Origin of the sequence: Vibrio sp. 10N.247.310.98 (assembly GCF_041467395.1) — a bacterium.
GTDB lineage: Bacteria > Pseudomonadota > Gammaproteobacteria > Enterobacterales > Vibrionaceae > Vibrio > Vibrio crassostreae_C.
In genome coordinates, this window is record NZ_JBFSUL010000014.1 from 1 (window position 1) to 98,101 (window position 98,101).

The window sequence follows — 98,101 nt, forward strand, 5'->3', positions numbered from 1 at the left end:
AACGATTGTTCTGGTTAAACTCTAGGAACGTGGCCAATATCAGTTGACCACTACATGATGATTTATCATTACACCAGAGATCGATGTACCAATTACTATTAAGCCTACAAGAGTTGCTAGATAAAGTTATTGGGGTTAAATAATCTATTGTTCTCTTCATTTAGAATGTAAGCAAATTGATTACTATTTCAATAGCAGAAGTTATCCGAAACTTTAAGTGCTCTGAGGTTCGTAACAAGGTTTTGTCCAAAAATGAGTTGAACGAAGCCGCTCTGCGACTGTAACCCGACTATCAGCTAACCCTGTTAAAAGTCCGTCAATTTTAGCAAACCTTCATAATCACTGGCTCGAATCACTGAGTTGATTTTTCATATACGCCAGAAACGAAAAATGTCGCATCCATGCGACATTTCTCTTTTGGCGGCCAAACCAGTTTTGCTATATCCATTCTAGATTTCAATCCATTAGGAGATTATTCAGAATGTAATTATAAGACGCTGTTAATGTTGATTAGTTCCCTTTATGCGGCATTTTTTTTCGATTTATCTTCTAAGTCGAATCACGCAGCGATTAATTTCTTGGTGTAGTTGTTTTTCGGCGCATTGAAAATCTCTTCTGCAGACCCTTCTTCCATTACTTCGCCCTTCTGCATCACCAGTACGCGATCCGACAGTGCTTTCACTACCGAGAGATCGTGGCTGATGAACAGGAAGCCGATATTGTGCTTGGCTTGAATGTCTTTCAGCAGGTCAATCACGGTCAGTTGTACTGAGCGATCGAGTGCTGAAGTCGGTTCATCCAGCAAAATGAAAGAGGGCTCTAGAATCAGTGCGCGAGCAATCGCGATACGTTGTCTTTGCCCGCCAGAGAACTCATGTGGATAACGGTTTATTGAATTCGGCTCTAAGCGAACTTCAATCAATGCTTTGCGCGCTCTTTCTAAACGTTCTTGCTTGGATAGATGAGGTTGATGCACCGTTAAGCCTTCGGTGATGATTTCCCCAACTGTCATGCGTGGTGATAAAGAACCATAAGGATCTTGGAACACCATTTGGACATCTTTCTTGAGCTTTTGACGCTCTTTATCATTTAATAAGCTAACGTCTTGGCCTTTGTAAACAATACGTCCGGTACTCGGCAGCAAGCCGATTAATGCACGTCCAAGGGTTGATTTACCTGAACCAGATTCACCAACAATGCCTAGCGTTTCGCCTTGCTTAAGATTCAACGAAATGCCTTTTACGGCTTCGAAGTACTGGCTTTTACTCTTGATAAAGTGTGATTTCACCAAGAACTGAACTCGGATGTCGTCAGCACACAATAGTTCTGGGGCTGTCGCCTCAACAGGAACCTTAGCGCCTTTCGGAATCGAGTTAATGAGCATTCTTGTGTAATCATGTTTAGGACTATCGAACAAAGATTGAGTCATCCCTTCTTCTACGAGCTCACCTTTACACATCACTAGCACGCGGTCTGCAAAGTGTTTCACCACACCTAAGTCATGGGTGATGAACAAAATTGCCATGCCCATTTTGTTTTGGATTTCTTTGATAAGAGAAAGCACTTCCGCTTGTACGGTCACATCCAATGCGGTGGTGGGTTCGTCGGCAATCAAAATATCGGGCTCGTTGATCAAAGCCATCGCAATCATGATGCGCTGCAACTGACCGCCTGAAAACTCATGCGGATACTTGTTGTAAGCTTGTTCTGGCATTGGTAAATGCACAAGATTGAAGAGCTCTAGCACACGCTGTTTTGCTTTTGATTTCGATACATTGCGGTGACACATAATGGCTTCTTCCACTTGTGTGCCCACGCGAAGGTATGGGTTGAGAGAGGTCATCGGTTCCTGAAAGATCATGCCGATTCTATCGCCACGAATCGACTGCATTTCTCGTTCAGTCTTGCCAAGTATTGATTGCCCCTCAAATTCTATTTCAGATTGAGCATCAATGATGGCGTTATCAGGGAGCAAACGCATGAGTGCGTTAGAAGAGACTGATTTACCTGAACCTGATTCACCAACAATGGCCAAGGTTTCGCTGGATTTAAGGGTAAAGTTAACCTTTTTTACCGCATCAATGATTCCATCATTGGTTGTGAAGCTAACGGAGAGGTTATTGACTTTAAGAATGGCCCGGTCCGACATGATATATCCTTATCAATTTAAGACATTAGGTGAAGATTTCACTTCTGACGTGGTTTTAAGTTGCCCAAAATGGTGATGAGCACGTTGAATTTGTTCTAGTTCGAGCATCCAATACGAACTGCGCTGAGCGCTGCAAAAAGCGATCAGGTGATTGAGCAAACCTTCGCTCTGCTTTTCCAATAATCCAAAGGTACGTTGAATCAGCTCAGTGTTCTCCAGAGAGATAAATTGCATCAGAGCGTAAGATTGATTCAAGGTATCGAAGGCTTGTTGGTGCTGACCTAATCGGTTGAGTATCTCTGATTGAGCGACGCTCGCGTCTCTTAACCCGGCAAGCAAGCAGGCAAATTGGCAAGGCTTGATATCGCTTTGGTATGCTGCATCTTGGATGTGGTGAGGAAGTGAGGTTAGAACATCACCATATAGGCGCTGTGCTTCAGGCCAGTGACCTTGTTCCATTAACTGTTCAGCTTTTAGGTAGTGCATCCAGCATCGTTCAATTTCCATATCCACATCCTCAATTTATAATATCCGTAAATGTTAATGATATTTGTTATCAATTGCAAATTAAAATCATTCACATGTTAAGTTGGTGAATTAAATGACGAGCTATTCCTAAAAATGGCTTAAATTGTGTGTTATTTGTTCAGTTGAACAGCTGTGTAGCGTAAGTCACTAAATTTGTAGGAAATTACATCTACACTGATTTTATCTACACCCAAGTAATGAAGGACTAAGGAGGCGGCGATGGCGATGCAAAGACTCAATACAGAACAGCTGTATCAGGTAGCGGATTTAGACAAGCTACCATGTAAGTCGACCAAAGAACTGGCTCCAATTGACGAAATCGTCGGGCAGGAACGGGCACAAAAAGCCGTTGAGTTCGCGATGTCAATCAAGGAAAAGGGTTACAACATTTATGCGATAGGGCGAAATGGTCTGGGTAAACGCACCATGATCTTGCGCTATCTGAACCGTCACCCTCAAGAAGTGCAGGAGCTTTTTGATTGGTGTTATATCGCGAACTTTGAAGATATTCGTACACCTAAGGTACTGAAATTGCCGCGTGGCGTTGGCAGCAGCTTAAAGCAAGATATTGAAAAATTGATGCGTAAACTGCTGAAAGGTATGCCTCTAGCGTTTGATAACGAGATGTACTTTAGCCGTGCTGACAGGCTTAAAAACCAATTAGCAGCTAAGCAACAAGCCGCGTTAGAAAGCATTAGCCAAGAAGCGAAAGACAAGGGCATTAACCTGACGATCACCACTCAGGGTGATTACCAGTTTGTGGCAATGAATGGCGATGATCTTCATACCGAAGAGAGCTTTGATCTGCTTTCGCCGGAAGAGCAAGATCAATTCGATAAAACCATTGATGGATTGGAAGTCGGCCTACGAACCATCTCTCGTGAACTGACGGAACTTGAAGAGACGTACACTGAGAAAATTCAAAAGCTGAATGATGATACGGCGCGAGATGTGATCACGCACTTCATCAAGCAATTGAAGAAGGATTACAGCCAATATCCAGACATCAAAAAGTACCTAACGGCACTGCGTAAAGACATTGTCGACAACGCTGACATCTTCTTAGAAGAGAGCACGGAGCAAGCAGAAGTTGCAACGGCCTCTTTGGATAAGAAAATGCCGCGTCGCTACAAGGTTAATGTGATTGTGAGCCAAAAGGAGGAGACTCTGCCGATCGTGGTGGAAGAGAATCCAAATTATCACTCTCTGTTTGGCTATGTAGAAACGGCGACGTTCAAGGGTACTGTCTTTACTGACTTCTCATTGATTCGCGCAGGTAGCTTACACAGAGCCAACGGTGGCGTATTACTGATGGATGCGGTGAAGGTACTTGAGCAGCCGTACGTTTGGGAAGGCTTGAAACGAGCACTGCGTTCACGTCAATTGAGCTTCACTTCATTAGAAAAAGAGGTGACCTTAACGGGGGCGGTATCGCTTGATCCAGAACCGATTCCATTGGATGTTAAGATCATCCTGTTTGGCGATTACCGAACTTACCAATTGCTGCAACACTACGATGCAGAGTTTGGTGAACTGTTCCGTGTAACGGCCGATTTTGAAGATGAGATGAAGCGTACTCCCGATTCTGAAATGCATTACGCGCGCTTTATTTCGAGCATCGTGCACGACAACAACATGCTGCATTGTGACCGTAAAGCGATCGCTCGCATCATTGAGCACAGCTCTCGTCAGGCGGGTGACCAAGGTAAATTGTCTCTGCACTCTGCTCACATTGCTAATCTGCTTCGTGAATCAAACTACGTGGCGAGAGGCTCAAAATCGAACCTGATTCGTGCAACGCACGTTGACCAAGCGTTATCTAACCAACAGATGCGTGTCGGACGACTGCAAGACAGCGTGATGGAAACCTTCACTAACGGCACAACGCTAATCCATGTTGATGGTCAAGCGGTTGGGCAAGTGAATGCGCTGTCTGTACTCAGCACGACGGATCATATGTTTGGTGCGCCGAACCGAATCACGGCAACCACCGCTTACGGTGATGGTGAAGTGATTGATATTGAAAGAAACGTAGACCTAGGTGGCAGCATTCACTCAAAAGGCGTGATGATCTTGTCGGCTTACCTTTCTTCCGTATTTGGCAAGACAGCCAAAGTCCCGCTCACCACTAACATCACCTTCGAACAATCGTATGGTGGCGTCGATGGTGACAGTGCGAGTATGGCTGAGTTCTGTGCGGTGGTGTCAGCGTTTTCTAAGCAGCCAAACCGTCAAGACATCGCGATTACAGGCTCGATGAACCAGTTTGGTGAGTCTCAGCCTATTGGTGGTGTGAACGAGAAAATTGAAGGTTTCTTTGATGTGTGTGAAATCAAAGGGCGTTCAAACGAACAAGGGGTGATCATCCCGCGTTCAAATGTTCACAACCTGATGCTGCGTAGCGATATCGTGAAAGCGGTTGAAAAGGGCGAGTTTAATATCTGGGCGATTGACCATGTAACAGAGGCGATTGAGCTGTTCACAGGCAAAGCCGCTGGTGAAGCAAGTGATGAGGGTAGCTATCCAATTGATACTATCTTTGGTATCGCCCAAGCTAAACTGAACGCACTGCGCAAATAGTTTGAATATCTAGATAGCTAAACAAATAAACAAACAGCCAAAACGCAAAAGCCATCGATTCTAGAGTCGATGGCTTTTTTGTTGGTTGAGGTTTAGTTTGCCAGTGAACTAATTGTAGTTGGTCAGCTTGCTGTATTCGGTGAAAGTCGCGTGTTAAAAGGCGTTACCCATTTCGTAAGCAAAGCTTGGTGCCATCGAACTTCAGTTTTGCCAACAAGTGTTTGGCGTTAGCTCGGCCAATATCATCAAATTCGACACCGTATCGAGCGTAGTGTGTCGATTTCTGTAGATTGCAGACGATGCCTCGCAATGGCGGAATCAGTGGTCCGTTGTAGTTCTCAGGGGTTATCTCAATAGACACGCGATCGGCAATCTGAATCGCACGAGAGGTTGGTGAGGTAACGAAACGACAACCACTTTTCGATAAATCTCGTATCTCACAGTTTGCTCGCTGGTCGTTGAAGATGATTCTTGAAGCCAGATTCACTTCATAGCGTGTTTCTTTACGTAGCTGTGTCACTTGCATCGTGCTTGGTGTAGACAGCACTAGAATAGGGAAGGGTTCACCAATTTTATGGTGAATTTGGCTTCTAAAGTGGATAAGCGCGCCTTCACCTCGTAGAGAATACGCACGAGCGGTCATCCAAAAACCTTCTTGAAAGAAAAAGTTCAGATCTTCATTGGATACCTCGGGAACCTCAACCACAATACAGTTATCACTGTGCGTACCGATAAACTTGGTGGTGGCGAGAAACTTCGTGCCAACGGGAGTCGAGACATTTAATGTCAGCTCACTGCCGTGCTCAATCATGGCCAGTGCATCAGTGCTATTGATAGTGGAAACGGTGCGATTACGAGGGTCTTGAAGTGCCTGATTATGCTCCAAAGGCTTCTTCAGGGGTGCGTTCATTATATGTTCTCCATGCGCCAACATGCGTCTGTTAGTTATACTGGTAACTTGCTAACAAGGGGTTATTACGTGCTAGATTTAGTGGACGTACTCACATAGATTTATAGAGTGCCTTTTATCATTTCTGATTTTATATTAAGCCGATTGCACTGAATTATTTGCTGTGTTTGTAAGTACTTAGTTTTATTTATATGCACTTGCGCTAGTCTATTACAAGGAACTCATACTTCAAACTTTTATTGTTTGTCGTATCAATTATTTGCAGGAGTTGAGAATGCAGGCAGTAAAATGGGATCAAGAAGTGAACCAGATCACGGTAGAGTTAGAACCCAACCAGTTCGCGGTCGTTAAGTATCAAAAGGACGGAGATGTACTACATATCACGTCGACACGCATTCCTGATGAACTGCAAGGTAAGGGCTTTGGTAAGGTGATGATGGAGTCGGTATTACCTGAAATTGAACAGGCGGGCTTCAAAATTGTGCCGGTTTGTAGCTATGTGGTTCACTACATGAATAGGCAGCCACAGTGGTCACATCTTCTATCCGAAAAAGCATAGCAACGAGTTATATGTCTCAATCAATACCGTCAAACAATCTTGCTCAATCACAAGTGAGTACGAGTCCAAACCAACCTGAGCTTTATCAAAAAATTGCGACCTTACTGGGTTGCCATCAAGGGTTTGATATCCAAGTTATTCAACGCCTATGGGGCGGGTATGGCGAGCTAGTTCGCTTAGTCTTTGATAAAGATAATAGCGGCTCGATGAACAACGCCTCAGTAAACAGTGTGATCGTTAAGCATGTCGCACTGCCAGATAAAGCCGAACACCCCAAAGGCTGGAACACCAAATTATCTCATCAGCGAAAGGTGCACTCTTACCAAGTTGAGACGGCTTGGTATCAGTCGTTCACTCAGCAATGGGATGAGCGTTGCCCTGTGCCTGTTGGGCTGCAATGTGAACTAGAAGAGAATGAGTGGCTGATTGTGATGCAAGACTTAGCGGATATAGGTTTTCCGTTAACCTCTCATTTTGATGTTCTTGCTGCTTCTGACTATCAGGCACCTAGTTACACACGAGAAGAGCAAAAACAACGCGATGCTTGCCTTAAATGGCTCGCTAACTTTCACGCAAAGCATATCAATATCAATCAAGAGCAGTTGTCATCATTGTGGCAAGTCGGTACTTATTGGCATCTAGATACACGTCCTGATGAGCTCAATGCCTTGGCTGATTTACCATTGAAGAACCAAGCCAAGCACATCGACCGTTTACTAAAAGAATGTCCATATCAAACCTTAGTCCATGGCGATGCCAAGCTCGCCAATTTTTGTTTTGATTCTGAAAGCGAGCGCGCGGCTGCGGTCGATTTCCAATATGTGGGCCATGGTTGTGCGATGAAAGATGTCGCTTTGTTCATGAGTAGTGCGGTGAGGCCGCAAGACTGCGCTGAACTTGAGCCACAGGTACTGGATATTTACTTCCGACACTTGAAAGAGGCATTGGCGTACTATCAGCCACAGCTTTCGTTCTATGAAGTCGAATCCGCTTGGCGACCAATGTTCTATGTCGCATGGGCCGACTTCCAACGTTTCGTAAAAGGCTGGAGCCCAGAGCATTGGAAGATTAACCCGTATACTGAGCAGTTGACCTTACGAGTGCTTACTCAATTAGACGAACAGGAGTCCGTCAATGTTCGATAGAACTGCGAGCTGGAAAACGCCGCAAAACTTTTTATTACTGATTTCGATTGTTGTCCCTATCGCGTTTTCGAGCTGGATGGCACTGCTTAATAACTTCGTGATTGAAAAAGCGAACTTTGATGGTGCGGATATTGGTTTACTGCAAAGTGTTCGTGAAATACCTGGTTTCTTAGCGTTTACCGTAGTGTTTGTGCTGGCCTTCATACGTGAACAACGCTTTATGTTGATATCGCTAGCGATGCTCACTGTAGGCACCGCGATTACGGGTCTGTTCCCTTCACTCACTGGTCTGTTGCTGACTACGATTTTGATGTCGACGGGCTTCCACTATTTTGAAACGCTGAAGCAGTCTTTGTCACTACAATGGTTGAGTAAAGAAGAAGCACCAGAGATGTTAGGTAAGATGATCTCCGTTGGCGCGTTGGCATCTTTAATCACTTATGGCTCTATTTGGGTGATGTTAGAGCAACTCAAACTCGACTTTGCTTGGGTGTATGGCATCACTGGCGGAATTGGTTTTGTTTTAGTTTTGGTGATGACCTTTGGTTTCCCTGAATTTCAGACTAAGACCCAACAAAATAAGAAACTGGTATTGAGAAAGCGTTACTGGCTCTACTACGCGCTAACGTTTATGAGTGGTGCAAGAAGACAAATCTTCACCGTGTTTGCAGGCTTTCTGATGGTAGAGAAATTCGGTTACTCGGCAGCTGACATAACGCTATTGTTCTTAATCAACTACCTATTTAACTTCTTGTTCGCAAAACGTATTGGTCGATTTATTGGTGTGGTGGGTGAGCGTAAGGCGCTGATTTTCGAGTATGTCGGTTTGATTGGTGTATTTGTCGGTTATGGCTTAGTGCAAAACGCAGAGTGGGCGGCAGCACTTTACGTGGTCGATCATTTGTTCTTTGCATTGGCACTAGCGATCAAAACTTACTTTCAGAAAATTGCAGATCCGGCTGACATGGCATCAACCGCTGGTGTCTCTTTCACCATCAATCATATTGCAGCGGTCGTTATTCCAGTGGTGTTTGGTGTGATTTGGTTGTCTTCTCCTGCAACGGTTTTCTATATTGGTGCAGTGATGGCCGTGGTTTCTCTAGCGCTATCTTTAAACATTCCGAAGAAACCTGAAGAGGGCAACGAAGTGCGAATGTTTAGCTGGCGCTAATGTTGGTCTCGATATTATGAAATAAGCAAAAAGCTCCAATAGTGATATTGGAGCTTTTTGTTTATGTGGGATATGTATATCTAATCCGCAAAATAGGTTTCACGCGGATCAGTTTCTTACGGTTTTTAATTCGGTACGCAGCTTGAAAATTCCCTTTGGTGCCTTGGTGAGTAAAATGCCGCAAAGTAGGGGGATCATCATAAACAATGATTGTTCAGACAGAACTTCACCGTTGACGTAACAAGATATTAGCAGCGCTACTACCGGGAAAATCAAAAAGCAGATAGACGCTTGGAAAGGGGTCGAAACCTGCCCTAATTTGAAGTAAGCCACAATGCCGCCAACACTCGCGACAAAGCCTAGGTAAACCACGGCTGAGATTGAATCCTCAGTGAAGGATTCAACATTCACGTTTTCACCTACAGCTGAAACAGCGAATAAGAATAAAGCAGCAATCAGGCTCGGTACGGCGTTGTAGGTCAGTACTTCAATACCTTTGCAGTGCTTTTGAACCAGCACATACATAACTGCGTGAATCGCAACAGCAAGGCCTAAGCAAACCGTGCCAATTAGGTAGTCATCGCCACCCATCTGCATTTCGTTGCCAAGGATTAAACATAGGCTCACAACAGCAGCGATCAACCCGAATATCTGGTGCTTCGCTAGTCGTAGACCTAAGAATAAGCCAGACATCAACATCACAGCCACAGGCATGTTGGCGAAGATGATCGACGCTAAACCTGAAGAGATGTATTGCTCGCCATAGATCATCAACGTAAACGGAATCGCGAAATACATCAACGCAACAATAAGCAGCCATTGGCGCTTACCTTTAGGGAACAGCAGTGGTTGGTTGAAGACTTTCGCCAATACTGCAAGCAGAGGTGCTGCAAGTAAAAAGCGCAACGCAGTAGCAAAAATAGGTGGGATAGAATGCAATGCTACTTCCATAGCGAACCAAGTGGTTCCCCAAATTAAGCAAACAGAGACAAAAAGCAAAATAGTTAGCGACTTCGAATTCATGGTGACTACTCATTAATAATTATTTTAAATCATAGGCTTGTAGCGCCTTAATGACGTGGCACAGTATAGAAAGGTAGTCGGAGAAAAGTTTTGTCTTTTTATCTCTAATTTGAGTTTTTTGTGGAAATTAAATCTCTAGTATGATTATTTTATAGAAAATAAATTCGATTTAGATAGTTAAAGTAAAGTCATTGTTCTTTGTGAGGTTTAATTTAACTTAAGGAATGGTCAACTCAACGAGTATGGCTGTTGGGTTATTGCTGTTAGCGTAGCAACAAAAAACGCGCCCTCAATGAGGCGCGTTTTTGAACAATACGTTTAAGAGGCTGCGTCTACTGCGTAACAGGCTTGACTTGTTTGGATTGTCTTACCGCAAGGATAAGTTGTGGTAGCAGTGACATCACTATCATGCCGGTCATTAGTGAGTATTGTACTGCAGTGAATGATTCACCCATCAACACCATACCGGTCACGATGCCAGCTACTGGGTTTGCGATGCCACCGAAGGTGAAATCAACCACCGACATACGCTGTAGCAACCACACATACATGCCGTAACCCAGCGCTGTGTTTAGCCCAATAACCCATACGAGTCCCATAGCATTACGAGTATCGAAATGAGTGACAGCGTTAATATAAGGCTGCGGATCGATGAATGCATGAACGCCAGACGCGACAGACAAAATCGTACCGCCCAGAATCAGTTGCCATGTTAATACCTTCCACCAGTGCATGCGGTTACCCAGTGACTTGGTAATGCTGCTGCCGATGACAATACACATTATTGCGGCAAACATTGCGCCTAAACCGATTGGGTTCAGAGCAATTTGGCTTGGGTTAAACAGTATCCACGCTAAGGTGATCAAGCCAATACCCGAAAGGGCTTGAATCAGATGCGGGCGCTGTTTTTTCACTACCCAGTGGAAGATCATCGCGAACACCGGCACGGAGATCATGCCCACGCCAGAGATTGCCGAAGGCAGCGTTAGCGCCATCACGAAGATCAAGCCAAAGAAGGTCGCGATATTGATAAGGCCCAGTGTGAAAATGATTTGCCACTCGCCTTTTTTAGGCAGTGTTGGTTTTACTGCTAGCAATAACAAACCAGCAGGTAACGCACGCAAAGCACCCAATAATAATGGTGGCCACTCCTGTAGCGTAAATTGCGTCACTGCATAGGTTGTTCCCCAAAAGAACGCGGGGATCATTGCTAATAATATGTTCATTTAAAATATCTTTACGTTAAGATAACTATTGTGTGAACTGTATACTGAGAACTAGTGGTTGTAAAGTATCTTTATGTTAAACTAGTTTGAAGTAATCAGACTAACAACGGAGCGAGATTGCAAATGGATGCTATCGACCGCGTAGTAGAGCAATGGGCAAAGGAAAAGCCCGAACTAGATACTGAGCCTATGGCAATGATGGGTCGGATTATGCGTATTGCCAAGTATATGGAGACGCAAGTTGCCGAGCTTCATAAAAAATACGACATGAAGCTGGGTGAGTTTGATGTGCTGGCGACGTTGCGACGTTCTGGGAAGCCTTACCGACTGACGCCATCTGAACTGATTGGATCCATGATGCTGACATCTGGCGCGATGACCAATCGCCTTGATAAGCTAGAAGCCAAAGGGCTGATCAGTCGTGAACACAGCAAAGAAGACAGACGCAGCGTGAGTGTCCAGTTAACTAAAGATGGTCTTATTCTGATTGACCAAATGATGACTGAACATGTCGAAATGCAGAAAAAACTGGTTAAATCATTGTCTGCGAGTCAGAAGAAGAACACCAACCAACTTCTGAAAACATGGTTGAGCGCGTACGAGTAGTTTTTCTGATCTTCCTTTAGATTCAATAAAAAACCGAAGCCTAATCGCTTCGGTTTTTTTGTTCCTGTCTAAGAATTTCAAGTACAGAGAGTTAGCGAGTTAAGCTTGCAGCATCTCATCACTGAACAGTTCTGCGCAGCCAATACCATTAATGGCGCAGCTTTCATCAATGTCTGAAATGTCACCGCTCACGCCGATAGCACCCAATACCGTTTTATCCTTGTCTCGAATCAGTAGCCCCCCAGGAACTGGCACCATGTTTCCGTGCGCGAGCACGTTTACGGCGGAGATAAATGCTGGTCGGTTGTCAGCATCTTGGGCGAGTTTTCTAGAGGAACAACCCAGTGCGAGTGCCCCCCACGCTTTAGCGATCGCGATGTCTGGTCGCATCATGCTAGAGCCGTCTTGACGTTGCAGAGAAATCAGCTTGCCACCGCTGTCTAAGACGGCGACCGTCAAAGGTTCTGTGTGGATCTTGTTTCCTGCTTTTAAGGTGCCATCAATGATGGTTAACGCTTGTTGTAGAGTCAAACTTCCCATGTTATCTCCTAGTTTTTCAAGGGGCCGTGTACCAAGCTAAGTCAGCCAATCATTACGCTTGTTGTGAATATCATCGACTGATTCAGCTCGGTACAAGAGTCCTAACTGGACTCTTGTAATAGCCCATAGCTGGGTAAAGTTAGGAAGGCAGCGAACTCTTTGGCTGTAGAAAGTTGATAGAAAAGATCAGCTGTCTCTTCAAATCGACCTGCTGTATAGCGCGAGTCTCCGACTTCATGTTTTATCGTGTCTAGCTCTTGGTAAAGCCAAGAGTGGAATAGTGATTTGGTAAAGGTTTGGCCATCATCGAGTGTTACCCCGTGGTGGATCCACTGCCAGATATTGGCTCTTGAGATCTCAGCAGTCGCGGCATCTTCCATGAGGCCGTAGATAGGCACACAGCCGTAGCCTTGAATCCAAGCTTCGATGTAATACAGCGCGATGCGTATATTCTTACGTACTCCTACTTCGTCGCGACTGCCCTCACAAGGCTTTAGCAACGAGTCTGCATTGATCACATGCTCTGGGCTTTGAAAATCCATTTGGTTTACTTTGCCATCTAAGTGCTTATCAAAGATCGACATTGCCAAATCAACCAGTGCAGGGTGCGCGACCCATGTGCCGTCGTGTCCGTTCTGAGATTCTCTTTGCTTATCTTCGATAACCTTGGCGGTTACACGCGCCATTTCTTGCGGATCTTTCGCTGGAATAAAGGCCGACATACCACCCATCGCCAGTGCGCCGCGAGCATGACAAGTACGCACCAACAGTTGGCTATAGGCATTTAGAAACTCTTGATCCATGCCGATCCCGTGGCGGTCAGGCAGGATGCGGTCTTTATGGTTTTTCAGCGTTTTGATGTAGCTGAAGATGTAATCCCAACGGCCACAGTTCATTGCCACGATATGATCACGCATTGCGTACAAGATCTCTTCCATTTGGAATACGGCTGGAAGCGTCTCAAGCAAAACCGTCGCACGAATGGTGCCTTTGGGTACGTGGAAATAGTTTTCGGTGAAGCTGAAAATATCGTCCCACCACTGTGCTTCTTCCATGCTCTCAAGCTTGGGAATGTAGTAGTAAACCCCTAAACCTTGTTGTGCTCGTGATTGATAGTTATGGAAAAAGTACAAGGCGAAGTCCATCAAGCAACCGCCGATAGGCTGATTGTTGAATTGGATGGATTGCTCAGGAAGATGGATCCCTCGTGGGCGTGCGATCAGCAGTGCAGGATCGTCGTTTAATTGGTAACGCTTCTGCTTCTTCTCATCGAAGTAGCTAATGGTGCCAAGGTTGGCGTCTCTTAGGTTGATTTGCCCTTCGACCATATTGGCCCAAGTCGGGGAAGACGCATCTTCAAAACAACACATGAAGACTTTCGCGCCTGAGTTTAGCGCGTTGATCACCATTTTTCTTTCGATAGGGCCGGTGATCTCTACGCGGCGATCCAGTAGCTCTGGTGGCGGTGTTGCTACCTTCCACTCTTTATTCTGACGAATGGAGATGGTGTCCTTTCTGAAATTGGGTAACTCGCCGTTGTCATATTGAGCTTGTTTTATGTCGCGGTCATTTAGCAGGGTATGACGGCGATCTCCAAACTTATTAACAAGGGCTTCTAAGAACTTTAATGCATCTTTAGACAAGATCTCTTTGTACTCGGAGTTGTCCATCTTCCCAAGTACCTGCATACACAGCACATCTTTTCTCTCTTTCACGTCATTCATCATTGCTTGTCTCCTTTACACAATATGATGTCATTTTGTATACAAAATTCTCTTTTTAAGGATATTTATATGGTAGAAATTGTAAACAAGCAAACGTTATTTAACATTTATTTATCATTTGATCTTTTTGTAATTTATTTTCACGTAAAGATATTTTATGTAAAGCAATGAATTGTAAGCTTTTCAGGGTAAGTGCGTACTTAATGTGATGGGTTGATGTAACAAGATTGTTTCATTCTGGGGTTGATAAATAGCGAGGATGGCTCATAGTATACAAAAGTTATGTTAATTGTATACAATCTGAACTGGAGGTTCGAATGGCAATTATGAAAGCGATTGAAGCAGCGGTAGAAGTGCTTAAACGTGAAGGTGTAGACATCGTATTTGGTGTTCCCGGCGCAGCAATAAACCCTATGTATGCGGCTATGAAAAAACTCGGAGGAATCGACCACGTCTTAGCTCGCCACGTAGAGGGTGCATCGCATATGGCTGAAGGGTACACACGTACCAATCAAGACAATATCGGTGTGTGTATTGGTACTTCTGGCCCTGCGGGAACGGACATGATCACGGGGCTTTATTCGGCGTCTGCAGATTCGATTCCAATTCTATGTATCACAGGCCAAGCCCCACGAGCTCGTCTTCACAAAGAAGATTTCCAAGCGGTCGACATTGAATCTATCGCTAAGCCTGTGACTAAGTGGGCAACCACGGTACTGGAACCTGCTCAAGTGCCACGTGCATTTCAAAAAGCCTTTCATTTAATGCGTTCGGGTCGCCCGGGTCCAATCCTGATTGATCTACCGATTGATGTTCAGCTAGCTGAGATTGAATTTGATATCGATACCTATGAACCGCTAGAACCTTATAAGCCACAAGCGACACGCGCGCAGGTTGAGAAAGCATTAACCATGATGTCTCAATCGGAAAAACCGCTGATTGTATCCGGTGGTGGTGTTATTAACGCTGGCGCATCTGAATTGTTGCAACAGTTTGCCGAGATCACTGGTGTTCCTGTGATTCCAACCTTAATGGGCTGGGGCTCTATTCCAGATGATCATGAGTTAATGGCGGGCATGGTAGGGCTACAAATTTCTCACCGTTACGGTAACGAAACCATGCTCAACTCTGATTTTGTGTTTGGTGTGGGTAACCGCTGGGCTAACCGTCATACCGGTTCTGTGGATGTTTACACTGAAGGCCGCAAATTCGTACATGTGGACATTGAACCGACTCAAATCGGCCGCGTGTTCTGCCCAGATTTAGGCATTGTCTCTGATGCGAAAGCAGCACTAGAGCTAATGGTCGAAGTGGCGCAAGAGTGGCGTGATGCAGGCAAGCTGCCGAACCGAAACGCTTGGGCAAGTGAGTGTCAGGAACGCAAATCGACCATGCTGCGTAAAACCAATTTCGATGAAGCGCCGATGAAACCGATGCGCGTTTATGAAGAGATGAACAAGGCATTTGGTCGTGACACTTGTTATGTGAGCACCATTGGTTTGTCGCAAATCGCCGCCGCTCAGTTCCTGCATGTTTATAAGCCTCGTAACTGGATCAACTGTGGTCAGGCTGGCCCGCTAGGTTGGACAACACCCGCCGCATTGGGCGTACGAGCGGCCGATCCAAATCGCGATATTGTCGCTATCTCTGGTGATTACGATTTCCAATTCATGATTGAAGAACTGGCAGTAGGCGCGCAGTTCAACTTGCCATACATTCATGTGTTGGTGAACAACTCATACTTAGGTTTGATTCGCCAAGCGCAGCGCCAATTTGATATCGATTATTGTGTACAACTGGCGTTTGATAACCAGAACGCGCCAGAGCTTGAAGGCTACGGTGTTGACCATGTTGCCGTTGTTGAAGGCCTAGGCTGTAAGGCGATTCGAGTTCGTGAACCAGAGCAAATTGCCGCTGCGTTTGAGCAAGCAAAAGAGCTGATGAACAAGCATAAAGTACCGGTTGTTGTTGAGCTGGTTCTTGAGCGAGTAACCAACATTGCGATGGGCGTTGAGATCAATGCCATCAACGAGTTTGAGCCACTTGCCGAAAGTCGCGGCGATGCCCCAACGGCGCTAGCGTACAAGTAATCATTAAGTCATGTGTATCCGTAGAGCACAGGTTTAGCTCTACGGAAAAGCCTCCAATAGAGCGAGGCTCCACTACAAATAACCAGATTTTCAAAAATAAAGAATAAGGACAGAGTCATGGCAAAATTTGCAGCAAACTTGTCAATGTTATTCACGGAAGTTGATTTTATGGATCGCTTTGAAGCTGCCGCAGAAGCGGGCTTTCAAGGTGTGGAATACCTTTTCCCTTACGCCTTTGATGCTAAGGAAATCAAAGCAAAGCTCGACGCTAATAACCTAGAGCAAGTGCTATTTAACTTGCCTGCGGGTGATTGGGATTCTGGCGATCGTGGTATCGCGGTAGACCCAGCGCGAGTTGAAGAGTTTCAAGCGGGTGTACCTAAAGCCATCGCTTACGCAAAAGCGCTCGGTTGTACCCAAGTGAATTGCTTGGCTGGGATTGTTCCGCAAGGTGTGACCCAACAAGACGCGCAATCGGCGTTTGTGATTAACCTGCATTACGCGGCGAACGCACTCGCAGCAGAAGGCATCAGCTTAGTGATAGAAGCAATCAATACTCGCGATATTCCGGGCTTCTTCTTGAACACGACTGAGCAAGCCAAAGCGATCCTCAAAGAGGTAGGGAGCGATAACCTTTCTATCCAATACGATATTTATCACATGCAAATTATGGAAGGCGATCTTACGCCGACCATGCAGCAAAACATTGGCCAAATCGCACACGTTCAACTGGCTGACAACCCAGGTCGACACGAACCGGGGACCGGAGAAATCAATTACCCATTCGTGCTCAATTATCTTGATGAGCTTGGTTATCAAGGCTGGGTTGGCTGCGAATACAAGCCGAAAACAACAACGACAGAAGGCCTTGGTTGGCTACACCAGTACCGTTAATTGCGTCTGGTAACCCTCAAACGTTAAGGAGAACAACATGTCTAAAATTGCATTTATCGGAACTGGCATCATGGGGAAACCTATGGCGAGTAACCTTCAAAAAGCAGGTCACGATTTGATTCTGTCGGATCACTTTAATGCAGCACCTGCCGATCTTGTGGCAGCAGGAGCAACGGTTTGCCATTCACCCGCAGAAGCGGCAGAGGCGGCGGATGTCATTATCTTAATGGTGCCGAATACACCACAAGTTGAAGATGTCCTGTTTGGTGACAACGGCGTCGAGCAAGGCCTCACAGCAGGTGGCGCAACGGGTAAGCTAGTTATCGATATGAGTTCAATCTCGCCAATCGCGACCAAAGCCATTGCCGCTCGGATCAACGAAGGCGGTGCTTCATACCTTGATGCTCCGGTATCAGGTGGCGAAGTAGGCGCTATCAATGCAGCGCTGACTATCATGGTGGGCGGTGAGCAAGACGCCTTTGATAAAGCCCGTCCGCTATTTGAAATCATGGGTAAGAACATCACGCTGGTGGGTGATAACGGTGCAGGTCAAACGTGTAAAGTGGCTAACCAGATCATCGTTGCTCTGAATATCGAAGCCGTGTCTGAAGCGTTAGTTTTTGCTTCGAAAGCCGGTGCCGATCCAGCACGCGTACGTCAGGCTCTATTGGGTGGCTTTGCTAACTCTAAGATATTGGAAGTACACGGCGAGCGCATGGTTGAAGGCACCTTTGACCCTGGCTTTAGAATCTCACTTCACCAGAAAGATCTGAACTTAGCGCTAACGGGCGCACAAGAATTAGGTGTTGCACTACCGAATACGGCGAATGCTCAGGAGTTGTTTGGCGAGTGTGCCGAAATGGGCGGTGAAGGTTGGGACCACTCTGCGCTTATCCAAGCGATTGAGAAACGCTCTGACCACTCGATTCGCTAATTAATTAAGGCTGCTATCGATTCGTAGCCCAACAGTTTGTTTATAAATCGCGTAGTTTCGTCTCCTTTTATACGCGTTCCTGATACGAGGCAGAGGTTGAAGTTGTTCCTTTCCAACTTGATCTTAGCAGGCACCCTTTGGCCTTGTATCGGGGTTCTTTTTTTCTCCGTCAACTAAGGAGTGGCTGATGGACATTGATGCTAAGCAGTTTCTACAAACCCTTTTCTCAAGTGCTGTTAATCAGGCGCTACCTAAAAATCACATCGAACCTTTTCTTCCTCAAGACATTTTTTATCGCTCTGCTAATCAAGCCGGGCGTACTGTGGTGATAGGAGCAGGAAAAGCAGCCGCGTCGATGGCCGCAGAGCTTGAAGCGGTTTGGCAGGCAAAGAAACAGCAAGATCTCGCACTGCGTGATCTTGAAGGCTTAGTGGTGACTCGTTATGAGCACACCGCACCTTGCGAACACATTGAGGTGATTGAAGCGGCGCATCCAGTACCAGATGCGATGGGCTTAGAGGTAAGCCAACGTATGCTGCAATTGGTGAGTGGTTTGAGTGCTGACGACACGGTTATTTGCCTACTGTCAGGCGGTGGCTCTGCTTTGCTAAGTTTGCCCGGTGGTGACATCAGCCTAGCAGAGAAGCAACAAATCAATAAGGCGTTGCTTAAATCAGGCGCTGCCATTGATGAGATGAACTGTGTTCGCAAGCATTTATCTTCGATTAAAGGTGGGCGACTAGCAAAGGCTGCTTACCCAGCAAGAGTCGTATCTTTGGCGATTTCAGATGTGCCGGGCGATGACATTAGTGTGATTGCCTCTGGCCCAACCGTACCCGACACCACCACGCGTTTTGATGCGATGGCAATTTTAGAGCGTTACCAAATAGAAACACCACGCACGGCATTTGAATGGTTAAATAATCCAGAGTCAGAAACCGTAAAGCCAGATGACGTATGTTGGAAAAATGCAGAGCACCATATTATCGCGACCCCGATGTCGGCATTGGAATCCGCTGCAGCAGAAGCTGAAGGCTTAGGCATTCCGGCTTATGTGTTGAGTGATTGCATAGAGGGAGAAGCGCGAGATGTTGCGAAGGTGCACGCTGCGTTGGCTAAGCAAGTGGCCAATCACAAGCACCCATTTGAGGCGCCTTGCGTGATACTTTCCGGTGGCGAAACCACAGTAACCGTTAAAGGCAATGGTCGCGGTGGGCGTAACTGTGAGTTCTTGTTGAGCCTATATAACGAGCTTAAAGGCCAAGACAACATATTTGCATTGGCTGCTGATACCGACGGGATTGATGGCGTGGAAGACAATGCGGGCGCATGGATCACGCCTCAAACATGGCAACAAGGTTCGAGCCTGTCGCTTAAAGCGCAAGACTACCTCGATGCCAACAACAGCTACGATTTCTTCAAGCAAGTCGATGTGCTTCTTACCACGGGGCCGACGCTGACAAATGTGAATGACTTCCGCGCAATATTGATTCTTTAACTTGAACAGTTCAAAAACACGGTATGGAATGGTCGCTTCTTAACAAATAGAGCGGCCATTTTATTGTTATCAATGCGGTGACCTTGAGTTCTGAGATTATCTTCTGGACTAATGAAGCACGTTGATTACTATGATTTTAGTAACGAGCTGTAAAGGATGCAATATGTCTAGGATCAGACAAAAGAATCAAGATTTAATCATCGAAGTCGCGTGTGAACAATTCGCCACTCATGGTTATGCTGCAACAAAAATGGCCGATATCGCGAAAGCGGCCGACATTCCCAAGCCTAACGTATTCTATTATTTCAGCTCAAAAGATAAGCTCTACAACGCTGTGCTTGAAACCGTCACTCAGCCTTTACTAGAAGCGTCTCGTCCGATTGAAGAGCTCAGCGATCCTGTTGAAGCCTTGTCTCAATATATTCAAACCAAGCTGATCATTTCTCGCGATCATCCACATGCCTCTAAGGTATTTGCCAATGAAGTGATGTCTGGCGCTAAAGTATTGCCGAAAGAGATTGGTGACGAGCTGTATAAGCAATCCCAGATGATTCTTGATAAGTTCTCGACATGGTCGGCGCAGGGCCTAATGGACGATGTTCCCGCTCATCACCTGATGTTTACCATCTGGGCGGCAACTCAAACCTACGCCGATTTTGGCTGGCAGATTTGCAGCGTGATGCAGAAGGACCAACTCGATGATAAAGACTATGCCGATGCCGCTGAGTTCATCACTCAGCTAGTGATTAAAGGCTGTGGTGTGAAAGGGAGCACTTGAAAGCTGGAGAGTCTTGCTGAGAGTTGCTTTAAGCTTGCTCTTCAGGAAATTGAAATGCCTTATCGTAGAATAAGGCATTTTTTACGCTTGTATTTTAGCTGTATGAGGCTTAGCCAACTAACAAGAAGAAGAGAGCTGTTGCGACAATACCTATCAATGCGTAGGGGAATTGAGTGGTTGCGTGTTGCATTGAGGTACACCCGGAACCTTGAGCTGACAATACCGTTGAGTCACTAAAGAAACATGAGTGACTGCCCGCTGCTGATGCCGAAAGCAGAGCCGCAATAGTTAAATGTAGAGGTACGCCAAGTTGTTCGCCTAGAGGCAATACGATTGGCATAGCAACTGCAAAAGTTCCCCAAGAAGATGCGGTAGCAAACACCAATGCACCGGTGATCATAAAGATAATTGCTGGGAAGTAAGACGCCGATAGATAAGGGCTTACTGTCTCGATGACATATTGTGTCACTCCTAGAGAATCATTCACAGACTTCAGCATGAATCCACCAATCACCGTTGCCAATGGCAGCAGCATAACTTTGATTCCGTCGTAGACAGCTTCAAACATATCATTCATTGAGATTAGACGTTGAACACCATAGAAGCAGATAGTAAAGATAATTGCGACAAATACGCCTGCTAATAGATCAATACCGAAGTACCAGCTTGCACCAACTAACACCACCATAGGCAATAGGAAGTTGATTAATCCCATCGTTGGGTTGGTGTGCGCTGTAATATCTGCGCCAAAGTCGATGTCTGTTGCACCGTCAGGACGTACTTGACCTTTCTTCGCTCGTTCCTCAGCCTGCTTCATTGCGCCTAAATCCGGCATCTTTTCTAACGCAACGAGAAGGACGATTATCAGCGTAACCCAGCCATAAGCCATGTATGGAATCGCTTCAATATATGCTTTGATACCCTCACCAGCTTCAGCCACTCCATTCGCTTCAAGCAGTGAGCTAAAGAAAATAGCCCATGTTGATATTGGCACCAGAATACAAATCGGCGCAGCGGTGGAATCGACTAGATAAGATAGTTTTTCACGGGAGATGTTGTATCCGTCAGTAATCTTCTTCATCGATGATGAGATAGCGATCGCGTTCAGATAGTCATCAATAAAGATCATGATGCCGAGGAAAAAGGTCATCAGCATAGATTGTTTACGGCTCTTAACCTTTGTGACCAACATATCTGAAAAGCTTAAAATACTGCCGCCTTTTTCGAGAATTGCGATTAATCCCCCCATCAGTCCGCAAACTAGAACGATCCATGCAATGGTTTCGTTCATCATTACATCCATCGATATGCCGACAATTTGCTCAACGGCTTGCGCAGGATTGAGTAGTAGTACACCAGCGATGGTACCACTAAAAAGCGCCTCTACGGTGCGGTGTGTAGTTAGGGCGAATACCAAAACAAGTGCGGTAGGGAGAAGGCTCATCCATCCATAGGCCTCTCCTTCTTGGTGGTTCAATCCAATTGATGTGAAGAAAATGAAAGTCGCGACAACCAATAGAGATACCATGATGTGTTGACTGTTGATCTTCAGCGGCGCGTCCAACGCCTTAGTTTGCGTAGTCATACGTGTAGTTCCTTTGTTTATGCTGAGTGCAACATCCAGTCGATTTCTAATGGAGTGATGGCGCGTTCAAACTCCGCCAGTTCACTTCGTTTACAAGCTAAATATAGATCGACAAACTCTTTAGAGATGTACGGGGTCAGCTCACTGCGTTCTAGCTGATCGAGAGCTTCAGACATACGCAGAGGTAAGTCTATTGCATCATCACTGAGGGAGTTAGGACATTGGTCTTTGGTATAGTTTTCACTCGCTAATACTGCGGATAGTACTACTGCAGCGAGAATGTAAGGGTTAACGTCAGCTCCCGCAATGCGGTGTTCAATTCGGCGATTGTTGCTGTCGCTGATAGGAACACGCAGTGCGACACCACGATGGTTCTCGCCCCAGTCTGCTTTCGTTGGCACGTAAGCTCCTGGAACAAAGCGGCGGTAAGAGTTAACGTTAGGGCAAATCAAGGCCATGGAATCGGATGTTTGAGCAAGCATCGCGGCCATGGTTTGATAAAAGAGATTACTGGGTTCACCATCTTGTTGGCTGAAGTGGTTATTGTCGTTGGAATCCACCAAGCTAAGGTGGATGTGCATACCGTTACCAGCTTGCTCACTAAATGGCTTAGCCATGAAGGTAGCATCGAAATCATGTTGATTAGCAATTTGACGAATTAGGCGTTTGACGATGATGATTTCATCACACACTCGTAGTACATCTTTAGAGTGGTTGAAGTTAATTTCGAATTGTCCTGGGGCGGATTCAGATAGTGCCCCCGAAGTATTTAACCCTTGTTCTTGAGCGACTTTGTTAAGATCGGCCAAAAAGTCTGCGTAATCATCCAAACCATCTAAGTCATAGACTTCGGTATCTTTTTCTCGTGATTTTTTGTTTGGGTTGATGGCTGTTTGTAGTGCTCCCATCTCACCCCGCTTCCTGTCTATTAAGTAAAACTCTAGCTCTAAGGCAACACATGGATGTTGATCTTTGGTGTGTAACTTTTCGAGAATTTCACTGACGATATTACGAATAAAGAGCGGGTTTGGGGTGTGGGCTGACTCATCCATCATACTCAACATTATTTGGCCCACTTGCTCTTTAGCGGTAGGCATCAATGTATCCGCAATTGGGAAACACATGTTGTCTGGTTCTCCCAATTCTTCACCTAACCCTGCTGTTTCAACCACATTACCTTTGGTATCTAAAGTAATTGTCGAGAGGGGAAGAGCTACTCCTTTATGCAGCTTGTGTAGTGCACTTACTGGGATGCGCTTGCCTCTTGGTGTGGCATTGATGTCGGTAAAAATCAGATCAACAAACTCGATGTTGGGCCATTTTTGTCGAAAATTTTTAACTTCCTGTAGATACGATTCCATTGTGTTCTCCAACTAGCCTCTATTTGGTAAATTAAAAGTAATAAAAAAGAAACAAGTCAATTGTACTAATTAGACTAAAGTCTAGTTTTAAAGGTTATTTCCTTTTAATACATAAGCTTGCGTTGATTACTTTGAAATTTACAATTTTATTGAAAGATGTTTCTGTTAACTATTTTGTAACAGTTGATTGTGTTTTGCTCAATATAATGTCCAAAATTAGTCGTTTTTTTGACCAAAAAGGTGGGTTTGGTCACGCTTTGGTCATAATATCGAACATCGGTGTTGATAATTTTGTACATGATTTGTAGTGTAAGTGTTAAATAAATCGAGCACGGAAGTAACATGTCTAGAACAAGCAAACCCATTATTGGAATTGTTAGTTGCGCTAAAGAATTGGGTGGCTATCAAATACAGGCAGTGAATAATTTTTACCTCACGGCTGTGAAAGACTTTGGTGGGTTGCCACTGATATTGGCTCCGGATATGGCAAGTGAAGACGTTGAGCGTCTTCTTAACATCTGCGACGGTTTTTTATTTCCGGGGAGTCACTCAAATGTGGCACCACATCATTACAACGGCACTCATGAAGAGTCTAAGAAAGATGAAGCTCGAGATGAGCTTTCCTTTACTTTGATTCGTCAAGCGATAGACAAAGACATTCCGTGTTTTGGTGTTTGCCGTGGATTTCAAGAGATGAATGTTGCTCTGGGAGGCTCACTGAACCCAGCAGTTCATGATTCAGGTTTCAACGACCATAGAGAGAGTGAGGTCGAAGACTTTGAGGAAAAGTACGCTCCATCACACGCGGTGTTGGTGCAAAAACAAAGTTTGTTTGAGAAATGGCTGACTGAAAATCATTGGGAAAACACTATCTTTTTTGAGGTTAATACTCTTCATAACCAAGGGGTTGACCAATTAGCTCCCCAACTGACTGTGGAAGCTAAAGCACCGGATGGTTTAGTGGAAGCGTTTAGTCTTCCAGGGCAAAAATTCTTTGTTGGCGTGCAGTGGCACCCAGAATGGAAAGCAAAAACGAATCATTTCTCTCAAATTTTGTTTAAAGAATTTATGATGGCGGCCTCTCTATAAGTTAGGAGCCACCTACATGGACAACCAAGAGATTGGTAAAAATATTGTTCGATTAAGAAAAGAACATGGATTGTCACAACGAGAATTAGCCGAACGAGCAGGTATTACACATAGCGCGATCTCTTCGATTGAGAATGCGAAGGTAAGCCCTTCAGTAAGTTCGTTGCAAAAAATAGTGAATGTTTTTTCTTTATCTCTTTCGGAGTTTTTCACACTTGAACAACCCAAAAGCGATGAAGTGAAGGTTGTCGTTGCACCTGAAGAGTTGGTTGAAATGGGCAGTGAGTCGGTTTCAATGAAATTGGTAACCAACGGCAGCAAAGAACAGGTAATTGGATTTTTGATTGAAGAGTATGCCCCCCACGGCACAACGGGTGCGGCGGAAATTAAACATGAAGGCGAAGAGATCGGCACTATTTTAGAGGGCGAAATCACTCTGGAATACAAAGAGCAATCTTTTGTCCTTAAACAAGGTGAATCGTACATTATTGATACGACGCAGCCGCACAAGTTCACAAATCACACAGACAAGGCTTGTCGAATGATAAGCGCGCATACGCCAACCACATTCTAAGTGGGCCTTGCCTTGTTGTGATAACAAGGAGAGCGTATGAAAACCCAAGAACAATGGATTGAACTGAGAAACAATCTAAACATCGAAAATCGTGCCTTTATTAATGGCGAATATAGCGCAGCTATCAGTGGAGAAACTCTAGATGTTGTTAACCCGGCTACCGACGAGACACTGACCCAGATAGCTCGTTGCCAAGAAGAAGATGTTGAGCTTGCGGTAACATGTGCTCGTCAAGCTTTCCTTTCTGGTGAATGGAGCAACAGCGCTCCGTCATATCGCAAAGCGGTACTCAGCCAATTTGCAACGCTGATTGACCAACATCGTGAAGAACTTGCGTTGCTGGAAACCCTAGATACGGGTAAGCCAATCAGCCATAGCCTTTCAACCGATATCCCTGGTGCTGCAAGTGCACTGCGTTGGTATGCAGAAGCCATCGATAAAGTGTATGGGGAAGTCGCGCCAACGGAACAAGATGTACACGCCTTTGTTTCTCATCAAGCTATCGGTGTTGTTGCAGCGGTAGTTCCATGGAACTTTCCATTATGGTTAGCTTGCTGGAAACTTGGCCCTGCATTAGCAGCAGGTAATAGCGTTATTCTTAAACCCTCTGAAAAATCTTCTCTCACTGCTATTTATATTGGTCAACTCGCCAATCAAGCAGGCTTACCACGTGGCGTTTTTCAAGTCGTTACTGGCTTTGGCCATGAAGCCGGTGATGCTTTAGCGAAACACCATGACGTCGACTGTATTGCATTTACGGGTTCCACTCGTATTGCTGGTCAATTAATGGTTCGTTCTGGTGAAACTAATCTTAAGCGTGTGTTTGCTGAGGCTGGTGGTAAGAATGCCAATATCGTATTTGAAGACTGCGAAGACCTCGATCGTGCAGCCGCAGAAACCGCTGGTGGTTGCTTCTATAACCAAGGCGAAGTCTGTGTCGCTGCAACTCGTTTATTAGTGCACGAAAGCATCAAAGATCGCTTTGTTGATAAAGTCATTTCTGCGGCTCAATCCTTTATGCCGAAAGACCCAATGGACACCTCATCTTCGATGGGAGCGCTCATCGATCAAGGTCACAAATCAAAAGTGCTTGAATATATAGAGCTTGGCCAAGCGGAAGGTGCAGTTCTTCGTTGCGGGGGTGATGTTGAAGGCAAAGGTGCATTTGTTGAGCCGACCATTCTTGATAACGTTGACAATAAAATGCGTGTCGCCCAGGAAGAGATCTTTGGTCCTGTACTTTGTGTTATCTCATTTAAAGATGAAGCTGAAGCCGTCGCAATCGCCAATGACTCAAAATACGGTTTAGGTGCGGCGCTTTGGAGCAATAACATTAACCGCGTACACCGTGTAGCTAAACAGCTTCAGGCAGGTTCTGTTTGGGTGAACAACTACAACGAAGGTGATATGACCGTCCCTTTTGGTGGGTTCAAAATGAGTGGTAACGGCCGTGATAAATCACTGCACGCCATCGAAAAATTCACAGAAACCAAAACCACTTGGATTCGCCTTCACCCTTAGCCTGCTGATGATTAATAAAGGAATATCACTATGAATAAGCATACGGATTCGTTTTACGCCCACTCTATCCCGAACATGCCAGAGTTCCCACAACTGCAAGACAACATTGAGTGTGATGTGTGTGTGGTTGGGGCTGGGTTTTCAGGTTTATCTTCGGCTCTTCATTTAGCCGAGAAAGGTTTTAAGGTAGTGGTACTAGAGAGTGCCAAAGTTGGTTTTGGAGCAACTGGTCGTAATGGTGGACAGATCGTCAATAGCTACAGCCGAGATGTTGATGTAATAGAAAGCCGTTACGACCAACCCCAGGCTAAAGCCCTGTGTGACATGATTTTCGAAGGCGGAGATGTCATTCGTGGCCTAATCGAAAAATACGATATTGAGTGTGACCACAAACGCGGTGGCCTATTTACCGCGCTAAACAAAAAGCAGTTAATAGGTTTAGAGCATCATAAGAAAAACTGGGAGCGATATGGTAATGACCAGCTCACCATGTTGGATGCTAGCCAAGTAGAAGAGGCGGTTGGTACTCAAGCTTACACCGGTGGCTTGCTTGATATGCGAGGTGGGCACATTCATCCGCTTAAACTCGCATTGGGGGAAGCCGCAGCATTTGTTTCTCTTGGTGGCCAAATTTTTGAACAATCAGCGGTAACGTCCATTGAAAAAGGTGCGAATCCTGTTGCAAGAACAGCGAGCGGTAGCGTGAAGAGTAAATACTTGGTGTTAGCTGGCAACGCCTACTTAGGTGGGTTGGCTCCGAATATCAGTAACAAAGCCATCCCATGTGGAACTCAAGTCGTGGCGACAGAGCCGCTTACCGATGAGCAACTAAAACAGGTTTTACCAAGTGACTACTGCGTTGAAGACTGTAATTACTTACTGGACTATTTCCGATTGAGTGCCGACAAACGCTTGTTGTTTGGGGGCGGGGTGGTTTATGGCGCTCGTGACCCTCAAGACATTGAGTCTCTGATTCGTCCTAAGTTAGAAGGTATTTTCCCTCAACTTAAAGGTATCAAGATTGATTACACATGGACTGGTAACTTCTTACTTACCTACTCACGTATGCCGCAGTTCGGCGCATTCGACGACAATATTTATTATTTGCAAGGCTACAGTGGTCATGGAGTTACCTGTACTCACTTGGCTGGCAAGTTATTGGCAGAAGCCTTAACAGGGCATGCCGAACGATTTGATGCCTTCGCACAACTCAAGCACTACGCCTTCCCTGGTGGACGTCACTTCCAAATACCATTCACAGCAGTTGGCGCAGCGTATTACAACCTAAGAGATAAACTGGCTATCTAACCGGACGATAAGGAACATCCAATGAGTAGAGTAGTAAAATTCGCGGCCCTGCAACTGACCAAAAGCTGGGATCTGGAAGATAACCTAAATAAAGCTAAGCAAGCGATTCGTGAAGCTGCGAGTAACGGTGCCAATGTGGTTTTGCCGCAGGAATTGTTCGCTGCTCCTTATTTTTGTAAGAAGCAAGAAGCTAAGTATTTTGAGTTGGCTGAGGAAGTAGACAATTGTCTGTTGATAACAGAGATGAGTGCATTGGCAAAAGAACTCGGGGTCGTGATTCCAGTTAGTTATTTTGAAAAAGCGGGCAATACCTTCTTTAACTCATTAGTGATGATTGATGCCGATGGCACTGTGCTAGATAACTACCGCAAATCACACATCCCGGATGGTCCGGGTTATAGCGAAAAATACTATTTTAGTCCTGGAGATACTGGTTTCAAAGTATGGCAAACCCAGTTTGGTAAGTTCGGCGCTGGTATTTGCTGGGATCAATGGTTTCCCGAGCTTGCTCGTAGCTTAGCGTTACATGGTGCAGAAGCCATTTTTTACCCAACCGCTATTGGCAGCGAACCACAAGATCCAACTTTAGATTCTCGTGATCACTGGCAACGCACTATGCAAGGCCATTCCGCTGCAAACTTGGTTCCTGTGATTGCGTCTAATCGCGTAGGCACAGAATGTGATGATGGCATTGAAACCACATTCTACGGTTCTTCTTTTATTACCGATCATACTGGTGGCAAGTTGGCAGAAGCGCCACGTGATGAGGAAGCTATCATTTACGCGGAGATTGATTTAGCCGCAACGGCTCAAGCGCGTCACTCGTGGGGGCTGTTCCGTGACCGCCGCCCAGATCTATATGGCTCTGTGGGCAAACTAGCAGTTTAAAGGGGCAGAGTATGCAGTTATCGACAACACCACTGCAAGATGGGTTCTACTTTCCAGCTGAGTTTCATCCTATTGAAGAAGTTTGGTTGGCTTGGCCAGAAAGACGAGACAATTGGCGTGATAACGCCCTTCCTGCCCAGCAAACATTCGCTAGCATTGCGAATGCAATAGCAGAAGTGACTAAGGTTTGTGTCGCCGTGAGTGCGAAGCAATTTGATAAGGCGAGAACATTGCTTCATTCAGATATTCGGCTTGTTGAAATCCCATTCAATGATGCGTGGATGCGTGATATTGGGCCCACAGTGTTGGTGAATCAAGACGGCGAGCGTCGTGGAATCAACTGGCAGTTTAACGCTTGGGGTGGTGACTATAATGGCCTCTATGAAAACTGGCAGCAGGACGACCTAGTGGCTAGCTCAGTATGTGACATTATCGGAATTGATCACTACAACGCCCCATTCGTTTTAGAGGGGGGCTCAATTCATACTGATGGCGAAGGTACGCTCTATACAACAGAAGAGTGTTTGCTTAGTCCGGGACGCAACCCTGAGTTGAATCAACAACAGATAGAAACACATCTCAAAGAATATCTAGGTATTGAAAAGGTCATTTGGCTGCCTAAAGGACTATTCGATGATGAAACTGACGGACATGTTGATAATTTGATGCATGTAATTGCCCCGGGGAAAGTGGTATTGAGTTGGACAGATGATCCATCAGACCCACAATTCGCATTATCTCGTCAGGCGGAACAAGTGTTAAAAGATCAATCTGATGCTAAAGGTCGAGAGATTGAAATCATCCGTTTACCGTTGCCAGGGCCTTTGCACTATAGCGAAGCAGAAGCAAGCGGAATTGATAAAAGTGATGGAATGACACGTGATGCAGGGGAAAGGTTAAGTGCTTCTTATGCCAACTTTCTTATCGCGAATGGTTATGTGTTTTTGCCATTGCTCGATGATAGAACTGACGAGCAGGCAATAAAAATATTGCGGCAAGCGATGCCTGAACATCAAGTCGTTGGTATACCAACGCGTGAGGTTTTGCTGGGTGGAGGTAACATCCACTGCATTACTCAGCAGATCCCTGCTTAGGAAAACCATTATTAAAACAATGAACTATTGGTTTTCTGCTTGGTAGGGTAACTATCAGTAGACGCCAAGGTAAAGCTGTCAAAAGGAATCCCCATGCAACAAATTACAAATCAATCATTGCTGTCGTTTATGGTGCTAAATCAAGACCAAGGTATTGCTGTAAGTAACCCCGCGACGGGTGAAATACTTGGTTATGCACCAGTGTCGTCTGAACATGACATTTTAGATGGGGTCGACCGTGCAAGCGTCGCGCAAAAAGAGTGGGCTTTGCTGCCAGCCAAAACCCGTTCTGGTTTGCTACAAAAATGGTATCAGTTATTACTTGAAAACAAGGAAGATCTAGGTCGCCTGATGACGTTAGAGCAAGGAAAACCATGGGCAGAAGCACAAGGTGAGGTGTTGTACGGCGCAAGCTTTATCGAGTGGTTTGCTGAAGAAGCGAAGCGTACCTATGGTGAGACAATCCCAGCGCCAAGTAGCGACAAACGCCTTGTTACTATTAAACAACCTATTGGAGTAGCTTGTGCGATTACTCCGTGGAATTTTCCAATTGCAATGATAACTCGTAAGGCAGGTCCAGCACTTGCGGCTGGCTGTAGTTTTATTGTGAAGCCGTCTGAATCCACACCGTTATCTGCTTTTGCTGTAGCAGAGCTAGCATATCAAGCGGGCATTCCTCGTGATGTACTGCAAGTGGTATTGGGAGCGAATTCTCGTCAAGTTGGCGGTATTTTCACCTCACATCCTCTGATTCGTAAGCTCTCTTTCACGGGCTCTACGCAAGTTGGAAGAGTGCTGATGCAGCAAAGTGCAAACGACATCAAGCGAACGTCAATGGAGCTTGGTGGAAATGCACCATTTATCGTATTTGATGATGCAGATATTGATGCGGCTGTGCTTGGTGCAATGGCGTCTAAGTTTCGTAATGCCGGTCAAACCTGCGTCTGCGCTAACCGTTTTTATGTACATAACAAGGTGTACGATGAGTTTGTTGAAAAATTCAATGCGGCAGTGCAGCAGCTTAAAGTAGGCAATGGTCTAGAAGAGGGTGTAAATGTTGGTCCGGTAATCAGCGAATCAGCAAAACAAGGTATTCAGTCCCTCATTGACGGTGCAATCGAACAGGGCGCGAAACCAGTTACTGAGCCGAAAACTCTTGATGGTTTATTCATGCAACCTGTCGTTCTCAAAAACGTTACGCATGATATGGATATTGTCTCGCAAGAGATCTTTGGCCCAGTCGCTCCGGTGATCAAATTTGATGATGACCAACAGCTTATCGAAATGGCTAACGACACTATCTATGGCTTAGCGTCTTACTTCTATAGCCAAAATATCCACCGTGTATGGAAGATAGCAGAAGCGCTGGAATACGGCATGGTAGGAATTAACGAAGGCATGATCTCTACCGAGGTAGCCCCTTTCGGTGGAGTTAAGCAGTCCGGTATAGGGCGTGAAGGGGCAAAACAAGGTATCGATGAATACATGAGCATCAAATATCTCTGCTTTGGCGGCAACTAATCAAAGGACATGACAATGACAAATCAACAACTACATCAAAGAAGAAGCCAAGTTATCGCTCAAGGCATGGGCGCACTGTACCCACTTTATGTTGAAAAAGCAGAGAATGCTCACGTGTGGGATGTGGATGGAAATAAATATATCGACTTTGCTGCTGGTATCGCGGTGACGAATACAGGGCATGCAAATAAGCGTATCAACGAAGCGGTAAAGGCTCAACTGGATAACTTTTCACACACTTGTGCGATGGTAACGCCGTATGCCTCCTTTGTTGAACTGGCAGAAAAGCTCACAGAACTCGCCCCCGGTGACAGTGATAAAAAAGCGATTTTCCTGACAACAGGAGCTGAAGCGGTTGAGAATGCTGTGAAAGTAGCGAGAGCTCATACTGGCCGCAGTGGTGTGATTGCTTTTAAAGGTGGCTTCCACGGCCGCACTAATATGACCATGGGGCTAACGGGTAAAGTCGCGCCTTACAAAGCGGGCTTTGGCCCATTTCCAAATGAAATATTTCATGCACCTTACCCAAATGCTTTTCATGGCGTAAGCACAGAACAAAGCCTGCAAGCGCTCGATGATTTGTTTGCGTGTGATATTGAGCCATCACGCGTGGCGGCGATAATCTTTGAGCCTGTGCAAGGTGAAGGCGGTTTCTATCAAGCCCCCGCGGAGTTTGCTCAAGGCCTGCGTGAGTTGTGTGACAAATACGGCATTATGCTTATCGCGGATGAAATTCAAACGGGCTTTGCGCGCACGGGTAAAATGTTTGCCACTGAATATCTGGGCATTGAACCCGACATGATAACAATGGCAAAAGGTATTGCGGGTGGTTTCCCTATCTCAGCAGTAGTGGGAAAAGCCGGTGTTATGGATTCGGCACTACCAGGTGGCTTAGGTGGTACTTACGCTGGCTCTCCGTTGGGGTGTGTGGCTGGTTTAGAAGTCCTAAAAATTATCGAAGAAGAGCAATTGTGTGCTAAAGCAATGGGCATTGGTGAGGTTGTGAATGCCCGTATGAGCAAGCTACAGGAATCGGTTCCAGCTATTGGTGAAATACGTACCACTGGAGCGATGATGGCTATTGAGTTTACTGATCCAGAGTCAGGCAAGCCATTGCAGGACTTAACTAAAGCGGTGATAACGAAAGCACAAGAAAATGGTCTTATTCTGCTTTCGTGTGGTGTAAAAGCGAATGTAATTCGTCTGCTTCCACCATTAACTATTGAATCTGAAGTACTCAGCGAAGGCTTAGATAAGCTTGAGAAAATTATTCTGGAAGTTGTTTAGGATTTGAGTTAAGACATTGTATTTTAATATAAAGGTCATTGTAGATATTCTTTTCGTGCTTATAATGTCCCTTCCTGAAATGTATTTACACATTGAGGACGGGGCTGTGAATGAATAAGTAAGGCCGACATCACGTCGGCCTTTTTTCGCTTTTCTAGTTAGAGAGTATTTAATTATTCATCGCCAGTTTACCTAGCTTCATTGCAGCTGCATGGTGGCGGTGCATTAGTTGTTCCATGTCTACGCCAATCACAGCGCCATCGTTCACTCGCCACTTACCTGCAACCATCACTTTATCCGCTTGTTGAGCACCACAAAGTAGTAATGCGGCCAGTGGGTCGTGGCTGCCAGAAAAACGAATATCATCGAGCTTGAACATCGCGATATCGGCTTGTTTGCCAACCTCTAGTGTACCAATGTCGGTTCTGCCCATTGCCGCGGCAGAACCGGATGTCGCCCAGCGCAATGCATCAAAGTGTGAAACGTTGGCGGAACCATATTGCAGGCGTTGTAGATACATCGCCATGCGCACTTCGGCAATCATATTAGAGCCGTCGTTTGAGGCCGAACCATCCACACCTAGCCCGACTTTTACGCCTGCTGCTTCTAGATCGTTGTTTTTACAAATACCGGAAGCCAACATCATATTGGAAGTTGGGCAGTGACTGATACCAATGCCTGCTTTACCCAAACGTTTGATCTCTTCTGGATTGAAGTGAATACCATGAGCGAGCCAAGTGCGCTCGTTCAGCCAACCCACATCTTCTAGGTAATCAACTGGGCGCAAGCCAAACTTCTCTATACAGAAGTCTTCTTCATCGAGCGTTTCGCATAGGTGCGTGTGCATCATGACGTTTTCACGCTCACTGATCTTGGCGGTCTCTTTCATCAGGTCGGTAGTGACTGAGAACGGCGAACAAGGCGCGAGCGCGATTTGAATCATCGCCCCTTCATCACGCTGGTGGTAATCACGAATCAAGCGCTGGCTGTCATCAATGATGGTTTGTTCGGTTTGAATGGTGTGTCTTGGTGGCAATCCACCCTCATCTTCCCCTAGGCTCATGGAACCTCGGGTAAATATCGCTCTAACGCCCAGTTTCTCTGCGGCCTCGACTTGCAAATCAATAGCGTGCTCAAGCCCGTCTGGTAGCAAGTAATGGTGATCGGAAGCAGTGGTACAGCCCGACATCATCAGCTCAACCAGAGCAAGCTCTGTTGCGAGGCTCATCATCTCCGAATCGAGGTTGGCCCAAACTGGGTAGAGGCTTTGTAGCCAATGGAAGAGTTCTTTATTGAGTGCGCCGGGGTAGGCTCGCGTTAGGGTTTGATAGAAGTGGTGGTGCGCATTGATAAGCCCAGGAGTCACAACATGACGAGAGGCGTCGACGCTGTAATCTACGGGTAAGGTCGGTTCTTTGTGTTTGCCAACCAGCTCAATGATTGTATTACCTTTAATGACAATACCGCCTTCTGCATCAGCCAGTGAGCCAGTGTAGATTGCGAGAGGATTCTTAATCCAGATGGTTTCCATTCATAGTAGTCCTTAGCCATCTCAGCCTTTTCAGGGAAGAGGGTCTTTATTGGTATTTGCTGTTGAAAGATAAATTCGAATCAGGGCGTTAAAACGTTCAATGCTCTAATCAGCCCTGATCCTACGGAAATCGGTTTTACGTTAGTCAGTGAACTAGCTAGTTCGTTTTTGGCTCAGGGTTATCTGATGCTGCTTGAACGTCTGCTTCTGTACTTGCTTGCTGAATCTCTAATTGCTCGTCTGAGTGTCGTTCTTCTTCAGCTTGCTCTTTCATTTCTAGCTCAACTTGCGCTTGGCTTTCGGCCAGTGCTTCTTGCTCTTCTGCTCGTGAAGATTTCGGCAACACAAGGTTTAGAAGAACCGTCATGATGGTGCCTGTTGTAATGCCAGAATGAAGAAAGTTCGCTAGATCATGCGGCAAGTGTTGCAGCAATCTTGGTTCGAAAGTTACCGCCAAGCCAGACGCCAAACCTACACAGATTACCAAGGCATTTCGCTTGGTGTCTGCGGCTTTGATCAACATGCGGATACCTGCGTAGGCAATCATTCCGAACATCACAAAACCCACACCACCTAGAACAGGTTTCGGAATCGTGACGGCAATAGCGGCTAATTTCGGGAATAAACCGCCTAAAATTAGCAAACCACCGGTTGCAGCCACTACATAACGACTTGCTACACCTGTGATACCCACAATACCGACGTTTTGACTGAACGATGCCAGTGGCATTGCCGTTAAAATCGAAGATAAGGTACTGCCAAGGCCATCGCCCAATAGACCACGTTTTAAGTCTTTACCGCTGACTTGGGTTTGGCAGTTGTTGCCTAGTGCCATGAAGTCACCTGTTGCTTCGGCGATAACCACGATGTACACCAAGCTCATGCTGATGATGGCACTCGCAGAAAAGGTAAAGCCATATTTGAAGGGCTCAGGTCCACCGATCCAAGCGGCAGAACTGATTTGCTCAAGGTCGACCATGCCGAGCGACAGCGCCACAATGTAGCCGCCCGCTAAACCAATCACGATGGCCGAAGCGGCAACCGCGCCTTTACAGTAAACCGATACGCCAACCACAATCCCCAAAGAGATCAGTGCTAGAAACAGCTTTGGCAGCGTGGCGAATTGTTCTGTGTTGGCAGGAGAGTCTCCGACCCAGTTCATGGCAACCGGTAAAATGGTTAAGCCGATTAAGGTAACCACTACACCACTTACCACGGTTGGGAACAGTTTCCGAACCTTGTCCATATAGAAGCTGGCACCAATCACTACGAACGAGCCGATAAGCGCTGAGCCCATGATCGCGGCGACACCACCTTCGTTACCGATGGAAATAGCCACACCTAAAAAGGCAAAGCTTGAGCCCATTACAACAGGCAGTCGAATACCAACAGGGCCAAAACCGAGACATTGCGCGACAGTCACAATACCAGAAGCCAATAGCGCCGCATTGATCAGTGAAACGATCTCTGTGTTAGGTAGGCCGATAGAAGCACCGACAATAAGCGGGACAGCGACGATGCCACCAATCGAGGCGAGCATGTGTTGTAAAGCAAGTAGAAGGGTTAGCCCATGGGGCGGTCTTTCATTAAGGGTGTACAGAAGTTTCATTTGATATTCCTCTGCCTGCGTTTCCGTTTACAGGCGATTGGCGGTCAAATAATGACTTCTACAAACTGCGTAGGGTCATAAAAAAGTGCACTGAATCGGTAGGGTTTCTGCTCTCTCGTCATCAATGCAATTAGCTTTCTTAAAAATCATGTTGTTGCTTGGCTTGCGAACCAGCCAAGCAACGTTGTGAGCAATCAAGAAATGACTGCTCAGGAGCTTTAGGGTTAACCGATGAACACTAGCTTGGCGATGAAGATAGCCGCTAGGAAGTACATCGAGATAGACACATCTTTGGTTTTACCTGTCGCCAACTTAAGCACTGTGTAGGTAATGAAACCCAATGCGATACCGTTCGCGATAGAGAAGGTCAGTGGCATCATTAGTGCGGTAATCGCGGCTGGAGCACCGTTAGTGAAGTCTTTCCAATCGACGTGCTGCATGCTGCTCATCATCACGAATGCGACGTAAATAAGAGCACCAGACGTTGCGTAAGCGGGGATCATGCCTGCAAGCGGTGATAGGAAAATTGCCGCTAAGAACAACACACCAACCACGATTGCTGAAAGACCTGTACGTGCGCCTGCTGCAACACCGGCTGCACTCTCTACATAACTGGTTACTGGCGGACAGCCTACACACGCACCTGCCACGCTTGAAATACTGTCGGCTTTCAGTGCTTTGCTTAGGCCTTCAATCTTGCCCGTTTCAGGGTTGGTCAGGTTTGCACGCTCAGCTACGCCCATCAAGGTACCAGCTGTATCAAACATGTTTACAAAAAGGAAAGCCAAGATAACGCTGATCATCGATACGTTTAGTGCACCGGCGATATCCATTGCCATAAAGGTAGGCGCTAAGCTTGGTGGTGCAGCGAAGAAGCCATCGTAGTGAACTAGGCCAAGCATCATGCCGACTAGCGTTACACTCAAAATACCGATAAGCACCGCGCCAAACACTTTACGCTCACTCAGAACCGCAATGATCAAGAATGCAATCGCAGCAAGCAGAGCTTCTGGTTTCGTGAAGTCACCCAATGAAACCAAAGTTGCTGGGTTTTCGACGACGATCCCCGCTGTTTTTAAGCCAATTAGACCTAAGAACAAACCAACACCTGCAGTCATTGAATAGCGCAAGCTCTCTGGAATACTCTCGATGATCCATTGGCGGACTTTGTAAAAGCTCATCCCGACGAACAAGATACCGGAGATAAACACCGCACCTAGCGCGACTTCCCAGCTGTAGCCCATTTCGCTTACTACTGTGAACGAGAAGAAGGCGTTCAAGCCCATGCCCGGCGCAAGTCCGACAGGCCAATTCGCAAATAGCCCCATTAACAAACAACCGATCGCAGCACCAATACAGGTCGCGACGAATACCGCGCCTGAATCCATGCCTGAAGCGGCCATGATTTGTGGGTTAACGAAGATGATGTAAGCCATGGTTGCGAAGGTAGTGACACCACCGACTAACTCATTTTTTACGCTACTTCCGTGGGCCTTAATTTTAAAAAACTTCTCTAAAATTCCGTTGTTCGCATCTTGGTTGAGTATTTCTGTTTTACTCTCACTCATGTCAGCAAGTCCTTTTATGTTGTGATCCATTTATTGAATACAGCGAGATTTCAATATTAAGTTTTAAGGTTTTTCCTAGCCGCTATTTCTTTAGCTATCAGTTGATTAGTCATCAACTCTCTAACTAATAACGTTATTAGTATTTTTATATGAGCGTGTTTAATGAGCGCGCATCATTTTAGATGCACACACTAATCTGCTTAATATTTGTCGGTGAGCCTAGTTAGAAGTTCTAGGTCATGAGACTAACTGCCCCGGTAGGTTGAGAAACTGTAAGGGGAGACGAGAAGAGGAACGTGATAATGCGCTTCTGGATCATCTAAGCCGAAACGAATAACCACATCGTCTAGGAAAGGCACACCATCCAATTCCACACCTTTGCTTTTGTAGTAATCCGCAACGTAAAACACCAATTGATATTTCCCCGGTCGGAAATCATTCCCTGCCAGAATCGGCGCATCGGTTCGGCCATCGGAGTTAGTGATTACCGTCGCCAACTTTTCTGTTGAGTCTTCATTGACCTTATAAAGCTCTACCTTGATCTCTGCACCCGGTAAGCCGTGAGTCGTGTCTAATACGTGTGTTGTTAATCTTCCCATAGTCCTTTAATAGCGCTTTTGGCGCTCCTCTGTTCCGTGGTTTATCTGTCTGTTTCGACCTTGCAAAGAATGCAACTGGTCACTTTGTTATCACTAACTATGTACGAACTGTACACAATTAGTAAAGCGAATTGTTGGAAAAATGTTAACCATTGTGTCGTTTTTTCTGATTTTATAGATCTTGATTACCGTTTTTTGGTGAGTTTTGGTTTTGTTAAGTTGTTGTTTTTAGCTGGTAATAGTGCGTAAATTTAACTTGAATAACAAAATCTTTACATTGAGATAAATAATTGTATACAATAAATGTACAGGGGTAAGGTTGCTCTGTTTATCGAGAATCCATTTGGTTGAATCATTTGGTGACTTACTTAAAGAGCGGCTAAGCCAACCACTTATGTTAGGAGTACTTGGATGAATAAGGATTATTCAAGAAATTTGATCGGTTACGGAGCTAACCCTCCAAACCCTCAATGGCCAGGTAATGCGCGCGTCGCGGTTTCTTTTGTATTGAACTATGAAGAGGGCGGTGAGCGTTGTTTGTTACATGGAGACGACGAGTCTGAAGCTTTTCTTTCAGAGATCCCGTCAGCACAGCCGATCAAAGGCGAACGTCACATGAGCATGGAATCCATCTATGAATATGGTAGCCGTGCGGGTGTATGGCGTGTTCTTCGCTTGTTCGATGAATATGAAATTCCATTAACCGTCTTTGCTGTCGCAATGGCGATTGAGCGTCACCCAGAAGTAGCCAAAGCTATGGTCGAAGCGGGCCACGAAATTTGTAGCCACGGTTATCGCTGGATCGACTATCAATACATTGATGAGTCAGAAGAGCGCGACCACATGACCAAAGCGATTGAGATCATCCAACAAGTGACGGGTCAGCGCCCGCAAGGTTGGTACACAGGTCGAACGGGTCCAAATACGCGTCGCTTAGTCGCAGAAGAAGGCGGCTTTCTTTATGACTCGGATGCCTATGACGATGACCTGCCTTATTGGCACACCGAAACCGGTCATCCACATTTGGTGATCCCTTACACACTCGATGTGAACGACATGCGTTTTTCAACAGCGCAAGGCTTTAACTCGGGTGAGCAGTTCTTCCAATACCTGAAAGACACGTTTGACACCCTTTATATGGAAGGCGAAACCGCACCGAAAATGATGTCGGTTGGGCTGCATTGTCGTCTGATTGGTCGCCCCGGTCGTATTGCTGCATTAAGACGTTTCTTAGATTACGTAAAACAGCATGACAGCGTGTGGTTATGTCGTCGAATCGATATCGCCAACCATTGGCACCAACATCATCCATATCAACCAAATAACGCTAATCATCAACAGCAAAAGTAGCAGTGAAGCAAGGAGGCTTAACGTGACTGAATTTCGATCATGCCAACCAACAACCATGGACCGCGATACCTTTGTCGCTCACTTCGCTGATGTCTACGAGCACAGCCCATGGGTTGCAGAAGTGGTGTATGACCAAGGTTTGAATGCCGAAGATGACCATATCGAGAATCTTCATCTGAAAATGGCATCGACCTTGTTAAGTGCAGACCAAGGCAAACAGTTGGCTTTGATCAACGCTCACCCGGATTTAGCCGGTCGAGCAGCAGTAAACGGCGAACTCACCGAGTCGTCGACCAAAGAACAAGCGGGGGCGGGCATCGATCAGTGCAACGCCGAAGAATTTGAAAAATTCACTTCTTACAACAACAGCTACAAAAGTCGCTTCAATTTCCCTTTTATCATGGCGGTGAAGGGAGCCAATCGTTACCAAATTCTTGAGTCGTTCGAGATGCGATTAGGAAATGATAGTGAAACTGAGTTTGCTACGGCGATTCAAGAGATCAACAAGATCGCGATGTTTCGTCTCTGGGATATGTAAGTTAACGGAGTTAACAGCTATCTCAGCCCAGTCTTAGTGCGCTAAGAGTACGCTTTATAAGCGAATAAACCACTAAGTTCTCATTTTATTATTACTTGATTAATTGGATAGGATTACACGGACATGACCCAAACATTTGAACAATACATAAACCTTGCAGACGAAAAACTCGGCGCAGAAGCTATCTTCGCAACAGACGATTTTTTCGCGGATAAAAGCCGTCTTCTCAGCCATGCAGCGCCAGAGTGGAAAGACGACTTATACGACGATAACGGCAAGTGGATGGACGGCTGGGAAAGCAGACGCAAACGCGGCGAAGGTTACGACTACTGTGTCGTTCGCCTTGGCCTAGCTGGCACTATTGCTGGCGTTGATATTGATACCTCATTCTTCACAGGTAACTTCCCACCTTCGGCATCAATTGACGCGTGTTATTCACCACAAGGTGAGCCAACAGACGCAACAGAGTGGCAAGAAATTCTGCCTTCAATGGCACTACAAGGTGATCATCATCATCTTGAAGCGATTGAAAGTGACCAAGTATTTACTCATCTACGTTTGAACATCTACCCAGATGGCGGTGTAGCGCGCTTACGTGTTTATGGCCGACCAAGTGTGGATTGGGAAGCAATTGATTCTCAGCAACAGGTCGACCTAGCATCGGTTGAACACGGTGGTCGAGCATTGGCATGTAGCGATGAGCACTACGGCAACAAAGCCAACATCTTAGGTCCTGGCCGCGGTGAAAACATGGGTGATGGCTGGGAAACAGCACGTCGTCGTACACCGGGTAATGACTGGGTTATAGTGGCACTAGGTCATCCAGGTAACATCGAACGTATCGTTGTTGATACGGCTCATTTCAAAGGTAACTACCCAGACAGCTGCTCAATTCAAGCGGCTTACGTGAAAGGTGGTACCGACGATCAAGTGGAAACACAAAGCCTATTCTGGCGTGAACTACTGCCTGCTCAAAAGCTGCAAGCGCACGAGATTCACGAATTCATTTCTGAGGTAAACGACCTTGGTGCGATTACCCACGTACGTGCAAACATATTCCCAGATGGTGGTATCAGCCGTTTGCGTCTGTTTGGTACGAAAGCGAAATAGGTAAGGAAATGAGTATGAGTAATGGAATACGTCGTTTATCTATCGAACCGTTAACCAAGCAGGCTTTTGCAGAGTTTGGCGATGTTATCGAGTCCGATAATAGTGATTTCTTCATGATCAATAGTGGATCAACACGTCGCTACCACAAGCTAGCGACAACGGATGTGCAAGACCAGGGCGGAGAAGCCATCATCAGCATCTTCCAAGCTACGCCGTTGAGCTACCCACTGACCATCAAAATGTTAGAGCGTCATCCACTTGGCTCTCAGGCATTCATTCCATTACTTGGTCAACCCTATTTAATTGTTGTTGCGCCAAAAGGCGACGATCCAACATTAGCCAATAGCCGAGCTTTCTTGAGCAACGGTCGTCAAGGAGTGAACTATCACAAAGGGGTGTGGCATCACCCAGTGCTCGCCCTCACCGATCAAGACCAGTTCTTGATCGTCGATAGAGGCGGAGAAGGACATAACTGTGATGAAGTTTATTTTGAGAACGACCTAGTGGCATTGCATTTGGAAGATATGCCAACGGAAGACAACAAGGAAGAACAACGCTTAGCTAAAGTGTTGTAATACAGGAGTTTATTATGGATCCGCATATTACAGAGTGGTTGAATTTAGCGATTCGCTGGATTCACATGATTGTTGGTGTTGCATGGATAGGCGCATCATTTTACTTTGTTTGGTTAGAGAACAACCTTAACCGAGTAAACCCAAAAACTGGCCTTTCAGGCGACTTATGGGCAATTCACGGCGGTGGTATTTATCACCTAGAGAAGTACAAACTTGCGCCACCAGAGATGCCAGAGCACCTGCACTGGTTTAAATGGGAAGCCTACTTCACGTGGATCACCGGTGTGTGTCTACTGGGTGTGGTTTACTACCTTAACGCTGAAATCTACCTGATTGCACCGGGCTCTGGCCTTGATTCAACAACGGCAATCGCGATTGGTATTGGTTCATTCGTTGCTGGTTGGTTTATCTACGACTTACTGTGTGACTCGCCTTTAGGTAAAACCCCCGTGTTGCTTGGCGTTGTGCTGTTTTTGCTGCTCGTCGCTGCGACGTACGGCCTAACTCAAGTGTTCAGTGGCCGTGGTGCTTACATTCATGTGGGTGCAATCATTGGTACCATCATGGTGGGTAACGTATTCCGCGTTATCATGCCTGCACAACGTAACTTGGTGAAAGCGATTGAAGAGAAGCGCGAACCGGATCCGGCATTGCCAGCGAAAGGTCTACTGCGTTCTCGTCACAACAACTACATGACCCTGCCAGTGCTGTTCATCATGATCAGTAACCACTTCCCAAGCACTTATGGCTCGGAATACAACTGGCTGATCCTTGCTGGTTTAGCGATCTTCAGTATCTTGGTGCGTCACTACTTCAACACCCGTCATGGTAGCCAGAAGTTTGCATGGACAATACCAGTAGCAGCATTGGGTATGATCACGCTTGCGTTTGTTACCTCACCTTACGCGAAAAAGCAGATGACTCCGGTTGTGCAAGCACCAGTGGTTCAAGAAGTGCAAGTGAGCGCGACTGAATCAGCGACAGAAGAACTTGCTGCAAACGACACCGCTTCAACGACTAGTTCTCAGGCCGCACCAGCAGACCACGCAATGCAAACTGCTAGCGCAGGTGTAAGCTTTGAAACCATCAACAAAGTCATTCAAGAGCGCTGTTCTGTGTGTCACTCATCAACCCCGAGCCACGCCGCTTTTGCTGCTGCGCCAGCCGGCGTGATGTTTGATACCCCAGAAGAGATTAAAGCCAACGTCCCAAGGATTGTTGCTCAAACGGTAACAACCAAGGTGATGCCGCTTGGTAACATGACTCAAATGACCGACGCAGAGCGCGCACTCATCGGTACTTGGGTAGAGCAAGGCGCTACGCTTCAATAATCATACTTTGTAATAAAAGTACTCAGCATCCTTTACCTAAGAGCATGAGTCTTAGGTGAGGCTTGGGGAGAGTTTGGTTTACGGGCACGCGCCAAACTCATCCCACCCTGTTTCCCCGGTTCCTATAACCGGGGCTTTTTGTTTTTGGACAAAGGAAATGCAGATTTATCATTCAGTTGGTGACTCTAGGTGCATATGTGAATTAAAGTGTGCTGTTGGTTGTTCCTGTCTAGTCGGGCAGAGTGTTGATGTTCAAGATCAGTTGAGAGAGTTATGAAAAATATCGTTGTATTTAATACTGAAACAGCAGAGCACCGAGTTTTTGACGTATCAGATTCTGATGCGGAGAATTATCAAGAGATACGTTCTTTGCTAGTCAAAGCTTTAGATCTAGAAATTATTTATGACCAAATAATTGAAGCATATTGGGACTTCAAAAATAAAGTTAATTATTGGAATTTAAGGTCTATTTCAACCCCGTTTGCTGACTATGTACTAAACCATGAAATTCGTAGCTCTTTGAATAGTTTGGCTTTTAACTTGTTCAACTTAAGTAAGTTATATCTTGATTGGCATTTTAATGAACGGAAGAAGCGATGTTTTGCATTTGAGATTACGAATGACGAAGCTGCTAGAGTTGCTGTCGAATCACAACGTCAGGATATTTACGACTCAAATATTCATTACGTAGTTGGCTGCGACTTGAGAGGACATAGCCAACATAGCGCTTTACCTGTAAGAACTTTTACTACTGGTGTTCGCTACGATCACGAAACATCAAGTCGCACTGCTCATTTCAGTATTTTTTACGATTACGATGACCTAGTTAAAGCTGGTGTCCCAAAGAAAAAATTATCACATGATATTAAGCTAGAACTCTCAGAAATTATCGACGGTTTCGTATACGCGATTTCTCAAAAGCACATGTTGAATCGTGAGTTATCCGATTCAATTGTTCGTGATGGCCGTGAAAGATATTTGACTAAGTGGCAAAGTTTGGTCAATGACACGAATTTTGAACGGTATCGTTGCGAACTACATTTGGAAGGTGGTGAAAAGCATGTGTTATCTCTTGAGTGGTTTGAGGTGTACGGTCATCTCCAATTAAAGCATCGTAGGTCAATAGATTACTCAGCGATTCGGTTCGAAAAGTGAGTTAGATATAATCAAAAATGAGTTGTATGTAGTTTTAATCACAGTGTCTGAGCTATTAAATAGGGTTTAAGGAAAAGACAAATATGGATATTGCCGTACTAACATTTGATGGATTTAACGAGCTAGATTCTTTCATCGCATCGGGTATTTTGAATCGAATGAAAGAGTTTGGTTGGAATGTGCAGATTACTAGCCCTACAGAATCAGTGACTTCAATGAATGGAGTCACAATTAAATCTCAACAGCCTTTAGAGTTCGCGAATACAGCTGATGCGGTGTTGTTTGGTAGTGGCATGTTGACCCGCGATGTCGCCCAAGATGATAAATTACTCTCAAGGTTAAACCTTAATCCACAAACACAATTGATTGGTGGTCAATGCTCAGGGACTTTATTGATGTCGGTATTGGGGTTACTGAATCAAGTTCCAGCCTGTACTGATTTAATAACGAAGCCATGGGTAATTGAATCCGGTGTGACCATATTGGACCAGCCGTTTTATGCGGAAGGAAACATTGCTACAGCAGGCGGCTGCTTGTCATCCAAATATCTAGCAGCATGGGTTATCAGTAAACTCGCAGACCAAGCACATGCCGAAGCTGCAATTCACTATGTTGCGCCTGTTGGTGAGAAAGAAGACTCTGTGAATCATTGCATGTCGATAGTAAGTACTTACGTTTAAACTGATTCATTGCGTGCGCAGTCCTGTATAAGGTCCTTGATATGAATCTCTACCCATGGCATTTTTAGTCCAAATTGACTTTAGTTAGGACAAAAAATGGAAGACTTGATAGTCGCGTATTTTAGGGCATTGAGCTCATTCTTTAGGTATCTGTTTCAGTCGATATTGATTGAGTTCATTGGTTACGGAGCTGGCTGGATAGTCTGTAAAGCATTCACACTAGGGCGCTTCCCCCCATTGATTCCAACTGAAAAAGAGCGAACCAGAATCTCTTATATCGGAGCTATTAGCATCGTGTTGCTTCTGTTAGCAATTGGTGTGTTCAATAGTTTGTGATTCGGAGTGAGGATATATGAAATTTTACCCCGCGGAACAATACCAAGCGGCTTGCAACGAGCTGTTTATCCGATACGAACGTGACATCAAAAAGCTAATCCCTAACGCGAGAGTTGAGCACGTAGGCGCATCTTCTATTCCTTTTGCCGTGTCTAAGGGCGATCTAGATATTTTCGTAGGTATTGAACTTGGTATGTTGTAATCCACATCTGCTGATGATGTGGCCTTGCAAGTGGTCAGTGTTATTGACTATGAGTGGAACTTAAATGTTGATAGCCTAGTGAAGTTAGACTATCAACATTTATTGATTATGATTCTGCAGATTCTGCTTTATCAAGAACTGAATCGTTATAAGCTTTGGTGCCCTTGTAACCTAGGAAAAGCGAAACTATCCATAAAATAAATGATACTGGAGAAGCAATAACGGTGATCGCGCAAACTACGATGAGAATTAAGTTAACAACTCCCCACATGACGCTCCCTGCATACATCTGAGCGCCTCCTGGTATTACAAAACCTAACAGTAGCGCTATCATAGGATTTTTCATTTTGTTTTGTATGCGAGCTTGTTGAATTGCGTCATTCATAATTATGCTTCCTTATGCATTTAGTTGTTATTCTCGCACTCTATATCTATCTTATTTTTAGTCAAGAATTTAGTTAAATATTTGATTTGATTGATTGTTTTGTGATCTGATATTTGCTGGGTTAATGAGTCTTCCGGTTTTATTGTGTTTGGTTTATGGTTTGATCTGAGATATATAGGGAGGAATATCGCTCTATTGTTTATTACACTACTTTTTGTGCTGTTTTTACTTTCCCCTTACACTCTTTTCAAGTATCGAACCTAGTATCAAATTTCTCTTTGTTATACAGGCAAGTCTCTCATTATGAAGAACTTCTTTGATAGCGAACTCATGCTCTCTAGCTCCTTGAATTTCGTTTTGCTATCGCTTGGGCTAACGCTCCTTTTTCATCTTCCGATTTGGTGTGGGTTCAACTTGAGCCGACGAAAGTGGAAGCTCATGGATTATTTATGGCCGTTTCTAGCGGGTATCGGGATGCTGGGTGCAGTGTCTGAGATTCGTGCGAAAGTAGCGGGCGATTGGGTTGAAACAGAACAAACTAGAGCGGTCGCGATTTTAGAATCGGTTCAGCAGTTTTCTTTGGATAAATTAAGAAGTGATACCTGCACTGGTCAGCCATCTTTAGATAATCACGCTCAGCACCACGAAGCGTGTTTGTGGTATTTGAATACGGCGATCACGTTCAAAGATGTCGATTTTACCTTGTTACCCAACGCATCGGATTTTACGGTTCCTGCGCCTAGCGTGTCGCTGGTTGAAAGTGATGCAGTGTGGGTGGATGGTATGTTGAGTCAGTATGAGAAGCAGAAAAACCAATACATAAAAACCAGAGAAGCGCAGGTGAAGCAGCCATTAGAAAGCCTCTTCTGGTATGTGAGTCCTTACTTAGTCTGTTTCGCTATTGCTCTGCGCCTTACTAAAGTGACGGCAGAGCTTAAACTGGATAAGTGCGTAAACAATTAACTCGACATAGACAGCGCGAACGACAGTAAAATAGGCAAGGTAACCACACTTAGGAAGTTGCCGAACAACACCATAGATGCGACTTTAGGCGGCTCGACATTGAACCGTTCAGCGAACAGGTAGTTCATCACGGCAGGTGGCAGCATGGTGAACAGCACCATCATTTGTAGGTGCAGCGTTGGCAGCGGGATAAAGAAGTAGATGATGGCGAAGGCGATGGCACCAGTAAACAGCGATTGAGCCGTACACAGCAAGCCAACTTTGAGTCCGCTTAGCTTCAAGTTCACCATTTGCGAACCCAACGACAACAGCATGATGGGCACGGCTGCTTGGCCGAGTAGCGATGTTGCTTCGTAGATTGGATTCCATACTGCAATGCCAGACAGGTTGAGCGTCATCGCTAATGCTGCGGCTAAGAATATCGGCATCTTGAGGATCTGTTTGATCGGATTACCTTCGCTTAGTAGCGCTAAACCGACACTAATGTGCACGCATGCCGATACCACAAACAGCAATACCGCAGGGGCTAATGCACTCTCACCAAAGGTATAGGTGAACAGGGGAATGGCCAGGTTGCCACTGTTGCGGAACATATGTGGCGGCGCCCAAGCTTTGAAGTTGAGCTTAAAGATCTTACAGATTGGTATCATCAATAAAGCGGGCACCAACACCGCGACCAAAGAGGCGGTGATGAGTGGCAGTTGTTCGGTGTCGAGAGGCATGGTGGTCAGCGAGGCAAACACTAGCGCAGGAATACACACATCCATGTTGATGCGATTGATCGGTTTGAAATCGGGCTTGAGCCAACGACCCACCGCAAAGCCAGCACTGGCTAAAGCAAAAACGGGAAACAGAATGCTGACGACCTGTTCGAACATAGAATTCCTTTCTAGATTGAGTGCTTCCATTTAGCTGAGAAACGAATGTTTTAGAGAGACGCTAAAGTGAAGTATGAAGTCGATATGTATAAACATTAACCTATCAATATAATGACTTGGCGTCACCGAAGATCGTTGTTTGTGAACGGTTAATTTATATTTCTTTGAATGAAGCACAAAAAAGACCAGTGGCATCAGCAACTGGTCTTTCAAGGCTAGATAAATCTGGACGGATTTTTAATTAACGACGGCTGTCGCTGTCTAGCGATTGTTACTCGGTTTTCAGTCTAGCTAACGAGCTTTTGATAATCTTTGAAATTCACATCGTAGGCTTTCTCGCCGTAGATGTAAGTCTCGCTGACGGTTCTGTCGTCACCCAGGCTCATCAATACAAATAGCTTCTCTTCAAGCTTGGTCGCTTGTTCCATTCTAAAGCGCATCAATTGTGTGGCGTGTAAGTCCAACACCACGAAATCGGCTTCTTTTCCTACTTCCAAGTTGCCAATCTTGTCTTCTAAATGCAGTGAACGTGCACCACCTAATGTGGCTAAGAATAGCGACTTAGCTGGGTGCAATTTCTTATGTTGAAGCTGCATGATCTTATAGGCTTCACTCATGGTTTGTAGGATTGAGAAGCTAGTGCCTGCGCCGACATCAGTCCCCACGCCGACACGAATACCGTGATCTTCCATCTCTGGTAATCGGAACAACCCCGAGCCTAAGAAAAGGTTAGAAGTTGGGCAGAAGGCGATGGCAGATTCAGTATCGGCAAGGCGTTTACATTCACAATCAGAAAGGTGAATACCATGAGCAAATACCGAACGTTTGTGAAGTAGTCCGTAATGGTCATATACATCTAGGTAACTGTCGCGCTCTGGGAACAGCGATTTCACCCACTCGATCTCTTTCTCGTTTTCAGAAAGGTGAGTGTGCATGTACACGTCTGGATATTCTTCTAGCAGTTTACCTACAGTAGCAAGTTGCTCTGGTGTGCTGGTTGGCGCAAAGCGAGGTGTCACTGCGTAAAGCAAACGGCTACGGTTATGCCATTTTTCAATCAGTTCCTTGGAATCAGCATAGCCAGATTCTGGTGTGTCGGTGAGGTAATCAGGCGCATTGCGATCCATCAAGACCTTACCGGCGATCATTCGTAGATTACGCTTCTCAGCTTCTTCAAAGAATACGTTGACGGACTCTTTGTGTACCGTGCCAAATACCAGTGCTGTGGTGGTGCCGTTGCTCGCCAGTTCGTCTAAGAATAGCTTTGCCACTTTGTGTGCATAAACTGGGTTTTTGAAGCGTTTTTCTTCTGGGAAGGTGTAGTTTTCTAACCAATCAAGAAGCTGCTCACCGTAAGACGCGATCATCCCTGTTTGAGGGTAGTGGATGTGCGTATCAATAAAGCCAGAGGTGATCAGCTTGTCTTTGTATTCTTTTACTTCGAGTGTTTTAGGTTGGCGAGCCAATACCTCATCGGCATGGCCTAAGTCGACGACATGGCCGTTCTCAACCACTAAAACACCGTCTTCAAAATAGTCGTAAGACTCATCGATACCGACGTCTTTTGGGTCGGCGACGCTGTGTAAAATGCTGGCGCGATAAGCTTTGCGTTGCGTTGTCATGTTTACTTCCTTTTAATGACTTCAGCGACGTTATGGCCACTGAAGCTTTGCGACTTTTATTAGGCGATCTTCTCTTCCAATGGTGGTTCGCCTACGTCGCTTGGTTGACTGTGTTGCACGGTCAAATCCTGATTTCGATATTGTTTGGTTGGGCGCTTTTGTTCAAGTGCTTGGCCTTGATAGTGTGCGATCAGTTCACCAGCAACCGACACCGCAATTTCGGCAGGGTGTTTGCCATTCACCGCACTTATACCAATCGGGCAAAGCATGGTTTCAATTTGTTCTTGGCTATAGCCGCGTTGCTCTAAGCGGAAGTCGAACTTCTTGCGCTTAGTCAGAGAACCAATCATGCCAAAGTAACGGCTGTCTTCACGGTCAATAATGGCCTTAGTTAGGTCAAAATCGAGCTGGTGGTTGTGTGTCATCACGAGGTAATAGCTGTTCGGTGGCATGTGTTTCACTTCGCCAACCGGATCGTCTGAGACAAGCTTCTTCACACCGTGTGGTAGCGCTTCAGGGAACACTTCTTCACGTTCGTCAATCCAAGTCACGCGGAAAGGCAGGGTAGCTACAATATGCAGCAGCGCTTTGGCAACGTGGCCTGCTCCAAACAGCACAAGGTGGTTCTGCTGAGTGCCAATCGGTTCAAAGCTTAACGTTGCCATTCCGCCACAACATTGGCCTAAACGAGCACCGAGGTTGAAGCGTTCCACTTTGAGGGACTTTTCGCTGGCAATCAGCATCTCACGAGCCATTTTGGTGGCCACATGTTCAAGGTGACCACCACCAATCGTAGCGATGATTCGGTCACGAGTGACAAGCATTTTGGTGCCCGCATCGCGTGGAACGGAACCTCTGTCTTCAAGAACCGTCACCATCACACACGGTTCGTAGTTCTCTTCCAGTTTTGCCAGTTCGTGAATCCAATTATCCTTAAACATATGTCCTCCTAAATCCCTTCTATGCTTCCTAAGCTATCATGAGCCTTATTAAGCCGTTTCTGATTGAGCATCGACCGAAGTCGGAGCCGTTTCAGTGACTTCCTGAATCGCCATCAGAATACGTTCTGGCGTTGCAGGTGTGTTGAGCTTAGGAATCGCGCCATCGACGGCGACATAGCTAATGGCGTCTTTCAGTGCGCTCCATACTGACATACCCAACATGAAAGGCGGTTCACCCACGGCTTTCGAGTTGAAGACGGTGTCTTCTGGGTTGTTACGGTTTTCTAAAAGGTGCGTTCTGAAATCAATTGGCATATCAGCAACCGCAGGGATCTTGTAACTCGCAGGGCCATTAGTCATCAAGCGGCCTTGCTGGTTCCAAACCAACTCTTCCGTCGTTAACCAACCGACACCTTGCACAAAGCCACCTTCGACTTGGCCGATATCAATTGCTGGGTTCAATGAAGCGCCCACGTCATGCAAAATATCGACACGTAGAATCTTGTTTTCACCGGTTAGGGTATCGACGATAACCTCTGAACAAGAGGCACCATACGCGTAGTAGTAGAACGGGCGACCGCGTGCTTTCTCATGATCGTAATAGATCTTCGGAGTGCGGTAGAAACCAGTGCTCGATAGCGAGATTTGGTTAAACCAAGCCAGTTCAACAAATGAGTTGAAGGTCATGATCTCATCGCGGATCTGCACCATGCCGTTCTTAAATACCACCTCTTCAGGCCACACTTTGAAGTGCGAAGAAGCGAAGTCGATCAGGCGCTGCTTAATGGTCATTGCGGCGTTTTGCGCGGCCTTACCGTTGAGGTCGGTGCCCGATGAGGCTGCGGTTGGTGATGTGTTCGGAACTTTGTCTGTGTTTGTAGCGGTGATCTGGATACGTTCGACATCGACTTGGAACTCCTGTGCAACGATTTGTGCCACTTTGATGTTCAAGCCTTGCCCCATTTCCGTACCACCGTGATTCAAATGAATACTGCCATCGGTGTAGATATGGATGAGCGCACCTGCTTGGTTCAAGAAAGTCGCAGTAAACGAGATACCGAATTTCACGGGTGTGATAGCAAGGCCTTTCTTCAAGATAGGGCTTTGCTTGTTGAACTCGGCAATGTCTTTACGACGTGCGTGATAGTCACTGCTGCGTTCAAGCTGTTCGGTTATCTCAGGTAAAAAGTTGTCTTCAACGGTTTGGTAGTAATGGGTCACGTTACGGCCTTCTTCGCCGTAGTAGTTCGCCTTACGTACTTCCAAAGGATCTTTTTTCAGGTAACGCGCAATCTCGTCCATGATGTGTTCGATGGTCATCATGCCTTGCGGGCCACCAAAGCCACGGTATGCAGTGTTCGATGCGGTGTTGGTTTTGCATCGGTGACCAACCACAGTTGCATCGCCTAAGTAATAAGCGTTGTCTGAGTGGAACATCGCTCGGTCGACGATAGAACTTGATAAGTCTGGCGAGTAACCACAGTTACCTGAAACGGTAATATGGGCACCTTGAATCACACCATTGTCGTCAAAACCGACCGTATATTGATTGTAGAATGGGTGGCGTTTACCGGTTTGCTGCATGTCTTCACTGCGTAGCAAACGCATTTTTGTAGGTCGGCCTGTAAGGTGGGCAATAACCGCGGCCATACACGCTGGAGAGGCTGCTTGAGTCTCTTTACCACCGAAACCACCACCCATACGACGCATATCAATCACGACTTTGTGCATCGGCACGCCAATCACTTCCGCAACCAGCTTTTGAACTTCGGTCGGGTTCTGTGTAGAGGTGTAGACGATCATGCCGCCGTCTTCGGTTGGCATTACACTACTGATTTGAGTTTCTAGATAGAAGTGCTCTTGGCCACCGATCTCTAGGTCACCAGAGATCACGTGTTTCGCTTTTTTCAGTGCTGCTTTTGAGTCACCACGCTGTTGAGTGTGGCTTTCTGTTACGAAGTGCTCTTTTGCCAGCGCTTCTTTCACATCAAGAATGGCTGGTAGCTCTTCGTATTCAATAACGGCTGCGTGCGCGGCTTTGCGTGCGGTTTCTAGATCGTTAGCTGCCACAGCAATCACAGGTTGGCCGTAGTATTCTACTTTGCCATCGGCAAGCAGTGGGTCGCCCGGTAGGATTGCACCAATGTCCAATTCACCTGGTACGTCTTTGGCTTGAATGGCAATCGCCACGCCTTCAAATTCGTAACACGGTGATAAATCTATATTGGTAATGTTCGCGTGTGCTTGAGTGCTCAGGCGTGCGTAGACGTGCAGCTGATTTGGGAACTCTAGGCGGTCGTCAATGTATACCGCTTCGCCCGTGACTTGCTTGGCTGCACTGTCGTGTTTTACGCTTTTACCTACGCCAGTTTTTAGGTCTTGTTTTGCAATGGTAACCATCTCTTCGTGGGTCATCGCATTGCTCTTGTGAACAGAGGAATTTGATTTAGACATAAGACGTTACCCTTGTTTCGATTTGGTTGTTTTTGTTCTGCTGTTCAATGAAGTAACGACGCAACATATTGGCTGCCGACAATGAACGGTATTCTTGGCTGGCACGGAAATCAGATAGCGGCTCAAAGTCGTTATACAGTTCCTGCATCGCTAACTTAATATTAGCGTCTGTCCATGGTTTGCCTAATAACGTATTTTCACAACGCGCCGCGCGCTTAGGTGTTGCAGCCATACCGCCGAAAGCGATACGAGCGTAAGAAACCTTGCCGTCTTCGATTTGAATATCAAACGCACCACACACCGCAGAGATGTCGTCGTCTAAACGTTTAGACAGTTTGTAAGCTCGGAAGCTGTCGTTAGTTGGCTTAGGAATGATGATCTGTTCAATGAACTCACTCTCTTTTTGCGCCGTCACTTTGTAGCTGATGAAGTAATCTTCAATCGGCATGGTGCGTGACTCGTCACCGCAACGAAGTTTGATCTTTGCGTTAAGGGCAATCAGCAAAGGAGGGGTGTCACCGATAGGCGAAGCATTCGCTACATTACCGCCGATGGTGCCTTGGTTACGCACTTGCAGTGAAGCAAAGCGATGCAGCAGTTCACCAAAATCTGGGTAGTGTTTTTTCAATAGTGAGTAAGAATCACTGATAGGCAGGTTGGCACCAATGATTAGATCGGTGTCGGTCTCTTCACATACCTTCATGTCTTCAACAAGGTTCACGCTGATCAGTGTTTCAATCTCACGATGGAATTGCGTCACTTCCAGCGCTAAATCCGTACCGCCAGCAACCAGCTTAGCGTTCGGGTGGGCTTGAAAAAGCTTGGCCAACTCATCGGTGCTTTTTGGGGAAAAAGCGGTGAGGTGACCAAGGCGTAAGTTGGCCTCAGTGTCTTGAATGCTTTCTAGCTTCTTGATGGTGTTGCGTTCAAGTTCAGCAAATTGGTCGATCAAAGGTTGGTCTGTTGAAAGTGACATCGCAGCATCAACAATTGGTCGGTAGCCTGTACAACGACATAGGTTACCCGCCAGTGATTCCATGACGTCTTCTTTGCTCGCATCGGGTTTGTTTTTGCCTAGCGCAAACATCGACATGATGAAGCCCGGCGTGCAGTAACCACACTGTGAACCGTGAAAATCAACCACCGCTTTTTGCACTGGGTGCAATGAGCGATCTCGATTTTGCAGATCTTCTACTGTGATCAGTTGCTTGCCATGCAGCGCTGAAACGAACGTAAGGCAAGAGTTCACCGAGCGGTATTGCAGTTGTCCATCAACCACTTCACCCAGAACTACCGTACATGCGCCACAGTCGCCCGACCCACAACCTTCTTTTGTACCCGTCTTATTTATCTTGGTACGAAGGTAGTTGAGCACTGTCATATTTGGCGACAGATTATCTTCGCGTCTTATTTCCTGATTGAGCAAAAAAGTAATCAAGAGACCTCCTTGTAAATCGACATATTTCCATGTGTATTCTTTTTGACTTCTAGGTCAATAATTATCCATCCTGACCCTGCGGTCAACTATTTATTTACAAAAATGCAACAAAGATGGCTTGTCGTGAATTGTATACAATTTAATTTTGGTCATAGTCGTCTGTTTTATAAGGGTTTGGATTGAGATTGAACAGTTTTATGGTGTGAATGAATGGATAGCTATGTATACAAGATAAAGACAAGATTTATGGCACTGTTGGGAGTGATTCTGTAGAGGCTAAGATCGTTGTTGAGGCTAGAATAGACAGTGTTTTAGATGGATGTGAGCCGATCGTCGTCTTTATTTTTAGGATGAGAGGGCATAAAAAAGAGAAGCAAACGCAGGGGCTTACTTCTCTCCTGTATTGTTAATAAAAAGCTGTTAACAAAAAGTTGTTAACAGATGGTTATCAATCGTTTGTTGAATCGTCTATGACTTACTCTTAAGCAGATCTGAGAACACGACATGCAGATCACTAGAAGCTGTGCTGCTGTCTAGGTTGAGCTTCGAACGAATATGGCTTAGGTGTTCTTGCATCAACTCGACGGCTTGTTGTTCATTGCCTGACTCTATCGCATCCAGTAAGCCTGAGTGTTCATCTAGAGAACAGTTCGAGTGGTTGCCCGTTTCGTACTGAGCGATCAGCAGTGAAGTTTGCGATACCAAGCTGCGTTGGAAAGCCAGCAGTGGCGCGTTCTCTGCCATTTCAGCCAATTTGATGTGGAACTCACCAGACAAACGTAGGCCAGAGCCGTAATCGCCTTGGTCGAAAGCACAGTTCTCTTTCGCGACTAATTTTCTGCATTCTTCTATTTGAGCTTTGGTTGCGTTTTTCACCGCCAGCTCAGTGATAGCAATTTCCATCACTTCACGTGCTTTAAAGATTTGTTTGGCTTCGTCAACCGTTGGCGCAGCAATCACGGCTCCTCGGTTAGGACGGATCACCACAACTTGTTCTAAAGAAAGACGCAGTAAGGCACGGCGGATAATGGTGCGGCTAACGCTAAAGATTTCTGCTAACGCTTCTTCGCTTAATTTGGTGGCTGGTGGCAGCCTTTGTTCTAGTATCGCGTCGAAGATATGGCAGTAAACAACATCGTCTTGAGTCTGGCCTGTTACTTTTGTTTTTACACCTTTGGAGACAGAATTTTTGAGAGCTGTCATAGAGATAAGGACCCTTGTTTAGTCGAGTTGGGTTGGCCGAGAATAATTCATGAGTATTACTCTATATTGTATACATTTATCTATACAATGCCACTGGATGAAAGTGCGATGCACGCTTATTTGTTAATGACTTATAACATTTAGTTTGCAGGGAACTGTGTGCAATCTTGAGCTTTAAGTCATTCGCCCTAAAACTAGACGCGATTATCGCCGCAGCTGTACGCCACGATCTGGCTGATTTCGCTCAGGCTACGACCTGACTGTTGCTGCCATTCGTTGAAGGCTTTACCCGCTGCCAGTTGTGCTCGCTTGGTGTTACGACCGCTATCAACCACGTCTGTGCTGCGTAGGTGTGCTTCAACATCTGATGACAAGATGAAGGTATCTTTACCCATTTGGCGCAGAGTGTAGGCACCAGTGTTACCGCCTAATCGCTTGCCGTGTTTCTTCAGATAATCCCAAAGTTCAGTGATACGTTCTGATGGCCAGTCGGCAACCATTTGTGAGAAGGAATCCGCCTCACGCTTAGCATTGTGGATCATGGTGGCATTGGCAGGGATGGTCATCACCTTAGTGAGGTGGCGAATAATGCGCGGGTCTTGCGCTTTTTGTTCCCACATTTCATTCGGCAGCATCAGCATTTTTTCGATATTGAATTCAAAGAACACTTCTTCAAATTGCGGCCATTTCTTCCTCACTACATTCCATGAAATACCACACTGGAATACTTTTTCAGTAAAGGCGGCTAGCCAACGATCGTCGGTGATTTGTGATAGCTCAGCTTGTGAAAGGGGCGCACGAACAATCTTTTCGAGCTCGGCAGCTCCACCTTTACGGTGAGCAGCACGTTGATAAATAGTGTCGAATTTTTCTTGGGTCATTGGAGGTTCCAAACTAAAGCGATTCTTTATGATATGGGGACTAATTTCTATATGAAAAGGAGCTTAAGCTTCTGTCGCCAATTGAGCGAGAAAGCCACGCATGTAGTCGGTGCGCTTGTTGGCTTCTAACTTAGCGGATTCTGTATTCATGGTTTCAGCGAGCTTAAACAGCTTCACGTAGAAGTGGTCGACGCTGTAATGCTTGTCATCTAAGTCACGATGTTCAGCGAACGGGTCTTCGTGGTTATACAGCTCGGCATTAAAGCTCTGACCCACATACAAGCAGCGAGCGATGCCAATTGCTCCGAGCGAATCAAGGCGATCGGCATCTTGGACTATCTGAGCTTCTAAGGTTTCAGGTGTGATGTTGGCGCTGTAGCTGTGCGTGACAATGGCATGATGGATCTCATCAAGATAGGACGCGGGATAGTCGATAGATTTGAGGAAAGAGATCGCCTTGTCTGCTGCCATTTGCGAGCTTTTGGCTCTGTCTGGGTGGTTCTTGGGAAAGGTGAAACAATCATGAAGGTAAGCGGCGGGTAAAACGACTTCAAGCTTAGCCTGTTCTTGAGCACACAAAGCCTTAGCGGTTTTGACTACGCGCTTAATGTGGCTAATGTCGTGTGCTGCATCTTGTGTCATTTCTCGTTGTGCAAAATCAAGCAGTTGGTCTTCAAACTTTTCCTTCACGCGTCTCTTTCTCCCTATGTAGACGTTAGCAATCTTGTTGATCACCTAGCATTTATTTCACATCGACTTTAACAGTTTCAAGCGCGAGTTTTTATCTTTTATAAAAGGAATACCAACAAAAAAACCGACTCTGTGAGTCGGCTTAATAGAGGGGCTTGTCTACGTTGATAAAAGCATTATCAACGGCAGTCAGAGCTTAAGCTGCAGCTTGTTGAAGCTGTGCTAGCACATCATGCAGAGAAGGGCTGATGGTGTGTCCAAGCGCTTTCACTTCGTCACATGGCTCTACTAAATCAGGGATCTGGAAGCTGATCATGTTGGCTGCCATAGAAGCGCGAATTCCGTTGTTCGAATCTTCGAACGCTAGGCAGGTTTCAGGTGCAACACCTAAGCGTTCTGCCGCGAGTAAGTAGATCTCTGGGTGAGGCTTGCCGTGAGTCACTTCGCAGCCTGTGCTTAATGAGGTGAAGTACGAATCTAGGCCAGCCAGCTCAAGCTTCTTCTTTGCGATATCAAGCTGAGTGGAGGTCGCCACCGCGATTGGAATGTCATTCGATTTTAGCCATTCAAGCAGCTCAATCACGCCATCTTTTACTGGGATTGCTTGGTTTTTAACAATTGCACTGTAGCGGGTGCGCCATTCATTATTCAGCGCTGGGTAATCTAACCCTTCACCGTAACCATTTCGAAAAATCTGTTCGATGGTTTTTGCGTTACAACCAATGATGCCTAGGTAGACATCTTGCAAAAACGGAACACCTTGCGCGTGACATGCTTCTTCAAAAACCTGCATACAAAGTCGCTCGGTGTCGAGCAGCAGCCCATCCATATCAAAAATAGCAGCTTGAAAATTCATATCCGTGGTTCTTAATGTGTTGTCATCGTGAGGGCGGGTATTTTGACATAGTGTCTAGTGATAGGCGAGTCAACGTTCAGTAAGAATATATCCAATCGGCTCGGCAATATGCTTCTGCATGACTTTAAATGTGATTGATTGTGGTTGAAATAATATCGTTCAGTTATGAGCCTTGTGTTTTATAGGCCATCCAGATCTAACAGAAACAATTATGATTATTCCACATAACAAATCTAGCTTGTGCGTCTGGCTTCTTATTACATTTCATAAACTTACAGGTCGGTTTACGTGACCATAATCTTATAAAAAACAATTACCGGGAGCCTGCAATCATAGTGTGACCAAGCAATAAGTAAATGGCTGAGCTTAGGGAGAAAATAACATTAGTCCACATTTTTAGCAGGGTTGCTTATGTTGTATTTTGAGTTTCTATTTTTATTAGTCGTCCTTTATATCGGATCTCGGTATGGCGGTATTGGCTTAGGTGTTGTTTCTGGTATTGGTTTGGTTATCGAGGTGTTTGTCTTCAAGATGCCACCAACGTCTCCACCTGTCACCGTGATGCTGATCATCCTCGCCGTTGTTACTTGTGCTTCGATTCTCGAAGCGGCAGGTGGTTTGAAATACATGCTGCAAGTGGCGGAAAGGGTGCTTAGAAAGAACCCGAAACGCGTTACCCTGATAGCTCCGTTCGTGACTTACTCGATGACTTTCTTATTGGGTACTGGCCACGCGGTTTACTCCATCATGCCGATCATTGGCGATGTCGCACTGAAGAACGGGATTCGTCCTGAGCGCCCAATGGCGGCGGCGTCTGTAGCGTCTCAACTGGCTATTACTGCCTCGCCAATTTCAGCTGCTGTGGTGTATTACCTCGCGCAGCTTTCTGATATTCAACATTCTATTACTCTGCTTTCTATTTTGATGGTGACGGTGCCTGCAACGTTGTTTGGTACGTTCTTACTTTCTTTGTATAGCTTGAAACGCGGTAAAGAGCTGAACGATGATCCTGAATACCAAGCGCGTCTAAAAGATCCTGAGTGGAAAAAGCGTATCGAAAGCACCACAGCAACGTCTTTGGATGAAGTACTGCCAACTTCGGCTCGCAATGCGGTATTGATTTTCCTATTGTCGATTGTCGTGATTGTTATCGTGGCGATGGTGCCTGAGATCAGAACTATCGTAGACGGCGACAAGCCAATCAAGATGTCGGTGATCATCCAAATGATGATGCTCTGTTTCGGCGGTATCATCTTGCTGGCAACCAAAACTGATCCGCGAGATGTGCCAAACGGTGTGGTATTCAAATCGGGAATGGTGGCAGCGATTGCGATCTTCGGTATCGCTTGGATGTCGGATACTTACTTCCAATACGCAATGCCTCAGTTCAAATCTGGCATCGTGGAAATGGTGACCAACTACCCATGGACGTTTGCGCTAGCGCTATTCATCGTATCGGTTGTGGTGAACTCGCAAGCCGCTACTGCACGTATGATGCTACCGGTTGGCCTTGGCTTAGGATTAGACCCAGCCTTGTTGATCGGCTTAATGCCAGCGGTTTACGGCTACTTCTTCATCCCGAACTACCCATCAGATATCGCAACGGTTAACTTCGATGTGTCTGGTACCACTAAGATTGGTAAGTGGTACTTCAACCACTCATTCATGTCGGTGGGTTTAATCGGTGTCGTGGGCGCATGTTGTTTAGGCTACGCTCTGGCACAGATTTTTATCGCTTAATGTATTAGCTTTCTTTGAGATAGCTAAGACAACAAACAAAAACAGCGCCTAAATTGGCGCTGTTTTGTTTTAACAGGTTTCGTTTATTAGCTTTTAGGAGAGCTATTAACGTGGCTCAAAAGCCAAAGACTGAATCGCTTCTTCAATCGTTAGGAAGTGGATCTTCATCAGGCACACTTCAGCTTTCTGGAACTCGTGGTTTCGAATCAGTTTAGTCACGCTTTCAACCGAATACTGCTCAGCTCGTTTAGCTAAACCCAGTTGGTTTGAGTTTGATTGTAGCGAGTAGCTGTCGCCAACTGAATCGATGAGGTAATCATCTTCGCCCAAGATCATATCTGAGCATTCCACCTGGAAATCTTGTTCTGACGCGACGTAAATAAGCTCATCATCACCGTCGAGTTTTACCAAAGATGGCCAACTGATCATTGCTGCCCTTTCTATGTGCTGCTTACTGCTTTTAATAGTGGTGACGACAAGCAATTATATAAAAGTTATCGTCATCTGCTTTATACACTAATCGATTCTTGTCATCGATTCGTCTTGACCAAAAGCTAGACAGGTTGCCGACTAGTGGCTCCGGCTTTCCAATCCCTTCAAAGGGCGTTCTTTTGGCGGCTTCAATCAACTTATTTAGTTTCTTGAGCGTTTTCTTGTCTTGGGTTTGCCAGTATAGGTAATCTTCCCAAGCATTATCTGTAAATACAATCTTTCGATCATTCGTCATTATTCAATTCTCGAACGGTTGTATTTCCGGCTTCGAGTTGAGCAATGGATTCAGCTAATCTTTCAGCGTTTTTAGGCGAGCTCATTAGGTACAAGGTTTCTTGCATTGAATTAAAATGGTCAAGAGACATTACCACGGCATCTTCTGAATCTCGTCTGGTTATTACCGTAACATCAGAATCGTCTACCACTCTATCGAGCACAGACTTAAGGCTATTTCTTGCCTCAGTAAAAGAAACAATATTCATCACTTATTTACCCTGTTGTTTTTGGATATGTTTAATCTTTCAATATACACAGAATAGTTAATCATTCATGAATTAACTATTATACATGTTTCGCTTGTTGTACATGTTATCTCAGAGATTACACATGATCAACTTATGGTACATGTCACTCACTGTAAATCTGCAGAGTGTTACTGACTCAAAATGCTATTTACTTAAAGATCGGCCCAACGGCACGAAGTAACCTTGCAGCGCTTGATAAATCTCTTTGCGATGCGTGAGATCTGGATAGAGAGGGAACATATCCGGTTTGGTCGTGCCATCGACTAAGTAAGAATTCTCGATATCTGAGCAGGATTCAATCGTAGCTTCAAAGGCACGAGCCATCATTTCTGTTGGCAATGAGAAGTAACGAGCCGACGTTGCCTTGTCGGCAATGACACTGCGTGCCACGTAATCGTGTTTGTCCAAGTTATTGTCGCTAAGCAATGTGGCGTCAAACACAGACATCAAACTTTCATTTAATGGATGAGGTCGCACCTTTCTATCGTGTAACCAACAGTCACTGGCGAACAAGATTTGCTTGCGAGGACCGGATGTGTCACCAATCTCAAACGCTTTCTCAGCGATATAATGGTCAAATGCATGCCAAAACTCGTGTGCGAGCGCGCCAGCTCCGGCATTCTTAGCAAGAGCTAATTCTCTCTGGTTCGGGGCGTAGTGTGCTTGTACGCCTTTTCTTCCGCCACTGCCGAAAGCTAAGCCTAATGTGCCGCGAAGGCCAATTGCTTCTGGTGGCAAAGCCAGGATGTAAGCCAAGTCGGCTAACGAGTCGAATATCAGATTCGCGGCTAGCTCTTTCTCTTCTTTCGTTACCCAAGCGCCCACACGAATGCTGCCCATACCGAAGGTCTGTTTGATGTCCATGAATGACACCTGATCGCCATGTCGGTAGTCTGGGCCTTTGCGCGTTTTGTATTTAAAGTGGGTTAACTTCAAAGGGGTCCTTGGAAACAGACGTAAGAATGAATAGTGTGCTCAGTGAGATGCGCCTGTGTGAGATGCATCTCTTGGAATTAAAGGACGTTAGCACTTTTGATAGCAAATTGCCGAACAAAATTAGTTTAGATTGAGTTCGAAAGCTTCCCATGAAGTTGGGTTACCTTCACGAGTGAGTGGAAAGAGTGGCTGTTGTGGTTTTGCATAGCTTAATCGGTGCAGTCTTTGAGTTACGTGGTAGCTATCAAGCCCTGATACCGTGACCAAATCCAACGCTTCTAAATCAAGGTAGCCATCCGGCATCACGGCGCGTTTGGGTGCGTGAATCGTTATAACTTCACCGATCAACATTTGCGTTTGATTGCTTTCGATTGTTATCTGTTCTTTGAACGCTAACCCTATCTTTAAACTGCTCTCCAAGACGAAGGGAGCGGGGAATGTGTCGTCATAATAGGCCGTTAAGCCGACCGCGTTGAATTCTGAGACTGGTTTAGGGTAGCGAGCCGAGGTTTGATGGGCCTTTTTAACAAAGTCAGCACCAATGCTGTTAACGGTGAAGTACTTAGTTTCTAGGATGTTTTCTAGCGTATGACGTCGGCTTTTATCTGGGCGAACAATAAAACCAAGCAGCGCGGGATCAGACCCTAGGTGAATGACAGAGCTCACTATCGCAAGGTTTTCAAGCCCCTGTTTATCACAAGTACCAATTAGGTTGGCGCTTTTAAATCCAGATAGGGAGTTAACCAAACGAATGCGGTGGCGCGGGTTCATTGTTTGGATATCTTGTTTAGAAAGGGTCATGTCCTTCATATCTTCTCTTCTTCTCATTTATTGTTATCTTCGAGCATGCTCACTAACGGACTTATATGTACGAAGAATCCGCTTTTATCGATCAAAGAGCGCTTATTGGCCGTGGGCAGTTTGTCTCTTTTATCTCTGCTACAGCACAATGAACGAGATCCTTTGCATAGATTTACGTACGTTGACGTCCCTTTACATCACAGGAGCTAAAGTAATGATGTCGTCTTTATGAGTGTTAACAAATGAAAACAGTCCGCAATATCATTTGGGCAATGATTGCCACAATGTCAGCCTTTTGGTTTGCGATGGAACCGCAATTATTCGCTTCAAGCGATGTCTTTGAATGGCGCTCAGCCATGATTCAGTACTCAGGTATTTTGTCTCTGGTGTTAATGTCCATCACAATGATCTTGGCGATGCGTTTGCCTATGGTTGAGAATTGGCTGAAAGGTATGGATAAAGCATATCGAGTCCATAAATGGCTCGGTATCGGTGGTGTTGCACTGGGTGTGACACACTGGTTGTGGTACCAAATACCTAAGTCATTGGTGGTGTCTGGTGTGTTAGATAAGCCTGTTCGACACGATGGTTCAGGGCCGCAAGCTGTTTTGACTGGATGGGAGTTATGGGTCAATGAATTACGCGGTATTGCTCAGAGTATTGGCGAGTGGGGCTTCTACTTGTTGCTCATTTTACTGGTGGCGTCACTATGGGCGGCAGTGAAGTACAAACCGTTTAAATTGTCGCACCGTCTGATGTCGGTTGCGTACCTGTTTATCGCTTTCCACTCAGTAATCCTGCTTAAACGAGCGTATTGGGGAGAACCTATTTATTATCTAACTGTGGCATTTGCTTTGGCTGGGTCTATCGCAGCGATTTACAGTTTGTTGGGCTTGGTTGGGCGTCGTAATCGTCACTCAGCGACGATTATCTCGACTCGCTATTTTCCACAAGCTGAAGTGATGGAGCTGGTGTTAAAACCGGAGGCATCTTGGCAAGGTCACAAAGCTGGGCAGTTTGCGTACTTGCGTTTCGGTAATGAAGACCCGCATCCGTTTACCATTGTTTCTGGCAGTGATGATCCAGAGCTGCGCTTTTTGATCAAAGAGCTGGGTGATTTTACTAATGGCCTATATGAACGAGTGAAAGCGGGCGATGCGGTTACGGTTGAAGGACCCTATGGTCGACTTTATTTTGACCTAAGCAAGCCACAAATTTGGATTGCTGGTGGTGTCGGGATAGCGTCGTTTTTTGCAACACTTGAAGCGCTCAAAACAGAACGAGATCATCCTCGTATTCAACTGTTTTATTGTACTCGCGGTGTTGATAAGCAATTAATCGATGAGTTGTGGCACCTAGCACACGCGGTTGGTGTGAAGTTGACCGTGATAGATACCTTGCACTCACCGCGGCTAAACGCCGGAAGAATTGTCAATCAATGTGGCGACCTCAACGAGTACGAGATGTATTTCTGCGGGCCGGAGTTGTTCTCTACATCACTGAAAAAAGAATTAGACACCTATCAATTTGATATTGAAAAGCACTACCACGAAGAGCTGTTTGTGATGCGTTAAAGCCAACTATTGGAGCTTTGATTGTTAAATTAGTCAATCGGCACAGTGTAAAAAGGCGTAAAGTCACTCAATTTGTTATTGCAGCGGTTTGCTATTGAGCGATACCATATAGGGCTGTTTCTTTGGTAAAGATGTAATTATGTCAGATGAAAAACTCGCACTCGAATGGATGCGCCAACAAGCTCATAAAGTTGACCCATACGTTATCGATCCATCGTTTGATGAATGCGTTGAGTTGCTTGATCCTGCCTTCAAGAAAGGCAAGAGTGTTGCTCAACTCAAGTATCTGTTATCAGAAGCAGATCGCCGAGCGGGCGCGGCAGAACGTAAGCATGCGGCTTTAAAATACGCCAAAGAGAAAAGCCCAAATGCTGGTCAAATCTTGCGACTGCAAAGCAAGCTTCAACAAGTTCAGTTGGCTCTCAAGCTTGCCACTGGCGATAACAATATGACCATATCTCAGTTCTGTGCGGAGTACGATGTCTCTAAGCGTGACGGCAATACGGCATGGAATGAAAAGTTGGTGGAGCAGGGTAAGAGAAAGTAGCGATCTCTATTTCTATTTTTTGATTTAGTCGTTTTTCTATTGAACTTTAAATCATGCTCGCAGAGCCGTTAACTCGGTATCTTGAACCCCAATCATTGATATGCATTGCCGTGGTTTGAGCGCGGCGTATTGTCTCAACGATGCCCTCATTATTTTGGTGACGCACTCATGAACCTCTCCCAGATTGACCTGAATCTTCTTTTCGTTCTTAAGCATTTACTCGAAGAAAAACACGTCTCTAATACCGCAATGTCTCTGAACATGAGCCAGTCTTCGGTAAGTCGTACGCTACAAAAAATGCGTACCTTCTTTGATGATGAGCTGCTGGTACGTAAGAAGTATGGCTATGAGCTGACCCCAAAAGCAGAGTCGATTAAAAACGATATCAACACCGTTATTACTAACCTGGAAAAGTTGGTTCATAAGCAGTCGTTTGACCCAAGCAAGGTTGATAGTACTGTGAAATTTTATGGCTTACTGCCTCAAATTAATACCTTAATGCCCAAGGTGATCGCTAAGATCCGCAAAGAAGCGCCGAACATGATCGTGAGTTTAGATTCTGCGCCCAAGCGTCATTTCGAAGCCTTGGTCGCAGGTGATGTGCACTTTGCCTTATCTTCGCATCAGCCGCCTTCTGCTGAGCAAAATATCTATCGTATGACAGTGGCGAAGCGCACGTTCCGTTTGTTGATGAGCCGAGAGCACCCATTGGCGAATGAAACTCTGACCCCACAAAAGCTGGCGGAATATGATTTTGGCCAAGTCTCTCTACAAGGTGAGAAAAGGCTTTCTTTCGAACACAAATACCAAGAACTCGGTTTAGCCAATAAAAAGCAGCGCCTGTCTGCACCTGTGCAGTTGAGTAACTTCAGCTCGGCGCCAAGTATTGCTGCTGAAACCGACATCATCTTTCACCTTCCAACACCTTTTGCAGAAGCAGCGTGTCATGATCCCCGCCTGATCACCAGAGAAGTCCCAGAAGAACTCCACTTGAGCTTTCAAGAAGTTTATTTGTACTGGCACAAGCGATTTCATGATGACCCGATGTGTGAATGGGTACGTGAAATATTCAAAGACCTCTATGTAGGCAAAGATACGTACTCTTAAAAGAGAGTGACTTCTAGTTAAGTAAGCACCGAAGTCTGAGTGATTTGAGAGCCGTTATTCGCAACATCATCAGTTTCATATCAAGCATAAGATGAAGGTAACTATCCGTCTGGCGGATAGCGATATTCTATTTTGGCGATAGCATTATGCTTGAAGCGAATGATTTACGCCGCTCTAATTGAGAATGATTATTAAATGCAATCTCAATTTAAGTAGAGCCAAGATGAACACTATTCAAACGTTTACTCGTTCCCCCCTTTCTAAGTCTATAGCTGCTGCGTGTTTTGTATTCCCTGTGATGGGCTTTGCTAACGAACAAGTAAATCAAGTTGATACCGAAGCTTTGACCATTGAAGCGACGACTATGGAAACCATGGTTGTGACAGCAGCTGGTTATGAGCAGGTTGTCACTGAAGCGCCAGCGTCGATCAGCGTGATTACTCGTGAGCAGCTGGAAAACCGATCGTATAAAGATCTGACAGACGCGCTGCGTGATGTACCTGGTGTGATAGTGACAGGTGGTGGTTCGAGCCAAGACATTTCAATACGTGGTATGCCTGCAGAATACACGGCGATTTTGGTCGATGGACGCAAGCAGTCTGGCCGTGAAACACAACAAAACAGCAGTGGTGGCTTTGAGCAAGATTGGCTACCACCTCTAAGCGCGATTGAGCGAGTTGAAGTCGTGCGTGGCCCAATGTCGACGCTTTACGGTTTAGACGCGATTGGCGGTGTGATCAACATTATCACTCGTAAAGATTATCAAGAGTGGTATGGCAGCGTACGTGGTGAAACAACACTGCAAGAGAACTCAGACTCGGGCAATTCATATCAAAGCCAAGTGCATCTAGCGGGCCCTCTTATTGATGGCTTGTTGAGTGCTTCTTTCTCTGGTTTATATCAAGAGCGTAAGGAAGATGAGATTCTTTACGGATACGGAGGCAAAACATTAGAGAGTTACCGTGGCGCACTACACTTGACGCCTACGGATGACGATACTTTCTCGTTTGATTACACCTATCACGATCAAGAACGAGTGACGACGGATGGAAAATCGAAAACCACAGATTCTGAGCGTGTGAACAATCGTCAATCATTGGGCCTATCTCACTCAGGCAACTACGACTGGGGCTCGGGCACTTCATACATCAACAATGAAACGGTTGAGAATGAAGGCGGAGAAATGGAAGTGGAAAACCTGACTCTGAACTCACAATGGTCTATGCCTGTGCTTGAGGCGCACTACCTAACTATCGGCTTCAACTATACACGTCAGGAGCTGACAGATTCTGCAGAAGATCATGTCTTCAAAAATAACCAATGGTCACTGTTTGCGGAAGATGAATGGTACATCACCGATTCTTTTGCTCTAACAACTGGCCTCAGATTTGATCAAAATGACGTGTTCGAGTCTCATCTGAGCCCTCGCGTTTATGGTGTGTGGAGTGTCGACTCATATTGGACAGTGAAAGGCGGTGTTTCAACGGGATATCGAGCACCAGGCTTAACTGAGATGGAAGCGGGTTGGGCGCAAGACAGTTGTGGTGGCGACTGCTCGGTTTACGGTAATCCTGATCTAAAAGCCGAGACGTCAGTGAACAGTGAAATGGGCGTGTACTTTGTTGGCGATGCCGATTTAAGCTCGAACATCACCGTATTCTACAGTGACTTTAAAGACAAGATCGACAAGAAAGAGCTGAGCACTAACTGTGGCCGACGTGGTTGTGATTCTACCTACGTGAACATTGAAGACGCGATTACTTACGGTGCTGAATACACGATAAACAAAGGCATTACTGAGGCGATTTCTGTCGGTTCGACGTATACCTATACACATACTGAGAAGCAGTCTGGTGAAGATGAGGGTAAGCCACTAACACAAGTTCCTGAGCATTTAGTTACCGTAAATGCAGATTGGCAAGTACGTGATGATGTCCAATCTTGGATGCGAGTGACATACCGTAGCAAAGAGTCAGAACCGACAACGAGTAGTTCAAGAACACAATACGAAGCGCCATCAATTACTTATGTTGACTTAGGTGCCAACTGGTATGTGCAAAAGAACCTTAAGGTGATTGCTGGTATCTACAACCTATTTGATGAACAAACCGATTACGAAGAGTTTGGCTACGTTGAAGATGGTCGTCGTTACTGGTTAGCAGCAGAAGCGTCATTCTAGATAAGAGGTTTATAATGAAAAAGATAACAAAATTACTGATGCTTTCATTTGTTGGATTATCGGCTGCTAATGCTAATGCTAATGCTAATGCGGTATACACAGTAGAAAAGGACATCTTGTTTAAGACGGTAGAAGCACGAGAGATCAAGCTTGATCTCTACCTTCCCAAAACAGAAGCAAAGGTTGATGGAAAATATCCGTTGCTCGTTTGGGTACATGGCGGTGCGTGGAAGCGTGGCACTAAAGACGATATTCCGACTAAAAACCCGTTGTTGCTTAATTCTGTTTTGGAGGAAGGTTATGCGTTGGCTGCGGTCGATTATCGCTTAAGTGGCGAAGCAACTTTCCCAAAACCAGTCGCGGATATTAATGATGCTATTAACTATCTTCATGACCATGCTAACAAGTACAATCTTGCCGCCGATAACGTGGTTATGATGGGGCGTTCAGCTGGTGGTCATTTAGCGGGATTGGTCGGCGCAAGTAATACGTACGGTGACATTAGCTTTTACTCAGAACCTAAGTATCGAGTGGCTGGAGTTGTAAGCTTTTTTGGCCCGACGGACCTGCTGGAACTAGGTAATAAAGGGAACAGACCAACCAGTAAAAAGTCGTCGGTGTCACGCTTTTGAGGTGATATCCCGAGTGAAGTACCAGAGCTAGCGGCACAAGCTTCAACGACCAGTTATATAAACAGTGATGCTCCGCCTTACATTCAGTTCCATGGAACACTGGATAAGCGAGTGCCTTTAGCGCAAAGCCAGATCCTCAAACATGCTTTGGACAAGTACGGCATTGAGAATCAGCTGTTTATCGAGGAGGGTGTTGGTCATAGTGCTCCAATTTTTGATACCGATAAGTATGTACCGCATGTGATTGCGTTTTTAAAGCGACATTATCCAATTAAATAATCTCTACTTTTGTGACGTTACAACGCGCTAGAAAGCATTCATTGAGCCATTTAAAGCCAAGTTGATCACTAAGGTTCAACTTGGCTTTTTTATTGGAAGCTTTCATAAGTATCTGGATTCATTTCTAACTTCCCTTTTATGATTCGATCGTCATTTATTAGATCGAACAAAACCGTGTTCACCTTCGATAATTGAGTTATTTATCAGTTAAAGGTGGTGGTTATTGTGTGTTTCATCACGCTTTGTTCATAACTGACTCTAGCTTATCGACGACCTTGATAAAGGCTTCAATGTGCGCGATACACTATTTTTCGCCCATTAATCAATTTCACTTGTGACAAAGTTATCAGAATTATGCATTTTCGGTAACGCTCCCGAAATTATCGATCTATCATCCACTCAGATACAAAAGTGAAGTAATAAACACGACTGATTTCTATTTCTTCTTCGATATAGAGCTTATACATCAAAAGTATAAGCCGAAATGTGCTTACGAATTGTTTCGGGAACGTTTGCAAATAATCCAAAACAATTAACGTGAGAACATCAGAATGAAACGACACATTTTAGCGGTTGCTGTAACAATGGGGCTAATGACTACATCGGTATTAGCAAGTGAAGACGTTGCAGCATTAGAGCAACGTATTAATGAATTAGAACAAAGGGTTGCACAAACAGAGCAGGTCTCTACCGAGGCCAATGAAAAGGCTTCTTCGTTTGAGTTTCACGGCTATGCTCGCTCTGGGTTATTGATCAACGACGACCTAAACGGCGCGACAGGTACTGGTCCTTACATGACAGCGGCGGGTGCCATTGGAGCTCCAATTGGACGTCTTGGTGTTGAAGATGATCATTACGTTGAAGCGAACTTGATTCATAAGCGATTTGCAGACGATGGCTCTAGTGCTTTGTTTCGCATCATGTTGGCCGACAGTACTGAGACAAATAACGAGTGGACTGCCAGCGAAAGCCAGTTGAATGTGCGACAAGTGTATTCAGAACTGAACCGTCTGAGCATGTTCTCTGAATCTGAAGCGTTTTCTGAAGCAACGTTTTGGGCGGGTAAACGATTCGATCGCGACAACTTTGATATTCACTTTTTCGATTCGGATATTGTCTTCTTATCAGGTACTGGTGCGGGCGTTTATGACGTTCAGATGAGCGACAACTGGAAAGCGAATTTCTCTATTTATGGCCGAGATTTTGGTGAGATTGATAGCTCGTCAACAGATGTAGAAAACTACATTGCAACCATGAATAACCGTATTGGCCAATGGCAAGTGATGTTGAGCGGTATGACCTCAGCAGACAACGATAGCCGCCTAAATGGCGCAGCTGAAAGCGGTGTACACGCAATGTTTGCGTATCATGGAGACAACTTCTTTGGTCTGAGCGAAGGCTTCTCTAAAACGGGTATGTTAGTGGGTAGTGGCCTAGGTGCAGAGCTAAAAGGCATCGGTTCAAATGGTGATCTACTGGATGACGCGAAAGCCGTTCGCCTGTTTAGCTACGGTGTCACTCGCATTGGCGACAACTGGCGCTTAGCACCTGCATTAATGGCAGAGCATAGCCAAGACCGTTTGAAGAAGAATGACGAGTTCACATGGGCTTCTTTAAACGTTCGATTAGCTCAAGAGTTCACAGAGAACTTTGAGATGGTTTACGAAGGTTCATTGCAATACATGGATTTAGACAACTCGACAGAGCAAGCGAGCGGCGGTTTCTACAAAGCGACAGTTGCACCAACACTGAAGCTTTCAACTAGCACTGGTTTCTTTGATAGGCCTGAACTGCGTTTCGCTGTGAGCTATGTGGATTGGAGTGAAGACCTGAATGGTTACTCGATTAGCACTGAAGCAGATGCTGCAACGATGGGAGAGGGCGGCGAGGTTCTGTTTGCACTGCAGATGGAAACTTGGTTCTAATTGCTTGATATATCGTTTAGATAGAGAGTGTTACTCATGATGTGATAGTCGCATCACCAAATGCCAACCTTATCGTTTCAACTCGAAGGTTGGCATTTTTTATCTTGGGATAACCTGATCTCTGAAATAAATCGCTAGCAAGACTCTCGGTCAATAGTGGTGAAGGTCAACACCATCTTGCTCATTTCAAAGCCTTTTTTCTCAATACGGTCGAGTAGCAGCTTGGCTCCATTTTCTCCCGCTTTATCAAACGCATAGTTAAACGTAGACAGCGTTGGTGTGCATACTGAAGCGAGCTCATCGTCACCTACACCGAGCACCAATATATCCTTTCCTGGAACGAGCCCCGCTTCCTGAATGGCTCTGATCGCACCGATTGCGATACGGTCAGTGGCGCAGAATAGGCCGTCGAGCTTGGTGTGCTCCTTGAGATACTGCTTCGCCAGTTGGTAACCTGATTCTATGGTGAAGTCGCCACGGGCGTGAAATTGCAGTGTGAGGTCGTTAAATTGAAGCGATTGAGCGAAGCCTTCCGATCTCATCTTATCAACCGCAATATCATCACCTTGCACACCGATGAATCCCATATGCTTACAAGCTTTCGCTATGAGGCGATTACCCGCTTCAAACCCTACGCGAGTGTCGTCGTGCACAATGCTTGGGATGTTAAACATTGACCCGTCTTGACCAACCAATACCACGGGTACGGCAGAGCTTTGAATCGCTTTGACTAATTGGTTGTCGAGGTGGGTCGCGTACAGGATGATACCTTCAACACGCCTCTGGTTAAATATCTGAATATATTCAAGTTCTTTATTGTGTGTTTGGTGTGTGCTCGCTAATAATACATGCTTGCCCGCTTGCTCTAATACGGCGGTTAAACCATCGACACCCTGAGAGGTGGCATGGGAAGAAACCCTAGGAACAATCACGCCAACCAGGTTGGTTTTTTGGGACTTTAAGTCTTTAGCGACTTGGTTTGGGAGATAGCCACACTCTTCAACCGCTTTACGCACCTTCACCTTGGTCGCGTCTTTTACGCCATACTCATCATTGATTACTCTTGAAACCGTCGACTTGGAAACTCCAGCGAGACGAGCGACATCATGAAGACTAGCCATTATTCATTATCCAATTGTAATTTTAGTTTTGGGATTGTTTGCAAACAGAGCATCAAATTTACCTGTTATTAGGGGATTTTAACCCTGTCTTCTTATCCTAGGGAGATAATTTGAAGATCATTCTCACACTATTGAGCAGTTATCTTTGATCATTTGTTATTTCTAGGCAAAAATTTGTTTTGCAAACGTTCCCGAAAATTCAAAAGCTCAAATGATAATCCAATGGGGTATGTAATGAATTATCCAAAAATAGCAAAAGAGCTGCTTTCTCTATTAGGTGGTAAAAGTAATATCACCGCACTCGCACACTGCGCGACTCGTCTGCGTCTTGCGGTTGCAGACCAAGATAAAATTGATGAACAGGCGATTGATAACCTAGAAGGGGTTAAGGGCCAGTTTAAAGTGGCAGGTCAATATCAGATCATCTTTGGCTCAGGCATCGTAAACCAAGTTTATGCTGAGTTGGCTAAGCTGACTGAAATGACGGAAATGTCGACCAACGATGTGGCGTCTGCAGGTGCTGACAACCAAAATATCCTGCAACGCGCGGTGAAAGGCCTGTCTGATATTTTTGTACCAATCATTCCGGCGATTGTTGCTGGTGGTTTGTTGATGGGTATCTACAACCTATTGACGGCTCAAGGCTTATTCATTGATGGCAAATCTTTAATCGACGCTAATCCGGGTTTGACCGACTTAGCAAACATGATCAATACATTTGCTAATGCTCCTTTTGTGTACTTACCTATTTTATTAGCATTTTCAGCGAGTAAGAAGTTTGGTGGTAACCCATACCTTGGCGCGGCTTTAGGTATGTTGATGGTTCACCCAGACTTGCTTAACGGCTGGGGCTTCGGTGGCGCATCAGTGTCGGGCAGCATTCCGGTTTGGAACATTTTAGGTTTCGAAATCGAGAAAGTAGGCTATCAAGGTTCAGTACTACCCGTTCTTGTTTCTGCGTTTATTCTAGCGAAAGTTGAGCTTGGGCTGCGTAAAGTTATTCCTTCGGTTCTGGATAACTTGCTAACGCCGCTATTGGCGATTTTCATAACTGGTTTGTTAACATTCACGATTGTTGGTCCATTTACTCGTGATATCGGCTTCCTGCTTGGTGACGGCCTAAATTGGTTATACAACAGTGCTGGCTTCATTGGCGGTGCGGTGTTTGGTTTGATTTATGCGCCGTTTGTTATTACTGGTATGCACCATAGCTTTATTGCTATTGAAACTCAGCTGCTTGCGGATATCGCAACGACTGGCGGTACGTTCATCTTCCCTATCGCGGCGATGTCTAACGTGTCACAAGGTGCAGCGGCACTGGCGGTTGGTTTCATGAGTAAAGATAAGAAAATGAAAGGTATCGCGATTCCTTCTGGTGTGACTGGCTTGCTTGGTATTACTGAACCTGCAATGTTCGGTGTGAACTTGAAGCTTCGCTATCCATTCATTGCTGCGGTTTGTGCCGCTGCGATTTCAAGCGCGTTTATCACGATGTTCAATGTGAAAGCACAAGCACTGGGTGCGGCGGGTATTCCTGGCATCATCTCAATATCACCAGAAAAGATTGGCTACTACGTGGTAGGTATGATTATCGCGTTCGTGACTGCCTTTGCTCTGACCGTTGTTTTAGGTCTGCGCGAGCGCAGCAAGCAAAACATTAAAGCAACAGCTTAACGTTTCTCCCTAGAAGTGAAGCCCCCCTTTTCACTTCATTTCCTAAGCTTTGGGGTGCTAGCTAGGTGATTTGGCTTAGCTAGCCTTTTTATATTTTTACATGACAGCGTGAAGTGTCACCTTGCTTTTGGTTGCTACTGCTTTCGATTGCCATCGCTTTCGGTTGTCATGATTTTCAGTTTTAAGGTAAGAAAGATGAATCAAGTTTGGGTAACTGGAGACGCCGTCGTCGACCTCATTCCGGAGACTGACGCGACATTATTGAAATGTCCGGGCGGTGCGCCTGCTAATGTCGCGGTAGCGATTTCTCGCCTTTTAGGCAAAAGCGCATTTTTTGGCCGAGTGGGTAACGATCCGTTTGGCACTTTTATGGAAGTGACTCTGCAAAAGGAAGGTGTGAATACCGAGCGTTTGGTGAAGGACCCTGAACAACGCACGTCAACCGTGGTGGTCGATCTTGATGACCAAGGCGAGCGTAGCTTTACGTTTATGGTTAAGCCAAGTGCCGACCAGTTTATGTCTGTTGAAGACATTCCCGAATTTAAGAAAAACGAGTGGCTACACGTCTGCTCGATCTCTTTGGCTAATGAACCAAGCCGAAGCAGTACCTTCGAAGCGATCCGACGTATGAAAGCCGCGGGCGGTTACATCAGCTTCGATCCAAACCTTCGTGATGAAGTGTGGCAAAACCCATCTGAAATTAAGTCTGTGGTCATGAAAGCGGTTGAATTGGCTGATGTGGTTAAATTCTCAGAAGAAGAACTGGATTTCTTAACCGATTCAACTTCGATGGAACAAGGTTTGGCTAACATTGCAGATCTTAACAACACGCTTGTTCTGGTTACGCAGGGCGCGAAAGGCGTTTGGCGAGTATTTGAAAACCAAGGTGTGTTGATTTCAGGTCGCTCAGTGACGCCAGTGGATACCACGGGTGCAGGCGATGCTTTTGTTGGCGGTTTGCTTGCAAAGCTTTCTCAAGATGATGAGTGGAACAATCAACAAGTCGTCGATTCTGCAATTCGGTGGGCGAATGGGTGTGGTGCACTGGCGACCACGCAAAAAGGCGCAATGACCGCACTTCCAACGCAAGAAGCTCTTACTCAGTTTATTCAAAAAGACTCTTCAAATACGAATGCCGTAGAGGAGAGTGTATGAGTTTGAACTCGAACTGGACAGTAGAGCAAAGATATCGCCGTATAGAAGATATTTCTCTAGAGAGTATTGATGCGATGGTAGAGCTTCGCAAACAAGACTCTGGCTATCCAAGCTACCATATTGCGCCTAAGTTTGGTCTGCTTAATGATCCGAATGGTCTGTGTTTCTTTAATGGTGAACACCACCTATTTTACCAATGGACGCCAGTTGGCCCCGTCCATGGTATGAAGTACTGGTACCACCTTTCTACCAAAGACTTCGTTCATTTCGAAGACCACGGCATTGGCTTGCACCCAGACCAAGATTACGACTCTCACGGTGTTTACTCTGGTGGTGCATTGGTTGAAAACGACAATGCATTGTTGTTTTTTACAGGTAACAAGCGCGATGGAAATTGGTTGCGAGTGCCAACTCAATGTTTTGCCAAGATGTCTGCTGACGGCAAAATAGAAAAGCACGGCGTGGTTATCGAAAACGATCACTACACCGAACATTTCCGAGACCCAAAAGTGTGGAAACAGGGCGGCGATTATCTGATGGTTGTGGGTGCTCAAACGCCTCAAAATACTGGCTCTATGGCGCTATATTGCAGCCGAGACCTGATGAATTGGCAGCACAAAGGTCCAATTCAAACTCGTTACAACAACCTTGGCTATATGTGGGAATGCCCAGATTTCTTTGAAATAGAGAATCAGTCGGTGATGCTGTTTTCTCCACAAGGTGTGTCTAGCGAAAATCCATACGATTTCAAAAATATCTACTCGGTGGCTTATATCGTCGGTGACCGCCTAAATCTCGATTCGGTAGAACTGGAAAACCACCAAGATATTGCGCAGCCAGATTATGGCTTCGATTTCTATGCACCACAGACTTATTTAGATGATACAGGCCGCCGTATTCTGATTGCTTGGATTGGTCTGCCTGAGATTAATACACCATCTAATGAGTATCAGTGGGCGGGCATGTTGTCGTTACCACGCGAACTTCAAATCCAAGATGGCTATCTTGTTCAGTCTGCTTTACCTGAATTGAAAGCGCTACAGGGTGAAGCTGTGGTGGTTGAAAATGCTCTTGAATTGGATACAACCAGCTTCATGGTTGAGCTCGAAACTGATACTGACGAGTTTGAGTTTACACTTACTAACGTTGCGGGTGATAACATCGTATTCAGTGCTACAGAAAAGGAGTTCATGCTTGATCGCAGTAAGATGTCTCAGCTCTACGCGGAAGAGTTTGGCTCAGTGAGAAAAGCACCGAGGTTGAGCACCAAGCAAATCATCGAGGTTTATGTTGATAAGTCAGTGATCGAAATCTTTATCAATGGCGGTAAGCACACAATGACCAGCCGTTTCTTCATTGATGACTTGAGTTCATTGTCGATGACTGGTGACGTGAACACCGTTTATCACTCGATGAACCCAATTAAAGGGTTGGACAACTAACCTCCGCTTATCTCCATCAAGAAAGCCGCTGATCATCAACAGCGGCTTTAGTTTGGTCTGCGACATCACTATTGTGCTAACTCTTTGACCTTGTCCATTCCCCGTAGCCCTGAATCTCAAGTCCATTTAGAACAAACAACCAACGCTAAGGTCGAATGTTATTGAAACTGACCTTCTGCGTTCCGTCATCTTTATTCAATAGCTCCACCACATCGCCTTGATAGTAATACGGTTCCATTGGCATCTCGCTGTTGGTCGGCCTTGCGTAATGCAATATTGCTGGCTTCGCGTCAACTTGCTGAGCGAACAAATAGCCAATCAGCGCATGTTCAAACTGGTGATAACCGTTGCCCCAATGGAAAGCTTTGGTGCGTTTTGGGTCAAGCCCGACACCGCCGTATTTGTGGTCGACCCATACATCATGAAAGGTCGGTAACGTGTATTGCAGGACGTCTTTCATCGAACCATCGACAAGTGAAACCGTCATTGCTGCTTGATCAAGTTCCGCCCACTCCCATGATGAAGCCCACTCACTGTGCGGTCTGCTTTGCCAGCCAGTTATCTCTTGTCCTTTCCAGGCTTTCTGAAGTTCCTCGCCATAATATTGGGAGACACTCACGAACTCTTTCTGATATTGCGCCTGATCCAAAGTGTATTTCATACCGTCTAAACCAAACTCCGACCATTCAGAGTTATTCAATGTTTGGCCTGTAAGGTAAGTCATCCAATACGCTTTGATGGTGTGTCCAAAATCATTGTGATTAGCATTCGGCATCATCGCTGCTTTATCGTGAATTGCACCGTAGAAGCGTTGTTCATCTTCAGAATGGTATTGGTCAATCATGGCTTGCGTGAGCCAGTTTAAGTCATCAAGCCATTTTGATTTGATGGGCTCTTTGAGCAGAGGAGCGACTAACAACAGGTAGCCGTTTATTTGATCAAGTTGCGCAACCAGTTCACGTCGTTTTGCACTGCCATCTTCACCGTCGGCGAGTACCCAAGCAAGACCGCTGTTGTCGCTAAGTCGATATTTATCAAAGATAAAAGCTTGTTGGGCGATGAGTGCTTCTTCTACCTTTTTGTCTTGGGTCAGGTAGTAGTACATGGCAAGGCCAACTAATGCATACGCTTGATCTTGAGAAGTACGCTGCTGCCAATTCTGGCCTACTTTCCCCTCTTTTGTGTAGCCGATAAAGCCGCCGTTTTGCTTATCTTCTAGCTGATCAATGATGTAGTAGGCTCCTTGCTTGGCAAGCGCTAAAGCCTGCTTATCGCCACTAAGGTGGTAGAGCACGCCATAGGCATAAGTTTGACGTGACTTCATCCGCGTAAACTCTTTGCCAAAGTGTGGCGTGATCCAGCCTTTGTTTAGTTCATGGCACACATCAGAAACATCGAGCAAGGTACCGTCATCACAGCGGAAAGTAGGGAAGTTTCCTACCGGTTCTCCTTGAGCGCTAGGCATTAACCAATAAGGTGCAAGCCCTTCAGTCGCATGGTTGAGCCACTCTTCTCCAGAAGGAAGATGGGCGTTGGCAGATACGGCGAAGCTAGTAATACTGAGTAATGCGATCGTTGCTCGTAACATGATGTTTATCTTAACTATTTGAATTTCTTTGAATATAAACAATCACATCTGCACATTGTGATTAGGCGATCACAATCGACCAAATTAATAAGGTTTAGATAAAAGCTCACAGACTAGTGAGCTTTGGAAGTGTGTCTTGTATTTTATACTGGCTTGCCCGCCTCATCTTCTTCAACCACATCGGTTTCTAAGCTTGCCTCTGCCAGCCATTTTTGTATCGATGGACTGTTAAGCACACGTTGTTGATACTGTTGGGCTTTGTCCGAAAGCTGGATGCCATAGGTTTCTACACGTAAAGCCACAGGTGCAAACATCGCATCGGCAATCGACCATTCACCAAACAGCCATCCCTCTGGGTATTGCTCCATCTGTGTCGACCAAATGGCGTCGATACGAGCGATGTCTTTAAGTGCGTCTTCACTCAGTGTGAGCTTTCGTTGTGCGCGGCAGTTCATCGGCATTTCATTTCTGACGGCAAAGAACCCAGAGTGCATCTCGGCGGAAATTGCTCGGGCATGGGCGCGTTCTTTCACTGAGCTAGGCCACGCTGCACCGTCCAAATAGGCATCGTTAACGTATTCGAGAATCGCCAATGAATCCCACACCGCAACATTACCATCAACTAGGGTTGGAACCTTGGCCGTTGGCGTCACTTTCGCCAGAGTGTCGTAAAAATCAGAGGTGAATAGCTTGAGCTTGATGACTTCTGTACTCAGGTTGTAGTTGTCGAATATTAGCCATGCGCGCAGTGACCAAGTTGAGTAGTTCTGGTTTCCAATATAAAGCTGCATCGTTGCTTCCTTGCGTTTGGTGAGTATGCTTTTGAGCTTAGGGGATTGTATTGCGGAGCACTAACGGATAATTTTGATGCAATACATTAATAAAAACGATGGGTGGTGATTTCAATATGGATATTGATGCTTTGCGAGGCTTTCTCGCGTTTGTGGAAACCAGTAGTTTCACTCGTGCAGCGAAACAGATAAATCGTACCCAATCGGCATTCAGTGCTCAGATGCGTAAGTTGGAAGAAGAACTCAACGTCACTCTTTTCCAGAAAGAAGGACGTAATTTAATACTGACTGAAGCTGGCTTAGCGCTGCGTTCTCATGCCGAACAGTTGGTCGCCCTTCACAATACCGCACTTAAGCAAGTAAAGCGTTACGAAGACAAACAACCTCTGCGACTCGGCTGCCCTGAAGACTACAATGACACCATTCTGCCGAAAGTGATTCACCTGTTGCAGAAAGCAGAACCCACCTGTTCAATCCAAATATTCAGCCTGCCCAGCATTACGCTGAGAGAGTGGTTGGATGACGGCAGGCTTGATGCGGCGATTGTCACCCGAGCGCCCGATAGTGAAGAGGGTTACTGGCTCACTCATGATATCGGAGTATGGATAAGCAGCCCTGATTATGTGTTCGATGAGTCTAAACCAGTGCCATTAGCCTTGTTTCAGACCGATTGTAAGTACCACGCCGCGGCAGTGAATGGCTTAACCAAGCAGGGCACGCCTTATCAGTTATTGGCGTGTAGCAATACTGCTTCAGCGCAGCGAGCGATCGTTAAAGCTGGATTAGCCATTGGCGCGATGGGTAAGCTGAGCGTGACTTCAGATTTGAGAATCCTCGATGATATGCCACCGTTGCCTTCGGTCGATATTGTGCTGATCCTAGCGACCAAGCATCACCCGGTATTGGATAAAGAAGTGCTCAATCAACTTGTGGAGTTGGGTTCTGAGTAGCTTAGGTTCATCTTCCTATTGGAGGATTCCCAAGCTTTTCAATTTTCGATAAATGGTATTGCGGCTGATACCGAGTATTCTCGAAGTCTTACTTATGTTGCCTTGGTTGGCTTGATAAGTTTGCAACAAGGTTTCTTCAACGGTGCTTCTTAAATCGTTACTCGCTGTACCTTTTATGGCATTAGAAGTCATTAGCTGATGCTGATTATCGTGTGCTAATGACGTGAGATGTTGAGCAAGGTGGCTGGGCACATGCTCGAGTGTGAGTTGGGGTTCATCACTTGCTAATAGAGCAGCAACCTTAAGTAAGTTGTCTAATTCGCGGATATTACCCGGCCAAGAATAGGCGCACAGTAAGCTCATCAAGTGCGGGCAGATTGTCTGTTCGTCTTCGGCGTATTTACGATGAATGTGCTCGATTAAAGCGTGCTTGTCTTGTCGGTGTTGTAGGCTTGGCAAGGTGAAGGCTAAGCCATTGAGTCTGTAATACAGGTCTTGCCTAAACTCACCTGTTGCGACTAACTGCTCGAGGTTTTTGTGAGTTGCAGCGATGATCTGACAATCGACTTGATAGCTTTGATTAGAACCAACTGGCACCACGGATTTGTCTTGCAGAACATGCAGTAGTCGGCACTGAGCTTCTAAAGGCATGTCGGCGATCTCATCTAGAAATAGAATCCCTTTATCTGCTTGACGGATCTTACCTTGGAAGCCCTTGTGGCTTGCTCCCGTAAAGGCGCCCGGCGCGTAACCAAACAGTTCAGATTCGATAAGGTCTTTAGGCAGCGCGCCACAATTTACCGCTACCAAGGGCGAAGACTTACGCTGGCTTTGCTTGTGCAGCGCTTTAACAAACTCGCCTTTGCCAACTCCTGTTTCTCCTAAGATCAACAAACTGATCCCTTTATCGATTACCTTGTTGGCTTGCTGCCAAGCGTGTTCGATTTGTTGCTCGCCATGGTGCAAATCACACGATGCTGAAATGGAGCGCGTGCGTTTGGTGGTTGGTTGTTTGAGGTGTTGTTTCTCAAATACAAAAGGCGTGTCTAATGAGGTTCGGTTGAAGAGGGTATCGATACTCTCACCGACGATCGAGGTTTGATCCAATAGTTGAGAGGCGACCTGATTGTGTGCCACCACCTCCCCAGCTTCATTGGCTATTACAATCCCTTGCCAACCACTGTGTAATAACGATTTCTCACATGCGAGGTCGATGCGAGTGGTGCCTTGTGGGATGTGGCTCAGTAGCTGGTTTTCAACAAGCTGAACCATATTTTGAACCAGTAGCTGCACCGAACTGTCGTGCTGTTGCTGCTCACTGGTAATGTCCAATACGCCAACCATGTTCCCTTGGTGATCAAACACAGGGCTTGCTGAACAGCTGATAAATCGATGCTGGTGGATGAAGTGCTGCTCACCAATGATGGTCACGGGTTTAGCTTCAACAATCGCGGTGCCAATCGCGTTGGTGCCCTTAAGTTGTTCCTGCCAACACGCTCCTGAGCTGAGTGCAATTGATGTCAGCTTCTCCTTAAACCGCTCCTGTCCCCAACTCGCCAGAATCACCCCTTCAATATCGGTCAGAATCAAACGACTGTCGGTACGAGCAAACATCTGATTAAACAAAGGCAGCGCATTGCGTTCGACGATGTGGATCAAGTCAGCCGATTGATGACGTCGCTGCTTAAGAATCGATTGTGGTAGGCGAATGTCTTCAGGAAGTCGTCTCTGTTTTAGACCCGCTTCTGTGCTGCGGTGCCAAGAGGACGAAAGCCAATCTGAGGTGTTTGCTTGTTGAAGGTGCATGACTGTTCCATGTCGTAACAGTGAGAGTGTACCAAATTGGAACAGTTGAACATTGGAGTGGTTTCCATACGTCCGTTCAATGCCAACTCACTTTGGGTTGTAAACGTTTGGTAATCATAGTTTTACAATTTATTAACAACAAGTTTTGAAGTTCTGGCGTGTGATTTGCGTTGTTACTGTTGTGAAGAAAACACGAAGTATCAGTGTTTTAAACAGAAAGCATAAACATGGGCGTCTCGCCATGAGTTCTTTTCTCAAGGGGAGCCGCCACAAAAATAAGACAGCTCTAGCTCAATAACGAATATCAAATCGAAGAAGGATCTAACTATGATTTACGCACAGCCGGGTAGTGACAACGCAGTGGTGAACTTTAAAGCGCAATACGATAACTTTATCGGTGGCGAGTGGGTGAAGCCTGTCAGCGGCGAGTATTTTGATAACACTTCCCCAGTGAATGGTCAGGTGTATTGCCAAGTGGCACGTTCAACAGAGGCAGACATTAGCTTGGCACTCGATGCGGCGCATGCGGCTCGTGCTAGTTGGGCTGCGACCAGTGTGACAGAACGTTCCAATATCCTACTTAAAATTTCCGATCGCATTGAAGCGCACCTAGAAGAAATCGCGGTGGCGGAGACGTGGGAAAACGGCAAGCCTGTGCGTGAAACTCTAGCGGCAGACATCCCGTTAGTTGTTGACCACTTCCGTTACTTTGCAGGCTGTATTCGGGCGCAAGAAGGCAGCGCAGCCGAGCTAGATTCAAACACCGCGAGCTACCACTTCCCAGAACCCATCGGTGTGGTGGGGCAGATCATTCCTTGGAACTTCCCGATTTTAATGGCGGCTTGGAAATTGGCGCCAGCACTGGCTGCGGGTTGCTGTGTTGTGATGAAGCCAGCGGAGCAAACACCGACATCGATCTTAGTGATGATGGAGAAGATCGCTGATCTTCTACCTGCAGGCGTAGTCAACATCGTCAATGGTTTTGGTAGTGAAGCGGGTCAAGCGTTAGCAACCAGCGATCGTTTGGCGAAATTGGCATTTACCGGTTCGACAGAAGTCGGCCACCACATCCTGAAATGTGCCGCTGAAAGCTTGATTCCATCAACGGTTGAGCTTGGCGGTAAGTCTCCAAACATCTACTTCCCAGACATCTTTAACCATGAAGACGAATACCTTGATAAGTGTGTCGAAGGCATGTTGCTGGCGTTCTTCAACCAAGGTGAAGTGTGTACCTGTCCATCACGTGTGCTGATCCATGAATCGGTCTACGACAAGTTCATCGCCAAGGTGGTCGAGCGTGCTCAAACTATTAAACAAGGTAACCCGCTAGATACTGATACTCAGGTTGGCGCACAAGCTTCAAAAGAGCAGTTCGATAAGATTCTGAGCTACCTAGAAATCGGTCGCCAAGAAGGCGCTAAAGTGCTGACAGGTGGCGAAGTTGCGCAGCAATCTGATGATCTCGGTAATGGTTATTACATCCAGCCAACCATGCTGGAAGGGCACAACAAGATGCGTGTATTCCAAGAAGAGATCTTCGGCCCTGTTATCGCGGTGACGACGTTTAAAGACGAAGCTGAAGCGCTAGAGATTGCCAACGATACCGAATATGGCTTGGGTGCAGGTGTATGGACGCGTGATGCAAACCTAGCGTATCGCATGGGTCGCAACATTGAAGCTGGACGTATTTGGGTGAACTGCTACCACGCTTATCCAGCACATGCCGCGTTTGGTGGTTATAAGAAATCCGGCATCGGCCGTGAGACACATAAGATGATGCTCGATCACTACCAAAACACTAAGAACCTATTAATTAGCTACGATACTAATCCGTTAGGCTTTTTCTAAAATAGATAGGTTCTAGAACAGTCTAATTAGGAAGTCACTAGCAACGAGATGGCTTAAACAATATAAGTAAAATGAAAAGCAAAACGCCAAGTTCTTATGAGCTTGGCGTTTTTATGTTTGAATCGCTTTAGTTTTTCGAAAAGAAGATCTCTGGCTTATGGTTCGGGCCATAGTTGCCTTCTAGTTGGGTAAGTTCTAATCCTTGTTTGCCTATCAAAGAGCCGACCAATTGGCGGTTAAACGGGTAGCTGTCGGGGTTGTTAATATATTCTTCAACATCTATCCATTTAGCTTCTGCAATTTCATCAGTGTCTTGAATCGCAATTTCTTGAGTTTGAGCGATAAGGTGACAAATAAAGTAGAGGTTTGATTTACCGAATTGATACGGGTGTCTTGTCGCCATGCCAACCACAGAAACGAACGTTGCCTCGATACCGGTTTCTTCCAAGGTTTCACGAACCACGGATTCTTCAATGCCTTCACCCAACTCAATATGACCGCCCGGTAATTTGTAGCCCGTCATGCCGTGTTCTTTAATCATCAGCACTTGGTTGTGTTCGTTAGTGATTAACGCGCCAGCACCCAAGGTGTGGGTCGGAATGAAAGGCACAAACTCTACAATCTCGGATTTGTGGATCAGCGTAATCTCGTCTTCTAAGCAGTTGTGAAACACAAAGCCAAGCTCAGTCGCCACCGGAATAAGGTGCGAGAGTGAAATAGGTAAGCTAATCCAAATGATGCCTTTGTTATTCTGCTTTGAAAATTCGGTGATCTCGCTGAGTTCGGCATTGAATGAGTCAACATCGTGAGGGGCTGTTGCTGGGTCAATGATGATGCCGTTAAATTTGTCGAGCGTAAATTCCACGGGTGATCCTTTATTATTTTGATTTATTGGGCGTCGAGCATGGTCTGAGCTTATCGTATCTAAAGAGCTTATAACACCTTGAGAGCAAGGGCTGCAGTGAATCAAAAGTAGGCAATGCAGTTTATGTCGAACGGGTCGGGATAAGTGGAGGGTGTTGCTAGAAACAAAAACTGCGCTTGGAAGCCAAAGCGCAGTTTTAAAATGAGGTTTATTGCAGTTCGATTTTAACGAATATAGTTCGCGTTAATACTCACGTACCAGTGTTGAAGCTTGCCATCAGATTTCTTGATCCACAAATCGTTGGTGTAGCTATCAATCTTGCCGTTAACCGTAAGGTTGAATGTGTTCTCGTCGAATTCGCCAAGCTTCACGAACTGGTCCGTGGTAATCAGGAATGGGTCCATGTCGTCTACACCAACCACATCTGAAATCACATAGTAGTGGTAAGTCAGCGGCTTGCTCGCATCATTCGGGTTGCTGCGATACGCAACAAGCTTGAATGGTTCCGTTAATGGAACGTCGAGCGTTTGCTTGTCCATGGTCGCTGGAATTGGAATAAACAGCCAAGCGGTAAACAGACCGCTCAATAAAACCATCAGGAAGAAAAGAGTCTTAATTGCTTTCATAGCAACCTTCAAAATATGGGGGATGTTAATGGGGCTATGGTAACTAGGGAGAGTAAAGATGCAAGCTCTGTTATTACCCTATCTTATCACAGCTTAATCTAGCGCAAAGAAAGCGGTTCGGTTAACTCGAAATGTAAACACGAGTGCTTAACTCTTGATTATGGCTTAAGAGAATTCGTTATTTGAACCAATCTTGGTTTTTAACCAGTCTCTCGAAACAAGGCGAAGAACTGTCGCGAAATGACCTATATAGATAAAATTCAGTACGATAAGAATAGCGCATGAATATTTTTTGAGCGTTTTCTTATGCATTTAAATCCACGGTTAAGTGGCGAATACCATTCTTATGTCGATCACTCATTTCGTATCGATTGTTCACTTGGCTCCAATCCATTTGGCGCACCAGAAATTCCTGAACATGTGATCAAAGATATTATCTACGGTATTGATAAGTACTATTGCCACAGGGAGCTTTCGGAGCTGACTTATCTGACTCGCCAGTTTATTGGGATTGAAGATTGTCGTATTACGTACACCACGGGCTCTCTTGGGGCGCTAGAACTTATCTTCAATAAACTTATCGATCACAACAATCGCACCATGATAGGCATTGGCCCTCAGTTTGTTGAAGCAGTATCAGAGTTCACTTTGGTGGGCGGGAAGTACCAGTCCATCAACATGTTTGATTATCAAAACGAGTCGGATCTGTTCGGTGTGTTGGCATCAAAAATAAGCAGTCAAAATCCTGCCTTGGTGTATATCGATAATCCCAACAACCCAACGGGTCGAATCTACGACAGAGCTTATCTGGTCGAGATAGCGAGAGTATGTGAGCGTTCTGGCGCTATTTTGATTGTCGACGAGGCATATGGTGAATACCTGACCCCTGAGCAGTCTATGCTCGATCAGACCTTAGTCTTGGACAACTTAATAGTTTTACGAACCTTTTCTAAAGGTTTAGGGCTCGCTGGGATTCGACTCGGTTACTTAGCCAGCAGTGAAAACCTGACTTCTGCAATCGAAGCTGCGGTGAGTGTGTTTACGCCGACTTACCCCTCAATAAAAATCGCATCGGCGACCTTACCCAATGCAAAACACTTCTTAGAAATGAACCGCAGCAAAACTGAATACTTTAAGCAGCAAATGATCGGCTTGTTGTCTGAGAACAATATTGAGGTGGTTGGCACGTCAATATCGACGCCCATTATGTTGTTGAAAAAGAGAGGAACTCACCTTTCAAAGCTATTTGAGAGTATCGGTATTAAGACATGTTCGGGTGTCGATTTTGCTATTACGTGCGACGCGATGACTGAAGAGTATGTTCGATTACGAATTGTTGGCAATGATATAGATTTAGAAGCGTTAAAGCAGCGTATTAAGCAGTTATAAAAGCAACCGTTATAAAATCAGTAGGCATAAAAAAGCCCGCACCTTGCGTTTACAAAGTGCGGGCTAAATTCATCTGGCTACTTGTTTAAGTAAGCAGCGTGGAACTCAATGTGTTCATCAATAAAGCTAGAGATGAAGTAGTAGCTGTGGTCGTAACCAGGCTGCATACGTAGATCTAAATCGGCATTGGTTACCTTAGCGGCTTCGACTAATTTCTCAGGTTTAAGCTGTTCAATCAGGAAGTTATCGGCTTCACCTTGGTCGACCAACATTGGCAGTTTAGTGCCTTTGGTTTTTAGAAGCTCAGAGGCATCGTAGTGTTTCCACTCTTCAATATCCAAGCCTAGGTATTGGTTGAAGGCTTTTTGTCCCCAAGGGCATTGCATTGGGTTGGTGATTGGGCTGAATGCAGAGATAGAACGGTAGCTATCTTCGTTTTTAATGCCAATCGTTAGGGCACCATGTCCGCCCATGCTGTGACCAGAAATCGATTTTACGGATGTAACAGGGAAGAACGACTCAATTAATGCAGGGAGCTCTGTTACCACGTAATCGTACATGTGGTAATGGCTGTCCCATGGCGCTTGAGTGGCATTCACATAGAAGCCTGCACCTTGGCCGAGATCGTAATTTTCATCGTCGGCAACACCTTCGCCACGTGGGCTAGTGTCTGGTGCAACAATCGCGATGCCTTGCTCAGCCGCGGCTTTGAAAGCGCCGGCTTTTTGCATGAAGTTTTCATCGGTACAGGTTAAGCCTGACAACCAATACAAAACAGGAACTGGGTTTTCTTTGCTTGCGTTAGGTGGCAAGAAAATCGCAAAACGCATGTTGCAGTCAAGCGTTGCAGAAAAGTGGGTGTATTGTTTGTGCCAACCACCAGCAACCTTTGCTTGGCTAATGTTTTCGATTGTCATCTATTGTGCTCCGTTAGGTTGATGGTTTGGGAGTAAATTTGTCTATATTACATAAAGTTTCACCACCCACCGGGCAGGAGGTGGTGAAGACAGTTTGTTGCTATTCATTTGTAGCTGTGGCCTCGATGCTCGAAAGAATCGAGGCCAAGATGTGTTACTTATCCATGTGTAGAACAGTACGGATAGATTCACCTTTGTGCATTAGGTCGAATGCTTCGTTTACGTCTTGCAGACCCATTGTGTGAGTGATGAACTCTTGAAGGCCAAACTCACCCGCCATGTAACGGTTTACGATTTCTGGAAGCTCAGAGCGGCCTTTAACACCACCGAAAGCAGAGCCACGCCATACACGACCAGTCACTAGTTGGAATGGACGAGTTGCGATCTCTTGGCCTGCACCCGCAACACCAATGATGACAGATTCGCCCCAACCTTTGTGACAGCACTCAAGTGCTTGACGCATCACGTTTACGTTACCGATACACTCGAAAGAGTACTCAACACCACCGTCTGTCATCTCAACGATAACGTCTTGGATTGGCTTGTCGAATTTAGTTGGGTTGATGCAGTCAGTCGCGCCAAGCTGTTTTGCTAGCTCGAATTTGCTCTCGTTGATATCAACACCGATGATGCGGTCAGCACCAGCCATGCGAGCACCAATGATTGCAGAAAGACCGATACCACCGAGGCCGAATACAGCAACGTTGTCGCCTTTTTCAACTTTAGCTGTGTTAAGTACCGCGCCCATACCCGTAGTTACACCACAACCTAGAAGACAAACTTCTTCAAGTGGTGCTTCTTTGCTTACTTTCGCTAGAGATATTTCTGGAAGTACTGTGTACTCAGAGAAAGTCGAGCAACCCATGTAATGGAAAATTGTTTCGCCATTGATAGAGAAGCGGCTTGTACCGTCTGGCATTAGGCCTTTACCTTGCGTTTCACGAACGGCTTGGCATAGGTTAGTTTTACCAGATTTACAGAACTTACATTCGCCACATTCTGCTGTGTAAAGTGGGATAACGTGGTCGCCAATCTCAACACTTGTAACGCCTTCGCCGATCATCTCAACGATACCGCCACCTTCGTGACCAAGAATTGAAGGGAAGATACCTTCTGGATCGTCACCTGATAATGTGAATGCGTCAGTGTGACAAACACCAGTAGCAACGATGCGAACTAGAACCTCACCAGCTTTAGGAAGTTGTACATCAACTTCTTCCATTTTTAGTGGCTCGCCAGCTGCCCATGCAACCATTGCTTTTGATTTGATATGCGTTTGACCAGGTTTAATTTCGATTGTCATTGGATGTTTCCTATATGTCAGTACAGCGGATAACTGTGCAATTAAATTCAACCCGTTAAGCGTAGTTGAGCTTAATTGTTTCCGCTCTCTCGTTTTGTTGGAGCTAGTATAGGTGTGAGTGCATGTTTTGATAATCCCCTTAAATAGAAAATGATTATTACGTACTTGTAATAATAGAGCATTTAGGTTCCTCGTGTTAACCGAAAGTCACACTTAAGAATTTTTAAGGTACGTCATAATAATTGCTTACTGAAAATCACATGAATTGGAAATAAAACTACAATATTCTGAGCGCCGTATTTAATGTTGTGGACTCATACATGCTTTTATCTCTTCCGCCTCCAGTGATGCTGTCACTTGCCATCGTGCTTGAAGTTGTCGCGACTTCTTTATTGCCTAAAACGCAGCAATTTACTTCCCTTCCTGCGACCGCCGCAGTACTCGTCGGTTATGGCTTTGCTTTTTATCTGTTGTCTCTCACGGTTCAAACCATGTCTTTGGGTGTGGCGTATGCGATTTGGTGTGGCGCAGGGATAGTGTTGGTCGCGGCGTTGTCTTGGTTGGTCTACGGGCAAAAGCTAGACATCTACGCGATCATTGGCATCGCTTTGATTCTGTCTGGTGTGGTGGTCATTAACCTGTTTTCAACGTCGGTGAGTCACTAAGAGTCTATTTCCTACTTCTGAAGGAACAAACTAATTGGAATCTAGAGTAGTTAGCCTTCAACTTAAGGTATTGAATATAATATAGTAATTCCAATAAATGCATTTTGTGCATGTATTTTATGAAAACAGCTCACTTTACTCATAGATTGGTCGGTTTAGTATAGCCAGCAGAAACCAATGATTATAAATAATCATAGATATTATCTGTTTATCAATAACTTAGGGGGTCATTATGACTATTCCGACAACCGATATGATGGAAGCTTGGACGGGATTTCAAGCTGGCGACTGGCAAACATCCGTTAATGCACGTGATTTTATTCAGCGAAACTACACCCCTTATGAAGGCGATGAGTCTTTTCTTGCGGACGTGTCGGAGTCGACGACACAGCTATGGGAGTCGGTGCTAGAAGGTATTAAAGAAGAAAGCCGCACTCATGCCCCTGTCGATTTTGATACTGATATCGTTTCCACTATCACCTCACACGATGCCGGTTACATTGTAAAAAACCTCGAAAAAATCGTGGGTCTACAAACCGATAAACCACTGAAACGCGGCATCATCGCCAATGGTGGTATTCGAATGGTGAAAACGTCGTGCGAAGTGTACGGTCGTGAATTAGAGCCACAAATCGAAAAGATCTTCACTGAGTACCGCAAAACGCATAACCAAGTAGCGTTCGATCTTTATACCGACGAAATTAAAGCATGTCGCCGTTCTGGTATTATTACTGGTCTGCCGGATGCTTATGGTCGTGGACGCATTATCGGCGACTACCGTCGTCTTGCTTTGTACGGTATCGACTTCCTAAAATTAGACAAAAATGAGCAATTCAAATCGACTCAGAAGATGCTTGAAACGGGTGGTGATTTAGATAAGACATTGCGTCTACGTGAAGAGCTTACTGATCAAATTCGTGCCCTTGATGAAATGCGAGAAATGGGTTTGAAGTACGGCATTGATATGTCTTCTCCTGCTCGTACTGCGCAAGAGGCAATCCAGTTTACCTATTTTGGCTACTTAGCTGCGGTTAAGTCTCAAAATGGTGCTGCGATGTCGCTAGGCCGCACATCAACCTTCCTAGATGTTTACATCGAACGTGACCTTAAACTTGGTCTGATTGATGAAAAACAAGCGCAAGAGTTGATTGACCATTTCATCATGAAGCTTCGTATGGTTCGTTTCCTTCGCACTCCTGAATACGATTCATTGTTCTCTGGCGACCCAATTTGGGCAACAGAAGCAATGGCTGGTATGGGCGTTGATGGTCGTACTCTTGTTAGCAAAACGACTTTCCGCTACTTGCACACATTGCACACGATGGGCCCAGCGCCAGAGCCGAACATGACCGTTCTATGGTCTGAACAACTGCCTATCGCGTTTAAACAATACGCGGCTAAAGTGTCTATCGAAACCTCATCACTTCAGTATGAGAACGATGATCTAATGCGTGCGGATTTTGATAATGACGATTACGCGATTGCGTGTTGTGTGAGCCCACAGGTGGTTGGCCAACATATGCAGTTCTTTGGTGCTCGTGCAAACCTTGCTAAAGCGTTGCTTTACACCATTAACGGTGGTGTTGATGAAAAATCTAACATGCAGGTTGGTCCTCAAGTTGCTCGTATCGAAGATGAAGTTCTCGATTTTGACCGCTTAATGCCTCGCTTTGATGACATGATGGATTGGCTTGCAACGCAATACGTCACTGCGCTGAACGTGATCCATTACTCGCATGACCGTTACAGCTATGAAGCATCGTTAATGGCATTAATGGATCGCGATGTTCATCGCACAATGGCTTGTGGTATTGCAGGGCTGTCGGTTGTTGCTGACTCTTTAGCGGCTATCAAATACGCGAAGGTAACACCAGTACGTAACGAGGATGGCATCGCTGTCGACTTTGAGATTGAAGGCGAATATCCAAAATTTGGCAACAACGATTCACGTGTCGATGATATTGCTTGTGATTTGGTTGAACGTTTTATGAAGAAAATTCAGAAAATGAACACCTACCGTGAAGCGGTTCCTACGCAATCTATCCTTACGATTACTTCAAACGTTGTATATGGTAAAAAAACCGGTAACACACCAGATGGTCGCCGCGCAGGTATGCCATTTGGCCCAGGTGCAAACCCAATGCACGGTCGTGATGAGAAAGGGGCGGTGGCTTCACTTTCTTCAGTTGCCAAACTGCCGTTCGAGTACGCTAAAGATGGTATCTCTTACACCTTCTCTATCGTACCAAATGCACTGGGTAAAGATGACCTAAGCCAAAAAGTGAACCTAGCAGCACTAATGGATGGTTACTTCCACCATGAAGAAAGTGCAGGATCGATTCGTGTTGAGGGTGGGCAACATCTTAACGTGAACGTGCTTAACCGTGACATGTTGTTGGATGCCGTCGAACATCCAGAAAAATACCCACAGTTAACCATCCGAGTCTCGGGTTACGCAGTACGATTCAACTCGCTAACACGTGAGCAGCAACAAGATGTAATTAGCCGTACGTTTACTGCTAAGATCTAACCGTAAACTTCAAGTTATACGGTCCTAAAAAGCGCGAGAATGACATCCGTCTCTCGCGCTTTTTTGTGCGTCGAGTATGGCGGTAATCATGTTGTTGGACGTCGCGTTGTCTTGGCTGGTATATGGGCAAAACCGATATTTACACGGTGATTGGAATTACTTTGATGCTTTTTTTGGGGGGATTCGCTTGTTTTTTATGTCAGAGATCACTAGGAGCTCTAACTTATCTTTGCCCCATTCAGTATATGGAATCCACGTATTTACAAAGTGATTTTGGCAATAAAAGTTAAGATTCGGTCGTATATTCGGCTTCTTATTGAAGGAGCTACCCTCTAGCCTTTGATGTTTTGCGCACCTACTGTCCTTATCGCGCTAGCAGCTTTTTACAGCATGACAGAATGGCCAGGTTCTCAGTAGGTTGGTCTTACCTTTTATGCATCATCATTTTGTAAAATTTAAAAATTTGGTAGTGATTAATGAGTGAGTAATACTGGTTTATATTCAGTCTCATACCGAAGCATTGCCCACGCAGTACGTACCACTTTGTTAGCCAGTGCAATGCAGGCCTTCTTGAAGCCGATACGATCTATGATGCTCCTCAACCAAGCGTCCTTCTGAGTCTTCGGTTTTTCGGGTAGTCGCCCAACGTATGACATTGCGCCAAGATAAAGAAGCGAGCGTAGCTCCTTCACACCACCGCATTTATCGATCCCAATCATAAAAACTTTGCCTCCTGAACTGTGCTGTTTAGGTGTAAGACCAACAAATGCTGAAGCTTGTCTTCCATTCTTGAACTGCTTTCCATCACCAAGAGTTGTATAGAGCATCGCAGCAGTTGTTTCACCAACCCCTTCAATGCCCATTAATCGTTGGCACGGCTCTATCTGACGGGTTAAAGCATTTTTCTCTTTTTCGAATGCGATGAGTTTTGCTTTAAGTTCTTTATATTGCTCCCAAAGCATCGACAGAACGGATACGACATTGGAGGGTATTGGTGTATCGCCATCAAGCACGGTTTGAACCGACGCTTTTAAGCCTTTTTCACCTCTAGGGTTTGCTATCCCGTAGCCCAAAATTGTCCCTCTAATGTGAAGAGCTAGGGAAACAACACTACGAGATAAGAATCTACGGCTAGTTTCTAAAGAATGCATAGCTTGTTGTTCCAATGACTTTGGACGACTGTACTTGATACCAATTTGTATAGCGGCGTTAGCGATGGCGAGAGCATCATTATGATCCGTTTTATGACCTTCTAGGTATCCTTTCACCTTCTTAGGGTTAATGATTCGGACTTCATGCCCAAGTTTTTCTGCTAATTGCCCCCAGTAATGGCAACCGCAACAACCTTCCATGGCGACAATCGAAGGCTTAGCCTTTGCCAAGAACTCTTTCATCTTCTGGCGACTCAGAGGTTTATTGGACATTAGCTCACCATGAATGCTGATATGGCAGGCTTGAAGAACATTTTTTGCTAAGTCGATAGCGATAACATTTTTAGTCAACATATTGGAACCCTCGGTTTTTTCTCACACTCCTAAGTCTAGATTGCTAAGGAGGGAGTGGATTCCATACATCATGTTAGCCTTGCAGTTTATACTTATCTTGGTTGATGCTGTTTTTCTAAACTAAAGTAATGTTATTGCTCACTGAGACCAAACATAACTCTCCATTGAAATGGAGTGATGCAAGATTGGACTTTCCAACACCGTAAGATTATCAGCGTCATCTTTTGCTCCCATAGCAATAACTAACGGCAAATAATGCTCAGAGGTAGGATGTGACTTCGCATAGTGAACAGACTTAACGTGAGGCTGTTTTGCCTCCGCTAAATTGCCTTCAAGAGCGATTTTCCGTGCCCAATTTTGGAATTTGTTTGCATAATCTGCGACGCGCTCGTGACTCATTCGAATGTCATATAAATTGTGCGTCAGGCTACCTGAGCAGATAACCGCAATATTCTGCTTACGCAATTGTTTCAAGGTATTACCGAGCTTTTCTAGTTCATCTGGTGACAGATCAACATTCAGCGACAATTGCACTATTGGCTTGTCTGCATTTGGGCGCAGGTGATACAGCGGTACCCAAACACCGTGATCCCAGCCTCGGTAATTGTCCGCCTTAGTTTCGAAACCATTGTTGGTTAATAAGTCGATGACTTTATTACCAACAATGTGTGAGCCCACAGCAGGATAGTTCAACTCGTACAATTCAGGTGGAAAGCCACCAAAGTCGTGAATGGTTTCTGGTTGGTCGTTGGTGATAACGACATTACCGCGGGCAACCCAATGTGGTGATATCACTAATATAGCTTCCACATCATCAAATTTAGCTACTTGATGGGTTAAATTATCGGTCGCCTGTTGTTGAGCCTCGATGCTTGCGCCTAACGCAAACATCGGAGAACCGTGACCAACGAACATCAGAGGTGCTAGTTTCATACTCCCTCCGGTAAATATTTAAACCAATCCAAGTACGGCCCCTGAGGAATTATGCCAGATGGATTTAGCGCAGTTACCGAGTAATAGCCCGCTTTAATATGATCGACACGAGTGTTTTTCGCAAAGGCTTCGATTTGTAATAAGCGGTCCAAATACGCTGACAACGCAGGGTAGTCAGAGATGGCTTTGATGTTAGTTTTAAATAGGCCATGGTAGGCCACATCAAATCGGATCAAGGTAACGAATAACCGAATGTCGCTTTCGGTTTGTTGGTTGCCAACGGCAAAATCGTTATTCGCAAAATGTGTTTCCAGTTCTTCTAAGCGAGCGAAAATATCAACCATGGCTTCGTCGTAAGCTTTCTGGCTTGAAGCGAATCCTGCGCGATACACGCCATTGTTTAAGCTGTCGTAGATACTGGCATTAAACTCTTCAATTTGTGATTGCAACTCAGTCGGGTACAAATTGATGTTTGAATTATGAATCGGTCTTAAGTCTTCGTTCAAAATATGAAGAATATCAGCAGACTCGTTGTTGATGATTTTGTTATCACCACAATCCCAAAGTACAGGCACAGTCGCTCGACCAGTGTATTGGTCATCAGTCATCGTATAAAGATGGTGAGCGTATTCCACTCCCTCAATGCCACTCTCTGTAGAGCCTACCGTTGAATCAGATTCACCCCCAAATTGCCAACCGAAATCTGTTAGTACTGGGTCTAAGATTTTTACGTCAATTACATCTTCTAAGTTAAACAACGAGCGAGCAATTAATGTGCGTGTTGCCCAAGGACAAATGTAAGCAGCATAGAGTCGCAAACCTTTATCGACTGCTGACTGTGCATCGTCAATGCGATTTGTGAATGCGCTGCTTTGGCGGATGAAGCGGCCTTCACTGTCTTTCTCTTGAACGGGATCCCACTTGCGTTCCCACTTACCATTTACCAACATAATCTTTCCTTATTTCGAAGAGCCCCTTGCGAGCGTACGCCATGGGCGTCTGTTGTTTGTCTAATTTGTTTCGAGTCCAATAGCTTTTATTAAGCGGTTTTGGTTGCACCAAGTAAGCGGTTATCAATGGCAAACTTTCCGCCACCTTGAATGGCTAGCGCTAAAGTGGCAGCGAATAACGCCAAAGCAAACTCGTAACCGTTATTGCTGATAAATAAGCCATGGCTGATGTGAACGCTGAAGATTGCCACTAACATGGCAAATGCATTGACCAGTGCTGCTGGGCGAGTCAAAAGGCCAAATATCAAGGCTAAACCTCCGAAGAATTCTGCACTGCCAGCCATCAATGCCATTAGGTAACCGGGTGCTAGCCCAATGCTTGCCATCCATTGGCCAGTACCTTCAAGTCCATAGCCACCAAACCAGCCAAACAGCTTTTGCGCACCATGTGCAGCCAAAATGATTCCTACCGGAACTCTCAGTACTAGTGCCGCAAAGCCAGCATTGGATTGAATTACTTTGTTAAAAATGTGCTTGTTCATGGTATTTCCCTCAGAGTTGATTTATTCAAGTAAGTCTTAACTTGGGAATAAGATTAATCTTTCTCCTTTAGATGATAAATGGCATTATCATTGAATGATTTCCAATGTATTGTTGGTAATTGACTTATTAAAAGGATTTGTTTAATGGATAGGATTGACACCATGAAGGCGTTTCTCACGGTCTCTAGAGAAGGCAGTTTTACCAAGGCAGCAGAGAAACTGGGAACGTCAAATCAGTTGGTCAGTAAGTACGTATCTCATTTGGAGGAACAACTCGGGGTACGCCTGCTTAACCGCACGACGAGAAAAGTACACCTTACAGAAGCGGGCGAGCGATGTGTGCAACACGTTCAGCACATTTTGGAAAGTATTCAAGACATGGAAGGGAGCATGGGGCAGTTAAAGAATGAGGCGCAAGGTTTACTGCGTATCAGTGCTCCTGTGACTTTTGCTACCAAGCATCTCGCTTCACTTATTCGGGATTTTAAGCAGCTCAATCCGGCTGTGGGTATCGATTTGCAACTCAACGATCGGAAAGTCGATGTGGTTGAGGAGGGCTTTGATTTAGCGTTACGGATCGGGCAATTAAAAAGCTCATCCTTAATTGCAAAGCGTGTTGCTCCGGTTCGGTTGGTTATGTGTGCTTCCCCAGACTATCTTGAACGGCATGGAACGCCAGAGCATCCGGAACAGCTTATTCCAGAGCATCTGCTAAGCTACAGCTACATGGATTACAGTCAATCCGAGTCCCCACTTATGAATGCGCTGAAGCGCTCGTCAAAAGAGGAGAGTTCCGGTATATCCTGCAACAACGGCGATATCCTCGTTGAGTCCGCTATAGCGGGAGAGGGTTATGTTTTTCAACCCACTTTTATCGTGTCTGACGCAGTAAAGAAGGGCCAACTTAACGTTATTCTAAAAGAGTTTGAGCCAGAACCCATGGCGCTATATGCGGTGTATCCGCACCGTAAGCTGATTGCGACTAAGTTGAGTGTTTTTATTGAGTTTCTCAGTGACTATTATGGTGATTTACCGTATTGGGATGATGTTTTTTAAGACTTGAACGGCTCCTGTAGTGGCTAAGTGAACTTGCCCACGTAGTTAGAGGTTTGCAATACCTGAGTTAATCCTTTAAATGCTAATTTAGCAGAATCACTGACTCATAAATGTCCAACTCCGTGCTGACTGGGTAGATCATCGTAAGGCAGACCTGCCCCAGCTAGTTCACTGACAGCGCGCGCGTCGAATGTTAGACGCACTGGCTGAGACATTGCTTGACTAGTGGACTGGCCGAGTAGGCTTGTTTTGGTTGTCGTGTGTACGTTTTTTGAAGACAAAAGCAGAGAGCTTTAACACGCCATAACACAAAAAGGCGGGCACCATGGTCAGCACAGTAAGCTTAACAAATGAGACGCCGAAAACCGCTAACCCAGATAGGTTTCGTTTTCCTTCTTCGAGTGCAAGCTCGGTTGCTGCACTATTTATTGTTCCTGCCCAAGTTGATAGCTCTAGGGTCCACATTACTGCGCAGATGATAAGCGAGATGATTAAGACAATAGCAGAGCGCTGCTTCCAACGATAAACGAGATATTTCATTATACACCTGCCTTAGTGTTGTGTTTCTGTCTCATTTTTCTGCTCACACCTTTTATCCACTGCCAGTGCAGAGCGAGATGGATACCAAGCATTGGCATCACTAGGTTTCCTAGGTCATGATGTAGCTTGGACCAAACAGGCAGTATCTCTACTGGAATACCTAGCTGAGGTAGCAAAGCTTCGGAAACTAAGAATCCGCTGAGTGTTGCCATCAGCATGACCAAGTAGAACAAAGCATCCCAAACCGCATTGAATCGATCTTTAGCAGATTGTTTGTGGATGAAATTTTTTGGAAGAGATACCATCCAGTTCCAATGCAGTAGTAAGTGGATAATCAAAGGAATAATAAACAAAAGGCTCAGCCATTCGTGAGCTGCTACACCTGTTGCTTTGGGGATACAGACTAAGATAAAGCCGATCAGCAATAGGATGTCCATGACATACTGAGTCTTTACCAAACTGTCTTTCCATGTACGGGTTTGCATGATCAATTGCCTGATAGGTTGTTAAGCCATAAAAATTCATGCTTATAAACTATCAAGTTGGCACCTTGATTCAACTGATTTTACAGTCATTTACAGTTAGAAATGCCGCGCGTCTTGATAGCACGGCATTTGTGATCGGCTCCAAATAGATTGAGTATCAAATTAAGCGACTTTTCATGCCTTAAGAATCGGGCTTTTTACCAGTTTATGTCCCGTCCTGAAATGTGTTTACACACTGAGAGGTAGCCTCTCAGTGTTAAGTCAATTCTTAGTAAAATCAAACATGTTTAGAGTTGTTATTTCTCTGTGTGATAGGCTTTTGAGACAGCAAAGCTGTCTTCAAACCAGTTCCAACTCTTTACTTTCCCATCGACGACTTGAACGCGCACAGCCCAACTAAATTTTCCAGTGTCAGCGCCAGTGTTGTTTGCTGTGGCACTCATGGTCCCCATAAAGACGGCTTGATCACCGTTGGCAAAACTATAATCTGTAGTCCAGCTCGTTGTTTTTAATCCAGCACCAAAGCGAGGCAAGAAGGTATTTAAAACTGTTTCTTTAGACTCCCAGTTACCAATCCAAGGAATAGAATCATCTCCTTCATTATGCCAAACAAAATCGTCAGCCATTAGAGTACTTAGCTTTTCCATATCCCCAGATCCAGCAGCCCACAGAAAAGCTTGGGCAACCTCTAGGGTTTTTGCAGATTGTTCTGCCTTAGATTTATCCATGTCTGTTGCGTAACTTGCTTGAATTACTGCGAATAAGCTGAAATATATCACTAAAATTGTTTTTAACATTACGTCTCTCCGTTTAGTTGAACGTAGGATGAAGCAAACGACTCCCTCTGTAAAAGTAGAAGTCGAATAGAGCTGAATCAAATGTATTGAGCTTGATGGTACTGTGGTAGATAAGGGAATTTGGGCAATAGGCTTTGCAATAAAGCTGATCAGTCAAATTTTAAGAGCACAACCGAGCCTAAAATGATTTCTTGTCCAGAAGTGTGCTGACGGGGTATGTGCTTTGAATGAGCGGGACTGGACCGTCCAGTAAGCGACTTTAAGATACCTAAAGTTATCCGTATTTTCCTAATTTAAGTGATTACTCTAAGAAGGTTATGTCCAGAACCTTCATAAGCTGAATTTTCGCCCGTGTGTGATCACCAAGCGATTCTGTCGTACCTTAACTACCAAATGACTTTGTCGTTAG

Annotated in this window: 85 protein-coding genes and 2 pseudogenes; 44 read left to right on the forward strand and 43 right to left on the reverse strand. The window is 45.5% G+C overall.

Annotated elements, in window-relative coordinates; genetic code table 11:
• Window positions 1-559: 559 nt before the first annotated feature.
• Both AB6E78_RS07735 and AB6E78_RS07740 read right to left on the reverse strand, forming a co-directional pair.
• Window positions 560-2,149, reverse strand: coding sequence for an ABC transporter ATP-binding protein (locus tag AB6E78_RS07735; RefSeq protein ID WP_372132980.1), 1,590 nt, complete (start codon window positions 2,147-2,149; stop codon window positions 560-562).
• 12 nt (window positions 2,150-2,161) lie between these two features.
• On the reverse strand, window positions 2,162-2,656 hold the full coding sequence (locus AB6E78_RS07740; RefSeq protein ID WP_102320288.1) for a hypothetical protein: 495 nt from the start codon (window positions 2,654-2,656) through the stop codon (window positions 2,162-2,164).
• 240 nt (window positions 2,657-2,896) lie between these two features.
• On the opposite strand from AB6E78_RS07740, the gene AB6E78_RS07745 reads away from it, so the two are divergent.
• A complete protein-coding gene (locus AB6E78_RS07745; RefSeq protein WP_017061577.1) occupies window positions 2,897-5,257 on the forward strand; it encodes a Lon protease family protein in 2,361 nt (786 codons plus the stop codon).
• 163 nt (window positions 5,258-5,420) lie between these two features.
• Here the strand turns inward: AB6E78_RS07745 and AB6E78_RS07750 are convergent, their stop codons facing one another.
• On the reverse strand, window positions 5,421-6,167 hold the full coding sequence (locus AB6E78_RS07750) for a flagellar brake protein (RefSeq protein ID WP_017065025.1): 747 nt from the start codon (window positions 6,165-6,167) through the stop codon (window positions 5,421-5,423).
• Window positions 6,168-6,441: 274 nt separating this feature from the next.
• On the opposite strand from AB6E78_RS07750, the gene AB6E78_RS07755 reads away from it, so the two are divergent.
• Genes AB6E78_RS07755 through AB6E78_RS07765 form a run of 3 tightly spaced genes read left to right on the forward strand, consistent with a single transcriptional unit; the run spans window position 6,442 to window position 9,042 of the window.
• Complete coding sequence (locus AB6E78_RS07755) at window positions 6,442-6,726, forward strand: GNAT family N-acetyltransferase (protein ID WP_102397885.1); 285 nt, start codon at window positions 6,442-6,444, stop codon at window positions 6,724-6,726.
• Window positions 6,727-6,737: 11 nt separating this feature from the next.
• Window positions 6,738-7,871, forward strand: coding sequence for a phosphotransferase (locus AB6E78_RS07760; protein WP_372090749.1), 1,134 nt, complete (start codon window positions 6,738-6,740; stop codon window positions 7,869-7,871).
• Complete coding sequence (locus tag AB6E78_RS07765) at window positions 7,861-9,042, forward strand: MFS transporter (RefSeq protein WP_010432674.1); 1,182 nt, start codon at window positions 7,861-7,863, stop codon at window positions 9,040-9,042. The genes AB6E78_RS07760 and AB6E78_RS07765 overlap by 11 nt, the downstream gene beginning before the upstream one ends.
• A gap of 108 nt (window positions 9,043-9,150) precedes the next feature.
• Here AB6E78_RS07765 and AB6E78_RS07770 read toward each other — a convergent pair whose 3' ends face one another.
• Both AB6E78_RS07770 and AB6E78_RS07775 read right to left on the reverse strand, forming a co-directional pair.
• Window positions 9,151-10,065 carry a DMT family transporter gene (locus AB6E78_RS07770; RefSeq protein WP_017071268.1) on the reverse strand — a complete coding sequence of 305 codons (915 nt, stop codon included), beginning with the start codon at window positions 10,063-10,065 and terminating at the stop codon, window positions 9,151-9,153.
• A 332-nt stretch (window positions 10,066-10,397) separates the two neighbouring features.
• Window positions 10,398-11,291, reverse strand: coding sequence for a DMT family transporter (locus tag AB6E78_RS07775; RefSeq protein WP_017067653.1), 894 nt, complete (start codon window positions 11,289-11,291; stop codon window positions 10,398-10,400).
• Window positions 11,292-11,414: 123 nt separating this feature from the next.
• On the opposite strand from AB6E78_RS07775, the gene AB6E78_RS07780 reads away from it, so the two are divergent.
• Window positions 11,415-11,897 carry a MarR family winged helix-turn-helix transcriptional regulator gene (locus tag AB6E78_RS07780; protein ID WP_017061583.1) on the forward strand — a complete coding sequence of 161 codons (483 nt, stop codon included), beginning with the start codon at window positions 11,415-11,417 and terminating at the stop codon, window positions 11,895-11,897.
• 99 nt (window positions 11,898-11,996) lie between these two features.
• On the opposite strand, the gene AB6E78_RS07785 is transcribed toward AB6E78_RS07780, so the two are convergent.
• Together AB6E78_RS07785 and aceB are read right to left on the reverse strand one after the other, a co-directional pair.
• A complete protein-coding gene (locus AB6E78_RS07785) occupies window positions 11,997-12,437 on the reverse strand; it encodes a heme-binding protein (RefSeq protein WP_008220964.1) in 441 nt (146 codons plus the stop codon).
• Between the two features lie 101 nt (window positions 12,438-12,538).
• Window positions 12,539-14,164, reverse strand: a complete 1,626-nt coding sequence (gene aceB, locus AB6E78_RS07790) for a malate synthase A (protein ID WP_372132975.1) — start codon at window positions 14,162-14,164, stop codon at window positions 12,539-12,541.
• A gap of 314 nt (window positions 14,165-14,478) precedes the next feature.
• Here aceB and gcl point away from each other — a divergent pair, with 314 nt between their 5' ends.
• From gcl to AB6E78_RS07815, 5 genes are all read left to right on the forward strand, one after another.
• The gene (gene gcl, locus AB6E78_RS07795) at window positions 14,479-16,251 is read left to right on the forward strand and encodes a glyoxylate carboligase (RefSeq protein ID WP_372132972.1); all 1,773 of its coding nucleotides are present in this window, start codon (window positions 14,479-14,481) and stop codon (window positions 16,249-16,251) included.
• 117 nt (window positions 16,252-16,368) lie between these two features.
• Window positions 16,369-17,145: a hydroxypyruvate isomerase gene (gene hyi, locus AB6E78_RS07800; RefSeq protein WP_151408119.1), complete on the forward strand. Its 777-nt coding sequence runs from the start codon at window positions 16,369-16,371 to the stop codon at window positions 17,143-17,145.
• Between the two features lie 37 nt (window positions 17,146-17,182).
• On the forward strand, window positions 17,183-18,079 hold the full coding sequence (locus tag AB6E78_RS07805; protein WP_372112630.1) for a 2-hydroxy-3-oxopropionate reductase: 897 nt from the start codon (window positions 17,183-17,185) through the stop codon (window positions 18,077-18,079).
• Between the two features lie 187 nt (window positions 18,080-18,266).
• Window positions 18,267-19,577 (forward strand): glycerate kinase, encoded by a 1,311-nt coding sequence (locus tag AB6E78_RS07810; RefSeq protein ID WP_372082943.1) that lies wholly within the window; start codon window positions 18,267-18,269, stop codon window positions 19,575-19,577.
• A gap of 163 nt (window positions 19,578-19,740) precedes the next feature.
• A complete protein-coding gene (locus AB6E78_RS07815; protein WP_065584813.1) occupies window positions 19,741-20,355 on the forward strand; it encodes a TetR/AcrR family transcriptional regulator in 615 nt (204 codons plus the stop codon).
• 109 nt (window positions 20,356-20,464) lie between these two features.
• Here AB6E78_RS07815 and AB6E78_RS07820 read toward each other — a convergent pair whose 3' ends face one another.
• Window positions 20,465-21,940, reverse strand: coding sequence for a Na+/H+ antiporter NhaC family protein (locus AB6E78_RS07820; protein WP_017067343.1), 1,476 nt, complete (start codon window positions 21,938-21,940; stop codon window positions 20,465-20,467).
• A gap of 17 nt (window positions 21,941-21,957) precedes the next feature.
• Window positions 21,958-23,301, reverse strand: a complete 1,344-nt coding sequence (locus AB6E78_RS07825; RefSeq protein WP_017065013.1) for a glutamine synthetase family protein — start codon at window positions 23,299-23,301, stop codon at window positions 21,958-21,960.
• Window positions 23,302-23,643: 342 nt separating this feature from the next.
• Here AB6E78_RS07825 and AB6E78_RS07830 point away from each other — a divergent pair, with 342 nt between their 5' ends.
• From AB6E78_RS07830 to gabT, 8 genes are all read left to right on the forward strand, one after another.
• A complete protein-coding gene (locus AB6E78_RS07830; RefSeq protein WP_017065012.1) occupies window positions 23,644-24,390 on the forward strand; it encodes a gamma-glutamyl-gamma-aminobutyrate hydrolase family protein in 747 nt (248 codons plus the stop codon).
• 16 nt (window positions 24,391-24,406) lie between these two features.
• On the forward strand, window positions 24,407-24,964 hold the full coding sequence (gene puuR / locus AB6E78_RS07835; protein WP_017065011.1) for an HTH-type transcriptional regulator PuuR: 558 nt from the start codon (window positions 24,407-24,409) through the stop codon (window positions 24,962-24,964).
• A 36-nt stretch (window positions 24,965-25,000) separates the two neighbouring features.
• Window positions 25,001-26,485 (forward strand): aldehyde dehydrogenase, encoded by a 1,485-nt coding sequence (locus AB6E78_RS07840; protein ID WP_372112632.1) that lies wholly within the window; start codon window positions 25,001-25,003, stop codon window positions 26,483-26,485.
• Between the two features lie 30 nt (window positions 26,486-26,515).
• The gene (locus AB6E78_RS07845; protein WP_017065009.1) at window positions 26,516-27,793 is read left to right on the forward strand and encodes an FAD-binding oxidoreductase; all 1,278 of its coding nucleotides are present in this window, start codon (window positions 26,516-26,518) and stop codon (window positions 27,791-27,793) included.
• A gap of 21 nt (window positions 27,794-27,814) precedes the next feature.
• Complete coding sequence (gene aguB, locus AB6E78_RS07850) at window positions 27,815-28,681, forward strand: N-carbamoylputrescine amidase (RefSeq protein WP_017067340.1); 867 nt, start codon at window positions 27,815-27,817, stop codon at window positions 28,679-28,681.
• 11 nt (window positions 28,682-28,692) lie between these two features.
• A complete protein-coding gene (gene aguA, locus AB6E78_RS07855) occupies window positions 28,693-29,775 on the forward strand; it encodes an agmatine deiminase (protein WP_017065007.1) in 1,083 nt (360 codons plus the stop codon).
• A gap of 93 nt (window positions 29,776-29,868) precedes the next feature.
• On the forward strand, window positions 29,869-31,296 hold the full coding sequence (locus AB6E78_RS07860; protein WP_198594326.1) for an NAD-dependent succinate-semialdehyde dehydrogenase: 1,428 nt from the start codon (window positions 29,869-29,871) through the stop codon (window positions 31,294-31,296).
• Window positions 31,297-31,311: 15 nt separating this feature from the next.
• The gene (gene gabT / locus AB6E78_RS07865; protein ID WP_102320842.1) at window positions 31,312-32,583 is read left to right on the forward strand and encodes a 4-aminobutyrate--2-oxoglutarate transaminase; all 1,272 of its coding nucleotides are present in this window, start codon (window positions 31,312-31,314) and stop codon (window positions 32,581-32,583) included.
• Window positions 32,584-32,752: 169 nt separating this feature from the next.
• On the opposite strand, the gene AB6E78_RS07870 is transcribed toward gabT, so the two are convergent.
• The 4 genes from AB6E78_RS07870 to uraH all read right to left on the reverse strand — a co-directional run bounded on the left by AB6E78_RS07870 (window position 32,753) and on the right by uraH (window position 37,890).
• On the reverse strand, window positions 32,753-34,114 hold the full coding sequence (locus tag AB6E78_RS07870; RefSeq protein ID WP_372057742.1) for an 8-oxoguanine deaminase: 1,362 nt from the start codon (window positions 34,112-34,114) through the stop codon (window positions 32,753-32,755).
• Between the two features lie 157 nt (window positions 34,115-34,271).
• Complete coding sequence (locus AB6E78_RS07875) at window positions 34,272-35,723, reverse strand: nucleobase:cation symporter-2 family protein (RefSeq protein WP_372132967.1); 1,452 nt, start codon at window positions 35,721-35,723, stop codon at window positions 34,272-34,274.
• Between the two features lie 224 nt (window positions 35,724-35,947).
• Window positions 35,948-37,291: an NCS2 family permease gene (locus AB6E78_RS07880; protein ID WP_372132965.1), complete on the reverse strand. Its 1,344-nt coding sequence runs from the start codon at window positions 37,289-37,291 to the stop codon at window positions 35,948-35,950.
• Between the two features lie 245 nt (window positions 37,292-37,536).
• Complete coding sequence (uraH, locus tag AB6E78_RS07885; protein WP_004732855.1) at window positions 37,537-37,890, reverse strand: hydroxyisourate hydrolase; 354 nt, start codon at window positions 37,888-37,890, stop codon at window positions 37,537-37,539.
• Window positions 37,891-38,301: 411 nt separating this feature from the next.
• Here uraH and puuE point away from each other — a divergent pair, with 411 nt between their 5' ends.
• From puuE to AB6E78_RS07930, 9 genes and pseudogenes are all read left to right on the forward strand, one after another.
• Window positions 38,302-39,240 carry an allantoinase PuuE gene (gene puuE / locus AB6E78_RS07890; protein ID WP_372132962.1) on the forward strand — a complete coding sequence of 313 codons (939 nt, stop codon included), beginning with the start codon at window positions 38,302-38,304 and terminating at the stop codon, window positions 39,238-39,240.
• A gap of 22 nt (window positions 39,241-39,262) precedes the next feature.
• Complete coding sequence (gene uraD, locus AB6E78_RS07895; RefSeq protein WP_017067791.1) at window positions 39,263-39,778, forward strand: 2-oxo-4-hydroxy-4-carboxy-5-ureidoimidazoline decarboxylase; 516 nt, start codon at window positions 39,263-39,265, stop codon at window positions 39,776-39,778.
• A gap of 123 nt (window positions 39,779-39,901) precedes the next feature.
• On the forward strand, window positions 39,902-40,888 hold the full coding sequence (gene alc, locus AB6E78_RS07900) for an allantoicase (RefSeq protein ID WP_017086623.1): 987 nt from the start codon (window positions 39,902-39,904) through the stop codon (window positions 40,886-40,888).
• Between the two features lie 14 nt (window positions 40,889-40,902).
• Window positions 40,903-41,463 (forward strand): ureidoglycolate lyase, encoded by a 561-nt coding sequence (locus AB6E78_RS07905; RefSeq protein ID WP_372132959.1) that lies wholly within the window; start codon window positions 40,903-40,905, stop codon window positions 41,461-41,463.
• Between the two features lie 14 nt (window positions 41,464-41,477).
• Window positions 41,478-42,794, forward strand: coding sequence for a urate hydroxylase PuuD (locus AB6E78_RS07910; protein ID WP_372112640.1), 1,317 nt, complete (start codon window positions 41,478-41,480; stop codon window positions 42,792-42,794).
• A gap of 273 nt (window positions 42,795-43,067) precedes the next feature.
• On the forward strand, window positions 43,068-43,949 hold the full coding sequence (locus AB6E78_RS07915) for a hypothetical protein (RefSeq protein ID WP_050647480.1): 882 nt from the start codon (window positions 43,068-43,070) through the stop codon (window positions 43,947-43,949).
• Between the two features lie 83 nt (window positions 43,950-44,032).
• The gene (locus AB6E78_RS07920; RefSeq protein WP_372112643.1) at window positions 44,033-44,629 is read left to right on the forward strand and encodes a DJ-1/PfpI family protein; all 597 of its coding nucleotides are present in this window, start codon (window positions 44,033-44,035) and stop codon (window positions 44,627-44,629) included.
• 96 nt (window positions 44,630-44,725) lie between these two features.
• Window positions 44,726-44,965, forward strand: coding sequence for a hypothetical protein (locus tag AB6E78_RS07925; protein WP_372052116.1), 240 nt, complete (start codon window positions 44,726-44,728; stop codon window positions 44,963-44,965).
• A gap of 16 nt (window positions 44,966-44,981) precedes the next feature.
• A pseudogene (locus AB6E78_RS07930) lies at window positions 44,982-45,164 on the forward strand (GrpB family protein); the annotation flags it as partial.
• Window positions 45,165-45,273: 109 nt separating this feature from the next.
• On the opposite strand, the gene AB6E78_RS07935 reads toward AB6E78_RS07930, so the two are convergent.
• Window positions 45,274-45,552 carry a hypothetical protein gene (locus tag AB6E78_RS07935; RefSeq protein ID WP_102351827.1) on the reverse strand — a complete coding sequence of 93 codons (279 nt, stop codon included), beginning with the start codon at window positions 45,550-45,552 and terminating at the stop codon, window positions 45,274-45,276.
• A gap of 438 nt (window positions 45,553-45,990) precedes the next feature.
• On the opposite strand from AB6E78_RS07935, the gene AB6E78_RS07940 reads away from it, so the two are divergent.
• A complete protein-coding gene (locus tag AB6E78_RS07940) occupies window positions 45,991-46,515 on the forward strand; it encodes a hypothetical protein (RefSeq protein ID WP_017067015.1) in 525 nt (174 codons plus the stop codon).
• On the opposite strand, the gene AB6E78_RS07945 is transcribed toward AB6E78_RS07940, so the two are convergent.
• The 9 genes from AB6E78_RS07945 to AB6E78_RS07985 form a co-directional block, all read right to left on the reverse strand.
• Complete coding sequence (locus AB6E78_RS07945; protein ID WP_004732869.1) at window positions 46,512-47,393, reverse strand: AEC family transporter; 882 nt, start codon at window positions 47,391-47,393, stop codon at window positions 46,512-46,514. The two genes, AB6E78_RS07940 and AB6E78_RS07945, sit on opposite strands and share 4 nt — an antisense overlap.
• A gap of 287 nt (window positions 47,394-47,680) precedes the next feature.
• Window positions 47,681-49,015 carry a guanine deaminase gene (gene guaD / locus AB6E78_RS07950; protein ID WP_372112645.1) on the reverse strand — a complete coding sequence of 445 codons (1,335 nt, stop codon included), beginning with the start codon at window positions 49,013-49,015 and terminating at the stop codon, window positions 47,681-47,683.
• A gap of 59 nt (window positions 49,016-49,074) precedes the next feature.
• Window positions 49,075-49,956, reverse strand: coding sequence for a xanthine dehydrogenase accessory protein XdhC (gene xdhC / locus AB6E78_RS07955; protein ID WP_372132952.1), 882 nt, complete (start codon window positions 49,954-49,956; stop codon window positions 49,075-49,077).
• A gap of 48 nt (window positions 49,957-50,004) precedes the next feature.
• Complete coding sequence (gene xdhB, locus AB6E78_RS07960) at window positions 50,005-52,410, reverse strand: xanthine dehydrogenase molybdopterin binding subunit (protein WP_372132950.1); 2,406 nt, start codon at window positions 52,408-52,410, stop codon at window positions 50,005-50,007.
• A complete protein-coding gene (xdhA, locus tag AB6E78_RS07965; RefSeq protein WP_032549154.1) occupies window positions 52,403-53,848 on the reverse strand; it encodes a xanthine dehydrogenase small subunit in 1,446 nt (481 codons plus the stop codon). The genes xdhB and xdhA overlap by 8 nt, the downstream gene beginning before the upstream one ends.
• A gap of 468 nt (window positions 53,849-54,316) precedes the next feature.
• Window positions 54,317-55,051, reverse strand: a complete 735-nt coding sequence (locus tag AB6E78_RS07970; RefSeq protein ID WP_017071662.1) for a GntR family transcriptional regulator — start codon at window positions 55,049-55,051, stop codon at window positions 54,317-54,319.
• Window positions 55,052-55,245: 194 nt separating this feature from the next.
• Entirely contained in the window at window positions 55,246-55,932 is a 687-nt protein-coding gene (locus AB6E78_RS07975; RefSeq protein ID WP_017067459.1) for a DNA-3-methyladenine glycosylase I, read from the reverse strand.
• 63 nt (window positions 55,933-55,995) lie between these two features.
• Window positions 55,996-56,622 (reverse strand): HD domain-containing protein, encoded by a 627-nt coding sequence (locus AB6E78_RS07980; RefSeq protein WP_372112651.1) that lies wholly within the window; start codon window positions 56,620-56,622, stop codon window positions 55,996-55,998.
• 196 nt (window positions 56,623-56,818) lie between these two features.
• Window positions 56,819-57,478, reverse strand: coding sequence for an HAD family phosphatase (locus AB6E78_RS07985; RefSeq protein ID WP_017069081.1), 660 nt, complete (start codon window positions 57,476-57,478; stop codon window positions 56,819-56,821).
• Between the two features lie 411 nt (window positions 57,479-57,889).
• Here AB6E78_RS07985 and AB6E78_RS07990 point away from each other — a divergent pair, with 411 nt between their 5' ends.
• Complete coding sequence (locus AB6E78_RS07990; RefSeq protein WP_010432780.1) at window positions 57,890-59,218, forward strand: anaerobic C4-dicarboxylate transporter; 1,329 nt, start codon at window positions 57,890-57,892, stop codon at window positions 59,216-59,218.
• Window positions 59,219-59,323: 105 nt separating this feature from the next.
• Here AB6E78_RS07990 and AB6E78_RS07995 read toward each other — a convergent pair whose 3' ends face one another.
• The 5 genes from AB6E78_RS07995 to AB6E78_RS08015 all read right to left on the reverse strand — a co-directional run bounded on the left by AB6E78_RS07995 (window position 59,324) and on the right by AB6E78_RS08015 (window position 61,980).
• Window positions 59,324-59,647: a DUF4144 domain-containing protein gene (locus tag AB6E78_RS07995; RefSeq protein ID WP_108194370.1), complete on the reverse strand. Its 324-nt coding sequence runs from the start codon at window positions 59,645-59,647 to the stop codon at window positions 59,324-59,326.
• Window positions 59,648-59,678: 31 nt separating this feature from the next.
• Window positions 59,679-59,945 carry a Txe/YoeB family addiction module toxin gene (locus tag AB6E78_RS08000; protein WP_017061615.1) on the reverse strand — a complete coding sequence of 89 codons (267 nt, stop codon included), beginning with the start codon at window positions 59,943-59,945 and terminating at the stop codon, window positions 59,679-59,681.
• Window positions 59,935-60,192, reverse strand: a complete 258-nt coding sequence (locus AB6E78_RS08005; protein WP_017061616.1) for a type II toxin-antitoxin system Phd/YefM family antitoxin — start codon at window positions 60,190-60,192, stop codon at window positions 59,935-59,937. The genes AB6E78_RS08000 and AB6E78_RS08005 overlap by 11 nt, the downstream gene beginning before the upstream one ends.
• Before the next feature lie 186 nt (window positions 60,193-60,378).
• Complete coding sequence (locus tag AB6E78_RS08010; RefSeq protein ID WP_372112653.1) at window positions 60,379-61,170, reverse strand: CLCA_X family protein; 792 nt, start codon at window positions 61,168-61,170, stop codon at window positions 60,379-60,381.
• Window positions 61,171-61,290: 120 nt separating this feature from the next.
• Window positions 61,291-61,980 (reverse strand): flavin reductase family protein, encoded by a 690-nt coding sequence (locus AB6E78_RS08015; protein WP_102393976.1) that lies wholly within the window; start codon window positions 61,978-61,980, stop codon window positions 61,291-61,293.
• Window positions 61,981-62,213: 233 nt separating this feature from the next.
• On the opposite strand from AB6E78_RS08015, the gene AB6E78_RS08020 reads away from it, so the two are divergent.
• The 6 genes and pseudogenes from AB6E78_RS08020 (at window position 62,214) to AB6E78_RS08045 (ending at window position 70,214) form a co-directional block, all read left to right on the forward strand.
• On the forward strand, window positions 62,214-63,545 hold the full coding sequence (locus AB6E78_RS08020) for a ferric reductase-like transmembrane domain-containing protein (RefSeq protein ID WP_017064979.1): 1,332 nt from the start codon (window positions 62,214-62,216) through the stop codon (window positions 63,543-63,545).
• A 139-nt stretch (window positions 63,546-63,684) separates the two neighbouring features.
• On the forward strand, window positions 63,685-64,092 hold the full coding sequence (locus tag AB6E78_RS08025; protein ID WP_017054885.1) for a hypothetical protein: 408 nt from the start codon (window positions 63,685-63,687) through the stop codon (window positions 64,090-64,092).
• A 168-nt stretch (window positions 64,093-64,260) separates the two neighbouring features.
• Window positions 64,261-65,199 (forward strand): LysR family transcriptional regulator, encoded by a 939-nt coding sequence (locus tag AB6E78_RS08030; RefSeq protein WP_372106761.1) that lies wholly within the window; start codon window positions 64,261-64,263, stop codon window positions 65,197-65,199.
• Between the two features lie 298 nt (window positions 65,200-65,497).
• On the forward strand, window positions 65,498-67,378 hold the full coding sequence (locus AB6E78_RS08035; protein WP_372132983.1) for a TonB-dependent receptor domain-containing protein: 1,881 nt from the start codon (window positions 65,498-65,500) through the stop codon (window positions 67,376-67,378).
• Window positions 67,379-67,392: 14 nt separating this feature from the next.
• Window positions 67,393-68,289, forward strand: a pseudogene (locus AB6E78_RS08040) (alpha/beta hydrolase fold domain-containing protein).
• 551 nt (window positions 68,290-68,840) lie between these two features.
• On the forward strand, window positions 68,841-70,214 hold the full coding sequence (locus AB6E78_RS08045) for a carbohydrate porin (RefSeq protein ID WP_102320859.1): 1,374 nt from the start codon (window positions 68,841-68,843) through the stop codon (window positions 70,212-70,214).
• 134 nt (window positions 70,215-70,348) lie between these two features.
• Here AB6E78_RS08045 and AB6E78_RS08050 read toward each other — a convergent pair whose 3' ends face one another.
• Entirely contained in the window at window positions 70,349-71,335 is a 987-nt protein-coding gene (locus AB6E78_RS08050) for a LacI family DNA-binding transcriptional regulator (RefSeq protein WP_017064973.1), read from the reverse strand.
• A gap of 234 nt (window positions 71,336-71,569) precedes the next feature.
• Between AB6E78_RS08050 and AB6E78_RS08055 the strand changes: the two genes are divergently transcribed.
• The 3 genes from AB6E78_RS08055 to AB6E78_RS08065 all read left to right on the forward strand — a co-directional run bounded on the left by AB6E78_RS08055 (window position 71,570) and on the right by AB6E78_RS08065 (window position 75,606).
• Complete coding sequence (locus AB6E78_RS08055; RefSeq protein WP_017064972.1) at window positions 71,570-73,009, forward strand: sucrose-specific PTS transporter subunit IIBC; 1,440 nt, start codon at window positions 71,570-71,572, stop codon at window positions 73,007-73,009.
• 195 nt (window positions 73,010-73,204) lie between these two features.
• Window positions 73,205-74,164, forward strand: a complete 960-nt coding sequence (locus tag AB6E78_RS08060) for an aminoimidazole riboside kinase (RefSeq protein ID WP_372128281.1) — start codon at window positions 73,205-73,207, stop codon at window positions 74,162-74,164.
• Window positions 74,161-75,606 (forward strand): sucrose-6-phosphate hydrolase, encoded by a 1,446-nt coding sequence (locus AB6E78_RS08065; protein ID WP_017064970.1) that lies wholly within the window; start codon window positions 74,161-74,163, stop codon window positions 75,604-75,606. Before AB6E78_RS08060 ends, AB6E78_RS08065 begins: the two co-directional genes overlap by 4 nt.
• A gap of 145 nt (window positions 75,607-75,751) precedes the next feature.
• Here the strand turns inward: AB6E78_RS08065 and AB6E78_RS08070 are convergent, their stop codons facing one another.
• Window positions 75,752-77,194 carry an N-acylglucosamine 2-epimerase gene (locus AB6E78_RS08070; protein ID WP_372132944.1) on the reverse strand — a complete coding sequence of 481 codons (1,443 nt, stop codon included), beginning with the start codon at window positions 77,192-77,194 and terminating at the stop codon, window positions 75,752-75,754.
• A 143-nt stretch (window positions 77,195-77,337) separates the two neighbouring features.
• The gene (locus AB6E78_RS08075; RefSeq protein WP_372132941.1) at window positions 77,338-77,985 is read right to left on the reverse strand and encodes a glutathione S-transferase family protein; all 648 of its coding nucleotides are present in this window, start codon (window positions 77,983-77,985) and stop codon (window positions 77,338-77,340) included.
• A gap of 98 nt (window positions 77,986-78,083) precedes the next feature.
• On the opposite strand from AB6E78_RS08075, the gene AB6E78_RS08080 reads away from it, so the two are divergent.
• On the forward strand, window positions 78,084-78,935 hold the full coding sequence (locus AB6E78_RS08080; protein WP_372132938.1) for a LysR family transcriptional regulator: 852 nt from the start codon (window positions 78,084-78,086) through the stop codon (window positions 78,933-78,935).
• Window positions 78,936-78,950: 15 nt separating this feature from the next.
• Here AB6E78_RS08080 and AB6E78_RS08085 read toward each other — a convergent pair whose 3' ends face one another.
• Window positions 78,951-80,741: a sigma-54-dependent Fis family transcriptional regulator gene (locus AB6E78_RS08085; RefSeq protein ID WP_104216023.1), complete on the reverse strand. Its 1,791-nt coding sequence runs from the start codon at window positions 80,739-80,741 to the stop codon at window positions 78,951-78,953.
• A gap of 327 nt (window positions 80,742-81,068) precedes the next feature.
• On the opposite strand from AB6E78_RS08085, the gene AB6E78_RS08090 reads away from it, so the two are divergent.
• Complete coding sequence (locus tag AB6E78_RS08090) at window positions 81,069-82,589, forward strand: aldehyde dehydrogenase family protein (RefSeq protein ID WP_017061629.1); 1,521 nt, start codon at window positions 81,069-81,071, stop codon at window positions 82,587-82,589.
• 127 nt (window positions 82,590-82,716) lie between these two features.
• Here AB6E78_RS08090 and AB6E78_RS08095 read toward each other — a convergent pair whose 3' ends face one another.
• Complete coding sequence (locus tag AB6E78_RS08095; RefSeq protein ID WP_017061630.1) at window positions 82,717-83,454, reverse strand: NUDIX domain-containing protein; 738 nt, start codon at window positions 83,452-83,454, stop codon at window positions 82,717-82,719.
• Between the two features lie 224 nt (window positions 83,455-83,678).
• Window positions 83,679-84,080 (reverse strand): hypothetical protein, encoded by a 402-nt coding sequence (locus AB6E78_RS08100; protein ID WP_017061631.1) that lies wholly within the window; start codon window positions 84,078-84,080, stop codon window positions 83,679-83,681.
• A gap of 306 nt (window positions 84,081-84,386) precedes the next feature.
• Between AB6E78_RS08100 and AB6E78_RS08105 the strand changes: the two genes are divergently transcribed.
• Window positions 84,387-85,469, forward strand: a complete 1,083-nt coding sequence (locus AB6E78_RS08105) for a pyridoxal phosphate-dependent aminotransferase (protein ID WP_017061632.1) — start codon at window positions 84,387-84,389, stop codon at window positions 85,467-85,469.
• 77 nt (window positions 85,470-85,546) lie between these two features.
• Here AB6E78_RS08105 and fghA read toward each other — a convergent pair whose 3' ends face one another.
• Window positions 85,547-86,386, reverse strand: a complete 840-nt coding sequence (fghA, locus tag AB6E78_RS08110; protein ID WP_372132934.1) for an S-formylglutathione hydrolase — start codon at window positions 86,384-86,386, stop codon at window positions 85,547-85,549.
• Window positions 86,387-86,540: 154 nt separating this feature from the next.
• The gene (locus AB6E78_RS08115; RefSeq protein ID WP_017064961.1) at window positions 86,541-87,689 is read right to left on the reverse strand and encodes an S-(hydroxymethyl)glutathione dehydrogenase/class III alcohol dehydrogenase; all 1,149 of its coding nucleotides are present in this window, start codon (window positions 87,687-87,689) and stop codon (window positions 86,541-86,543) included.
• A 320-nt stretch (window positions 87,690-88,009) separates the two neighbouring features.
• On the opposite strand from AB6E78_RS08115, the gene AB6E78_RS08120 reads away from it, so the two are divergent.
• Both AB6E78_RS08120 and pflB read left to right on the forward strand, forming a co-directional pair.
• The gene (locus AB6E78_RS08120; RefSeq protein WP_017061635.1) at window positions 88,010-88,354 is read left to right on the forward strand and encodes a multidrug efflux SMR transporter; all 345 of its coding nucleotides are present in this window, start codon (window positions 88,010-88,012) and stop codon (window positions 88,352-88,354) included.
• A 232-nt stretch (window positions 88,355-88,586) separates the two neighbouring features.
• Window positions 88,587-90,884: a formate C-acetyltransferase gene (gene pflB / locus AB6E78_RS08125; RefSeq protein WP_372132931.1), complete on the forward strand. Its 2,298-nt coding sequence runs from the start codon at window positions 88,587-88,589 to the stop codon at window positions 90,882-90,884.
• A 473-nt stretch (window positions 90,885-91,357) separates the two neighbouring features.
• On the opposite strand, the gene AB6E78_RS08130 is transcribed toward pflB, so the two are convergent.
• The 4 genes from AB6E78_RS08130 to AB6E78_RS08145 form a co-directional block, all read right to left on the reverse strand.
• A complete protein-coding gene (locus tag AB6E78_RS08130) occupies window positions 91,358-92,389 on the reverse strand; it encodes an IS110 family transposase (RefSeq protein WP_102398621.1) in 1,032 nt (343 codons plus the stop codon).
• Between the two features lie 138 nt (window positions 92,390-92,527).
• The gene (locus AB6E78_RS08135; RefSeq protein WP_371959803.1) at window positions 92,528-93,322 is read right to left on the reverse strand and encodes a class III extradiol ring-cleavage dioxygenase; all 795 of its coding nucleotides are present in this window, start codon (window positions 93,320-93,322) and stop codon (window positions 92,528-92,530) included.
• Window positions 93,319-94,272, reverse strand: coding sequence for a glutathione S-transferase family protein (locus AB6E78_RS08140; protein ID WP_372132929.1), 954 nt, complete (start codon window positions 94,270-94,272; stop codon window positions 93,319-93,321). Before AB6E78_RS08140 ends, AB6E78_RS08135 begins: the two co-directional genes overlap by 4 nt.
• An 89-nt stretch (window positions 94,273-94,361) precedes the next feature.
• The gene (locus AB6E78_RS08145) at window positions 94,362-94,814 is read right to left on the reverse strand and encodes a DoxX family protein (protein WP_017037256.1); all 453 of its coding nucleotides are present in this window, start codon (window positions 94,812-94,814) and stop codon (window positions 94,362-94,364) included.
• A 144-nt stretch (window positions 94,815-94,958) separates the two neighbouring features.
• On the opposite strand from AB6E78_RS08145, the gene AB6E78_RS08150 reads away from it, so the two are divergent.
• Window positions 94,959-95,870: a LysR family transcriptional regulator gene (locus AB6E78_RS08150; protein WP_102320037.1), complete on the forward strand. Its 912-nt coding sequence runs from the start codon at window positions 94,959-94,961 to the stop codon at window positions 95,868-95,870.
• A 222-nt stretch (window positions 95,871-96,092) separates the two neighbouring features.
• Here the strand turns inward: AB6E78_RS08150 and AB6E78_RS08155 are convergent, their stop codons facing one another.
• From AB6E78_RS08155 to AB6E78_RS08165, 3 genes are all read right to left on the reverse strand, one after another.
• Complete coding sequence (locus AB6E78_RS08155; RefSeq protein WP_017068659.1) at window positions 96,093-96,410, reverse strand: hypothetical protein; 318 nt, start codon at window positions 96,408-96,410, stop codon at window positions 96,093-96,095.
• Window positions 96,410-96,895, reverse strand: a complete 486-nt coding sequence (locus AB6E78_RS08160) for a DUF4405 domain-containing protein (RefSeq protein WP_372112531.1) — start codon at window positions 96,893-96,895, stop codon at window positions 96,410-96,412. The genes AB6E78_RS08155 and AB6E78_RS08160 overlap by 1 nt, the downstream gene beginning before the upstream one ends.
• Window positions 96,896-97,191: 296 nt before the next feature.
• Window positions 97,192-97,692 carry a nuclear transport factor 2 family protein gene (locus AB6E78_RS08165; RefSeq protein ID WP_017068657.1) on the reverse strand — a complete coding sequence of 167 codons (501 nt, stop codon included), beginning with the start codon at window positions 97,690-97,692 and terminating at the stop codon, window positions 97,192-97,194.
• Between the last annotated feature and the right edge of the window lie 409 nt (window positions 97,693-98,101).

What these genes read in the sequence shown, in the direction of transcription:
- AB6E78_RS07735 (WP_372132980.1), bottom strand. Translation starts at nt 2,149, where the DNA reads ATGTCGGACCGGGCCATTCTTAAAGTCAATAACCTCTCCGTTAGCTTC.
- AB6E78_RS07740 (WP_102320288.1), bottom strand. Translation starts at nt 2,656, where the DNA reads ATGGAAATTGAACGATGCTGGATGCACTACCTAAAAGCTGAACAGTTA.
- AB6E78_RS07745 (WP_017061577.1), top strand. Translation starts at nt 2,897, where the DNA reads ATGGCGATGCAAAGACTCAATACAGAACAGCTGTATCAGGTAGCGGAT.
- AB6E78_RS07750 (WP_017065025.1), bottom strand. Translation starts at nt 6,167, where the DNA reads ATGAACGCACCCCTGAAGAAGCCTTTGGAGCATAATCAGGCACTTCAA.
- AB6E78_RS07755 (WP_102397885.1), top strand. Translation starts at nt 6,442, where the DNA reads ATGCAGGCAGTAAAATGGGATCAAGAAGTGAACCAGATCACGGTAGAG.
- AB6E78_RS07760 (WP_372090749.1), top strand. Translation starts at nt 6,738, where the DNA reads ATGTCTCAATCAATACCGTCAAACAATCTTGCTCAATCACAAGTGAGT.
- AB6E78_RS07765 (WP_010432674.1), top strand. Translation starts at nt 7,861, where the DNA reads ATGTTCGATAGAACTGCGAGCTGGAAAACGCCGCAAAACTTTTTATTA.
- AB6E78_RS07770 (WP_017071268.1), bottom strand. Translation starts at nt 10,065, where the DNA reads ATGAATTCGAAGTCGCTAACTATTTTGCTTTTTGTCTCTGTTTGCTTA.
- AB6E78_RS07775 (WP_017067653.1), bottom strand. Translation starts at nt 11,291, where the DNA reads ATGAACATATTATTAGCAATGATCCCCGCGTTCTTTTGGGGAACAACC.
- AB6E78_RS07780 (WP_017061583.1), top strand. Translation starts at nt 11,415, where the DNA reads ATGGATGCTATCGACCGCGTAGTAGAGCAATGGGCAAAGGAAAAGCCC.
- AB6E78_RS07785 (WP_008220964.1), bottom strand. Translation starts at nt 12,437, where the DNA reads ATGGGAAGTTTGACTCTACAACAAGCGTTAACCATCATTGATGGCACC.
- aceB (WP_372132975.1), bottom strand. Translation starts at nt 14,164, where the DNA reads ATGATGAATGACGTGAAAGAGAGAAAAGATGTGCTGTGTATGCAGGTA.
- gcl (WP_372132972.1), top strand. Translation starts at nt 14,479, where the DNA reads ATGGCAATTATGAAAGCGATTGAAGCAGCGGTAGAAGTGCTTAAACGT.
- hyi (WP_151408119.1), top strand. Translation starts at nt 16,369, where the DNA reads ATGGCAAAATTTGCAGCAAACTTGTCAATGTTATTCACGGAAGTTGAT.
- AB6E78_RS07805 (WP_372112630.1), top strand. Translation starts at nt 17,183, where the DNA reads ATGTCTAAAATTGCATTTATCGGAACTGGCATCATGGGGAAACCTATG.
- AB6E78_RS07810 (WP_372082943.1), top strand. Translation starts at nt 18,267, where the DNA reads ATGGACATTGATGCTAAGCAGTTTCTACAAACCCTTTTCTCAAGTGCT.
- AB6E78_RS07815 (WP_065584813.1), top strand. Translation starts at nt 19,741, where the DNA reads ATGTCTAGGATCAGACAAAAGAATCAAGATTTAATCATCGAAGTCGCG.
- AB6E78_RS07820 (WP_017067343.1), bottom strand. Translation starts at nt 21,940, where the DNA reads ATGACTACGCAAACTAAGGCGTTGGACGCGCCGCTGAAGATCAACAGT.
- AB6E78_RS07825 (WP_017065013.1), bottom strand. Translation starts at nt 23,301, where the DNA reads ATGGAATCGTATCTACAGGAAGTTAAAAATTTTCGACAAAAATGGCCC.
- AB6E78_RS07830 (WP_017065012.1), top strand. Translation starts at nt 23,644, where the DNA reads ATGTCTAGAACAAGCAAACCCATTATTGGAATTGTTAGTTGCGCTAAA.
- puuR (WP_017065011.1), top strand. Translation starts at nt 24,407, where the DNA reads ATGGACAACCAAGAGATTGGTAAAAATATTGTTCGATTAAGAAAAGAA.
- AB6E78_RS07840 (WP_372112632.1), top strand. Translation starts at nt 25,001, where the DNA reads ATGAAAACCCAAGAACAATGGATTGAACTGAGAAACAATCTAAACATC.
- AB6E78_RS07845 (WP_017065009.1), top strand. Translation starts at nt 26,516, where the DNA reads ATGAATAAGCATACGGATTCGTTTTACGCCCACTCTATCCCGAACATG.
- aguB (WP_017067340.1), top strand. Translation starts at nt 27,815, where the DNA reads ATGAGTAGAGTAGTAAAATTCGCGGCCCTGCAACTGACCAAAAGCTGG.
- aguA (WP_017065007.1), top strand. Translation starts at nt 28,693, where the DNA reads ATGCAGTTATCGACAACACCACTGCAAGATGGGTTCTACTTTCCAGCT.
- AB6E78_RS07860 (WP_198594326.1), top strand. Translation starts at nt 29,869, where the DNA reads ATGCAACAAATTACAAATCAATCATTGCTGTCGTTTATGGTGCTAAAT.
- gabT (WP_102320842.1), top strand. Translation starts at nt 31,312, where the DNA reads ATGACAAATCAACAACTACATCAAAGAAGAAGCCAAGTTATCGCTCAA.
- AB6E78_RS07870 (WP_372057742.1), bottom strand. Translation starts at nt 34,114, where the DNA reads ATGGAAACCATCTGGATTAAGAATCCTCTCGCAATCTACACTGGCTCA.
- AB6E78_RS07875 (WP_372132967.1), bottom strand. Translation starts at nt 35,723, where the DNA reads ATGAAACTTCTGTACACCCTTAATGAAAGACCGCCCCATGGGCTAACC.
- AB6E78_RS07880 (WP_372132965.1), bottom strand. Translation starts at nt 37,291, where the DNA reads ATGAGTGAGAGTAAAACAGAAATACTCAACCAAGATGCGAACAACGGA.
- uraH (WP_004732855.1), bottom strand. Translation starts at nt 37,890, where the DNA reads ATGGGAAGATTAACAACACACGTATTAGACACGACTCACGGCTTACCG.
- puuE (WP_372132962.1), top strand. Translation starts at nt 38,302, where the DNA reads ATGAATAAGGATTATTCAAGAAATTTGATCGGTTACGGAGCTAACCCT.
- alc (WP_017086623.1), top strand. Translation starts at nt 39,902, where the DNA reads ATGACCCAAACATTTGAACAATACATAAACCTTGCAGACGAAAAACTC.
- AB6E78_RS07905 (WP_372132959.1), top strand. Translation starts at nt 40,903, where the DNA reads ATGAGTAATGGAATACGTCGTTTATCTATCGAACCGTTAACCAAGCAG.
- AB6E78_RS07910 (WP_372112640.1), top strand. Translation starts at nt 41,478, where the DNA reads ATGGATCCGCATATTACAGAGTGGTTGAATTTAGCGATTCGCTGGATT.
- AB6E78_RS07915 (WP_050647480.1), top strand. Translation starts at nt 43,068, where the DNA reads ATGAAAAATATCGTTGTATTTAATACTGAAACAGCAGAGCACCGAGTT.
- AB6E78_RS07920 (WP_372112643.1), top strand. Translation starts at nt 44,033, where the DNA reads ATGGATATTGCCGTACTAACATTTGATGGATTTAACGAGCTAGATTCT.
- AB6E78_RS07925 (WP_372052116.1), top strand. Translation starts at nt 44,726, where the DNA reads ATGGAAGACTTGATAGTCGCGTATTTTAGGGCATTGAGCTCATTCTTT.
- AB6E78_RS07935 (WP_102351827.1), bottom strand. Translation starts at nt 45,552, where the DNA reads ATGAATGACGCAATTCAACAAGCTCGCATACAAAACAAAATGAAAAAT.
- AB6E78_RS07940 (WP_017067015.1), top strand. Translation starts at nt 45,991, where the DNA reads ATGGATTATTTATGGCCGTTTCTAGCGGGTATCGGGATGCTGGGTGCA.
- AB6E78_RS07945 (WP_004732869.1), bottom strand. Translation starts at nt 47,393, where the DNA reads ATGTTCGAACAGGTCGTCAGCATTCTGTTTCCCGTTTTTGCTTTAGCC.
- guaD (WP_372112645.1), bottom strand. Translation starts at nt 49,015, where the DNA reads ATGACAACGCAACGCAAAGCTTATCGCGCCAGCATTTTACACAGCGTC.
- xdhC (WP_372132952.1), bottom strand. Translation starts at nt 49,956, where the DNA reads ATGTTTAAGGATAATTGGATTCACGAACTGGCAAAACTGGAAGAGAAC.
- xdhB (WP_372132950.1), bottom strand. Translation starts at nt 52,410, where the DNA reads ATGTCTAAATCAAATTCCTCTGTTCACAAGAGCAATGCGATGACCCAC.
- AB6E78_RS07970 (WP_017071662.1), bottom strand. Translation starts at nt 55,051, where the DNA reads ATGACAGCTCTCAAAAATTCTGTCTCCAAAGGTGTAAAAACAAAAGTA.
- AB6E78_RS07975 (WP_017067459.1), bottom strand. Translation starts at nt 55,932, where the DNA reads ATGACCCAAGAAAAATTCGACACTATTTATCAACGTGCTGCTCACCGT.
- AB6E78_RS07985 (WP_017069081.1), bottom strand. Translation starts at nt 57,478, where the DNA reads ATGAATTTTCAAGCTGCTATTTTTGATATGGATGGGCTGCTGCTCGAC.
- AB6E78_RS07990 (WP_010432780.1), top strand. Translation starts at nt 57,890, where the DNA reads ATGTTGTATTTTGAGTTTCTATTTTTATTAGTCGTCCTTTATATCGGA.
- AB6E78_RS07995 (WP_108194370.1), bottom strand. Translation starts at nt 59,647, where the DNA reads ATGATCAGTTGGCCATCTTTGGTAAAACTCGACGGTGATGATGAGCTT.
- AB6E78_RS08000 (WP_017061615.1), bottom strand. Translation starts at nt 59,945, where the DNA reads ATGACGAATGATCGAAAGATTGTATTTACAGATAATGCTTGGGAAGAT.
- AB6E78_RS08005 (WP_017061616.1), bottom strand. Translation starts at nt 60,192, where the DNA reads ATGAATATTGTTTCTTTTACTGAGGCAAGAAATAGCCTTAAGTCTGTG.
- AB6E78_RS08015 (WP_102393976.1), bottom strand. Translation starts at nt 61,980, where the DNA reads ATGAAGGACATGACCCTTTCTAAACAAGATATCCAAACAATGAACCCG.
- AB6E78_RS08020 (WP_017064979.1), top strand. Translation starts at nt 62,214, where the DNA reads ATGAAAACAGTCCGCAATATCATTTGGGCAATGATTGCCACAATGTCA.
- AB6E78_RS08025 (WP_017054885.1), top strand. Translation starts at nt 63,685, where the DNA reads ATGTCAGATGAAAAACTCGCACTCGAATGGATGCGCCAACAAGCTCAT.
- AB6E78_RS08030 (WP_372106761.1), top strand. Translation starts at nt 64,261, where the DNA reads ATGAACCTCTCCCAGATTGACCTGAATCTTCTTTTCGTTCTTAAGCAT.
- AB6E78_RS08035 (WP_372132983.1), top strand. Translation starts at nt 65,498, where the DNA reads ATGGGCTTTGCTAACGAACAAGTAAATCAAGTTGATACCGAAGCTTTG.
- AB6E78_RS08045 (WP_102320859.1), top strand. Translation starts at nt 68,841, where the DNA reads ATGAAACGACACATTTTAGCGGTTGCTGTAACAATGGGGCTAATGACT.
- AB6E78_RS08050 (WP_017064973.1), bottom strand. Translation starts at nt 71,335, where the DNA reads ATGGCTAGTCTTCATGATGTCGCTCGTCTCGCTGGAGTTTCCAAGTCG.
- AB6E78_RS08055 (WP_017064972.1), top strand. Translation starts at nt 71,570, where the DNA reads ATGAATTATCCAAAAATAGCAAAAGAGCTGCTTTCTCTATTAGGTGGT.
- AB6E78_RS08060 (WP_372128281.1), top strand. Translation starts at nt 73,205, where the DNA reads ATGAATCAAGTTTGGGTAACTGGAGACGCCGTCGTCGACCTCATTCCG.
- AB6E78_RS08065 (WP_017064970.1), top strand. Translation starts at nt 74,161, where the DNA reads ATGAGTTTGAACTCGAACTGGACAGTAGAGCAAAGATATCGCCGTATA.
- AB6E78_RS08070 (WP_372132944.1), bottom strand. Translation starts at nt 77,194, where the DNA reads ATGTTACGAGCAACGATCGCATTACTCAGTATTACTAGCTTCGCCGTA.
- AB6E78_RS08075 (WP_372132941.1), bottom strand. Translation starts at nt 77,985, where the DNA reads ATGCAGCTTTATATTGGAAACCAGAACTACTCAACTTGGTCACTGCGC.
- AB6E78_RS08080 (WP_372132938.1), top strand. Translation starts at nt 78,084, where the DNA reads ATGGGTGGTGATTTCAATATGGATATTGATGCTTTGCGAGGCTTTCTC.
- AB6E78_RS08085 (WP_104216023.1), bottom strand. Translation starts at nt 80,741, where the DNA reads ATGCACCTTCAACAAGCAAACACCTCAGATTGGCTTTCGTCCTCTTGG.
- AB6E78_RS08090 (WP_017061629.1), top strand. Translation starts at nt 81,069, where the DNA reads ATGATTTACGCACAGCCGGGTAGTGACAACGCAGTGGTGAACTTTAAA.
- AB6E78_RS08100 (WP_017061631.1), bottom strand. Translation starts at nt 84,080, where the DNA reads ATGAAAGCAATTAAGACTCTTTTCTTCCTGATGGTTTTATTGAGCGGT.
- AB6E78_RS08105 (WP_017061632.1), top strand. Translation starts at nt 84,387, where the DNA reads ATGCATTTAAATCCACGGTTAAGTGGCGAATACCATTCTTATGTCGAT.
- fghA (WP_372132934.1), bottom strand. Translation starts at nt 86,386, where the DNA reads ATGACAATCGAAAACATTAGCCAAGCAAAGGTTGCTGGTGGTTGGCAC.
- AB6E78_RS08115 (WP_017064961.1), bottom strand. Translation starts at nt 87,689, where the DNA reads ATGACAATCGAAATTAAACCTGGTCAAACGCATATCAAATCAAAAGCA.
- AB6E78_RS08120 (WP_017061635.1), top strand. Translation starts at nt 88,010, where the DNA reads ATGCTTTTATCTCTTCCGCCTCCAGTGATGCTGTCACTTGCCATCGTG.
- pflB (WP_372132931.1), top strand. Translation starts at nt 88,587, where the DNA reads ATGACTATTCCGACAACCGATATGATGGAAGCTTGGACGGGATTTCAA.
- AB6E78_RS08130 (WP_102398621.1), bottom strand. Translation starts at nt 92,389, where the DNA reads ATGTTGACTAAAAATGTTATCGCTATCGACTTAGCAAAAAATGTTCTT.
- AB6E78_RS08135 (WP_371959803.1), bottom strand. Translation starts at nt 93,322, where the DNA reads ATGAAACTAGCACCTCTGATGTTCGTTGGTCACGGTTCTCCGATGTTT.
- AB6E78_RS08140 (WP_372132929.1), bottom strand. Translation starts at nt 94,272, where the DNA reads ATGTTGGTAAATGGTAAGTGGGAACGCAAGTGGGATCCCGTTCAAGAG.
- AB6E78_RS08145 (WP_017037256.1), bottom strand. Translation starts at nt 94,814, where the DNA reads ATGAACAAGCACATTTTTAACAAAGTAATTCAATCCAATGCTGGCTTT.
- AB6E78_RS08150 (WP_102320037.1), top strand. Translation starts at nt 94,959, where the DNA reads ATGGATAGGATTGACACCATGAAGGCGTTTCTCACGGTCTCTAGAGAA.
- AB6E78_RS08155 (WP_017068659.1), bottom strand. Translation starts at nt 96,410, where the DNA reads ATGAAATATCTCGTTTATCGTTGGAAGCAGCGCTCTGCTATTGTCTTA.
- AB6E78_RS08160 (WP_372112531.1), bottom strand. Translation starts at nt 96,895, where the DNA reads ATGCAAACCCGTACATGGAAAGACAGTTTGGTAAAGACTCAGTATGTC.
- AB6E78_RS08165 (WP_017068657.1), bottom strand. Translation starts at nt 97,692, where the DNA reads ATGTTAAAAACAATTTTAGTGATATATTTCAGCTTATTCGCAGTAATT.